114 protein-coding genes, 1 tRNA gene and 8 pseudogenes (1 of these 123 only partly in view) are annotated in these 114,813 nt (G+C 47.5%); 50 read left to right on the forward strand and 73 right to left on the reverse strand.

Annotation, left to right across the window (positions count from 1 at the left end; all coding sequences use genetic code 11):
- Nucleotides 1-198 precede the first annotated feature (198 nt).
- From NBH16_RS00005 to NBH16_RS00025, 5 genes are all read right to left on the reverse strand, one after another.
- Entirely contained in the window at nucleotides 199-507 is a 309-nt protein-coding gene (locus tag NBH16_RS00005) for a hypothetical protein (RefSeq protein ID WP_250787865.1), read from the reverse strand.
- 25 nt (nucleotides 508-532) lie between these two features.
- On the reverse strand, nucleotides 533-769 hold the full coding sequence (locus tag NBH16_RS00010) for a hypothetical protein (RefSeq protein WP_196010114.1): 237 nt from the start codon (nucleotides 767-769) through the stop codon (nucleotides 533-535).
- Nucleotides 770-968: 199 nt separating this feature from the next.
- On the reverse strand, nucleotides 969-3,047 hold the full coding sequence (locus NBH16_RS00015; protein ID WP_250787866.1) for a type IA DNA topoisomerase: 2,079 nt from the start codon (nucleotides 3,045-3,047) through the stop codon (nucleotides 969-971).
- Nucleotides 3,048-3,143: 96 nt separating this feature from the next.
- Nucleotides 3,144-3,407, reverse strand: a complete 264-nt coding sequence (locus tag NBH16_RS00020; RefSeq protein WP_195605533.1) for a DUF4099 domain-containing protein — start codon at nucleotides 3,405-3,407, stop codon at nucleotides 3,144-3,146.
- A gap of 42 nt (nucleotides 3,408-3,449) precedes the next feature.
- Entirely contained in the window at nucleotides 3,450-5,216 is a 1,767-nt protein-coding gene (locus NBH16_RS00025; protein ID WP_250787867.1) for a DUF3945 domain-containing protein, read from the reverse strand.
- Nucleotides 5,217-5,288: 72 nt separating this feature from the next.
- Between NBH16_RS00025 and NBH16_RS00030 the strand changes: the two genes are divergently transcribed.
- From NBH16_RS00030 to NBH16_RS00045, 4 genes and pseudogenes are all read left to right on the forward strand, one after another.
- On the forward strand, nucleotides 5,289-5,513 hold the full coding sequence (locus NBH16_RS00030) for a hypothetical protein (protein ID WP_250787868.1): 225 nt from the start codon (nucleotides 5,289-5,291) through the stop codon (nucleotides 5,511-5,513).
- A gap of 163 nt (nucleotides 5,514-5,676) precedes the next feature.
- The gene (locus NBH16_RS00035) at nucleotides 5,677-5,853 is read left to right on the forward strand and encodes a hypothetical protein (protein WP_250787869.1); all 177 of its coding nucleotides are present in this window, start codon (nucleotides 5,677-5,679) and stop codon (nucleotides 5,851-5,853) included.
- A 471-nt stretch (nucleotides 5,854-6,324) separates the two neighbouring features.
- Nucleotides 6,325-6,522 carry a hypothetical protein gene (locus NBH16_RS00040; protein WP_250787977.1) on the forward strand — a complete coding sequence of 66 codons (198 nt, stop codon included), beginning with the start codon at nucleotides 6,325-6,327 and terminating at the stop codon, nucleotides 6,520-6,522.
- Nucleotides 6,441-6,659, forward strand: a pseudogene (locus NBH16_RS00045) (nucleotidyl transferase AbiEii/AbiGii toxin family protein); the annotation flags it as partial. The gene NBH16_RS00040 and the pseudogene NBH16_RS00045, both read left to right, overlap by 82 nt.
- A 451-nt stretch (nucleotides 6,660-7,110) precedes the next feature.
- Here the strand turns inward: NBH16_RS00045 and NBH16_RS00050 are convergent.
- From NBH16_RS00050 to NBH16_RS00075, 6 genes are read right to left on the reverse strand one after another with little or no spacing between them, the layout of a single operon-like run.
- Complete coding sequence (locus tag NBH16_RS00050; RefSeq protein WP_250787870.1) at nucleotides 7,111-7,404, reverse strand: DUF4120 family protein; 294 nt, start codon at nucleotides 7,402-7,404, stop codon at nucleotides 7,111-7,113.
- Nucleotides 7,405-7,425: 21 nt separating this feature from the next.
- Nucleotides 7,426-7,914 carry a hypothetical protein gene (locus NBH16_RS00055; RefSeq protein ID WP_250787871.1) on the reverse strand — a complete coding sequence of 163 codons (489 nt, stop codon included), beginning with the start codon at nucleotides 7,912-7,914 and terminating at the stop codon, nucleotides 7,426-7,428.
- A gap of 10 nt (nucleotides 7,915-7,924) precedes the next feature.
- Nucleotides 7,925-8,200, reverse strand: coding sequence for a hypothetical protein (locus NBH16_RS00060; RefSeq protein WP_250787872.1), 276 nt, complete (start codon nucleotides 8,198-8,200; stop codon nucleotides 7,925-7,927).
- A 13-nt stretch (nucleotides 8,201-8,213) separates the two neighbouring features.
- Nucleotides 8,214-8,762, reverse strand: coding sequence for a DUF4326 domain-containing protein (locus NBH16_RS00065; RefSeq protein ID WP_250787873.1), 549 nt, complete (start codon nucleotides 8,760-8,762; stop codon nucleotides 8,214-8,216).
- A 17-nt stretch (nucleotides 8,763-8,779) separates the two neighbouring features.
- Nucleotides 8,780-9,037 (reverse strand): DUF6926 domain-containing protein, encoded by a 258-nt coding sequence (locus NBH16_RS00070; RefSeq protein ID WP_250787874.1) that lies wholly within the window; start codon nucleotides 9,035-9,037, stop codon nucleotides 8,780-8,782.
- An 11-nt stretch (nucleotides 9,038-9,048) separates the two neighbouring features.
- Entirely contained in the window at nucleotides 9,049-9,312 is a 264-nt protein-coding gene (locus NBH16_RS00075) for a hypothetical protein (RefSeq protein ID WP_196010121.1), read from the reverse strand.
- Nucleotides 9,313-9,747: 435 nt separating this feature from the next.
- Here NBH16_RS00075 and NBH16_RS00080 point away from each other — a divergent pair, with 435 nt between their 5' ends.
- A complete protein-coding gene (locus NBH16_RS00080) occupies nucleotides 9,748-11,196 on the forward strand; it encodes a Fic family protein (RefSeq protein ID WP_250787875.1) in 1,449 nt (482 codons plus the stop codon).
- 2 nt (nucleotides 11,197-11,198) lie between these two features.
- Nucleotides 11,199-11,651: a hypothetical protein gene (locus NBH16_RS00085; RefSeq protein WP_250787876.1), complete on the forward strand. Its 453-nt coding sequence runs from the start codon at nucleotides 11,199-11,201 to the stop codon at nucleotides 11,649-11,651.
- A 57-nt stretch (nucleotides 11,652-11,708) separates the two neighbouring features.
- Here the strand turns inward: NBH16_RS00085 and NBH16_RS00090 are convergent.
- The 5 genes and pseudogenes from NBH16_RS00090 to mobA all read right to left on the reverse strand — a co-directional run.
- Nucleotides 11,709-12,797, reverse strand: a pseudogene (locus NBH16_RS00090) (TraM recognition domain-containing protein); the annotation flags it as partial.
- A gap of 121 nt (nucleotides 12,798-12,918) precedes the next feature.
- Complete coding sequence (gene ltrA / locus NBH16_RS00095) at nucleotides 12,919-14,571, reverse strand: group II intron reverse transcriptase/maturase (protein WP_250787878.1); 1,653 nt, start codon at nucleotides 14,569-14,571, stop codon at nucleotides 12,919-12,921.
- 639 nt (nucleotides 14,572-15,210) lie between these two features.
- Nucleotides 15,211-16,131, reverse strand: a pseudogene (locus tag NBH16_RS00100) (YWFCY domain-containing protein); the annotation flags it as partial.
- 35 nt (nucleotides 16,132-16,166) lie between these two features.
- Nucleotides 16,167-17,420, reverse strand: coding sequence for a conjugal transfer protein MobB (gene mobB, locus NBH16_RS00105; RefSeq protein WP_250787973.1), 1,254 nt, complete (start codon nucleotides 17,418-17,420; stop codon nucleotides 16,167-16,169).
- Between the two features lies 1 nt (nucleotide 17,421).
- Nucleotides 17,422-17,880, reverse strand: coding sequence for a conjugal transfer protein MobA (mobA, locus tag NBH16_RS00110; protein ID WP_128809752.1), 459 nt, complete (start codon nucleotides 17,878-17,880; stop codon nucleotides 17,422-17,424).
- Nucleotides 17,881-18,489: 609 nt separating this feature from the next.
- Between mobA and NBH16_RS00115 the strand changes: the two genes are divergently transcribed.
- The 5 genes from NBH16_RS00115 to NBH16_RS00135 all read left to right on the forward strand — a co-directional run bounded on the left by NBH16_RS00115 (nucleotide 18,490) and on the right by NBH16_RS00135 (nucleotide 21,296).
- Nucleotides 18,490-19,242, forward strand: coding sequence for a ParA family protein (locus NBH16_RS00115; protein ID WP_250787879.1), 753 nt, complete (start codon nucleotides 18,490-18,492; stop codon nucleotides 19,240-19,242).
- Nucleotides 19,243-19,249: 7 nt separating this feature from the next.
- Entirely contained in the window at nucleotides 19,250-19,669 is a 420-nt protein-coding gene (locus NBH16_RS00120) for a DUF3408 domain-containing protein (RefSeq protein ID WP_250787880.1), read from the forward strand.
- Between the two features lie 2 nt (nucleotides 19,670-19,671).
- Complete coding sequence (locus NBH16_RS00125) at nucleotides 19,672-20,460, forward strand: DUF4122 family protein (RefSeq protein WP_250787881.1); 789 nt, start codon at nucleotides 19,672-19,674, stop codon at nucleotides 20,458-20,460.
- 38 nt (nucleotides 20,461-20,498) lie between these two features.
- Nucleotides 20,499-20,717, forward strand: a complete 219-nt coding sequence (locus NBH16_RS00130; protein WP_250787882.1) for a hypothetical protein — start codon at nucleotides 20,499-20,501, stop codon at nucleotides 20,715-20,717.
- A 249-nt stretch (nucleotides 20,718-20,966) separates the two neighbouring features.
- Complete coding sequence (locus NBH16_RS00135; RefSeq protein ID WP_250787883.1) at nucleotides 20,967-21,296, forward strand: hypothetical protein; 330 nt, start codon at nucleotides 20,967-20,969, stop codon at nucleotides 21,294-21,296.
- An 82-nt stretch (nucleotides 21,297-21,378) separates the two neighbouring features.
- Here NBH16_RS00135 and NBH16_RS00140 read toward each other — a convergent pair whose 3' ends face one another.
- Nucleotides 21,379-21,894, reverse strand: coding sequence for an SLOG family protein (locus NBH16_RS00140; RefSeq protein ID WP_250787884.1), 516 nt, complete (start codon nucleotides 21,892-21,894; stop codon nucleotides 21,379-21,381).
- Between the two features lie 15 nt (nucleotides 21,895-21,909).
- Between NBH16_RS00140 and NBH16_RS00145 the strand changes: the two genes are divergently transcribed.
- The 25 genes and pseudogenes from NBH16_RS00145 (at nucleotide 21,910) to NBH16_RS00265 (ending at nucleotide 42,425) form a co-directional block, all read left to right on the forward strand.
- Nucleotides 21,910-22,107: a hypothetical protein gene (locus tag NBH16_RS00145; protein WP_250787885.1), complete on the forward strand. Its 198-nt coding sequence runs from the start codon at nucleotides 21,910-21,912 to the stop codon at nucleotides 22,105-22,107.
- Between the two features lie 198 nt (nucleotides 22,108-22,305).
- Entirely contained in the window at nucleotides 22,306-22,602 is a 297-nt protein-coding gene (locus NBH16_RS00150) for a DUF4134 domain-containing protein (protein ID WP_250787886.1), read from the forward strand.
- 1 nt (nucleotide 22,603) lies between these two features.
- Entirely contained in the window at nucleotides 22,604-22,936 is a 333-nt protein-coding gene (locus tag NBH16_RS00155; protein WP_250787887.1) for a DUF4133 domain-containing protein, read from the forward strand.
- Nucleotides 22,933-24,252: pseudogene (locus NBH16_RS00160) on the forward strand (TraG family conjugative transposon ATPase); the annotation flags it as partial. The gene NBH16_RS00155 and the pseudogene NBH16_RS00160, both read left to right, overlap by 4 nt.
- A 176-nt stretch (nucleotides 24,253-24,428) precedes the next feature.
- Nucleotides 24,429-25,658: a site-specific integrase gene (locus tag NBH16_RS00165; protein ID WP_186965822.1), complete on the forward strand. Its 1,230-nt coding sequence runs from the start codon at nucleotides 24,429-24,431 to the stop codon at nucleotides 25,656-25,658.
- Nucleotides 25,659-25,661: 3 nt separating this feature from the next.
- Nucleotides 25,662-26,066: a MerR family transcriptional regulator gene (locus NBH16_RS00170; RefSeq protein ID WP_250787888.1), complete on the forward strand. Its 405-nt coding sequence runs from the start codon at nucleotides 25,662-25,664 to the stop codon at nucleotides 26,064-26,066.
- Nucleotides 26,067-26,318: 252 nt separating this feature from the next.
- Complete coding sequence (locus tag NBH16_RS00175) at nucleotides 26,319-26,672, forward strand: helix-turn-helix domain-containing protein (protein WP_005856071.1); 354 nt, start codon at nucleotides 26,319-26,321, stop codon at nucleotides 26,670-26,672.
- Nucleotides 26,662-27,735 carry an AAA family ATPase gene (locus NBH16_RS00180; RefSeq protein WP_250787889.1) on the forward strand — a complete coding sequence of 358 codons (1,074 nt, stop codon included), beginning with the start codon at nucleotides 26,662-26,664 and terminating at the stop codon, nucleotides 27,733-27,735. Before NBH16_RS00175 ends, NBH16_RS00180 begins: the two co-directional genes overlap by 11 nt.
- A 163-nt stretch (nucleotides 27,736-27,898) precedes the next feature.
- Complete coding sequence (locus NBH16_RS00185; RefSeq protein WP_250787890.1) at nucleotides 27,899-28,864, forward strand: DUF8464 domain-containing protein; 966 nt, start codon at nucleotides 27,899-27,901, stop codon at nucleotides 28,862-28,864.
- A 145-nt stretch (nucleotides 28,865-29,009) separates the two neighbouring features.
- The gene (locus NBH16_RS00190; RefSeq protein WP_149954549.1) at nucleotides 29,010-29,393 is read left to right on the forward strand and encodes a MobC family plasmid mobilization relaxosome protein; all 384 of its coding nucleotides are present in this window, start codon (nucleotides 29,010-29,012) and stop codon (nucleotides 29,391-29,393) included.
- Complete coding sequence (locus NBH16_RS00195; RefSeq protein WP_250787891.1) at nucleotides 29,359-30,279, forward strand: relaxase/mobilization nuclease domain-containing protein; 921 nt, start codon at nucleotides 29,359-29,361, stop codon at nucleotides 30,277-30,279. The genes NBH16_RS00190 and NBH16_RS00195 overlap by 35 nt, the downstream gene beginning before the upstream one ends.
- 4 nt (nucleotides 30,280-30,283) lie before the next feature.
- The gene (locus NBH16_RS00200) at nucleotides 30,284-31,003 is read left to right on the forward strand and encodes a hypothetical protein (protein WP_250787892.1); all 720 of its coding nucleotides are present in this window, start codon (nucleotides 30,284-30,286) and stop codon (nucleotides 31,001-31,003) included.
- Between the two features lie 237 nt (nucleotides 31,004-31,240).
- A complete protein-coding gene (locus NBH16_RS00205) occupies nucleotides 31,241-31,780 on the forward strand; it encodes a hypothetical protein (protein WP_250787893.1) in 540 nt (179 codons plus the stop codon).
- A 925-nt stretch (nucleotides 31,781-32,705) separates the two neighbouring features.
- Nucleotides 32,706-33,965, forward strand: a pseudogene (locus tag NBH16_RS00210) (TraG family conjugative transposon ATPase); the annotation flags it as partial.
- Complete coding sequence (locus tag NBH16_RS00215) at nucleotides 33,944-34,969, forward strand: hypothetical protein (protein ID WP_250787894.1); 1,026 nt, start codon at nucleotides 33,944-33,946, stop codon at nucleotides 34,967-34,969. The pseudogene NBH16_RS00210 and the gene NBH16_RS00215, both read left to right, overlap by 22 nt.
- Before the next feature lie 39 nt (nucleotides 34,970-35,008).
- Nucleotides 35,009-35,638: a DUF4141 domain-containing protein gene (locus tag NBH16_RS00220; protein WP_250787895.1), complete on the forward strand. Its 630-nt coding sequence runs from the start codon at nucleotides 35,009-35,011 to the stop codon at nucleotides 35,636-35,638.
- 19 nt (nucleotides 35,639-35,657) lie between these two features.
- Complete coding sequence (traJ, locus tag NBH16_RS00225) at nucleotides 35,658-36,662, forward strand: conjugative transposon protein TraJ (protein ID WP_250787896.1); 1,005 nt, start codon at nucleotides 35,658-35,660, stop codon at nucleotides 36,660-36,662.
- Nucleotides 36,663-36,685: 23 nt separating this feature from the next.
- On the forward strand, nucleotides 36,686-37,309 hold the full coding sequence (traK, locus tag NBH16_RS00230) for a conjugative transposon protein TraK (RefSeq protein ID WP_004309376.1): 624 nt from the start codon (nucleotides 36,686-36,688) through the stop codon (nucleotides 37,307-37,309).
- Between the two features lie 12 nt (nucleotides 37,310-37,321).
- Nucleotides 37,322-37,627: a TraL conjugative transposon family protein gene (locus NBH16_RS00235; protein WP_250787897.1), complete on the forward strand. Its 306-nt coding sequence runs from the start codon at nucleotides 37,322-37,324 to the stop codon at nucleotides 37,625-37,627.
- Nucleotides 37,620-38,888, forward strand: a complete 1,269-nt coding sequence (gene traM, locus NBH16_RS00240; RefSeq protein WP_250787898.1) for a conjugative transposon protein TraM — start codon at nucleotides 37,620-37,622, stop codon at nucleotides 38,886-38,888. Before NBH16_RS00235 ends, traM begins: the two co-directional genes overlap by 8 nt.
- A 23-nt stretch (nucleotides 38,889-38,911) precedes the next feature.
- Nucleotides 38,912-39,895 carry a conjugative transposon protein TraN gene (traN, locus tag NBH16_RS00245; protein ID WP_250787899.1) on the forward strand — a complete coding sequence of 328 codons (984 nt, stop codon included), beginning with the start codon at nucleotides 38,912-38,914 and terminating at the stop codon, nucleotides 39,893-39,895.
- A 2-nt stretch (nucleotides 39,896-39,897) separates the two neighbouring features.
- Nucleotides 39,898-40,470, forward strand: a complete 573-nt coding sequence (locus NBH16_RS00250; RefSeq protein WP_250787900.1) for a conjugal transfer protein TraO — start codon at nucleotides 39,898-39,900, stop codon at nucleotides 40,468-40,470.
- A 13-nt stretch (nucleotides 40,471-40,483) separates the two neighbouring features.
- The gene (locus NBH16_RS00255) at nucleotides 40,484-41,350 is read left to right on the forward strand and encodes a DUF8464 domain-containing protein (RefSeq protein ID WP_250787901.1); all 867 of its coding nucleotides are present in this window, start codon (nucleotides 40,484-40,486) and stop codon (nucleotides 41,348-41,350) included.
- Between the two features lie 39 nt (nucleotides 41,351-41,389).
- Complete coding sequence (locus NBH16_RS00260) at nucleotides 41,390-41,896, forward strand: DUF3872 domain-containing protein (RefSeq protein ID WP_005680476.1); 507 nt, start codon at nucleotides 41,390-41,392, stop codon at nucleotides 41,894-41,896.
- A gap of 13 nt (nucleotides 41,897-41,909) precedes the next feature.
- Nucleotides 41,910-42,425 (forward strand): glycoside hydrolase family protein, encoded by a 516-nt coding sequence (locus tag NBH16_RS00265; protein WP_250787902.1) that lies wholly within the window; start codon nucleotides 41,910-41,912, stop codon nucleotides 42,423-42,425.
- 76 nt (nucleotides 42,426-42,501) lie between these two features.
- Here the strand turns inward: NBH16_RS00265 and NBH16_RS00270 are convergent, their stop codons facing one another.
- Complete coding sequence (locus NBH16_RS00270) at nucleotides 42,502-43,428, reverse strand: hypothetical protein (RefSeq protein WP_004309368.1); 927 nt, start codon at nucleotides 43,426-43,428, stop codon at nucleotides 42,502-42,504.
- A gap of 44 nt (nucleotides 43,429-43,472) precedes the next feature.
- Entirely contained in the window at nucleotides 43,473-43,763 is a 291-nt protein-coding gene (locus NBH16_RS00275; protein WP_250787903.1) for a DUF4120 family protein, read from the reverse strand.
- Nucleotides 43,764-44,081: 318 nt separating this feature from the next.
- On the opposite strand from NBH16_RS00275, the gene NBH16_RS00280 reads away from it, so the two are divergent.
- On the forward strand, nucleotides 44,082-44,426 hold the full coding sequence (locus NBH16_RS00280) for a hypothetical protein (RefSeq protein WP_250787904.1): 345 nt from the start codon (nucleotides 44,082-44,084) through the stop codon (nucleotides 44,424-44,426).
- A gap of 55 nt (nucleotides 44,427-44,481) precedes the next feature.
- Here the strand turns inward: NBH16_RS00280 and NBH16_RS00285 are convergent, their stop codons facing one another.
- The 23 genes and pseudogenes from NBH16_RS00285 to NBH16_RS00395 form a co-directional block, all read right to left on the reverse strand.
- On the reverse strand, nucleotides 44,482-45,195 hold the full coding sequence (locus NBH16_RS00285) for a hypothetical protein (protein WP_250787905.1): 714 nt from the start codon (nucleotides 45,193-45,195) through the stop codon (nucleotides 44,482-44,484).
- 1 nt (nucleotide 45,196) lies between these two features.
- The gene (locus NBH16_RS00290) at nucleotides 45,197-45,898 is read right to left on the reverse strand and encodes a hypothetical protein (protein ID WP_250787906.1); all 702 of its coding nucleotides are present in this window, start codon (nucleotides 45,896-45,898) and stop codon (nucleotides 45,197-45,199) included.
- Nucleotides 45,899-45,908: 10 nt separating this feature from the next.
- Nucleotides 45,909-46,928: an LPD29 domain-containing protein gene (locus NBH16_RS00295; protein ID WP_250787907.1), complete on the reverse strand. Its 1,020-nt coding sequence runs from the start codon at nucleotides 46,926-46,928 to the stop codon at nucleotides 45,909-45,911.
- 13 nt (nucleotides 46,929-46,941) lie between these two features.
- The gene (locus tag NBH16_RS00300; protein ID WP_250787908.1) at nucleotides 46,942-47,151 is read right to left on the reverse strand and encodes a hypothetical protein; all 210 of its coding nucleotides are present in this window, start codon (nucleotides 47,149-47,151) and stop codon (nucleotides 46,942-46,944) included.
- Complete coding sequence (locus tag NBH16_RS00305; protein ID WP_250787909.1) at nucleotides 47,127-47,426, reverse strand: hypothetical protein; 300 nt, start codon at nucleotides 47,424-47,426, stop codon at nucleotides 47,127-47,129. The genes NBH16_RS00300 and NBH16_RS00305 overlap by 25 nt, the downstream gene beginning before the upstream one ends.
- Nucleotides 47,423-48,010 (reverse strand): hypothetical protein, encoded by a 588-nt coding sequence (locus NBH16_RS00310; protein WP_250787910.1) that lies wholly within the window; start codon nucleotides 48,008-48,010, stop codon nucleotides 47,423-47,425. The genes NBH16_RS00305 and NBH16_RS00310 overlap by 4 nt, the downstream gene beginning before the upstream one ends.
- Nucleotides 48,011-48,035: 25 nt before the next feature.
- On the reverse strand, nucleotides 48,036-48,539 hold the full coding sequence (locus NBH16_RS00315; RefSeq protein WP_250787911.1) for a DUF4313 domain-containing protein: 504 nt from the start codon (nucleotides 48,537-48,539) through the stop codon (nucleotides 48,036-48,038).
- 32 nt (nucleotides 48,540-48,571) lie between these two features.
- A complete protein-coding gene (locus tag NBH16_RS00320) occupies nucleotides 48,572-49,504 on the reverse strand; it encodes a hypothetical protein (protein WP_250787975.1) in 933 nt (310 codons plus the stop codon).
- 91 nt (nucleotides 49,505-49,595) lie between these two features.
- Nucleotides 49,596-49,883, reverse strand: coding sequence for a hypothetical protein (locus tag NBH16_RS00325; protein ID WP_032577657.1), 288 nt, complete (start codon nucleotides 49,881-49,883; stop codon nucleotides 49,596-49,598).
- An 11-nt stretch (nucleotides 49,884-49,894) separates the two neighbouring features.
- Entirely contained in the window at nucleotides 49,895-50,209 is a 315-nt protein-coding gene (locus NBH16_RS00330) for a DUF8466 domain-containing protein (RefSeq protein WP_250787912.1), read from the reverse strand.
- Nucleotides 50,210-50,221: 12 nt separating this feature from the next.
- The gene (locus tag NBH16_RS00335; RefSeq protein WP_250787913.1) at nucleotides 50,222-50,719 is read right to left on the reverse strand and encodes a hypothetical protein; all 498 of its coding nucleotides are present in this window, start codon (nucleotides 50,717-50,719) and stop codon (nucleotides 50,222-50,224) included.
- An 11-nt stretch (nucleotides 50,720-50,730) separates the two neighbouring features.
- Nucleotides 50,731-50,931, reverse strand: a complete 201-nt coding sequence (locus NBH16_RS00340) for a hypothetical protein (RefSeq protein WP_250787914.1) — start codon at nucleotides 50,929-50,931, stop codon at nucleotides 50,731-50,733.
- A gap of 16 nt (nucleotides 50,932-50,947) precedes the next feature.
- Nucleotides 50,948-53,950 carry an N-6 DNA methylase gene (locus NBH16_RS00345; RefSeq protein WP_250787915.1) on the reverse strand — a complete coding sequence of 1,001 codons (3,003 nt, stop codon included), beginning with the start codon at nucleotides 53,948-53,950 and terminating at the stop codon, nucleotides 50,948-50,950.
- A 79-nt stretch (nucleotides 53,951-54,029) separates the two neighbouring features.
- Nucleotides 54,030-54,971, reverse strand: a complete 942-nt coding sequence (locus NBH16_RS00350; protein ID WP_250787916.1) for a hypothetical protein — start codon at nucleotides 54,969-54,971, stop codon at nucleotides 54,030-54,032.
- An 18-nt stretch (nucleotides 54,972-54,989) separates the two neighbouring features.
- The gene (locus NBH16_RS00355; RefSeq protein WP_250787917.1) at nucleotides 54,990-55,814 is read right to left on the reverse strand and encodes a DUF4121 family protein; all 825 of its coding nucleotides are present in this window, start codon (nucleotides 55,812-55,814) and stop codon (nucleotides 54,990-54,992) included.
- Between the two features lie 530 nt (nucleotides 55,815-56,344).
- Complete coding sequence (locus NBH16_RS00360) at nucleotides 56,345-56,926, reverse strand: RteC domain-containing protein (RefSeq protein WP_250787918.1); 582 nt, start codon at nucleotides 56,924-56,926, stop codon at nucleotides 56,345-56,347.
- 177 nt (nucleotides 56,927-57,103) lie between these two features.
- Complete coding sequence (locus tag NBH16_RS00365) at nucleotides 57,104-57,652, reverse strand: HAD-IC family P-type ATPase (protein WP_284705612.1); 549 nt, start codon at nucleotides 57,650-57,652, stop codon at nucleotides 57,104-57,106.
- 146 nt (nucleotides 57,653-57,798) lie between these two features.
- Nucleotides 57,799-58,311 carry an HAD-IC family P-type ATPase gene (locus NBH16_RS00370; protein ID WP_284705613.1) on the reverse strand — a complete coding sequence of 171 codons (513 nt, stop codon included), beginning with the start codon at nucleotides 58,309-58,311 and terminating at the stop codon, nucleotides 57,799-57,801.
- A gap of 612 nt (nucleotides 58,312-58,923) precedes the next feature.
- On the reverse strand, nucleotides 58,924-60,246 hold the full coding sequence (locus NBH16_RS00375) for a sigma-54-dependent transcriptional regulator (protein WP_121963107.1): 1,323 nt from the start codon (nucleotides 60,244-60,246) through the stop codon (nucleotides 58,924-58,926).
- A pseudogene (locus NBH16_RS00380) lies at nucleotides 60,239-61,600 on the reverse strand (sensor histidine kinase); the annotation flags it as partial. The pseudogene NBH16_RS00380 and the gene NBH16_RS00375, both read right to left, overlap by 8 nt.
- Nucleotides 61,601-62,476 (reverse strand): radical SAM mobile pair protein B, encoded by an 876-nt coding sequence (locus NBH16_RS00385; protein ID WP_004329298.1) that lies wholly within the window; start codon nucleotides 62,474-62,476, stop codon nucleotides 61,601-61,603. It lies immediately after the preceding pseudogene.
- Nucleotides 62,473-63,141, reverse strand: a complete 669-nt coding sequence (locus NBH16_RS00390) for a radical SAM mobile pair protein A (protein WP_350457253.1) — start codon at nucleotides 63,139-63,141, stop codon at nucleotides 62,473-62,475. The genes NBH16_RS00385 and NBH16_RS00390 overlap by 4 nt, the downstream gene beginning before the upstream one ends.
- Complete coding sequence (locus tag NBH16_RS00395; RefSeq protein ID WP_004329300.1) at nucleotides 63,138-63,914, reverse strand: MBL fold metallo-hydrolase; 777 nt, start codon at nucleotides 63,912-63,914, stop codon at nucleotides 63,138-63,140. Before NBH16_RS00395 ends, NBH16_RS00390 begins: the two co-directional genes overlap by 4 nt.
- 130 nt (nucleotides 63,915-64,044) lie before the next feature.
- Between NBH16_RS00395 and NBH16_RS00400 the strand changes: the two genes are divergently transcribed.
- Nucleotides 64,045-64,944, forward strand: coding sequence for a helix-turn-helix domain-containing protein (locus tag NBH16_RS00400; RefSeq protein WP_004329302.1), 900 nt, complete (start codon nucleotides 64,045-64,047; stop codon nucleotides 64,942-64,944).
- A 47-nt stretch (nucleotides 64,945-64,991) separates the two neighbouring features.
- Here the strand turns inward: NBH16_RS00400 and NBH16_RS00405 are convergent, their stop codons facing one another.
- Entirely contained in the window at nucleotides 64,992-65,180 is a 189-nt protein-coding gene (locus NBH16_RS00405) for a hypothetical protein (RefSeq protein ID WP_005775886.1), read from the reverse strand.
- A gap of 47 nt (nucleotides 65,181-65,227) precedes the next feature.
- On the opposite strand from NBH16_RS00405, the gene NBH16_RS00410 reads away from it, so the two are divergent.
- The gene (locus tag NBH16_RS00410) at nucleotides 65,228-65,863 is read left to right on the forward strand and encodes a helix-turn-helix domain-containing protein (RefSeq protein WP_224201639.1); all 636 of its coding nucleotides are present in this window, start codon (nucleotides 65,228-65,230) and stop codon (nucleotides 65,861-65,863) included.
- A 21-nt stretch (nucleotides 65,864-65,884) separates the two neighbouring features.
- Here the strand turns inward: NBH16_RS00410 and NBH16_RS00415 are convergent, their stop codons facing one another.
- The 7 genes from NBH16_RS00415 to NBH16_RS00445 form a co-directional block, all read right to left on the reverse strand.
- Entirely contained in the window at nucleotides 65,885-66,832 is a 948-nt protein-coding gene (locus tag NBH16_RS00415; RefSeq protein ID WP_007560543.1) for a relaxase/mobilization nuclease domain-containing protein, read from the reverse strand.
- Entirely contained in the window at nucleotides 66,829-67,194 is a 366-nt protein-coding gene (locus NBH16_RS00420; RefSeq protein WP_004329306.1) for a MobC family plasmid mobilization relaxosome protein, read from the reverse strand. Before NBH16_RS00420 ends, NBH16_RS00415 begins: the two co-directional genes overlap by 4 nt.
- A gap of 176 nt (nucleotides 67,195-67,370) precedes the next feature.
- Nucleotides 67,371-68,309 carry a DUF8464 domain-containing protein gene (locus NBH16_RS00425; RefSeq protein ID WP_121963106.1) on the reverse strand — a complete coding sequence of 313 codons (939 nt, stop codon included), beginning with the start codon at nucleotides 68,307-68,309 and terminating at the stop codon, nucleotides 67,371-67,373.
- Nucleotides 68,310-68,566: 257 nt separating this feature from the next.
- Complete coding sequence (locus NBH16_RS00430; protein WP_004328112.1) at nucleotides 68,567-69,772, reverse strand: primase-helicase family protein; 1,206 nt, start codon at nucleotides 69,770-69,772, stop codon at nucleotides 68,567-68,569.
- 277 nt (nucleotides 69,773-70,049) lie between these two features.
- Nucleotides 70,050-70,439: a virulence RhuM family protein gene (locus NBH16_RS00435; RefSeq protein WP_004328110.1), complete on the reverse strand. Its 390-nt coding sequence runs from the start codon at nucleotides 70,437-70,439 to the stop codon at nucleotides 70,050-70,052.
- Nucleotides 70,436-71,659, reverse strand: coding sequence for a site-specific integrase (locus NBH16_RS00440; protein WP_005775881.1), 1,224 nt, complete (start codon nucleotides 71,657-71,659; stop codon nucleotides 70,436-70,438). Before NBH16_RS00440 ends, NBH16_RS00435 begins: the two co-directional genes overlap by 4 nt.
- A 345-nt stretch (nucleotides 71,660-72,004) precedes the next feature.
- Nucleotides 72,005-72,865 (reverse strand): transposase, encoded by an 861-nt coding sequence (locus tag NBH16_RS00445; RefSeq protein WP_075965333.1) that lies wholly within the window; start codon nucleotides 72,863-72,865, stop codon nucleotides 72,005-72,007.
- 200 nt (nucleotides 72,866-73,065) lie between these two features.
- On the opposite strand from NBH16_RS00445, the gene NBH16_RS00450 reads away from it, so the two are divergent.
- The 9 genes and pseudogenes from NBH16_RS00450 (at nucleotide 73,066) to istB (ending at nucleotide 87,702) form a co-directional block, all read left to right on the forward strand.
- A complete protein-coding gene (locus NBH16_RS00450; protein WP_250787922.1) occupies nucleotides 73,066-73,299 on the forward strand; it encodes a helix-turn-helix domain-containing protein in 234 nt (77 codons plus the stop codon).
- A gap of 6 nt (nucleotides 73,300-73,305) precedes the next feature.
- Nucleotides 73,306-74,343 (forward strand): helix-turn-helix transcriptional regulator, encoded by a 1,038-nt coding sequence (locus tag NBH16_RS00455; RefSeq protein WP_250787923.1) that lies wholly within the window; start codon nucleotides 73,306-73,308, stop codon nucleotides 74,341-74,343.
- A 63-nt stretch (nucleotides 74,344-74,406) separates the two neighbouring features.
- Nucleotides 74,407-75,918 (forward strand): protein kinase family protein, encoded by a 1,512-nt coding sequence (locus tag NBH16_RS00460; protein ID WP_250787924.1) that lies wholly within the window; start codon nucleotides 74,407-74,409, stop codon nucleotides 75,916-75,918.
- Nucleotides 75,905-79,150, forward strand: coding sequence for a DEAD/DEAH box helicase (locus NBH16_RS00465; protein WP_250787925.1), 3,246 nt, complete (start codon nucleotides 75,905-75,907; stop codon nucleotides 79,148-79,150). The genes NBH16_RS00460 and NBH16_RS00465 overlap by 14 nt, the downstream gene beginning before the upstream one ends.
- On the forward strand, nucleotides 79,134-80,633 hold the full coding sequence (locus tag NBH16_RS00470) for a hypothetical protein (protein ID WP_250787926.1): 1,500 nt from the start codon (nucleotides 79,134-79,136) through the stop codon (nucleotides 80,631-80,633). Before NBH16_RS00465 ends, NBH16_RS00470 begins: the two co-directional genes overlap by 17 nt.
- Entirely contained in the window at nucleotides 80,633-83,041 is a 2,409-nt protein-coding gene (locus NBH16_RS00475) for an SMC family protein (protein ID WP_250787927.1), read from the forward strand. Before NBH16_RS00470 ends, NBH16_RS00475 begins: the two co-directional genes overlap by 1 nt.
- A complete protein-coding gene (locus NBH16_RS00480) occupies nucleotides 83,041-84,906 on the forward strand; it encodes a hypothetical protein (protein ID WP_250787928.1) in 1,866 nt (621 codons plus the stop codon). The genes NBH16_RS00475 and NBH16_RS00480 overlap by 1 nt, the downstream gene beginning before the upstream one ends.
- A gap of 432 nt (nucleotides 84,907-85,338) precedes the next feature.
- Nucleotides 85,339-86,936, forward strand: a pseudogene (gene istA / locus NBH16_RS00485) (IS21 family transposase).
- Between the two features lie 10 nt (nucleotides 86,937-86,946).
- A complete protein-coding gene (istB, locus tag NBH16_RS00495) occupies nucleotides 86,947-87,702 on the forward strand; it encodes an IS21-like element helper ATPase IstB (protein ID WP_250787931.1) in 756 nt (251 codons plus the stop codon).
- A 145-nt stretch (nucleotides 87,703-87,847) separates the two neighbouring features.
- On the opposite strand, the pseudogene NBH16_RS23525 reads toward istB, so the two are convergent.
- The 4 genes and pseudogenes from NBH16_RS23525 to NBH16_RS00515 form a co-directional block, all read right to left on the reverse strand.
- Nucleotides 87,848-88,140: pseudogene (locus NBH16_RS23525) on the reverse strand (helix-turn-helix domain-containing protein).
- Between the two features lie 36 nt (nucleotides 88,141-88,176).
- Nucleotides 88,177-88,356 carry a helix-turn-helix domain-containing protein gene (locus tag NBH16_RS00505; protein ID WP_250787933.1) on the reverse strand — a complete coding sequence of 60 codons (180 nt, stop codon included), beginning with the start codon at nucleotides 88,354-88,356 and terminating at the stop codon, nucleotides 88,177-88,179.
- A gap of 528 nt (nucleotides 88,357-88,884) precedes the next feature.
- Entirely contained in the window at nucleotides 88,885-89,745 is an 861-nt protein-coding gene (locus NBH16_RS00510; RefSeq protein ID WP_250787934.1) for an RteC domain-containing protein, read from the reverse strand.
- 103 nt (nucleotides 89,746-89,848) lie between these two features.
- Nucleotides 89,849-90,706: a helix-turn-helix domain-containing protein gene (locus NBH16_RS00515; protein WP_250787936.1), complete on the reverse strand. Its 858-nt coding sequence runs from the start codon at nucleotides 90,704-90,706 to the stop codon at nucleotides 89,849-89,851.
- 409 nt (nucleotides 90,707-91,115) lie between these two features.
- On the opposite strand from NBH16_RS00515, the gene NBH16_RS00520 reads away from it, so the two are divergent.
- Nucleotides 91,116-91,583: a WbuC family cupin fold metalloprotein gene (locus tag NBH16_RS00520; protein ID WP_196006683.1), complete on the forward strand. Its 468-nt coding sequence runs from the start codon at nucleotides 91,116-91,118 to the stop codon at nucleotides 91,581-91,583.
- A gap of 153 nt (nucleotides 91,584-91,736) precedes the next feature.
- On the opposite strand, the gene NBH16_RS00525 is transcribed toward NBH16_RS00520, so the two are convergent.
- From NBH16_RS00525 to NBH16_RS00565, 9 genes are all read right to left on the reverse strand, one after another.
- Nucleotides 91,737-92,555, reverse strand: a complete 819-nt coding sequence (locus tag NBH16_RS00525; RefSeq protein WP_005855996.1) for a peptidylprolyl isomerase — start codon at nucleotides 92,553-92,555, stop codon at nucleotides 91,737-91,739.
- 39 nt (nucleotides 92,556-92,594) lie between these two features.
- A complete protein-coding gene (locus NBH16_RS00530) occupies nucleotides 92,595-94,439 on the reverse strand; it encodes a peptidase U32 family protein (RefSeq protein WP_227804951.1) in 1,845 nt (614 codons plus the stop codon).
- Nucleotides 94,440-95,372 (reverse strand): homoserine O-acetyltransferase MetA, encoded by a 933-nt coding sequence (gene metA, locus NBH16_RS00535; protein ID WP_005855991.1) that lies wholly within the window; start codon nucleotides 95,370-95,372, stop codon nucleotides 94,440-94,442. It lies immediately after the preceding gene.
- Between the two features lie 260 nt (nucleotides 95,373-95,632).
- Nucleotides 95,633-100,117, reverse strand: a complete 4,485-nt coding sequence (locus tag NBH16_RS00540; protein ID WP_008771805.1) for a multidrug efflux RND transporter permease subunit — start codon at nucleotides 100,115-100,117, stop codon at nucleotides 95,633-95,635.
- Entirely contained in the window at nucleotides 100,114-101,280 is a 1,167-nt protein-coding gene (locus tag NBH16_RS00545) for an efflux RND transporter periplasmic adaptor subunit (RefSeq protein ID WP_008778262.1), read from the reverse strand. Before NBH16_RS00545 ends, NBH16_RS00540 begins: the two co-directional genes overlap by 4 nt.
- A gap of 275 nt (nucleotides 101,281-101,555) precedes the next feature.
- Nucleotides 101,556-102,230 (reverse strand): RluA family pseudouridine synthase, encoded by a 675-nt coding sequence (locus NBH16_RS00550; protein ID WP_122144639.1) that lies wholly within the window; start codon nucleotides 102,228-102,230, stop codon nucleotides 101,556-101,558.
- Between the two features lies 1 nt (nucleotide 102,231).
- Nucleotides 102,232-102,978: a 3-oxoacyl-[acyl-carrier-protein] reductase gene (gene fabG, locus NBH16_RS00555; protein ID WP_005855977.1), complete on the reverse strand. Its 747-nt coding sequence runs from the start codon at nucleotides 102,976-102,978 to the stop codon at nucleotides 102,232-102,234.
- Between the two features lie 20 nt (nucleotides 102,979-102,998).
- On the reverse strand, nucleotides 102,999-103,943 hold the full coding sequence (locus NBH16_RS00560) for a 3-oxoacyl-ACP synthase III family protein (protein ID WP_005868085.1): 945 nt from the start codon (nucleotides 103,941-103,943) through the stop codon (nucleotides 102,999-103,001).
- A gap of 17 nt (nucleotides 103,944-103,960) precedes the next feature.
- Nucleotides 103,961-104,554, reverse strand: coding sequence for a TetR/AcrR family transcriptional regulator (locus NBH16_RS00565; RefSeq protein WP_005855975.1), 594 nt, complete (start codon nucleotides 104,552-104,554; stop codon nucleotides 103,961-103,963).
- A gap of 150 nt (nucleotides 104,555-104,704) precedes the next feature.
- Here NBH16_RS00565 and NBH16_RS00570 point away from each other — a divergent pair.
- Nucleotides 104,705-104,776: transfer RNA gene (locus NBH16_RS00570), tRNA-Met, on the forward strand.
- Between the two features lie 196 nt (nucleotides 104,777-104,972).
- Here NBH16_RS00570 and NBH16_RS00575 read toward each other — a convergent pair.
- The 10 genes from NBH16_RS00575 to NBH16_RS00620 form a co-directional block, all read right to left on the reverse strand.
- Nucleotides 104,973-106,832 (reverse strand): serine hydrolase domain-containing protein, encoded by a 1,860-nt coding sequence (locus NBH16_RS00575; protein ID WP_250787938.1) that lies wholly within the window; start codon nucleotides 106,830-106,832, stop codon nucleotides 104,973-104,975.
- A gap of 27 nt (nucleotides 106,833-106,859) precedes the next feature.
- On the reverse strand, nucleotides 106,860-107,273 hold the full coding sequence (locus tag NBH16_RS00580) for a PaaI family thioesterase (RefSeq protein ID WP_005855973.1): 414 nt from the start codon (nucleotides 107,271-107,273) through the stop codon (nucleotides 106,860-106,862).
- A 10-nt stretch (nucleotides 107,274-107,283) separates the two neighbouring features.
- Complete coding sequence (gene xpt / locus NBH16_RS00585) at nucleotides 107,284-107,850, reverse strand: xanthine phosphoribosyltransferase (protein ID WP_005855972.1); 567 nt, start codon at nucleotides 107,848-107,850, stop codon at nucleotides 107,284-107,286.
- A 6-nt stretch (nucleotides 107,851-107,856) separates the two neighbouring features.
- Nucleotides 107,857-109,182: a nucleobase:cation symporter-2 family protein gene (locus NBH16_RS00590; RefSeq protein WP_048928283.1), complete on the reverse strand. Its 1,326-nt coding sequence runs from the start codon at nucleotides 109,180-109,182 to the stop codon at nucleotides 107,857-107,859.
- 8 nt (nucleotides 109,183-109,190) lie between these two features.
- Nucleotides 109,191-111,077: an endonuclease/exonuclease/phosphatase family protein gene (locus NBH16_RS00595; protein ID WP_048928282.1), complete on the reverse strand. Its 1,887-nt coding sequence runs from the start codon at nucleotides 111,075-111,077 to the stop codon at nucleotides 109,191-109,193.
- 14 nt (nucleotides 111,078-111,091) lie between these two features.
- Entirely contained in the window at nucleotides 111,092-112,114 is a 1,023-nt protein-coding gene (locus tag NBH16_RS00600; protein ID WP_005868076.1) for a threonine aldolase family protein, read from the reverse strand.
- Between the two features lie 76 nt (nucleotides 112,115-112,190).
- A complete protein-coding gene (locus NBH16_RS00605) occupies nucleotides 112,191-112,505 on the reverse strand; it encodes a type II toxin-antitoxin system RelE/ParE family toxin (protein WP_008778261.1) in 315 nt (104 codons plus the stop codon).
- The gene (locus NBH16_RS00610; RefSeq protein WP_005868073.1) at nucleotides 112,487-112,723 is read right to left on the reverse strand and encodes a hypothetical protein; all 237 of its coding nucleotides are present in this window, start codon (nucleotides 112,721-112,723) and stop codon (nucleotides 112,487-112,489) included. The genes NBH16_RS00605 and NBH16_RS00610 overlap by 19 nt, the downstream gene beginning before the upstream one ends.
- 68 nt (nucleotides 112,724-112,791) lie before the next feature.
- On the reverse strand, nucleotides 112,792-114,474 hold the full coding sequence (locus tag NBH16_RS00615; RefSeq protein WP_044545586.1) for a hypothetical protein: 1,683 nt from the start codon (nucleotides 114,472-114,474) through the stop codon (nucleotides 112,792-112,794).
- A 10-nt stretch (nucleotides 114,475-114,484) separates the two neighbouring features.
- Nucleotides 114,485-114,813: the 3' end of a DUF4249 domain-containing protein gene (locus NBH16_RS00620; RefSeq protein WP_008780321.1), read on the reverse strand. Its footprint extends 832 nt past the window's final position; only the last 329 of its 1,161 coding nucleotides appear in the window; its start codon lies beyond the right edge, outside the window; its stop codon occupies nucleotides 114,485-114,487.

The following is a 114,813-nucleotide window of genomic DNA, read 5'->3' on the forward strand; positions in this document are numbered from 1 at the left end:
CTATAGAACCCGCACATCTTTGGGTTGAATTGATGTAACAATAAATCATAGAACGATAAAATGAATAAACGACATTATGAACATACGTTACCCAATATACGAGGGAGTTTATCGAATACTTACGGTCTTGAGATGATTGCTTGATTCATGACTCTATAATTTTAATTGTGAATACCCGGGCTTTGGCAGCCCGTTGAACTACAAGGGCTTTACGGCAAACGCTTCCGGAAAGGCAAGGCTTTCGGGAAAAATACCGCAAGCCCTCCGGGCGAGGATGATTTTTCCGCGAAACCCGGAGGACCCGGCCTTGTCGTCCGAAAAGAGGCGTTTGCCAACTTTGCCCTGTAGTTCCCGGTCTGTCAATGGCTGTATATGCCTCCCTTTCCTTTCCGAACGTGTTTTCATTATCCCTGTTTCCATAAGGCATGGAACACAAAAAGAGCCGTCCGTGAGGACAGCCCTGTCCTGCAAGGTATTGCAGCGGTTTATATGCCGTATTTGTTCCATCTTCCTATATTTTATGCCGGTGGAATCAGAATACCAGGTAGCTGAGGATACAAAAAAGTATCGCCGCTGCCACCAGGAAGCAGGCTACCTTATAGAGAAACCTGAAGAATCCCCTGAAACAGACGATGGCGACTGCCGTCCACACGGGCGATACGCCTCTTGAATACAGATAACCGAACACGATGAAGGCCGCGATGGCCAATACTGTCATCCTTGTCCATTTGCCTGTTGTCAGTTTTTCGATATATTCCCTCGTTTTCATGACCGTATATTGTTAATGGGTGAAACATGTCATTTCCAATTTCGGGGGCCGGAGAGCGGACCGCCTCCACAGGCAAGGTTTTCGGGGAAAATACCGGAGCGGGGCGAGGATGATTTTCCCCGAAACCTGCAAGGCCCGACCTTGCAGGTGGAAACGGGCGGTTCCGCTACCTTTGCCCGCAGAATTGGAATGGCGGGATTCATTTGCCTTTTGCACCTTTGGGCTTGGGAAAAGAAAGTTTCAGGTTAAAACTTTCGTCAAAGGTGAGTGCCGCATCGAAAGAACACCCTTTCTTACCCTTGAAACCCTTGATAAGCCGGGTGGAGCCGGATGAGAAAAGCTGTTCAAGATGCTGGTCGGTCAGTTCCTTGTTCAGGAAACGGCGGAACACCAGCAGCCCGCATCCTTCACGGTCGCATTTCGCGACCTTGGACTTCACCACCACGTTGCCGGCCTTGCACTTGGGGCAGGTAAAGGCGTGTGATGACGGTTCCGGGAATTTGAGGCGCAATATCTCGCCGGTTACTTTTCCGGTGTATTCCCTGATGGAGAGCATGAAGCTGTCCGGATCGAGGGTACGCCCCTCTATCCGTGCCAGTGCCCTTTCCCATGTGCCGGTCAGCTCCGCGTCGGCCACCATCATGTCCTTCACCGATTCGTAGAGGTACAGCCCCTTTTCCGTCGGCAGGATACTCTTGCCGGAACGCTCGACATAGTCACGTTTGAACAGGGTCGTGATGATGGCGGCACGGGTGGCGGGTGTGCCGATACCCGAATCCTTGACAGTCTCACGTGCCTCTCCGTCCGTGATGTCCTTTCCGCAGTTTTCCATGGCGGCAAGCAGCGTGGCTTCCGTGTAAAGCGGCCTGGGCAGGGTCTTTTTCTGCGATAGTCCGCGACCCGAGAGCGGAACCAGCCCGCCTTCGGCAAACAAGGCCGTTCCTCCGCCATCTTCCGACTCGTCCTTTTCCCGGTCCTCCTTCCGGGCGAATACCGCCCGCCAGCCCGGGTTGACGATGAAGGCGGAGCGGGAGTGGAAACCCATGCCCCCGCACACGCACTCCATGAGCAGCCGCTCCTTCTCGCAGCGGGGGGAGAAGGCTTCCAGCATCCTGCCGGCTATCAGGGTGTAGACGGCGGATTCCGCCTCGGACAACTCTTCGGGAACGACACCCGTGGTAATCAGGGCATGGTGATCGGTCACTTTCGTGGCATCCACGCTCCGGGTGTTCAGAGCGGAAAAGTCGAAAGTGCGTCCGTACTCCTTGAACAGAGGCATGGCAATGATTTTTTCCAGCAAGGCGGGTATATTCGCCATGACATCTTCGGGTATGTACCGGCTGCCCGTTCTCGGGTACGAGACCAGTTTCTTCTCGTACAGGGATTGGGCGATGGAAAGTGTCTTGTCCGCCGTAAGGTCGTGGTGGATGTTGCAGTCCTTCTGAAGGGAGGTCAGGTCATACAGAAGCGGGACCTGCTGGAAAACCGTACCACGCTCCACTTTGGTGATTGTCACCGCCGAGCCGGGAATGATGCGTCCGTATGCCGTTTCCGCCGCTTCCTTGTCCCCGAAGTGCTCCGGATGGATGAACAGCCGGTGCGCCTCTCCCAGCTTCAGCGTGATATGCAGCTGCCAATACGGGACGGAAACGAAGTTACGGTTCTCCTTGAAGCGTGCGCATATCATGGCGAGGGTCGGGGTCTGCACCCGTCCGATGGAGTTGTTCGCCGAACCGGAGGCTGTCGCCAACGCGCGGCTGGCGTTCATGCCCACCAGCCAGTCCGCCTTCGCCCTGCTGTCTGCGGCCGCATAGAGGCTGTCGTATTCATGTCCTTCCCTGAGGTCCGCCATCCCCTTTCGGATGGCCTCGTCGGTAAGCGAGGAGATCCACAGGCGTTTGAAAGGCTTGGTACAGCCCAGGTGGGAATATATCCACCGGAAGATGAGTTCCCCCTCACGCCCGGCATCGGTCGCCACGATGATGCTGTCGCACTTGGAGAATACTTCATCAATGATTTTGAGCTGTTTGCCGGCGGCGATGTCCGTCACCATTCCCCTGTCCGTACGTATCTGCCGTTCCACAAGACGGAACGGCTCAGGAAGCATCGGAAGGTCTTCGGCGGTGGTTCTCGTGTAACCGTATGTTCCCGGCAATGCCAGTGATACTAAATGTCCCAGTGCCCATGTCACCATGTAGCCGTCCTTTTTCTCTGTAGCCCCGACCACACGGGCTATCTCCTGACCGACACTCGGTTTTTCTGCTATGATTGCTATCATGATTCGGATAAGAATTAAGCCGTTTCCCGCTTGCCGGCGTGCGGAGGGACGGGAAACGGCGGTTATACATTCGGTTTACATATTATAGAGGAGGAGTTACTGTCCAACAGGCTTGATGCCGAGGATTTCGAGCAGCGGCTCGCCGTCCTTGCGTACCAGCTGGAGTGTGGCGTCCATCACCACGTCCACGCCGAGCAGCACCAGGCTGAGCGATACCACGTTCGTTTTCTCACCGCTGAGCAGCGTATCGAGTTCCCCGGCCATTTCCAGCTCGTCCTTCAAGATGCCGATGGCGGCCAGCTCGTCCCAGTTCACGTCTTCCGCCTTGAAAGGCGTGTTGTTTTCCTTGTTCATTTCCATGTTCTGATTTTTTTGGATTCAACATTCGTTTTGCTTTGACCCTCAGGCTATGCCCGCACCTCTGGATTGGCGGTTTTCCTCTCCCTGTCTTTGTGTGGCGGACACCACGTTGCGCTGCGAGGCGTCGCGTCTGCGGTCGGGGTTCTCGTTGTAGAAGTCCAGCCGTCCCTGGTTGAAGTTCGCCTTGACGTACTGCGAGATGGTCTTGCCGTCATACCCCTTGATGCCCTCGACCAGTACCGCCTTGCCGCTTTGGAGGTCGGCACGCTGCTTGCGGGTAAGCTCCACGTCCCATACCTTGGACGGTATCTTGAACTCCTCGCGCTGGTCGAAGCCGTCCGGGGTGCGCGAGTAGCTCAGACGGCCCGTTTCGAGGTCCGCCTTGATGAACGAGGAGAATTCCTCGCCCCTGCGGTTCACCATGCCGTTGAGGAAGACAGGCCTCCCTTCACGCAGCTCTTTCTGCTCCTCGGGAGTGATTTTCACGCCGTTGATCTCATTCGGAATGTAGATTTCCCGTGCGCCTTCAGGGGAGTCGGGGTTGTAGCGGGTGTAGGACGGGCGGCCTGTCGCCTCGTCGAGCTTCACGTAGGAGGAGAACAGTTCCCCGTCCTTGCGCTTCATGCCCTCCACGAAGATGGCCTTGCCCCCGTTCAGGTCGTCGATCTGCTTCTTGGTCAGTTCCACGCCTCCCAGGTACTGCCGGTTGAAGAGCTTGTCGTTCTCGAAGATGAACTCCACGCCCCTGCGCTCGGCATTGACCTGGATGTGGGCGTCGAACGGGTTGCCCGATCTGGCTGTCATTCCTTCTATGAATATTTTCTTTCCTTCACGTAGGTCGTTCTGTTCCTGTTCGGTCAGTTTCACCCCGCTGATTTCACGTGGTATGAAGACATTCTCGGCTTTCATCGCCACCACCTCGTTGGTCAGCTTGTCGATGCTGACGAAAGAGGGGACATACTCGCCGTTACGGTTCTTCAGTTCCACGACACGCCCCATGTTACCCGTCTCAAGCAGGTTCTTCTTGTCCTCGTCGGAGAAGATGTGCCCGAAGTAGGGACGGTCGAGGTCGGGTTTCTGCCGGATACCGTGGATGCCCAGCACGATGTCCCCGGAGCGGGACTGCTGGAACGAGAGCCTCGCGTCGGTGCGTAGTACGGCGGAGCCGAAGTTCATGCTGATGGGCACGACCTGGTTGGTCTTGTAGCCCTTGAGCATCTGGTCGAGTAGTCCCCGCTCCTGAAGTTCCTCACGGGAGAGCCCGAAGTTCTTCAGCTGTTCCCAGTTGATCATGGACTCGTTGTAGCGGTACTGGGGCTGTTGCTGCGTGCCTCCGCCTTGGGCGGCCTGCTGCTGTGTTTCATTTTCTTTTGCCATTTCTTCTTGATTTTGATGGTTGATACTTTGGTTTTCCTTGTCGCGGGGGACAATCTCGTACTGCTTGAGGAATTCTTCCACCGCGTCTGTCTTTTTTCCGGCGGCGAGGTCTTCGATGGCCTGCCGCACTTTCGGGTCGTCCAGCGCTTTCTCCTTGACGGAGAGGATGCCGAAGCGTGTCGGGTCCTTGAGCTGGCTCCAGAAGTTCTTCAGGAAATTCTCGAACATGCTGGCGTAGCGGTCGATTTTGAGGAAGGAATTGCGGTGCTTCCTGTCCGCCGGCACTGTTTCGTGCCTGCCGTCCTTGTCGAGTTTGCTGACCGCCTGGAGGAGCAGCTCCATCTTGTCGAGGATAAGGATGATGTCACTCATCTGCTCGTTCTCGGTGACCTGCGGTTTGAGGGGCTCGTCCCTCACGTTTTTCTTTGCCATAACTTTGTTTTTTTAACGTTGATAACTGTTGTTGTCTCTGCAAATATATAGGCGAAAAATTGATAAATTACTATGTTTCAATACATTATACTATACATTTCATCGGATGTCATCCTGTTTCACCGCAGGTGGGAAAAGGCGGGGCGGGAAAATGGGAAAATCAATGGGGAAAACATGGAAAAAGCGCCGGACCAAAGGGCGGAAGAGAAGAAAAAAGTACGAATGGCAGCTCGGAAGCAAGAAAAAACGGCAGAAAATCACATGGGCGACACGAAACCAGCGAAAGAAAAACTGTAATATGCAGAGTTGGGAGCGAGCGAAGCCCTTGTCCCCCGTTTGAGGCGTCTCCTGATGGGACAGGAAGAAGATTTGGTTTGGAAAACTCCGGATGGCGTGCCCCTTTGGGATATTATAATGAGGCAAAATATCTCCCGTCGGATTTTTTTATTGACCTTGTATTATGCGTCGTAGGTCGCTTCGCTTGCCAAGTCCCGGACATTTCCGCAACTCGGACGGCAATACCGGAACGTTTTTTCGGGCGGAAAATTACCGCAGGGAATTTTATGTCCCGAAAACCGGAGGCTTGAACGTGCAGGTATTCGCCCTCCGGGTTACCTTCCCCGAAGGGACTTGGTAAGGGAAGCGCGGCTTGTGACGGATTTTTATAGAGGAATATGGAATAAGATACCATGACGGTATTGAAAAGCCTAATGAGTACACAAAAATCTTTATTTTCTGACTACTTTTACATAGTCATTGTATCAATACAGAGACAACTTTGTCTATGGGCGGCTACTATCTGTATTGGATAATCCGGTACTTTTCCTTGTTTTATCCAATACAGACAATTCCCATTGTTATGGCTCATAAACGGGTATGGCTGTTTGTTGTGCGGTAGCTTTTCATTTTTAATGAACACAAACAAATAGTGAACAAACTATGGTGTTGGCAGAACGTGAAATATTAAATTCAGAATTGGAAGCATTGCGGGAAAAATTGGCATTACCCCCCGAAAACAGTCATTCAAAAAGAGGATAATCCATACAAGAATTTTGATGCAATCATCCAAATTATGAATGTGGATTTTCTATGTGAAGTCAAAAACACAGTGACAACCGCGACTATCGGGAATATTGTAAGCCGATTAAGGATGTTGGCGGCTACGGAAAAACAACCCGTATTGCTGATAGCCAAATACATCACGCCAACTATGGTGAATATTAACTGGATGTTGTTCCATATGGTGTCGCTAAGGAAGACGATAACTTCTATTGGCCGCCTGAAAAAAGGATTGCGATGTCTGTAAAAGGTTTTGATGAAGTGTTGGCGGAAGCCATAACTGTCAATATAGATGACGAGTTCAATATCAAGATCGCCTCTCTTCACGGTTTGTTCCTCCTGAAATTCAATGCGTGGTCGGATAGGAATATCAAGACGGACAAGGTGTCCTGAAGACAAACATTGACTATCAGCTTGATCTTTTGATGCGGTTGCCCTGTTTTTTTGCAATAAATTCGATTGGGTATAAAAATAATGCTTACTTTTGTGCGTTAAAAGTGCCCGTGCGAGCTTAGTCGTCGCATCTGCACTATAAAAAGGAAGTAGAGAAGTCCCGGTCATTTACGGCCGGGATTTCTTGTTTTTATACCATATCGGCTGCGAAAGTTTTGCAAACTCCAATTTCAAATTTTAATTTGCCATATAAGGATTTAATTCGGTATTTTTGCGGAATTTCCGTATTTTTTTGTTTTAATCCTGCAAATACAGGAATTAATTTTTCCGATTCAGCGGCTTGAAGACCGGATAAGTGACAAAAAATGAGTGAAAAAGTGCATAGGCAATCCAAATCTGATCACTTCTCCACTATATCCGCTCAATATGGCAGTCGCAGGTTTTAAGTATGTATGCTCCAGCCGTGGAAAGATTTTCCGATCATTACGGCAAGAGATTCATCCGGTCTGCCATGATACAGCAGCCCTCCGACAATCCCCCTGTTTCCGTCCGCAGCCACTTGTGCAAATCCGAATGAATACGGCGAACAGTCGTAATACAGTTCAATTTCATACACTCCTTGGGAATTGGTTTCCCATTGCTTGAGGCAGTCAATACAATTCTGAAATGTTGTGTCACCGATACTTTTGGCGTACTCCGCTACCTTGTCGTAATGTTTCTGACAATCGATTCTCATAATATGAATATTTAATGTCGTTTATAATAGTTCTTCGTAAGCTCCGAAACCGATACACCCGGCTATGACAAAACCTTCCCCACCTTTATCTGCCAACGATTTCAAATCATTCAGGCTGTCGCAGTAGAAGAATATTTCATCATCCTTTTCTGTACCGGTATCCATAGTCAAGGCGATTCTGGCCCCTGTCGTTTCCAATGTATCATTCCATCGTATCATGCAATCCGCGTAATGAGGATCATGACCTTTTTTCGTGTAGTATTCCAGATATCTGCCGCCGATTTCCTTTCTGACTTCCTCAGGCTTTTTCCATGAACTGTCATCCACGATTTCAAGGCCCAGCCCTTCGACAAGCAGCTTTGTGCCGTTATCATATACCATAAGGGTACGCTTGCCCATGTACTTTTCGCGCATTTCCGCCCAATCCGGCAAGTCCCGACGCTCTACGGTCCATATTCCACGGTAATCCTTCGGTGTGGAATTGTATTCGCTCAATGTTATCTTTTTCATTTTAATAGAATTATAAGAAAAACTTCTGTCTTGCATGGGCCCGTTCCAATACATGCAGATTGTCGTATCCGATGGAGTTCAGTTCTGCCAGCAGGCTCTTGTATTCCTTTTCCGTCGCGGGCAGTGTCCCGGAGATGATTCCCCTGTAATCGGCTGCGCCATGCTGTCCCGCGTGCATGTAGGATGTGATTGTATTTTCGGATTCGTTCCACGGTATATATGGAAAGAGGGCGATTACCCCGCCCTCCTTGAACCGTCTGAACACTACCTTAATAGGTGTTTCCATATCAGTCTGTTGTCTATCCGTATATAATCTTGTCCATTTCCCTGTCGGTCAACGTGCATAGCTCTTCGTTGGTGCAATAGTAACAGATATTCTCGTCCTGTCCGACGGCTTCACCCAAAAGGTTGCGCATGTCATCTTCCAGTTCATGCCCCAGCTCCTCCACCGATATCGTATAGGTTTCCATGCCGGTCGTAATCTCACGTGACGGGTATGCCTTGCCCTTGTAGAAAATTGTACCGATCTCTATGTCCTCGCCACGCCCGGTCATCCTGTCAAGGTACTCCTTGATAATATCCCCATGGCATGGGTGCGGTTTGCAGAAGCATCCCAGAGTCTTTCCCTGCAACTCATGAACCCTGCGCCTGTATTCCGCATCGTTCGCCAGCCTCCTGTAAAAATATTCGCGGAATCCGGCCAGTGTCCCGCCCCGGTCCATGTCCTGCTTCAGCCTGAACGGATTACCGAAATACCCGTCCTGCCCTTTACCGGCACGACCGATATATACATCGTATGCCTCCTTATGGATATTCACCACCCTTGTATGTTTCCTGTTATCTGCCATACTACTATGATTTTTAGTTATGATTCTGTTATGAAAATGACCTTGTAGGTCTTGCACGCTTTCCCGAAAGCGGGATTGGTGTCAAATTCCTTGTATGACTCCCAATCCACCGACATGGTGTAGCCGTCCGGGAAGTTTTCTGTGATGAACCGGGTTATCATCTCCTTGTCTTCATCAGGCAGGAACAGTTCCTCCCGGGTGCCGTACTCCAATGAAAAAATCGCCCATTCGGGAATGTTGTCCCAAATGAGCGTCTTGCCGTTATTACCATTCATAATCCTGCTGTTTATTGCTGTGATACCATAAGCTCTTTGATAATGCCGTCAAGCTCTGTTTCCCACTTGTCCGTTCCGTCAATCAGAGAGGGATAGGTAAGCTGTTTCCACTGCCGGTAATCGAACAGTTTCATCCGTAACGGATAGTAGTCGAACAGCTTCCGGTTGCCGGAGAATATTCTCAGGTGGTTGATACTCACTTCCATCAGTTTTAGTCCGTAACGGTCAATTATCTCATTGAAACGTCCCATAGGTGTAAAGTTGCTTCTGCCCATATCTTTCGTTTTTGAGTTAGACATCTGCGGCTCGTCGAGCCGGTATTTTATTTCTTGCCTGCCCAGCCGTTCCGTGCCGGATTGTGCAAGGCTTTCGGGAAAAATACCGCAAGCGCAGCGAGGATGATTTTTCCACGAAACCCGAAGGGCCCGGCCTTGCCCAATCCATAAGGCACGGGACGAACTTTGCAGGCTGAAATAAAACAGCGGTATCCTATTTCTCCTTCTTGTCGCTGTCTTCTTTGGGTATCAGGTGCTGTAAATCAGGAGCGCATGAGAAGGTAGTCTTGTACTAAAGCCGAAGCAGAGGATGGCATGATGCCATTTTCTCATTTTTTCAGGACGGTTTGTCCTTTCCGGCAATAGTTTTCAATACATTTGCCCGGGAATCAATGAAAAAAACGCTACCTTTGTACTTATGTTACAGGATTATATATGATTATAGAAGACCTTGATATAGTAAAACGGCTGATAGCCGAAAAAGAAGGCGGACTGGTGGAGTTCAAGGAAACCACCGGTCAGTTGGAGCGCGGTATGGAAACCCTTTGTGCCTTCCTGAACGGGAACGGCGGAACGGTACTGTTCGGTGTGAACGACAAGGGAAAGATTATCGGGCAGGACGTGAGCGACAAGACCAGACGGGACATAGCTGATGCAATCAACCGGCTGGAACCTGTGGCAATGGTACAAATATCTTATGCGCCATTGCCGGATAGTGAGAAAAAAGTAATTATTTTCCGTGTTGAAGATTCCAGACTCAACCGTCCGTTCTGCTATAAGGGACGACCCTATATGCGGGTGGAAAGCGCGACCACCACGATGCCGCAGACAGCATATAATAACCTGCTGTTGCAGCGTGACGGAAACAGATACCGCTGGGAACTTTTAGAAAACAAAAATCTGACCTTACAGCACTTGGATACCAACGAGGTGTTGAAGACTGTCAGGTTAGGTATAGAATGCGGTCGTTTGCCGGAAGATACGGGCACTGACGTCCCTGTCATATTGGGAAAGTTCGGGTTATTGAAAGATGGGGTGTTGAACAATGCGGCAGCCGTGCTGTTTGGAAAACACGAGGACATGGAATATCCCCAATGCCTGCTCCGCTTAGCCCGTTTCAAAGGAACGGACAAAACCGTATTCATGGACAGCCAACGCATTCAAGGCAACTTTTTTCAACTGCTCAATGCGGCAATGGCATTCATTTTCAAGCATCTTTCCTTATCCGGCACAACCGATACATTGGAACGGGAGGAACATTTGACCATTCCATATAAGGCAATAAGAGAAGGGGTATTGAACAGTCTGACCCACAGGTCGTACAAAGAAGCCGGCGGTTCGGTGGGCATAGCCATTTATGACGACCGTGTGGAGATAGAAAACCCCGGTACTTTTCCGCCCGACTGGGATGCAGAGAAGATGAAATCAGAGCATGAATCAAAACCACAAAACCCATTATTGGCCAATGTCCTGTATAAACGAAAGGTTCTAGAAAGCTGGGGACGAGGCATAGGGCTGATGATGTCTGAATGTAGCAAAGCCGGATTACCCGAACCGGAATACAAGATATGGGCAAACAGTGTAACGCTGATATTCAGATGTGAGGTGGCAAACCGACCAAGCACCGACCAAGCACCGACCAGGCACCGACCAGGTACCGACCAGGTTCTTGCTTTGGTGAAAATACTGAATGAGCGTGAGTTGTCCGTAAAAGAAATAATGGAAGCATTGGAACTGAACCATCGCCCCACATTCAGGACAAACTACTTGCATCCTGCATTGAATGAAGGATATATTATTCCATTGTACCCTGAACAGCCGAGTCACCCGAAGCAGAAATACCGTCTTACGGAAAAAGGCTTGGAATTGTTGAAACAGCAATAGGCATGGCGAAAAAGAAGAAGAAACAGCAGGGGCACTATTGCCGTATCTGTTGCGGCTACAAGGCGAACGAGAAGTTCTCCGGTAAAGGACACGCACAGCATATCTGTAAAAGTTGTATGTCCGCTATGCGTAACGGTAAAAATCCGGAGGATATTTTGCCGGAGCCGTTGCCCGTGAGCCGGGAAACAACACGTTTTAAGAAATTGGACAAGGAGGAAAAAGCCGTGTTGAAAGCGTTTGTCACCGAAGCCACAACCGAATACTGGCAGGAAAACAGACAGATACCGTTTGCGGAGAGTTTCTCCGAATTAAAAAAATATATCATCGGAACTTATGATGAGGAATGCGGCATACTGCTGAAAGATGATACCGAACTGAAAAATTACTTTCAGACCCACACGATAACGACCATAAACAAATTGCTTAAAGAGGAAATTTCTGAAAATCAGGATTAAAATGACGGGCGGGACAAGATATCAGACTTGCCCCGCTCATTTTTTGTCGCCCACCGGTTATTTCTCCTGCAACAGATGTTTCAGGTTCTCGTCGTTTGCGATTCGTTCCATTTCATCTTCAATTATTTGCAGCACGTCCGCCTTGATACGTGAATAGTTGCGGTCTATCTGCTGCTGCATGATATCGTTGCCGTCCGCATCCTTGAACCCGTTGATGACAGGTATCTTCCTGTATGCTTTGGTTTCTGCCGCCACCTTCTCATTATCGACGATGATACGGGCATGGAAAATCTTCTGCTCGATTTCCTCACCGAAGTTGTCCGCCACGCTGCCCACGAATGTGCCTTGCGAGAGATTGGCTATCTTGGATGCCGGTATCAGCGAGTCCAGTTGCGTGTTGATAGAAGTGGAGGTATCCTGCCGGTTGATTGATATGGATTGCCGCTGTTGGAGTATCTTTCCGAAACGCTCCGAAAGGTTCTTTGCCGTTTCTCCGACCACCTGTCCTGAGAAAATGTTACCGACTGTATTTTGGATCACCTTCGCCTCTTTTTCACCGTAGTCACGGGTCAGCTGTGAAAAGTCCTGGAAGCCGAGACAGACCGCCACCTTGTTGCTTCGTGCGGTGGCTATCAGGTTGTCGATGCCGCGGAAATAGATGGTCGGAAGCTCGTCAATGATGATGGAACTCTTGAGCTGCCCCTTCTTGTTCACTAATTTCACGATACGTGAATTGTACAGTCCTAATGCGGCCGAATAGATGTTCTGCCTGTCCGGATTATTTCCCACACAAAGGATTTTAGGATGTTCCGGGTTGTTAAGGTCAAGCGTAAAATCATCCCCCGTCATGACCCAGTAAAGCTGTGGTGAAATCATCCTCGAAAGCGGGATTTTGGCGCTCGCTATCTGGCCCTGCAATTGGTCTTGGGCTCCGGATTGCCATGCGTCCATAAAGGGGGAAAGGTAGTTTTCCAATGAGGGATAAGAGGTGAGAATCGTGAAAATGTCGGCATACGGTTTGTTAAGAAATTCTATCGCGTGGGGGAAGGTGCAGTACTTGCCGTCCTTGTAAATCCGCAGATACCAGATAATTGCGGCGAGCAGGATAATCGGTGACTCAACAAAGAAATCACCCTGTTTCTGTATATCGGGTAAGTCAAGGGCATTGCTGCCCCCTTCTCCCCTAAGAACCGTACATGAGAGTTTCCCCTCATACGGCTCAAGCAACTCAATATTTCTATTTGTTGTTAGAAATCGGCTCATACTTTCAACATTTTCGTTTATTTCGCTTGTAGCAGTTGTTGTGGACAAGTTGCCGTACAATCGAACCGCCAACAGATATTTCGTTGACGTTCCATGCTTTTGTACAATCTATTTCCTTGCCACATAACGGACAAATCCGGTTCTGCTTGTTCCATAAATATAAGAGAGACTTACGTCCCTTGAGAGATTCCAGCATTTGTTGCTCCTTTCGCTGAAAGAAATAATCATCGTATTCCGGGTCGAAAGGGTTTGCCTCACCTTTGATTTGCTTGTACGGAGTATAATGTATATCCGACAACCTTTTAAGGGTCAGGTAGTTCACTTTCTTGCTCTTGGTTTCATATTTCCATGCAAACGTCCATTTACGCCCCCGAATTTCATGCCAATATTTGTCTGCAACCCAAGACTTGCGTTTCTTTGGATGGCGACGTAAAGCCCATTTCTTCGTGAGATTGTAAATGTGATTGTCACAACCATGAAAAGCATCGGTTGATGCACCATATCGGTAATAGTTGCCCCAACCTGTGATTACAGGATTAAGCATTCGTATCAGCGATTCCTGCTTACACATTTTATGTCCTTTAACGATGTCACCGATTTTTGCCCTGAAGCGTTTCTGTGCATCTTTGGACGGGGATGTGTATAGCCTTTTGCCAAACTTCCTCACATTGAAACCTAAGAAATCAAAACCGTCGTATATGTTCGTAATGGTAGTTTTCTCTTCGGATAAGGTCAGCCCTCTTTCTTTGAGAAATTCTATCACGATAGGTTTGACTTCGTTTTCCAATAGCTCCTTATCTCGACCTGTGATTATAAAGTCATCCGCATAACGAATAAGGTTTACCTTGTAGTGGAATGTCTTATTGTTGCGCCATAATCTTTTGAATCTTTCAGCCAAGAGTGGTTGAAGTCCGTCAAGTGCTATATTTGCAAGTGTCGGTGATATGATACCTCCTTGTGGTGTACCCTCTTCTGTCGGGAATAGTTTGCCATTGAATACAGCTCCACATTTCAGCCATTTTCTGAGTATCGTCTTATCCATAGGGATGTGATTAAGAAGCCAGTCGTGACTGATATGGTCGAAGCAGCCTTTAATGTCTCCCTCCAAAATCCATTCGGGGGAATGCTGGCGGTTTAGAACCGTATCAATCTGACGGATAGCGTCCATTGTCCTGCGTTTCTTGCGGAAACCATAAGAAAAGCGGTCGCCTGTCGTTTCGGCTATCGGTTCCAATGCCATGAGATATAATGCCTGCATCGCCCTGTCTTTCATTGTCGGTATTTCCAACGGTCGGAGTTTACCGTTCTTTTTCTTGATGTGAACCCTACGAAGCGGCTGCGGATTGTAACCACGACGTTTCAGTTCACCGATTGCTTTGTACTTGCGCTTGGGAGAATCCCAAAGCTGTTTATCTACTCCAGACGTTTTCTTCCCTTTGTTGGAAGTAACCCTCTTTACCGCCAATGCCTTGGCGTAAAAAGAGTGGGTCAGCATCCACTGCAAGGCTTTCACCTTGTTATGTCTGCCTTCCTTTTGAGCCTTTACAATACGCGCTTGTAGCTTTCGGACATAGGCTTCACACTTGGACCAGTCCATGCCGTCCCAAGTTAGATTCCTACTATCAGCAGGCGCACACGATGTTTTAGTTTCGTTCATTTGCTTTCCTCCTTTTGAAAGTTCTAAAAGTTATCTTGTAAAGAGTTACCATATACGGAAGTCTGCCCACTTTCGTGTCGGATGATGTCACCAATAACAACCCGTGATGTTGATTCAATCCGTATCCACCCCATTACAGGGTGGCATTCGCTTTTTCCGTTATCTCATACCTGCACCCCATTCGGCTTGCCTTGCGGTTCGCTTACTCGCATTCTTACGAGAGAGATACAGGCTTGCCCTGTTCCACGTAATTGACAAACGGATAGTTTAGGTTCTGCCAAGTCCGCCGGCAGTGCTGTGTCCGTGTAACCCCAACATGGGCAAGGGTTATCCGACTGCTTACCTTTTGGTGAGAGCTAAAGTATCTTGCGCTCCTTCAAACCTTACGACGGCTAAAGTCAGTTCACTTACGTTAACCATGCTATCCAGCCTCGCCACTCAACGGTATGATACTAACCGTCCTTGACATTCCCTCACGGTTCAGTCTTGTCCTTTCGGAAAGTGTACTTTGTCCTATAAGCTTGGCACAACCCATCACTGGAGATGCACCTTATAGTAGGCTACCGCTGACGGAACAGCGGGTTGAATCATGCAATTAATATTACTGTCTAACAATCAATTACGTGACTTTACAGGTCACACCCACGTCTTGTTCAGGTTGAGCATTATCGTGTAGGCGGATTCGTAGGCATCACTGATATCCACCATGAATTTGGGGTTGATGGGATTGCACCGGTGGCTGCGGCGCGGGTCATCGAAATTGATGACGTAGAACTCCGGCTTCACCTTGTAATGTCCCCTGTGTTTCAGCAGATGATTGTACGCGATTTCGGACAAGTCCGGAAATTTGTAATCATAAATATACATCGCGAAGGATTTCTCGATCTGCTGTTTTATGTAGTTGTTTACCACTGCGTAGGACTTTCCGCTACCCGGTGTTCCAAGCACGATGGACGCACGAAAAACGTTTACAACGTTGATCCATCCGTCCCATTCCTTGCCCTGATACACGAACTTGGTCGGCAGGTTGACGGAATACTCGTTCTCCATCAAGCGTGTTTCCTGCATGAAACTCTCGTTGGCGGTGTTGAACACGTCCTCCATAAGGTTGTGTTTCAGCATACGGCTTATCCATACGCCTGACATCAAAAGAAGGATGTACCCGGCGGTCAGCGTTACCGTGTAAATGGCGGCATCAGCTGTCGGACTGAACGGCAGGTCGAGCATCCACCAGTTCATGAAGAACAATACAAGCCCCGAAAGGAAGGCGGTATATATCTTCCGCCAGGTCATCCTCCGGTTCTTCACGCCCTTCGTGCCTAAACATGACAGGGCAAGGAATATGATGGCGAACACTTTTGTCACCAGCAGGTTGCTGAAAAGCCCTGCCGTTCTTTGGAAATTCAGGAGTATCCTGTCGACCACTCCGATATTGATACCCGCATCCACGAACGCCCGGTAACAGAACCAATAGACGTGGATGACAACAAACACGATGGATATGGCACGCATGAACTCCATGACCTTTGCCAATCCTCTCAAATCATCTTCCTGTTGCATAACTATATAATTTTAATGGTGAATGAATATTGTTTTCAGGAGATACCCCGTGAACGGCGTTTCTTTTTCTTCTTGCGTTGCAGCCTTCGGGCAAGAGCCTCTTCCTGCGGGTCGGGACCGTTTGCTTCAAAGTTGAAGATCCCGAAAGCCTGTCCGATGGCATCTTCCATGCCGGCAGAGAAACTGCTTTGCCCGCTGATATCCGGTGTGGGAGCATCCAGGTCCGGGATATTGCCCGGTTCGTTGAACAGGCGTTCAAAGGCATTTGCCGAGAACTCCTTGCCGAGCCGTGAGCCGTTATAGACCTCCCGGTTCCTGTGGTCGATGAAAGTTGCGCCGTAAATGCGTCCCTCATCATTTTCACGGAATACCACGTCTATTCCCTGCCTGTTGAGCAGACGGATGAAATCCTCCCGGTTGCCCCGGCAGCCGTGCATGGCGAGTGCCACCCCGTTCCGTATCTTGGGTTGCCATTTCTTGTTCTTGTATTCACGGGTATTGTAACCGATACGCTTTTCCAGTCCTTCATAACCGAAGCGTTTTCCGATAAGGGAGGACTTGATGGGCGTACATACCGGTTTGCCTGCATTGTCTGTCAGGGTATAGACAATGCCGTTGTAAGGTGTTCCTCCAAATTCGCCCCTGACCTGTTTCGCCTCGATGTTGAAGCAGGACAGCAACGCACTATACTCCCCGAATGACTGGAAACGGTAAGTGGAGAACACGCTTTTGAGGATGTTGGAAACTTGTTGCTTTACATCGCCATTCCGATAGTCCGCTTTCTTGAGGTACGGCTCCAACAGTTCCTTGCGTTTGTCCTCCACCTGCTTCAGTCCGAACTTCCGTTCCAGTTCCCGGCAGGCCTCCATCGAGCGGTTCCACTCGTAGGCGTCGTCAATCTTTTCCCCTTTCTCGTTCACGCAGGTGGAAACGATATGGATATGCCTGCGGTCTATGTCCTCGTGGATATACACGATGTAGGGCTGGTCGCCGTACCCCATTTTCTGCATATACTCCCTTGCCAGGTCTGCGAACTGGCTGTCGGTCAGCTTGTCGTCCGCCGAAGGGTTGAGCGATATGTGCAGCACCGGCTTCTCCGTGTTCCTGTTGGCAAGCAGGTAGTTCTCGAAAGCCCAGAGCGTGTTCCTCATGACATGCTCCGGATTGCCCGTGACATCGGCAATCATGCGGTTGCCCGAAATGATACGTGCCATGGACTCGTTCACTTTCTGCTGGTTGTAGATGACAGCCCCATAGAGCGACACGCCCCTGTTGATTTTTGCCACCATGTCATTCCTCCTCCCTCTGTTTTCTGATAAGGTAGGTTTCTTCAAACTCACGGGTCAGCATGATGATCCGCTTGCCCAGCACCACCAGATCTATGGTCGCCTTTTCCAGATTGCGGAGCAGGGCGTATGCCCGTTTCTCCCCGAAGTTGTTCTTGATTGCCTTTACCGTCTGGTTGTAGTTGTTGCCGATGGCCTGGAACTGATGGTAGAAATTGGTAAGACGGACATAGTAGTCCATCGTCGCCTTGTCGATTCTGACCACCTTGATTTCCCTGTTAAGTAGTACCGATTTAATAAACCTTGCACGGTAAGCCATACCCGATTTCTGGAACGAGAGTTCAAATTGCGCGTTCTCCCGTGAGTTGAATTTGATACCGTAACGGTACACGGCAGGATCGGATTTTGATTTCCGGCCTGCACTTTTTCTTGTTTTTCTGTTCTTGTTTTCTTCCATACGCATTGATGTTTTTGTTTCTGATCTTCCGTCCCGGATTCACGACTTTGGAGTGAATCCCACCCCGAGCCGTCAGGCGAGCGGCAAGTTGTTTTGGGTTGCCCGAAATATTTCGGGCTGCCCAAAACACAACTTGCTATGTTCGCTTGAACATGAATTTGCCTATCGTCAAATTGTGTTTGACCCTTCAGCCTCATTCTTCGGCTTCGGAAAGCCCTCGCAGCCGTATCCGTTCCGTTGTCGGTGCAAAGTTATGGCGGTTTATTCTGTTGTAAAATAGCAAGTTATATGTAACATGATGACATATGGTGACACAGGTCGTCACCTCCCTTGAAACATGGTGGAAGTATGGGAAAATACCATTTTATTTGCAGCGTGAACGGTAAAACAAACCAATAGACAAGTCCATAACCGTTGTATTGACGGTTTGTGAAAATACTTGTTGCAACAGACGGGCAATGATTGTTTGCTTGCTTTGTTAAGATAAAGAATTATCGGTTGGTCGGTTTTCCGGTTGGTGAGCACAAAGCAACCGTATCACTAACAAACCATGTCACAAAGCAAACAACAGACAAGTAAAACAATAGTATAATAAACCATTAAAAAAGTTCAGTTATGAAGAAGAATCCATTATTCGTTGCAGTCAGCAATCAAAAGGGTGGGGTCGGCAAAAGTACCATGTTGATAACGCTTGCCAGTCTCCTGAATTATTCGATGGGCAAGAATGTGGCCATCGTTGATTGTGACTCCACCCAGCGTAGCCTGTTCAATCTGAGGGAACGGGACATGGAGATGGTGGAGATAAACAAGAAGTACATGGTGTTGCTGGAGGAACAGAGACTCAGGGGACGTAGGATTTATCCTATCAGGCAGGCAAAACCGGAGAATGCACGCCATGTGGCCGGAGAGTTGGCGGCAAAAGCAGATTTTGATATCGTTTTCATAGATCTGCCGGGATCTATGGACATATCTGGCGTTTTGCAGACCATTTTCAATGTGGATTATGTATTGACCCCCATTGCCGCTGACAATTTTGTCATGGACAGCAGTTTTGTCTTTGCCAAAAGCGTCATGAAGTGTGCGGAAAACCGGAAGAACATTCCCTTAAAAGACGTGCTCCTGTTCTGGACCAAGGTCAAGAAAAGAAGCAACACCGAGGTGCTTGACAACTATATGGCACTGATGAAGAAACAGGGGTTGAAAATTCTGGATTCAATAATTCCCGATCTCTGCCGCTATGACAAGGAACTGTCATCCCGGACACGCACCTATTTCCGCTGTTCGCTCCTTCCACCGCCGGCAGGACAGCTTAAAGGCAGCGGATTGCAGGAACTGGCAAACGAACTGATTGTAAAATTTAACCTGTAATTGAGATATGGCAAAGAAAATTGTAAAAGTGAATGAAGAAAAAATCAGGGGGTATATGGTCGGTGACATTCCTGATGCCATCGAGAACGAGGATATCATAGTGGTTGAGGTTCCGGAAGAGGGAAACAATGAAAGGCAGGATACGGAAAAAGAAACTGCCCGGAAAAATTCCAAATCTTGCAATATGCCTGAAAGTGACAGTAACTTTCGTCAAAAGTATCTGGTGAATACCCCCATGCCCGGACGTATCCAGGTGTACCTGAACCGCAAGCTGTACGACGAGATAAAGAATTATCTCAATGTGATAGCTCCCGAAATAAGTATTGCGAGCTATATCAGTAATATCATAGCCGAGCATATAGAACTCAACATCGAGGAAATCACCCGAATGTATAAAGACCGTTTTTCACCCCCTAAAATTCAATAGTCATGGAAACAACATTAATTTATTTTTCAGTAAAAGCCGTGTCGGCAACTTATATATTATATAAGGTATGGATGTTTATATTCAGTCCGAAAGTTTATAAATTCTGGAACAATCAGCTTCGTTATATGCGCATTGCACGTATCCGGTTATGGAAATTACGCAAAAAACGGATGGTGGAAAAAGCAAGGAAAGCCCGGTATAGGGCAAGACTGGACAAGGCTGAAGCATGGATCGCACAAGCGGAGAAGGATATCCTGAAAGTCGGGCATGAAGAGAAAACCGAAACGCAGCCGAATCCCCTGGACGAGTATAATGAAGTAATCGGAAAGACGAAAATAGTCTATCTTGAAGACCCGGACGTGGCGAGAAAAACTCCCACACGTTCTGAACCTATGAAGAAAGAGCCTATAGAGGAAGATGAGGATATAGATCCGGATGATGTGATAGATGACTTCTCTTCACAAAAGGGACTGACAGAATCGGAAAAACGGGAACTTATGTCAAATGATGGGTGTATTCCTGATCCGGATTTTTCAAGGGCACTGACTTTTGAGGAACTGAACAATGTCGCTGATGTGCTTATTTCGGGGACGGATGACAGAAAGAAAATCCGAAATGCTGCCGAAACCTTGTACCAACTTCAGGATACAGACCTGTTCAGGTTCTTTTCAACCGAATTGAGTACTCAAAGCCAATTGGAAAAACTGCTCAAGGAAAATATGCCAAATGGAAAAGAGACATCAAAACAGTCTTTGGAACAGATTGGAATTGATTGGAATAAATACATGTAAATATGGAATCGAATGAGAAAAACAAAAAATAACAAGCAATGCCGAAGTCAGAAGCAGAATCTTTTGGCATAAAAAGAAATCCTGCAATTCGTGCCCCACGCATCTATCTATCTGAAGAAGAAGTCATCAGAATTATGCGGAAAGAAGCCGCTATCAAAAAGAAGATAGGAAATCTTATTGATAGTATGCTTTGTAATGACTCACAAATTTCAGAAATGGATAATACAAAAAATGAGACAGAGGCATTCGATATATAGATATAGATGAATTCGTTTAATTGTTTCTTTTTGCTGTCATAGTTTCAGAAGGCATGTCGATGTGATATCGGTGTGCCTTTTCCTGTTTTTGGAGATTTATATATCCAAACTGTCTCTTTTTGTTTCCATCGTCATATTAAATTTCTGCCAATATTGGCACTTATATATTATGGACTATAAGATAATGCTGACAAACAAGTATTTAAGAGAAATCAATGCAAAAATTCTATCTTTGCAAAAAAATGAACGATGGCAATGAAAAAAGCGATATTGGAAAAATGGCTGGTGGCGCAGAAACGTCACCGTCTTTCAGACAAGCAAGTACAGATGGCCCGTGAATTGGGTCTGAATCCCGACAAACTCGGCAAGATAGACAACCACAAGCAGGAGGTGTGGAAAACCCCGCTTCCGCAGTTTATTGAGGAAATCTACTTCAAGCGGTTCAAACGGGAAGAGCCGGAAACGGTCAAACCCTTAAAGCTGATTATGGCTGAAATGGAGGTCAAGAAGAAACAACAGAAAGCGAAGAAGGAGGAACGGAGGAAACAGCGTGCCCTCTCTTCCGGTTCTGAGGAATAGGTAATGTATATATAAAAAGAAGCGAAGTGTGAAGGCCGACCGGCTTTCACACTTCGCTTTTCCATTCCAATACAGACAGCCGCTATTTCATCCTTTCATAAAGATTGATGACCGGCTTGCCGCTTTCTAACGCCTTGCTCACCGTGTAGAATGTTCCCCCTCTCGGCACAAGATCCCAATAAGCTATGACTGTATCCGCTTTACGCACCATGTATTCATCCCTGCGAAGGTAGCAGCCCTTGTGGTAATTTTCGGAAACCATGACCACCCGGTCCATCCTTTCCAACAGACGGGCATACAACAGCTGGTCTTCCGCTTCAAACCACAAGGGCTGTTTCCGAAATGGTACTGCCGCTATGAGCTTGATACCTTCGTATCTCTCCCTGACCTGCAAGACCGCCTCCGCAGCAGTCATATCAAATCCGCTGGCCATCCCGGTGTAGTACTCCTTGTATCCCTGCCCGTACAGTTCTGTTACCACTCCGGCCACAACATCCCTGATTTGTGCAAGTATCCGGGGATCGTTTCCGAACCCTTGCAGAATACGTTCCTTACGGTGTCCCGTGAAAGCCACTGTCTGATTGTTTCTTGTTTCCATGTTATCTTCTGTTTTTTGTTTTACATATATCCATTCAAACCGAACGGTATTTTATTTCCTGAAGGCTTTTCCGCCCCGGTCCGGAATCCCGCAAGGCTTGCCGTGAAAAAATACCGCAAGCGCAGCGAGGATGATTATTTCACGGCAACCAGCCCGCAGGGCCGCCTTGCCGGGTTTCCAGGGACACGGGGCTACCTTTGCCGGAAGAAATGAAATGCCGCTTTCTCCTTATCCCTGTTTTTACTGTTTCATATTTCCGGGAAAACCCTTTTTGAATGGTTGAAAATCCCTGCCGATGTAACGTGATGTCATAAGGTGTCACAGGTCGTACAGTTTGTAAATCAACAGATTAAGTGCTATATATTCGCAGTCGAAATGATTTTTTGTCTCACTAATTAAAAGTTTCGACACATGAAAAAAAGATTCTTTTTGGCAGCCATGGCGCTGCTGGTTTCAGTGGGGGCTTTCGCCCAGGGTAATGGTATCGGAGGAATTACCGAAGCAACCAATATGGTCACTTCGTATTTCGATCCCGGAACTAAGTTGATTTACGCCATCGGTGCCGTTATCGGCCTTATCGGAGGCGTGAAGGTCTATTCCAAGTTCTCGTCCGGTGATCCGGACACCTCAAAGACCGCCGCCAGCTGGTTCGGTGCGTGTATCTTCCTGATTGTCGCCGCCACCATCTTGCGCTCATTCTTCCTGTAATATGGCGGAATACAATGTCAACAAGGGAATCGGGCGCAGCCCGGAGTTCAAGGGACTCAAGAGCCAGTACCTGTTCATCTTTGCGGGAGGATTGCTTGCTTTGTTTGTAATCTTCGTCGTCATGTACATGGCAGGCATAGGCCAGTGGGTCTGCATCGGTTTCGGGGTCGTTTCCGCATCGGTGCTGGTCTGGGGCACTTTCAGGATGAACTCGAAATACGGTGAATGGGGCCTTATGAAACTCCATGCGCTGCGCAGCCATCCCCGCTACATCATCAGCCGGAGAAAGTTCCTCCGGTTGTTTTCTCCAACCATTAAAAAAAGAAAAACATGAGAAACGTAATGAAAACAGCCACGCTGGAAAGCAAGTTCCCGTTATTGGCCGTGGAGAACGGCTGCATCATCAGCAAGGATGCGGACATCACCGTGGCATACCGGGTGGAACTGCCGGAACTCTTCACGCTGACACGAGCCAAGTACGAGTCCATGCACTCCACCTGGGCGAAGGCGGTCAAGGTATTGCCGAACTACAGTATCGTGCACAAGCAGGACTTCTTCATTGAAGAGGGGTACAAGCCAGATATCTGCAAGGAAGACCTGAGTTTTCTGAGCCGCAGTTTCGAACGTCATTTCAACGAGCGGCCATATTTGCAGCATACCTGTTACCTTTTCCTGACGAAGACCACGAAAGAGCACAGCCGGACAACCAGCAGTTTCAACGCGCTTACACGGGGATTCATCATCCTCAAGGAGATGCAGGACAAGGAAACCGTCACCCGTTTCTTGGAGTGCTGCGGGCAGTTCGAGCGCATCGTGAACGACAGCGGCCTGATCCGTATCATTCGCCTTGCGGATGAGGAAATCGTCGGAACCGGGAATTCAGCCGGCATCATAGAGAAATATTTTTCCATGTCTCAGGAAGACGCCACCTGCTTGCAGGATCTGTCTCTCGGTGCGGGGGAAATGAAGGTCGGGGACAATTACCTTTGCCTTCATACGCTTTCCGATCCGGAAGACCTGCCGTCAAACGTATCTACCGACTGCCGGTATGAACGGCTTTCGACAGACCGGAGCGACTGCCGCCTGTCCTTTGCCGCCCCGATAGGCATCCTGCTCACGTGCAACCATATCGTAAACCAGTACCTCTTCATCGATGATTCGGCGGAGATTCTCAGGAAGTTCGAGCAGACCGCACGGAACATGCACTCGCTTTCCCGTTACAGCCGTTCCAACCAGATCAACCGCGAATGGATTGAGGAGTACCTGAACGAGGCACACAGCAAGGGGCTGGTTTCCATCCGTGCGCACTGCAATGTCATGGCATGGAGCGATGACCGGGAAAAGCTCAAGCGCATCAAGAACGATGTGGGCAGCCAGCTGGCGTTGATGGAAGCCAAACCGCGCCACAACACGGTGGATGTGCCGACCCTCTTCTGGGCGGCAATACCCGGCAATGCCGGAGATTTCCCGTCCGAGGAGAGTTTCCACACCTTTATCGAGCAGGCCCTGTGCCTGTTCATCGGGGAAACCTCCTACAAGGACTCGCTCTCCCCGTTCGGCATCCGCATGGTGGACCGCCTGACCGGAAAACCCGTCCATCTGGATATTTCCGACCTGCCGATGAAGAACGGCACAATCACCAACCGTAATAATACCCTATATTTTTACCGTTTTTATATTGTTTGAGTTTGTGTATAAATAGCTGATATTTAGAGATTGTTAGGAAAATGATTTGGCTTTTGATTTGCTATTTTTTCCGATAATCTCTATTTTTGTATGCAAATCGTATGTACAAAATAGACGTATAACAATAAACAAGGCAGCCTATGTTCAAGTATTCAAAAGATGGCATATCCGTACTGTCGGTACTGGATGCACGCAGGGCGAAGAAAAGCGGTCTGTTCCCTGTCAAGATACAAGTGATACACAACCGCAAGCAGAAATATTATTCCACCGGAAAGGAATTGTCCAAAGAGGACTGGGAAATCCTTGCCGAAAGCAAGAGCCGCAGACTGATTGAGATACGGGCAAGCGTGGAAAACAGTTTCTCCATCATAAAAAGCCAAGTGGAAGCCCTTGCGGAACGTGGGGACTTCTGTTTCGATGCGCTCAGCATGAGGCTGGGCAGGTGTACTGGTACAACCCTTAACACAGCCATACAGGGGAAAATAGACGCATTCAAACTCAACGGGCAGGTAAATTCCTATTATAACTACCGCAGCACGTTGAAAAGCATAGAACGGTTCGCAGGCGGCAGCGTGCCGTTCTCTGCGGTTTCTGCGGACTGGCTGTCACGCCTTGACAAGTTCCTGCGGAACGAGGGCAAGACCGTCACCACCATAAATTTCTATATGAAAGCCCTTAAATGCGTGGTGAATGACGCAAGGCGCAACGGGATTTTAAAAGAAGCCCAATACCCGTTCGGCAGGGGGAAGTACGAGATACCGAGCGGCAACAGCCGAAAGTTAGCCTTGACGATGGAACAGATAAAAAAAGTCGTGACATACAAGGGCAGCAAGACCGTTGAGAAGTACCGGGACTTTTGGTTTTTCTCCTACCTGTGCAACGGTATCAATTTCAGGGATATGCTTTTCTTGCGGTATGGGAACATCGTGGACGGTGAAATCTGCTTTGTACGCTCCAAGACATCGCACACGTCCAACCATATACGGGAAATAAGGGCGGTACTCACTCCCGAAATGCGGGATATTATAAAACGGTGGGGAAACCCGGACGATGGGAAACCCGATACTTTCCTTTTCAAGTACGCCAGAGAAACGGAGGACGAATTCGCCATTTCTGCAATAGTCAGACGGGTAACGCACCGTTGCAACATCGCTTTGGCTAAAATAGCCCAAGCTGTCGGTGTCCCCCGTTTCACGACCTATTCCGCCCGGCATTCCTACGCGACTGTCTTAAAACGCAGCGGAACGAACATCGCTTACATATCCGAGAGTTTGGGGCATTCAAGCCTTGCCATCACGGAGAACTACCTCGCCAGTTTCGAGCAGGAGGAGCGGATAAGGAACGCGCAGTTATTAACCAAATTCGATTGAGCCATGCCGAACAAGAAAACCAAGACGGTGAAGATTAGACACCTTGAATGTTTCAGTGCCATTTATGGGGAACTGGCGCAGAATCCCGAATACGCAGACTACGAAATAGAAGAAGCCGTACTGCAAGTGAAATCATATATTCCCCCTACCGTCAAAGACGTGGACAAGGCGATAGAGAAAATAAGGTTCAGCCATGCCACCCGTAAATACAAGTACCCCGTATTCGAGGGCAGGGAACTGATAGACCAAAAGACATTGGCGAAAATGGCGGGCGTGAGCAGGCAGACCGTAGCCCGGTGGGAGGAACTCGGTTTCATATCCCGTTCGGACATAGGGCTGTCGGGAAACAAATATTTCGTAATAAAAGAAGTCGTTTCCCAACTTGAAAGGTTAAAGGATGTAAAATAACGGCATTCGCATAATCACTTAACATACATAGGACAAACGGTGTGTTGGAAGGACAAAAATCACCAATACATCGTTTGTCCCTTTTTTATCCCGCTCCAATCTTGCCGGATGTCCTGCATTGTCCCAAGTTGTCCGGTCTGTGTCAAGTGATTAGTAATTGAATAATCGGTTTCTTTTATTCTTCCTTTGCGGCATCAACCGGTTGCAACGGCTATGACGGTAGCCAAGTAATAACTAAAAAAGGAAGAAAATATGACGAACATTATTCTGACAACGCCCGAAGAACTCCGGGCTATCGTGAGCGAAACCGTTTCCCAGTCATTGGCAGGATTCACCCAGCCGAGGAACGAACCCGACAACCTCACGCCCGATGTGGCGGTAGAGGTGCTGGAACGACACGGTTTTCTGATTTCAAAGGCACGGCTCTACAAGCTGACCGCAAAAAAGGAAGTGCCGTTCCGCAAATACGGGAACAAATTGCTTTTCTCACGGAAAGAGCTTCTCACGTGGGCGGAAAACCTTGCAAAAAGGGTGAACGACAAGGACGAGGCGGCACTCGCCATCGCCAAGAGCGCAAACCGGAAAATCCGTAACTATGGAAAATAAGAGGAAAGAAGAAGCCGGGCAGGATGTCACCATGCAGAAAGAGGATTTCGCAGCCCTTTGGAAAACCATCCATCTAAAGGTGACGGACACTTACGAAGTGCCGCCCGAAATACTCTGGGTGAACGGCTCTACCATCGGCACATTGGGCAATTTCAGCGCATCCACAGGCAAAGCCAAGAGCAAAAAGACATTCAATATTTCCGCCATTGTTGCGGCAGCGTTGAAGAATGACGAGGTACTGAAGTATTCGGCATACCTGCCACCGAACAAACGGAAAATCCTCTATGTAGATACCGAGCAGAGCAAGTACCATTGCCATAAGGTCATGGAGCGTATTTTGCGCCTTGCCGGACTGCCTACCGACAAGGACAGGGACGATTTTGTTTTCATCGTGCTAAGGGAGCAGACCCCCGACAAGCGGAAACAGATTATCGGCTATATGCTTGAAAATATGCCCGATGTGGGGTTGCTCATCATTGACGGAATCCGTGACTTGATGTATGACATCAACAGCCCCAGCGAATCAACCGACCTGATCAACCTCTTGATGCGCTGGTCAAGCGGATATAACCTGCATATCCACACTGTTCTGCATTTGAACAAGGGGGATGACAACACAAGGGGGCATATCGGTACGGAACTGAACAACAAGGCTGAAACCGTCCTGCAAATCACGAAAAGCCAGCAGGACGGCAACATAAGCGAGGTAAAGGCGATGCACATACGTGACCGGGAATTTGACCCGTTCGCATTTCGAATCAATGACAACGCTTTGCCCGAAGTCATGGACGGTTATGTATTCCAGCAACCCAAGCAGGACAGGAGCTTTCCGCTTACAGAGCTGACGGAACAGCAGCACCGGGAAGCATTGGAGAACGGTTTCGGCAAGCAGGTTGTACAAGGCTATTCCAATGTGATAGCGGCATTGAAACAAGGTTACGCAAGTATAGGTTACGAGCGTGGACGTAATGTCCTTGTGTCGCTTAACAAGTTCCTTGTGAACAAACGCATGATTGTAAAAGAGGGTAAGGGCTATCGCTATAATCCCGATTTCCATTATTAAAAGTCGGTTTGGTTTAGTCCGGGTGTATATACAAGAGGAACGGACTTACTATTTCCCTGTATCGGAACAGGCAGGTTTAGTATGGTACGGGTGTATATATAACGGACTAAACAGGACTGGCGCACTTTTCAACTATCTTTTTATCCCCAAAAAAGAAAATGTTATGAACATCGAAGATGTGAAACAAATACCCATCGCAGACTATCTGCACAGTTTAGGTTACTCTCCCGTCAAGCAGCAGGGTAACGGTTTATGGTACAAATCACCGTTAAGGGAGGAACACGAACCGTCTTTCAAGGTGAACACTGACCGCAACCTTTGGTATGACTTTGGCGCAGGCAAGGGCGGCAACATCATCGCACTGGCAAAGGAACTCTATTGTTCCGACAGCCTGCCATACCTTTTAAACCGGATAGCGGAACAGACACCGCACGTCCGTCCGGTCAGTTTTTCTTTTCCCCAGCGCAGGACAGAGCCGAGTTTCCAGCATTTGGAAGTCCGTGACCTTACCCATCCGGCATTGCTCCGTTACTTGCAGGGACGGGGTATCAATATCGAACTGACAAAAAGAGAATGTAAGGAACTCCATTTTACCAATAACGGTAGACCGTTCTTTGCTATCGGTTTCCCGAACATGGCAGGAGGTTACGAGGTTCGCAATTCCTTTTTCAAAGGCTGCATCGCCCCGAAAGACATCACCCATATACGGCAGCAGGGAGAGCCGGGAGAGAAATGTTTGGTATTCGAGGGTTTTATGGATTATCTTTCTTTCCTCACGCTCCGGATGAAGAACTGCCCGGCTATGCCCGACCTTGACAGACAGGATTATGTCATACTCAACTCTACTGTCAACGTGCCGAAAGCCATTGACGTGCTGTCCCCGTATGAGCGCATCCACTGTATGCTTGACAATGACAAGGCTGGATATGAAGCGACACGGGCTATCGAACTGGAATACTCCTACCGTGTGCGTGACTTCTCGGATAATTATAGGGGCTATTCGGACTTGAACGATTATCTGTGCGGCAGGAAGCAGGAACAGAAAAACGCAGCCAGCCAAGTGCAGGAAACGAAGCAGGAAACCGGACAACGTGCCGCCCCAAGACAAAAGAGAGGCAGGGGCATTTAATCCGGCAGGACTACCAACGGCTGGCGGTTTATTTGGAGAGCAAGGTTATGTTTCGGTAAACCGAAACTACCTTGCTTTGCTCACCGCAAAGAAAATTTCTCCCGTTGGTCGCAATTTTTAAGACACCATTCAAACGTAAAAAACCATGACGAGTATAAAGGACAAGCCGGGGGGACGTCCGGCAAAGAAACGGATAGAGAAGCAGCAACGGGTTGTCAGTACGAAACTGACCGAGTTGCAGTATTACGCCATCAGGAAACGAGCCGGGGAAGCCGGGTTGCGTGTCAGTGAGTATGTAAGGCAGGCGGTTGTTTCGGCAGAGGTCATACCCCGGCTGAACAGGCAGGATGCGGACACCATCCGCAAACTGGCAGGGGAAGCCAACAACATCAACCAACTGGCACACCGGGCAAATGCCGGAGGTTTCGCACTGGTGGCGGTGGAACTGGTGAAACTGAAAAACAGGATTGTCGAAATTATAAACCAGTTGTCGGATGATTGGAAAAATAAAAAAGGGAAGCGGGTTTAAGGGCTGCGTAAACTATGTGTTGGGCAAGGAACAGGCGGCTTTGCTCCATGCGGACGGGGTACTGACAGAAAGTCAGGGAGATATAATCCGCAGCTTCTGTATGCAGACCGAGATGAATCCCGACTTGAAAAAGCCAGTCGGACATATTGCGTTAAGCTATTCGGCAGTGGATGCACCCAAATTGACAGACGAGAAGATGATACAGCTTGCGCAGGAATATATGCGTGAAATGAAAATTACCGATACGCAGTATATCATCGTGCGCCATCAAGACCGGGAACACCCACATGTGCATATCGTGTTCAACCGTATAGACAACAATGGCAAGACCATTTCGGACAGAAACGACATGTATCGTAACGAACAGGTATGCAAGAAGCTGAAAGCCAAACACGGGCTTTATTTCGCCAAGGGGAAAGAGCAGGTGAAGCAGCATCGGTTGAAAGAGCCGGACAAGTCGAAATACGAGATTTACGCGGCTGTGAAGAACGAAATCGGAAAATCCCGTAACTGGCAGCAGTTACAGGAGCGGTTAGCGGAAATGGGTATTGCTATCCAGTTCAAGTATAAGGGACAGACAAGCGAGATACGGGGCATATCCATTTCCAAAGGCGAATACACGTTCAAGGGTTCGGAGATAGACCGCAGTTTCAGTTTTTCCAAACTGGATAAATGTTTCGGGGATGCAGGAATGAATGTTGCCGAAAGCCAACGGCAAACAACTTTCGCACCCGTTCGGGAGCAGGCACCTGCACCGAGCAAGGCTGACAGCCCGTTGATAACAGGTTCACTCGGTCTGTTTTCCGCTTCTTCTCCCCCAGTGGATGAAGAACCTAATTTTAATTTGAGAAAGAAGAAGAAAAAGAAAAAACAACTTAAACTGTAAAGACATGGAAGACAATTTGATTTTAGAGGGGCTTCTCTCTATGGTTACGGAACTGAAAGGGAAGCAGGAAGCACAGGTAACGCCAGCCAGCCGGGAGGAAACTCTCGAACGGTTGGGAGCAATCGAGCAGGCATTGTCGGAACTGCACAGTAGCCCGGCTGTTTCCGAAAAGGAATTGCAGGCTATCCAAAGCCAACTTGCCGACATAAGGAATGCGGAACAGGAGCAGAAGCAATCCATAGGAGAAGTGAGAAAATTTGTAACGGCTACCTACCGTTGCCTGAAAGAAATGCTGGATGCGTTGGATTCTTACCGTAAGGAACGCACAACCGAAAAAGCGGAAACCGAACCTGCATCGTTGCCCCGGAGGATAAGCGGTTTGTTACGCCCGAAACTGTTTGTTTTTTTGGCAGGGCTGGTTATCTGTTTCGTTTCCTTATTCCTGAATATCCGTTTGGCTGGACGGATGCAGCAGTTGCAGGACAACGATATGAAATACCGCTACATTCTGATGAAAGGGGAAGCGGACGGGGGCTGCCTTGATTTGCTGGAAACGAATTTCAGTAGGGAACGGGATAACGCTTTCATCCAAAACCTGACTGATTCGGTGACGGGGTTTGAATACCGCAGCAGGAAGCAGGCGGAAGCGTTGGAACGTGCAAGGTTGCTCAATGAACAAGCCGAGCAGTTGAAAAAGGAAGCCAACCGACTGGGCAAGCCATAAACCGGGAAAACAAAGGATACAAACTGTAAATGTTAAAGCCCGCACAATATGTGGAGAAAAGTGCGGTACATCTTCGTGGTGTACTGCACTTTTGCTATATTTGCGGATAGTCTAATTTGAAAAGCAAAAATCCAAAATCCGCTGGATTGTTCGGATGATTAGGCTATAATTTAGAAGTGTAGGAACAACACCATAAGGTGCGGTTATAAATAAATTATAAAACTCTGAATATGAAATATGGAAATTAATATAATAGCAAATAGAAATTGTATTGTAAATTTCGTAAACGACTTTTTAGCAAGCAATCAATTAATTTATTTTGATTGTAGCAATTACGAAAATAAAGGTATTATTTGGGGCAATGTTCTCGACATAAAGGATTTTGCTGATAGAGATATTCTTATCAATATTGGTTCTAAATTTGATTTTGAACAAAAAATAAAAATATTATCACATCGTCCTTTGACAGAAGATAAGAAAGATTTTATTTATATGACTAATTTTTGGTATCCAAATGAAATAAAGATAACTGATACCTCTTTTATTTGGAATCCACAACAAAGTCCTCATGCTAAATATAATGGAATTGCTTTGAAAAAAATAATAAGAGAATCATTTAATCAAGGAATGAAAACATCAGATGATAGATATAATGAATTCAACAAGATATTTCATAAATATTATTGGTCAAATGAAGTTGATAATTATTTGGACAAATTATATTATAGTGGCGGTATAATACCAATACAACCACTTTCCACTAAAACGGTTTTATAACAAGGTCGAGATAACAGCTAAACGCTGTTCCTCACCAAACCATTAGCTGTAATAGAAGCATGAAAAAGATTATTGACTATCTATTCTATAGGTATTATTTGGTTTGCTTGAAAAATGAGGAATTTCCGCGTTTTGGTGCAAGTTGTATATTATCGGAAGTTATTTCAATAACTTATATGTTCGCATCTTTTTTATTCTCGTTTTTTTTAACAGGAGATTTCTTTTTTTCATATATGTCTAAACTAACAACATTTATTGTATGGATAATTGGTTTTATACTTCCCTGGATTGTTGTGTACATATATTATAATAAGAAAAGGATTCGCATCTTATTTGAGAAATTTCAAGATAATATTTATAATACCAAATACTCAGATAAGGCAGTATTAAGTATCAGATATGTTGTACTTACTGTCGGTCTTCTTTTAATGTTCTTTCTTTATCAGTTCTAATCGCCATGTTCCTTTAGCACGTGGGTTGGCGGCTAATCCAAAAGGTCTGGCTATGGGCTACCGGGTAACGTAAAGGAATCAAATCAATTTATTCAGATATGGAACAACGTATTACATCACTATTGCTGCCCGCTCCTGAAAGTTTAGTTTATTCTTTTGTATATATATCCAAACCAATTTAAACCTATTTCTATTGACAGCAAATTATATATGCTGGCGAAAAAAGAAAAACAGAGTTTCTTTCTCTTTTTGCCAGTATCATGTCTATTTTTCACTGAAAAACGAGAGAAAACAGATATAAAAACATCTCCTACCACATTTACCCCTTAACAACAAATATCCTTTTCTGTTTTCTTATAATCACTCTCTTTGTATGCAAATTGCATGTTTGCAAAATATTAATATTGATATATTCGATACTATAAATCTTTGATATTCAGTATTAAACAGATAAAGTTTTATACACATTAATTATAGCCAACCGGAACAAATTCATCCTCGGACCTTCGGGCAGCGGGAAATCTTTTTTCACCAACCACATGGTACGCCAGTATTACGAGCAGGGTGCGCATGTGCTGTTAGTGGATACCGGAAACTCCTATCAGGGACTGTGCAGCCTTATTCATGCCAGGACACACGGCGAGGACGGGATTTATTTCACTTATGAAGAAAAAGATCCGATAGCTTTCAATCCTTTTTACGTGGAAGACGGGATTTTCGATATCGAGAAGAAAGAATCCATCAAGACGCTTATCCTTACCCTGTGGAAGCGTGACGACGAGCCGCCGACACGTGCCGAGGAGGTGGCGCTATCCAATGCGGTCAATCTCTTTCTGGAGAAAATCCTCAGGGACAGCAGCATAAAACCCTCCTTCGATACCTTCTATGAGTTTATCCGTGACGAGTATCAGGATATCCTGAAAGAGAAGCGAACCCGTGAGAAGGATTTTGACGTGTGGGGATTCCTCAATGTGCTGGAACCCTATTACCGTGGCGGTGAATATGACTTCCTGCTCAACTCCGACAAGCAGTTGGACTTGCTGAACAGACGCTTCATCGTTTTTGAGCTGGACAACATTCGCGATAACAAAGTGCTACTTCCGATTGTCACCATCATCATCATGGAGACTTTTATCAGCAAGATGCGCAAGTTGAAAGGTATCCGGAAAATAATCCTTATCGAAGAGTGCTGGAAGGCATTGGCATCCGCCAATATGAGCAATTACATCCGCTATCTTTTCAAGACCGTCAGAAAGTTTTTCGGCGAGGCTGTGGTCGTGACCCAGGAAGTGGAAGATATCATCTCTTCTCCTATTGTCAAGGGGACTATCATCAACAACAGCGACTGCAAGATTCTGCTTGACCAGCGTAAGTACATGAACAAGTTCGACGAGATTCAGACGCTGCTTGGCCTGACCGACAAGGAGCGGGCACAGATACTTTCCATCAACATGGCGAACAATCCGTCCCGGAGATACAAGGAAGTCTGGATTGGTCTGGGCGGTACGCAGTCGGCGGTCTATGCCACGGAAGTCTCACTTGAGGAGTACATATGCTACACTACTGAAGAAACCGAGAAACTTGAACTTATGCGGCTTACGGAAAGACTCGGTGGCAATATCGAACTTGCCATCAAGCAGTTGGCAGAAAGCAAGCGAAGCCAAGTGATAGGGAGTGGAATCATATGGAAACCGAAAAACAATCATGAATTATGGGAATGGAAGAATGGATAAAAGAACAGCAGCGCCGCTATCTGGACGAGCCACGCCTTAAGGAGTTGACGGAAGTGATGAAACAGATAAGGAAGTTCGTCCGGGAAAAGGAGTACCGGAAGCTGACGGAACTGGTCAGGCGGTACAGGAAGTCCGAGGATGTGATTACCCAAGTTGCCTGCCTATTGTCAGACTCGCACCTGTTCCCGACGCCGGAAAAAACGGTGGAAACGGACAGGTCGGAATTGATAACGGCATTGAAAGACACGTATTTCATGGAGAAGAACGGTTGCCGGCTTGCGGATGTCAATCCCGAAAAAGCCGATTCCGTCCACGGAATGCTCGCCATGCACACGTTCATGCGGGATGCTTACTCGAAGGTATATCCTGAAAGCAAGCAGGAACGGCCGTCACCGGAAGAAGTACGGTCATCTGTACGGATTCTGGATTTCCATCGGAAAGAGAGCGACGTGTGGGAACTCTGCAACCTGGCAGTGTATCTTATGCCGCCCTCACGGTATGTGGCGCTCAGGTACGAGCTTGCGGATGATTATGACAGGCTTGACAGATTGCACCGTTCCGGACCGGAACCGGCATATGACGAGGGGGTGGCATTGGAAAGCCGCCTGTGCAGGAATGCGGAAAAGGCAGCGGAAAGCATCGGGGATGTCTGTCTGCCGGATTTCTACCTGGAAAAGCTGAATGAGGAACTGGAGAATTTGGGACGGATTGCGGCCTCGCCGGATGCGGTCCACGACATCCTGCATATCAGTCCTGACTTTCTCGCCAAGTACGGCATAGACAAGAACGCTTCCGCCACGGAACGCTCGTGTCAGGCGGAGAAAGCCTACCGGGAGCTGGACGCCCGTTTCGTCAGAATGACCGGACGCAGGCCGTATGCAGACGAACTCTTCGCCTCCATCAGACGCAAGAAGGAGGATTCCGGAATAGAGAACCGGCCGAGACAGGCGCAACGGGTCATCCTCCGGAACCCGCCGTCCAAAGGACGAAAAATGGGAATCTGACTTTTAACAGAATTATTCACAATTAAAAACAGGAACATCATGAAAAAGAAAATTCTTATGCTGTGCATGGGCTGTTTCCTTGTCAGCCTCACTGCGAAAGCCCAATGGGTAGTGAGCGACCCGGGCAATCTGGCGCAGGGAATCATCAATGCCGCCAAGAACATCGTTCACACGTCCTCCACTGCCACCAATATGGCGAATAGTTTTCAGGAAACCGTGAAAATCTACCAGCAGGGCAAGGAGTATTACGACGGGCTTCGCAAGGTCAAGAACCTTGTCCGGGATGCCCGCAAGGTTCAGCAGACCATCCTGATGGTGGGCGATATCACGGACATCTATGTCACCAGCTTCGAGCGTATGCTCAGCGACCCGTATTTTACGCCGGAAGAACTGAGCGCGATTGCTTTGGGGTACACCAAACTGCTGGAAGAAAGTGCCCATCTGCTGAACGATTTGAAGACGGTGGTCAACGAGAACGGGCTTTCCATGAATGACAAGGAAAGGATGGATATCATCGACCGCTGCTACAACGACATGTTGCAAAACCGCAGTCTGGTACAGTATTACACCAACAAGAACATCGGGGTGTCCTACCTGCGCGCCAAGAAACGGAACGACCTAGACCGCGTGATGGCACTCTATGGCTCACCGAACGAACGTTATTGGTAATTCCTAATCCGCTTTCATTATGTTATTGTTGGCTATAGATTTTGACAACCTGCATCAGATTTTACAGAATCTGTATGTGGAAATGATGCCGCTCTGCTCAAAGATGACCGGTGTGGCAAGAGGCCTTGCCGGTTTGGGAGCGCTTTTCTATGTGGCGTATCGTGTATGGCAGGCTCTGGCCCGTGCCGAGCCTGTGGATGTCTTTCCGCTTTTGCGTCCGTTCGCCTTGGGGCTTTGTATCATGTTCTTTCCGACACTCGTTCTGGGTACGCTGAACAGCATCCTCTCGCCCGTCGTGAAAGGGACCCATACCATATTGGAGTCGCAGACCTTTGACATGAACGAGTACAGGGTGCAGAAGGACAAGCTGGAGACTGAGGCGATGAAACGGAATCCCGAGACAGCCTATCTGGTCGACAAGGAGACTTTTGACAACAGGCTGGACGAGCTGGGCGCGTTTGACGCTATAGAAGCCTGCGGAATGTATGTGGACCGTGCCATGTACAACATGAAAAGGGCCGTGCAGAATTTCTTCCGCGAACTGCTGGAACTCCTGTTCAATGCGGCGGCGCTGGTCATCGACACGCTGAGGACATTCTTCCTGATCGTGCTTTCGATACTCGGTCCCGTTTCCTTTGCCATCTCCTGCTGGGACGGTTTCCAGGCTTCTCTCAGCCAGTGGTTCGTCCGCTACATCAGTATCTACCTGTGGCTTCCCGTAAGCGACCTGTTCAGCAGCGTGCTGGCGAGAATCCAGGTATTGATGCTGCAGAGGGACATCGAACAGCTTTCCGACCCGGATTTCATCCCCGACAGCTCAAACGGGGTTTACATCACTTTCCTCATTATCGGCATCATCGGGTATTTCACCATCCCGACCGTATCGAACTGGATTGTGCAGGCCGGAGGCGGTGCGGGCAATTATGGAAAGAACGTGAACCAGGCGGCATCCAAGACAGGCTCCGTGGTGGCCGGGACTGCCGGAGCGGCGGTGGGAAACATTGCCGGCAGGCTTATCAAGTAATAACAGTATAAAACATTTACAGAATGGAATTCAAATCATTGAAAAATATCGAGACCAGCTTCCGACACCTGCGTCTGTTCGGAATCGTCTATCTGTGTGTATGCACCCTGCTTGTGGGATTTTCCGTATGGAAGGCTTACAGCTTCGCAGAAGCGCAACGGGAGAAGATTTATGTGCTGGATGAAGGCAAGTCACTGATGCTGGCCCTTTCACAAGACCTGGAGCAGAACCGCCCGGTAGAGGCAAGGGAGCATGTCAGACGGTTCCACGAACTGTTCTTTACGCTCTCGCCTGACAAGAATGCGATTGAAGGCAATATCCGGAGGGCTATGTTCCTCAGTGACCGTTCCGCCTATGCCCATTATGTGGATCTGGCAGAGCAGGGATATTACAACCGGATAATTTCTGGTAACGTGAACCAGCGTGTAGGGATCGACAGCGTCAAGTGCGATTTCCATACCTATCCGTATGAGGTCGTGACCTACGCAAAGCTTTCCATTATCAGGGAGAAGAGCGTGACCGAGCGCAGCCTCGTCACGCGGGGCAGGCTGCTGAACTCCACCCGCAGCGACAATAATCCGCACGGCTTCATCCTCGAAGCCTTCCGTGTGGTGGAGAACAGGGATATAAGAGTGTATGACCGTTAAAATTCAGAATGTATGAAAAAGATGTTTGTAAAAATCAAGGAATCCGTGGAAGAAAAGCTACGGAAGCTGTGTGCCGGGCTTAGCCCGGAAAAGAGAGTGCCGGCAATTGTCGTGCTGGCTGCCCTGTTTGCCATCGGAAATTTCTATATGATTTTCCGTGCCATCCATGACATCGGACGGGAGGATGTACGGCCGGAAATCATAGAGATACCCCCGATGGAAATTCCGGATATCGTTCCTGCCGATACACTCCCGGATAAAAGGGTGCAGGAAATGGAAGAGTTTTTTAACCGATTCAATCAGAAAGAAAATGGGTAATGATGTCAATAAATTGAAACAGAGGCTGGAAATCAGGAAATACCTGGTTTTTGCCGGGATGTTCCTCCTGTTCCTCGGGGCGATGTGGCTCATTTTCGCACCGTCCGAAGAGGAAAAAAGGAAAGAGGAAAAAAATGCGGGATTCAACACCGAGCTTCCCGATCCGAAGGGAGCGGGCATAGAAGGGGACAAGATTGCCGCCTATGAGCAGGCTGACATGAAACGCAAACAGACGGAAAAACTGCGTACGCTGGAGGATTTCTCCGAGATGGCAGATGGGAACTCCGGGACTGTCGTGGAATTGTCACCGGATGCGGATGCCAAGGATGGCAGTTCACGTGAAGGTGACAGTAGGAATGAAGCCTGTTCTTCATCCGTCTCCGCCTACAATGACATCAACAGGACGCTCGGCAACTTTTACGAGTCGCCTCAGGAAGATCCGGAGAAGGAGGCTTTGAAAGCCGAGGTGGAACAACTCAAGCAGGCGGTCGCCACACAGAACGCGCAGCCGGATTACGAGGAGCAGGTGGCTCTCTTGGAAAAATCCTATGAGCTTGCGGCCAGGTATATGCCGGGCAATGGCGGTGTGAATACGGACAGCCGTTCCGATAATGAAAGTCCCGGGCGGAACGGACAGGCGAAAGCCGTTCCCGTGGGACTGGTTTCCACACCGGTGGTATCATCGTTACCGCAGCCTGTCAGTGATTCTATACAGCTTACGGGAATGGCACAACTGGAAAGATTCCACACGCCAATCGGTAATAAAGAAAAGAGAAATGTGAGGAATACCATCCGGGCCTGCATCCACGGGGACCAGACCGTCATCAGCGGTCAGGGAGTGAGGATGAGACTGCTGGAGCCGATGCGTGTAGGGAAGCATATCCTGCCCAAAAACTCCCTGCTTACCGGAGAAGGGCGCATACAGGGTGAAAGGCTTCACGTCAATATCCTTCAGGTGGAATATGGCGGTACCATCATCCCCGTGAAACTTGCCGTGTATGACAATGACGGGCAGGGCGGCATCTTCATTCCGGGGTCAATGGAGGCTAACGCCGTCAGGGAGGTTGCCGCCAATCTGGGGCAGAATCTCGGCACGAGCATCTCCATCACCAACCAGTCGGCAGGCAACCAGCTGCTTTCCGAACTCGGAAAGGGTGCCATACAAGGTGTCTCGCAGTATATATCCCGGAAGATGCGTGAGGAGAAGGTGCATCTCAAGTCAGGCTATACCCTGATGCTTTATCAAGACAACGATCAATAACAATCCATTAAAATTCAATCGACATGAAAAAGTTTTTTGTAATGCTTGCCCTTGCATGGGGCACTGTGGGCGCTTTCGCCCAAAATGAAGCCGACAGCGTAGCGGCGGTAAACAATGCCATCACACTGGCCAAGGATGTGTATCCTCAAAAAGAGGAGGACGGAGACCTCTATCACGGTCTGACCCGTAAACTCACCTTTGACAGGATGATACCTCCATACGGGCTGGAAGTGACCTATGGAAAGACCACGCACATCATTTTCCCTTCATCGGTGCGTTATGTGGACCTCGGTTCTCCGAACCTCATTGCAGGCAAGGCGGACGGTGCGGAGAATGTCATCCGTGTAAAGGCCACCGTGAAGGACTTCCGTGAGGAAACCAACATGTCCGTGATTACCGAAAGCGGAAGTTTTTACACCTTCAATGTGAAGTATGCGGAAGAGCCGCTGCTGCTGAATATCGAGATGAAAGATTTCATTCATGACGGAAGTGAGGTGAACCGCCCCAACAACGCCCTTGACATCTACCTGAAGGAATTGGGCTGCGAATCGCCTAAATTGGTACACCTTATCTCGAAGTCCATCCACAAGGACAACAGACGGCACATCAAGCATATCGGGTGCAAGGCGTTCGGCATCCAGTACCTGCTCCGCGGACTCTATACGCACAACGGTCTGCTTTATTTTCATACTCAGATAAAGAACCGCTCCAACGTGCCTTATGAGGTGGATTTCGTGACTTTTAAAATTGTGGACAAGAAGCTGATGAAACGTACCGCCATCCAGGAACAGGTGATATTCCCACTGCGTGCTTACGACTATGTAACGTCCGTCGCAGGAAAAAAGGACGGGCGCACCGTTTTTGTCTTCGACAAATTCACCATCCCCTCGGACAAGGTACTGGTGGTGGAGATGCACGAGAAAGGCGGTGGCAGACACCAGACCTTCACCGTGGAAAGTGAGGACATCGTGAGAGCCGAGGTTATCAACGAACTTAAAGTGAAGTAGCCATGAAGAAGTATCTGTTCCTTTTTGTTACAGTCGTGTCGCTTGCCCTGTTTTCAGGGCGGGCGCACGCCCAGCGATACCTGCCCAGGATGAAGGGCGTGGAATTGCGCGGAGGATTTGCGAACGGCTCAAAGTCCCCCTTGAATTATTATACCGGATTTGCCGTTTCCGGATACACCCCAAAAGCCAACCGCTGGGTCATAGGCGCCGAGTATCTGATGAAGAACTACGGGTATCGGAATGCGAGCGTACCCCGTGCGCAGTTCACGGCAGAAGGCGGCTATTACCTGAAATTCCTGTCTGATCCGACAAAGACGGTCTTCCTCTCGGTCGGCGGTTCCGCACTGGCCGGCTATGAGACCGTGAACTGGGGCGAGAGGATGCTGTATGACGGTTCGAGGCTGCTCGCCAAGGATACGTTTGTCTATGGCGGCGCGATAACCCTGGAGCTTGAGGCATACCTGACAGACCGCATCGTCCTTCTTGCCGGTATCCGGGAACGTGTATTGTGGGGAAGCTCTCTGGACCTGTTCACGACACAGTTCGGTCTGGGCGTAAAATTCATAATCCATTAAAACCGTATCGCTTATGACTATAGAAGAGATAAGAGACATTCCTATCGCCGTTTTTCTGGCACGGATGGGATATGAACCGGCAAGAAGACGGGGGGATGAATATTGGTATCTGGCCCCGTATCGGGAGGAGCGCACCGCCTCGTTCCAGCTGAATGTCCGTAAAGATATATGGCATGACTTCGGTACCGGACAGGGAGGCGACATATTCACCCTTGCCGGGGAGTTTATCGGCAGCGGGGATTTCAAGACGCAGGCCAAGTTCATCACAGAGATATGGGGTGGTCTTGCTCCCGAACACAAGACCGTTTTCCGCTCCGGGGAAAATGACAGGGAGGATTCCCATAGGCAGGAAAGTTTCACGAAGGTACAGTCCGGACCGCTGCACAACAGAGTCCTGCTCCGTTATCTGGCGGAACGTGGCATTAGCGGTGATGTGGCTATGCCGAACTGCAAGGAGATCAGGTATACCTTGCACGGAAAGCGGTATTTCGCCATCGGTTTCAGGAATGTCAGCGGTGGATACGAGGTGCGCAACCGCTTTTTTAAGGCCAGTCTCTCCCCGAAAGACATTTCGCTGATGGACAACGGTTCGGATACTTGCAATCTCTTCGAGGGGTTTATCGACTGCCTCTCGTGGATGCAACTTGAATTGGGATGTGGCGACGACTATCTCGTACTGAACTCGGTGGCATTGCTGGAACGCTCGTTCCCCGTTCTTGACAGGTATGAGAGAGTCAACTGTTACCTGGACCGGGACGAAGCCGGACGGTGCACACTGGAGGCTCTCCGCAAACGCTACGCGGATAAAATAGTGGACTGTTCCTCTTTGTACAAAGGATACAAGGATCTGAACGAATACTTGCAAAACAAGTTTCTGTAAAAATAGAATTAAGTATAACGTATTAAAATCTGATTGAATATGAATGCATTGAATAAAAAAAGAGGATTGGTCGGAATGACGGCAATCCTGTTCCTGGGTCTGGTGGCTTGTCTGTTGTCCGCCTGCAATGATGAAGTGGATGTACAGCAGTCCTATCCGTTCAAGGTGGAGACCCTGCCTGTCCCCACACGTATTGTGAAAGGCGAGACGGTGGAAATACGGTGTGAACTCAAACGTGAGGGACGGTTTTCCGATGCCCGCTACACCATCCGATATTTCCAGCCGGACGGCAAGGGTACGCTCCGTATGGATGACGGGATGGTGCTGCTGCCCAATGACCGCTATCCCCTTGATAGGGAGGTGTTCAGGCTATACTACACTTCTGAAAGCGAGGACCAGCAGACGATAGACATCTATTTCGAGGACAATAGCGAACCGGCACAGCTTTGCCAATTGACTTTTGACTTCAACAACGAGACGGAGGACGAGGATTCCGTCGTGACTGCGGATAGTAAGGAATTGCCGGTCACAACAGTCAGACACTAAGCCGGTCCTGCCTATGATGAAGTTAAAAGCAATATGGTTTGCGGTGCTTTCCGCTGCGGTCTTTTTTTCAGGTATGCCTTCAAGGGCGGAGAATCCGGTAAAGGTAAGTCCGGACAAGTTCAGTCTTGCGGTCGAGTGTGTCAAGCGATTCGAGGGTTGGCATGGAGAGAAAAAGTATTGGCCTTATGTCGGGTGGGGTCACAAAGTTCTTCCCGGGGAGAGGTTTACCAACGGTATTACAAAAGCACAAGGCGATTCCATTCTGAGAGCAGACCTCCGTAAGTTGTGCCGCATGTTCAGTTATCTGGGACGTGATTCTTTGTTGGCAGCAGTCCTTTCATATAATGTGGGACCCTACAGATTAAAAGGATATGGGAAAAGACCGAAGAGCCGGCTGTTGAAGAAACTGGAGTCGGGCGACCGTAATATTTACAAGGAATATGTCTCTTTCAGGTGCTATAAAGGGAAAGTGGTTCCGAGCATTGAACGGAGAAGGAAGGTGGAATTCATGCTGCTTTTTGAAGAGTAAATGAAAAAGGGAGAACCTTTCAGTTGTTATCACTGTCAGGTTCTCCCTTATTTCTTTGGTTTGAGAAGCTTGCATGTCAGTTTACCTGAACGGCATCCTGTACTTCCAGCTCTTCCGGCAGACGGGAAAGCAGGAGTTCCGCCATGGCTCCGTTCTGTGGAATAAGGGCCGGGAAGTCTGTCTTTCCGGGCTTGTATATCTCTGTGGCTATATTGTATAATTCCCAAGCGGTAATCTGTCCTTTGCTCATGGCCAGTTTAAGCACCTCTTCCGTGAAGATGGAAATCTGTCCCTGGTTCAGTGGATAGGTTTCCACGGAGGATGAGAGGTCCCTGTCCGAACTGTCGTGGGAGACACGCAACGCGGTCAGCAGACCTATGTACATATAGATTTCCTCCATAGATATAATCCGGCGTTTCAACCGTTGTATGCGTTCGATGTCCTCGTTCATGTTCACCTCGAAATTGGCCAGCCAACCATCCACGGTTTCGAACACCTCTTCCGTCGAGACTTTCTTCTTGCCGTAATTGCAGACGCTTCGCTCGGGTGAAAGGATACACTGGTTATGACAGATTAGCACGCAGGGGCCTATGGCTGCCTGTATGCCGTCCTGGTGGTAGGCGATGACCAATGTCGTGGTCAGTTCGTCCGTCTCCCAATCCTTGATCCGGATGGTAGCGAAAATACGGCGCAGGATATGGGCTTCCACGGCTTTTTCGCCATGTGTCTGTTCAACCTGCGGGAGGATGCTCACTCCCGGCTGTGTCTTGTTCCTGTTCTGGGCAGCGAAGATTTCTTCCACCTCATAATCAAGATTGTATTTCTCGCAGATGTCCATCATGCGCCGGATGACCTGGTAATGGTAGATGCCCTGCACCGGATTGTTGTAGATGTCATTCTCTTTATAGGTGCGTTGAAGTGTCTCGAAGTTCATCACTTCAATTCCGTTTTTCTGGAAGTCAAACTGCTGTTGTCTTTCCATTACTGCCAATGTCGTTTCCATATTGAATTGAATTTTATAAAGTTAATACTGTCGTTTGTCTCTCATCAGGTGTGTATCTGCCATCCATGGAACGGCTGTAGTGTCACGGCGAAAGAACGGTCCGGTATTCCGTGATAGAGCAGGCCGCCCACGATGCCTGTCCTTCCATCGGGACAGCGTTGGGTGAAGCCGAACGAGTACGGGGCATGGTCATAGTAGAGTGAGATTTCGCTGGGACAGTCAGGATTTTCTTCCCAGCTTTTCAACCGTTCCAGACATTTTTGGAGCGAGGTGTCACCGATGGATTCTGCATAACGCTTTACATTCTCGAAATGTTCTTCATTCAGGATTTTCATGACTTTTGTATTTTATCTGTTTAACACGTCCGGCTCTGGGAGCCGGTATTTTTATTTCTCGCCTGCCTGACAGTCCCGTGGCCGTACCCGCAAGGTTTGGCGAAAGAAAATACCGCAGCGAAGCGAGGATGATTTTCTTTCAGCCAACCCCGAAGGGGCCTGACCTTGGCCGGGTACACCGGACACGGGACTACCTTTGCAGGGTGGGAAATAAAATACACGGTAGTGTGCTTTGCATGGGGCATGGCGATTATCTTCCTGATTTGTTCGCCATTGCCGGACAAATGCTGTATTTTTGCAATTTCTAATTTCAGGATCATGGAAAACTATATAAAGAAAGCGGCGGATGCTTTCCTTGTGGAGCGTCCGTATGGTATGCGTGTGGATTACAGGAAGAAAGGGTTCGTGCTGTTTAACCGCAACCTGAACGTATTGGGCAATGCGGAGCATGCCCGTCTGGAAGAATTGACTTTGGAGCGGTTCAATGTGGAGGAAATTCCGTTGGAGGGTGAAATTGTGGAAGAACATGCAGGATTTACCGATGTATTCTTCTACACCGATTTGACCAACCCCTATGCCGGATATGTGCTGAACCTGCAAAAGCTTAAAGCCTATAACCGGTTTATGTTTCCGCTGGCAATGGCGCTGAACCGTGAGTTGTGAGGCCAGAAAATGGCAGCGGTAACAGTTGCATGAAGCAGACCGTTACCGCCAGCATTTATTGTTTGCCCTCTTTTTCTGTTATGAACGCAAGATAGGCGGACACGGCCTTATGGCATCCGGTAAAGTCCGGAGTCCGGTGACCCTTGATTTTCCGGTAACTGATGGTTCCTTCCTTATTTATGCCCATAACATGCCTGTTGAATGTCCCTTTGGTTCTGATATGGATGTCAAAACCTTCCCTTCCGGTGATTTCAAGGAACATTCCTCCCGTGATCCGTTCCCCGTCCAGGAATTTCTGTTTCTGTTCATCGAGCAGCCGCTGATGTTGCTCTTCCCGCGCTCTACGCTCTTCCGCCTCTTTCTCCTCCTGTTCCCTGCGTTTCTGTTCCTGCTTCCTTTTGTACGCCTCACGGGCTTGCACCAAGGGGGTGGCGTCAAGTCCGAGAGCCTCGAACATGCGGACGGAGATCAACCTGACGAAGGCTCCTCTTTCCGCTCCCTGAAGCGTATCCGTGATCCAGTTCCTGCAATAGGCGGCGGCTTCCTCCCTGCGGTTTTCTCCGTTGAGGAACCGGCGTGAATACTGCCCGCTGGAAAAATAAACGTTTTCAATCCGGCAGGCCACATGGAAACAGTCATCGTCCTCATTCCCATATTCGTTCTTTCTAGACAGGGAGAGATATACATTCTCCGCGTACGGCTCCAGTTCCATATAAGGAGCCACGACGGTATTCCCGTCAGACTTGTACTTGAATACTTTTGCTTTCATACTATCGTTCAGTTTGTCGGTTGTTGCATATTTCATCTATGATCTCTTTCCCGCTTCTTTCACCCTTCAGGAAGGCAAGGAAGCGCCTCAAAAAGAGCCGGGCACAGTCAGTTCCCAGTTGGGAACTTTCACCGTCTTTGGTAGCGCATACCGCAAAACGCCCCAGTCCGAAACTGTCCTGTTGCGGTATGATGTGGTAAGACAAGTCCTCGCTTGCGTTGATGTGCAACCCACGACGGAAAACATAGAAAGTTTTCGGGATTCTTCTGTCGGTATCGATTTCCATACGCTTGTAACCGTGATGTTCCAATAACCGGACCAGTTCCCTGTTTGTCGGAATTGTATGTCCGATCCAGTCCGGCCAGCTTATATTTTCTAGTATGTGTCCGTAATTGTCATATAATATATTGAACAGATCCTGGTATTCATCGTAAAATTCCCCGCTCCCGTTGCACATTTCCTCCAACGCGATGCCGTTTTTACGGACAAGGGCAAGGTCGCCCAGTCCGCACGCGATTTCATTGAGCAGCGTGCGTTCCTCGTCCCTGTCCTTTGCCGTTCCGTAAATTCTAAGCTGGGAATACCGGTGTAGCGCCGAACGGGACGGCATATCCAGTTTTTCCCATATTCCATCGTCTCCTATAGCCTGTCTGGTGTTTTCCGGAAGTCCGTGCCACCACTTGTCCAAATTGTTTGTATCCATAATTTCTGAATCAGATTGTTTTCAAATTCTGTTTTGAGTACCATGCCTGATACGCGGCGGCATACTCCTGACGTTCCCGTTCCAGGGAATCTCTCATCTCAGGGGTGTACCCGAGCAGGCGGATGTATCCTCCGTTATAGCCGGTGAGTTCGCACCTTATTCCGGCTTCCTCCAGTTTGTCGATGCGTTTTTGGGCCATTTTTGCGCTTGAATATTCCTTCGGCCAAAAATAGAGTTCGCCCCGTGAGCCGAAACAGTCTTCCCCCAGAATTATTTCCCCGGCATACTTCCGGCTTTCGATGAAGCCGAAACGCACTTTGCCCAATGCCCGGTGCATTGCCTTGTGTGCCGGACCTTCCGGATGCTTGAATGCCTCCGGAAGGTCTTTGCTGCCGAGTCTGGGCGGTTCCACCTTATACGGCTGTTTGTAACTTCCGATTCCGAGCGTCAGGTAAAAGTTGGTGTGAAAATAGTCGGTCATAGGGTCACTGTCATCGAAATTGTACGACATGATGAAATCACAGATATTCATCATTACGTCTTTTGCCCTGTCCGTCAAGGATTTGTCTGAAGCGATATGATAGTGGTTAACATCACCTTGAACTTTCCCGGACTCTTTGGTGAACGCCTCGAAATCCGCTTTCATCAACCGGATATGGATGGAGTGGTAATTCTCCCGTCTGACAGAGAACTTGTATCCCAGATAGGTCTCCTTGAGCCATGCTCGTACCAGCGCCACGATTTCCGGGGCGTGCTGTCCCTTGTAATTGCGGCCTTTCCAGCGGTATTCGTTATACACGTACTCGGTGTATTCCTTTGCCGTGGCTCCCGAATAGTCATATTCATATCCGGTTGAAGTCGCGGTAATATCCGGTTTGTCTTTCCAAACGTCGAAGAGCCTTTCAAACTCGGTGTTTACCCGTTGCATGATTGCAGTGTCGCCACCCTTGTCCGGGTGGTGCTGCAATGCCAGTCGGCGGTATTCCTTCTTCAGGTCCGCCAATGAGTGTATGTTCTGAAAATAAGTCATAACCATAAGTTTTTTATGTCCCTGCGAGGCGGTTGATAAAATATTCCCGGTAGTCAAGGTCAAGACCGAGGTTGAGACAGGCCGTTTCCATGTCATCTTCCCTCAGGTCGTCTGCATCCTGCAATTCGCACAGGTACCGGATTTCAGAGTCCAGGTACTCCTGTGCTTCCGTTTGACTGCAACCGCATGAGCTGCTGATCAGACTGATAATGTTTCCTTGCATGCTGTTTGATTTTTTTGGTTACTGTTCCTGTTTCTGAAGCGTCGTCCGTCATATATCGAGACGGCCCGTTCCACCAGAACCCTGCGGTTGTCTTCCGAGAGTTCCAGGTAGAACCGTTCCGCCGCGCCGAATGTGCCCTTGTCTGTCGCCACGCACCATTTTTTCCAGAAATGTGGGTACATGCCGCCATACACGGCTTTGCATTCCTCCTCGCTCCAGGCGTTCCACATGTAGTAGAAGAAACTGGAGACGGTATTTTCCGCTTGATATTTCATGATTTTTCAGTTTGAAGTTCTACATCTTCGGTATCTTCCAACTGATGCCATATGACATCATACATTTCATAAAGCCAGTCGATATTCCTTGCTCCAAGATCAAACCGGCTGTGGCATTCCACTTCATAAGCGCCTTCTTTTTCTTCGGCAATGACAATCAGGGCGCCTGCCGTTACCCGGAGTCCTGTCACCCTGCACTCATAAGGGTCTCCGTTCTCGTTGAACCATACCACCCAGACCGGATCATAATCCTCTTCCGGAAACCGTATCGCGTTCATGGCATGGTCGTGAAGCAACTGCCGTATCGCGTCAATGATATCCTTTCGCAATTTCTCGATCCTGTCTCCAAACAGTGACACGGGGGATTTTCCGCCTTTCCGGTTTATGGAGAGAATTTCCATGTCGGGATGGCAGCCGAAATCCCAGTCCGTCACTTCATCGTCATCCCGTGTTGTGTGGATATTGCCGCCCAATACCAGACCGCAGTCTTCCTCTACCATTCTTTGTGCTTCTTCGCGGTCCCCTGCCGCTACCGTGTAAGTACCCTCGAAGGCGTATCTTACCTTTACTTCATATTTTGCCATAATTCCTATAATTTGGTTGTTGATGTTACATGATTGATTGTTGTCCCGATTCCTCGAAGGATACCGGTGATATCCGGTACAGTTCGGGAAGGTTCAGTTTTACCATCGGGTATTCCACCCATCCGCTCCTGCGCCTGTAACCCGTATCTCCGGCAAGATTGTATCTTATGAGAAAGTCCATCGCTTCCGGATTGTTGTTGATGTCAACAAATGCCCTTTCGGGAATCCCGAAAGCCGGAAAATCCTCCAGGTTGACGGTCAGTACCGTATAGGCTTCCCCGGTCTTCGGTACTTCCAGGCTCAAGGCAAGCCAGCCGTTCGGATAAAAACCAGGGACAAGTTTCAATTTCCTTTTATGGTATGGATATGTATTGCCATGCCGGTTCTGACCGGAATCCATGATTTCGAAATCTTCTTCGCCCTCGGTAAATGACCGCATCGGGCAGGATACATCATAATAGCAGCCGTCTTCGTGACAGCACAGGTATTCCTTTCCTTCGGAGAGGATGATGACATATTTCTTTTTCATGACTTTATGGTTTTAATGGTGGATACTTGATTTTATGAGGCGACAAGGCTTATCCTCTCACTGAAAAAGGAGTCGTCCACCCCATATACATGCCGGACCGAACAGTCATTGTTGGACCGTTCGTTATCCAGACAGAAACGGAAACCGTGATAATCTTTCACTTCCAGTTTCAGCTTTACATCTTTCTTCAACTCCATTTCAAGCAGGCTTCCACCACCATACGTCGAACTGAAAAGTCCGCAGCAGTTCCCTTTGGGTATGATGACTTCTTTCAGAGAGAAACCGGCATCGTACAAATCTTTCAGGCTTACCCTGCCGATATATGTCAGCAGGTTCGCCCCGCAGCAGGAGTTGATAAGCTCCTCGTAGAATTGTTCGTAGGAAACCTGCTCCTTGCCGTTCCGGTTCTTACGGTTCGGGAAACGCCCGTAAGCCCTGTAGCCATGCTCTGTCAGGATTTTCTTTACTCTCGCCGGATTGAGGTTCAGGCTGTCCACCATATCCCCGAAGTAGGATTCCTCGTACCTATAACCGCCTTGAGATTCAAACCAGTTGGAGTTGATGCAGTCATAGTTGGAAAGCATCTCCACACGGATAGGAATGTCGTCCGTGTGCCTTATCAATTCCTTCACCACGTCCGAATCGTTGCGGTTGTAAATCTCGTCACGGATTTCATCTTCGTGCTCATCGAAGAAGTCATCCACCTCTTCTTCGTCAAAGTCATAGAATACGGTACATTCCTCTTTCAGTTTCGCAATAATCTCACGGACAGCCTCCCATTCGGCATCGCTGTACCACTCGTCTGCCTTTTCCCACAAATGTTCGCAGCTCTTGCTGTCAAGGCATTTTTGAATCAGTCCGCGATGGTTGTCAAGGTTGTCATTGTAGTCCGTCCATATCAGCGTATAGGCCGGTTCCATCAGGGATTTGATGAAATCCAATGTCAATGTTTTCTGTTCATCCATTTTGTTACCTGTGTACGGCAGGATTCCTTTTCCCGTACATACCGTTATAAATGACGGAAGCGACCTTCCGGTCGCCTCCTTATTACTCTCGTTATCCATACAGTTCCTTCACGATCTTGTCATATATTTCCTTTGCCATTTCCGTATTCCGGTTGAAGTGGAAATAAGCCGTGTATCTGTATCCTGTTCTTGGCACTCCTCCGCACTGCCGTATCGCCATGTCTATGTCCCAGTCGATATCACCTATGCCGAGCGATATGCTTGCGTTCTGCAACATGCACCGGGCAAGTTTCAATGCGGAATCCTTCTTGTCTTCCTTGCGCAGCCTGTCGAAAGCCATCAGCGCGATCTCCCTGTTTGCTATCGTTATCGTATCCATGACCGTCATTTTCAGTTCAATGCGAGTGAGTCTCTTTTCCTGTCACGGCTTGCCAGCATCCCGAAATGGATGCTGAATATACGCCGGCTGAAGCAGATCGGGGAATTGTATTCCACCCGTTGCCACAGGGTAAAGTGGTTGTCGGAGAATGACCATCTGAAATATCCTGACAACGAGCCGAATTGCGGATTGGCATTCCTGTTTATCAGGAACCTGTTCACATCCACGATGTGCCCTGCCGTCAGGAGAATGTTCAGTATCTCCACAAACGCCATTTGCGAATAGGGGTCAACCGGCATTACCGGTCCTTTGAAGTTGATTTCCATCTTGTATATGTTTTAATCGTAATTGTCATCGAATATCTCGAAGCGGGGAATGCCCGTGTCGAAATAATTGTTTGATATGCCCGGGTAGTACAGCAGGCTGTCATCCCCACTGTCCGGGCAAGGCTCATCGTCGGTATAGGTCGCATTTCCATAAAGTTCGATATAGTGCGCCACCAACAGGTGTGGGTCTTCCGTACCGATGTCATGCCCGTAACGGTCACACCAGTCGAAAAAACAATCCTTGTCGGGTTCCTCCAGCTGTTCCATCGCCTCCCTTATCTCGAAGAAGTTGGAACACAGCCATTCCCGGTTGATGAGCAGGTCCGGGATCTCCTCCCATCTCGTGTACCTGTATTCCGGTGTTTCCTCTTCGGGAAACAGTTCGGAGCAGGTGCACAGGAATTCCCCCATGTCGCCGAAGTCGGACATTTGCAGCAGGTTGTCTTTTTCCTGCCCCATGTCCATGAGATGCTGCGTGGTCACTGCCACTTCCGCCTGATTCAAGTCCATGATATTCTTCATTATAGTTTATGATGCGGAACCGGGGATTTCATTCCACAGGCTCCAAAAGGTCCGCACCCCGGCAGTGCAGGGTTTTTCGGGGAAATACCGGAGCCCCCGGCGAGGATGATTTTCCCGAAAACCGCTTGCGGCATGACCTTGCCCTGCCGGCAAGGGGGCGGGCTACCTTTGCCTGTGGAATGGAATCTGCGGTTTCTCATTTGTTTTTCCATCTTGTCAGTTCATTATGCGCTGGCTTCCCCAGCTGATGTGTATCCTGCCTTCGCTGTCACACTCCCTGACCAGCAGGCTCTCGATAACGGACATGGTGACGTCGAACTCCTCGAAGATTTCCGACTGTTCCTTTACTTCACCCGTCTTGATGAACTCGTTCAGCCGCTCTTTGGTAAGCACCAGAGCCATAAGGTTCTGCTCCACGGAGTCCTTGTAGGTGACATAATGCACGTCCTTCAGTTCTTTGGAGTCGAGACGGATGAAACGGAAGTAGAACTGCTCCATCTTAGGGATGTTCCATTGCAGGGATTCAAGTATCACGTCGTTGCAGGTGGGTATGTTCACCGAACTGCTCAGGCTCTGCTGCGTGCAGACCAGTATGCCGTTGATGGTGGAATCGAACTCCGTCACGATGCTTTGCCGTTTCTTGAACGCCACGTCGCCCTTGACCACGAATACGGGACGGTCAGGAAAACATTCGCGGAGACGCTTCTCGTAAAGGTCGAATGCGGCTATGGACGTGCAGCCGACAGCCACCTTGCCGGGTATCTTGTGCACCAGCCTCTCGATGTACCTTGTCTTGTTCGGAATCCCGTCGCCGGAATAGCCATCTATCAGGTGTGGGACGGAGCAGGCCTTGATGAGCAGCTTGATCTGGCGCATCAGCCTCAGCCCCGCATCTTTCTTCGCATCCCCCGTGCTATTGTAATACAACTCGCAGATGCGGCAGAACTCCTCGATGATGACACGGTAAACCTCACGCTCGCCGTCGGACGGGCTGACGGTATGTGTCCATATCTTGTATTTCTCTCCGGCAAAGTCCCTGAACTTGCGTGTAATGACGGTCTTGCCGATAAGCCCGGCCAGTTCCTCCTTGTTATAGACATCCTGGTTCTGCTTCTCAATGCCGAACACGGTGGATTTCCCCGGACAGTGGCAGGCCCGGAAAAGCACATGCCCCCTGAAGGCAGGGAACGGCTCGCCATAGTGCGGGTTGTTTTCTTCCTCTATCTCTTTGTCCCTGTTCTCGTGGTACACTCTGCCGCTCCAGCAAATCATGTTTATGGAGTTGTTATACAGCAGCTCGAACTGGCTGTACAGTTCAGAGATGTTGTTACGTGTGGTCGTACCGGTGTCGAGTATCTTGTATTTGAGGCGGCGGAAGAGACCAAGGATATGCCTTGTACGTTGTGACGACGGGTTGGTTATCTCGTCCGACTCGTCGAAAACAAGGCACAGTTTTCTTGAACTGCGTTTGACAAACCTTGCCAGCCCCCGTTTCAGTTTTCCGAGCATGGAGGTGGAGAGCACAAGGAATACGCCTACCGGTACGGTTTCAAGGTCGGCATTGCTCCTTACCACCCGGAACTGTTCCCTGTTTATCGAGAGAAAGGGTATCCATGTCATATTGGTGGCGATGGCGGGAGCCAGTATGATGACATTCCGTACTTTGCGGAATTTGAGCAGGTATTTGGCACGGTGGTACACGGCGGCTGTCTTGCCCGAGCCTTGCTGCCAGTTCAGCAGCGCGTGGCGTTTCTGCAAGACGAGGTTCAGGTCATGTTTCTGGAGCGTGGTGAACTCGCAGGTCTCGCCGTCCTTGTTGATGAATGCACACCGGTCCAGGCATTCTTTCAACCTGCCATCTTCCTCCATTTCCGAGAACTGCCTGTTCTGCATTTCATACTCTCTCCGCTTGCGTCGTATCAGTTTTTCCGCCGCACGGATTTGACGCATGTTCTTTTCTGTCGGCACTTCCGGCATGGGCAGTTCGGCACGTTCCAGCACGAGGTCGTTGATACTCGCCGCCTTGTGCGGAACTTTGTCAAGGAGTCGCGAGGCATATTGTTTCAGTTTGAATCCGTATGAGGTCTTCACCAATGCCACTTCCTTGCGAGGTACGGTATTTTGCGAGGTGATGTATCTGCGGATGACGGCAAGCACTTTCTTCGGGGTCAGCTTGTTCTTCTCCCATTGGCTTACCTGCTCCCGTGTGGCGTTCTCAGGCGGTTTCTGGTTACGGAACTTCGTGACCAACGCTTCCGCCTTGTCTATATGCTTGTTCAATTTGGCGTGCGCTTTCAGTTCGTACAGGTACTTGGCAAGTTTGTACTCGAACAGCTCAAGTTCTTCCTTGTCGATCCGGTTGGTTTCGCGCATCAGGTCGAAACGCAACCGGTGTTTCATCGTCCTTGCCTCGCCGATGCGCTTTTTCAGCTCGTCCGCCGTTATGAATTCCTCCGCATTGTAAGCCTGCATCTCGATGTGGGCCGATTTACGGAGAAATACCATGATTTTCGTATTGAAGTCATGGACTCCGACTGCGGCAAAGGCTGACGGGGCCAGCTTCGTCTGACCGACAAAGGAGAAATTACTGTTTATGCCGGCTATCCGTGTCTTTTCCCAGAATCCGCTCTGCATGAAAGAGCCAGGCACGATTATCATCAGGATTCCTGCCGGATTAAGCACATTGTAAGCCTTGTCCATATAGTATTCCTGCGACAGTTTGTAGTCGAACTTCAGGTTGAAAGGAGGATTGCCGATGACAACATCGAAGCGTTGTTCCGGATAGTATTGCCGGAGGTCGCATTTCTCGATATGTGCATCAGGATAGAGGTATCGTGCCACGGAAACGGCCTTGCCGTCTATGTCGAAGCCGTAGGCATTATGCAGGTTGGGCAGGTGGTTGAAGAAATTGCCCATGCCGCAGCACATGTCAAGTATCATTTCCGAGGAGGTGGGAGAAAGCATATCCGCCATGTCCCGGCATACTTCATGCGGGGTGAAGAACTGTCCCATCTCGGACTCCTTCTTCGCTTCGGCGTACTCGTGGTAATTGGCAAAATCGGACTGCCTGAGGTTGTGCAGTCCTCCGATGCCGGTGTAGCAGTTGTAGATGCTCTCCGCCGGAATGAGGCCCTTGCCGGAGTCTATGGCGAAAAGTATCTTTTCGTTGACCTCGGCACGCATACCTTGCGGTATCTGTTGGGGGATGATGGCATACATGGCTTTATCTGTTTATCGTTAAAAATGAAAACACCCCGCAAGGGTTGCCTTACGGGGTGCTGTATGAATCTTATCATGGTCAGTTCTCTCTTAGGGTGATTTCATCCAGACGCAGACGCTTGAAACAACTCTCGGCTGCCGCATTGTCCTTGAACCGGACATCGATGCGTCCGTTCTTGTAGAACCGGATCTGCTCGGCATTGGTGGTCGTGAGGTCGTACCAGTCGGTGACGGAAACGTCATTGTCATCGAAACGGATGATCATCTTTGAATTCCCGTTCAGTATGTCGTCCGCACCGTAGGCGATACCGGCACACAGGGTTTCCAGTTCTCCGCCATAGTTGTAACTGATTTTGCACCTGTTGTTGTATTGTATGTAATAATCGTCGAAACGGATGATTTCGGGAAATACAATCCTGTCCTTCTTCAGCTCCGTCTTGACTTTACTCCAGCAGGAAGGTTTGACGACTCTGGCAACCCTGGCAAGAAGTTCCTCCACCGCCGTTTCCCGGAAACTCTTGCCACCCAAGTGTTCGATAACCACATCTACATATGTCTCATAGACAGGACGAGAGCCCATCTGAAGGGCCTTTTCGTCTATTTTATATTCAGGGACCGACACGTTGTAAGTCCTGTTGAAATAAGAAATGATGCGGCCCGCAAAGTTCGCATTGGCGTTGCGGTTCTTATCCACCAGGTCATTGATCAGGTCGAACGGCTTGAACTCGTTGTGAGAATAGTCGTCCCTGTCGTTATGGTAAGTATAGAAATCCCGCATGGACACCTTGCCGTTCTCCTCGTAATGGAACTTGCGCTCGGCTTGGTACTGTTCTGCCTCCTCCTTGAAGACGGCGTACCAACGGTCAATCTGGTCGAGTGTCTTATAAAGCAGGTCTTGCTGCGTCTGGCAATAAATCCGGTCCTGCTCTGTAATCTTGTCCTCGTTTCTCACTTGCACGCTCATAATACCGGAAAGCAGGTCGGGAGCGTTGCCGGCCTTGGTTACTGTTGTCGTTTGCATATCTGTTTGGGGTAAATGTTAAAAATTATCCGGTTTGATTCGGTAGAAGCAGGTGATGTGATTTTCCATGTCCTTGACTATCTTGACCTGTTCGGGATAGAAGTTGAGCCTGCGCTCTGTGACCGGAGCATCTATCTTTTCCCATTCGGCGGAAGGCAGGAACACATATTCCCGACGGAAACACCATAACACGATTTGATTTTCCCAATTTCCCTTGAACACCGTTCCTTCATAGTCGTTCAGGAACTGCCGGAACTCGGCTTCATCCCGGAAAGCGATTTCAAATCCTTGATAAAGATTGCCATTTTCCGATTCCTCCCTTTTGTTCAGATAAAACTTCCGATAGGTTTCGGTAGAGAAGTCACCATACCTAGGATTGGGTTCGGCATAGAACCATAACGGTACCTTAGCAAGGAATGTCACCGAACCGTTGGCGCAAGCACCGCAATGCCCCCAGTCCTTGAACGCGCCTTCCGTCCATTTCAGGAATTTCAAGTCTGTCGGATTTACTGAGTGGAATGCACCTCCGCTGACACTCAGACGGATGTTTCCATCTTCTTTCCACACGAACGGCACATGCGGCTGTTCACATACGGAAAGGCATCCTTCTTTTGCGCTCCTGCTATCAATAAGGGCGTGCCCGTAATAGTCCCCATGTTCGGTTACATATACTAGCCTGTCGCCGATTTGCGGTGTGACTTCCGAGCGTGTCCGCTCGATGAGTTGTACATAAGTGTTGGCCATATCCACATCTTCCTGCGTCAGCCAATGTTCATGATCATAGGAAACATTCAATTCCTTGAGCTTTTCGATACTGTACTTGTTCTTTGCCAGCTGTGACATAACATCTTATTTTTTGTTAGTCCGGCTTTTCGGGGCCGGAGTTCCCGAAACTACAGGCTTTAAAAGGTCGTGTCCCGTACATGCAAGGTTGGCGGGAAAAATACCGCAAGCCCTCCGGGCGAGGATGATTTTTCCACGATACCCGAGGGGCTTGACCTTGCTTGTACGAATAGGACACGAGTTACCTTTGCCTGTGAGTTACGGGGACTCGGCTACGGAAGTACTTTCAACATGGATTATTTCATAAAATTTGGACCGGATATTGTCGGTCTTTGCAGAAAAAATACTATCTTTGTATTGATAAAAAACTTTCATGTATCTATCTGAATGACAGAGTAAAGCAGAAAGGAAGAAAGTTGTCGGTAACGATTTAGCGACCTTGTAACTGCGCTGAACTGCTGCACTTTGCAACTCGTCGAACAACTCTATGCCAATGTAGTGATTTTTGGGGAAATTGCAAAACAAACAAATGGGAATCGTAGAGTTTATGTGCAAAATGCGAACAGAACTTTCTATCCGCATTATTTTAATCAGCGCCGCCGCTCTCGTTCCTTTTCATCGTCACGTTGCATCCGTAGGTTCAAACGCTTGCGCAACTTGTCGAGAAAATAGGTGCGGCTTTCGCCTTTGCGACGTTTAATATCTGTATAAGCGTCGTAAAGACTTCGCGCATCGAGACGAATACCGAATATTCCACCGAAAAATCCGGCCAGTTCGTTCATGGCTGTTTCTCCGTCGTCGATACGCTTCATCTCGTGCAAGGCGTATATCAACTCGATTAGCTCAGCGGTAGCTCCCGTCCAACGACGGTTGCTCGAAGGATAAGTGTCGCTGTAATGGCTCAATATATCCAGTTCAGTGTCGATATATCCGATAACGATATGCAGGAAGCGAATCCGGGCACGGTTCTCCTCCGTGTCCTCTTTCGGAACGGATTCGCATAATACGTGCAGGCGGATACGCACATAGCGTAAGATGCGAAAAACAGTTTTTTGGTTGTTCTCCCCGTCACAAAAAGAACGGAGCATGTTATCGAAATCCCAGAGCAAGTCTTCCGAAACGATTTTGATGGCAGATTCTACCAAACGATCCGCTGTTATATGGTGTGTCATAAATGTTCGTCTTTAATAAGTAAATAAATTGGTTCCTCCGAGTTTATTGAGGTGAGAATCGGAGGAGATTTATTTCTTATAAAGCGAACATATTTTCGCCATTTAAATCAATATCTATAACCAATCAAATATCTACAAGACGATATATCCGTTAATGTCATAAACCCTAATTTGCATTTACAATTTTCTATCATATAACAACGCTGCATTCAAGACCACCAACACCGATCCAGCATTGTGTACCAATGCTCCCGTGATGGGGTTAAGCAATCCCAATACGGAAAGTGTTATGGTAACGAAGTTGATAGCCATCGAAAGTGAGATATTGATTTTGATGGATTTAATGACCACATTCGACAGCCGTTTCAGATAAGGGATTTTGGCAATGTCATCGCCCATTAAGGTGATGTCGGCAGATTCGACGGCGATGTCGCTGCCCATGCTGCCCATTGCCACACCCACATCGGCTGTTTTCAGGGCGGGCACGTCATTTACTCCGTCGCCTATCATGCACACTGTTTTTGCTTGGCATTGCAAGTCCGTGATGGCCGAAACCTTTTCCGCCGGCAACAGCTCCGCCCGAATATTTTTTACTTCGATTTGCTTGGCCAGATAATCGGCTGCCAGTCTGTTGTCGCCAGTCAGTACCACCACTTCCACGCCCATGCGTTCCAGTTCCGCTATCATATCTTTTGCGTCGGGGCGGATGGTAATCGGAAAGTGCAATAAGTCCCACGCATGTCGAACCGACTGCGGTCAGGACAGCGGCTTTCCCTTCGTTGCGCAAGGTATCGAGAACAAGCAGTATCCGGTTGTCGAGCGCAATGCCGCGTTCGTCCAGAAAATCACTCTTGCCGCATAACACCTGCCGTCTATTCCGCTTCGATTCCTTTTCCGGGATACATGCGGAAATTCTCCGTGTCGGTCAGTTCTTCGCTTCTGCCGAGCAGATATTTTACGATGGCTTTTCCGAGAGGATGTTCGGAATGGGATTCCGACGATGCCGTCCAATGCAGTATTTCATCTTCATCCATATCGGGGACAAAGCTGATTACGTTACAGACTGTTAGGTTGCCCTCGGTAAGTGTTCCAGTTTTGTCGAACGTGATGCAATCGACCTTGCCCATACGCTCCAACGCCTCTCCCGATTTTATCAGAACACCGTATTTTGTCGCCTGACCGATGCCTGCAATGGTCGATACGGGTGTAGCCAAAGCCAGTGCACACGGGCAGAAAACGACCAGCACCGTTACCGCACGTTCCAAATCTCCCGTAATGAAATAGGCGGCAACCGCTATCAGCAGGGCAATAGGGACGAGCCATGTCGCCCATTTGTCCACAATACGCTGCATCGGAGCCTTGTTATTTTCCGATTCTCTGACCAATTTATCATTTTCTGCAAGGACGAATCTTCACCTACTTTGGTCGCACGAATATCGACCGAGCCCATTCTATGATTATGGCAATCCCCACATCGTCTTTTCCGAAATTGTCGATAGCATAGAGAAACACGGAACTCTACTTATTGCTAACACTAACTTGACTTTGGAAGAAATCAAAACCAAATACGGACTTCGCACCTTTGATCGTCTGAGAGCTAATATGTAAGTTGTGGTTATTCGGGAAAAGTCGTTAAGGGGAAAGTATGAGAAGTGTTTTTGAATTATATAGTATAAATTTGCCTAAAACACAAAGAATCGTCTCTATTTGGTAAACTTATTTTGGTAAACTTATTATTGTAATTCTGGAAGATTTTTATAACCACTTTATTAGCAAGCAGTTCTGAGGATAAGGTAAAAATGAGGTAATGATTTGGCAACCCTGTCTATTTCTACGTTCTGCTGTGAGTTGCTGTCAATGTCTCTCGTCTTGGTACAAAAGTAGCAATAAAAATCGGATACACATCAAAATGTCCCATGATTTTTATCACAGGACGTTTTTTATCTTCGCTGAATAATCCGGTTTAACCGTTACTTCTATTTTCGGCAAGTTGCGGGCTATGATTGCTGAAATTTATACTTTAATCCATACTCTTCCAACTTGCTATACAGCGTTGTACGTCCGATTCCGAGCAATTCGGCGGCAACCTTGCGGTTTCCGTTTGCCTGCTTCAACGCGCGTAAGATGCGTTCCTTGTCCTCCGCATCGTTTCGCAAGGCGAAGCTGACAGGTGAGGTCGGTTTCGTTACGGCAAGTTCCAGATGCTCTTTCATGACAACTCCCGTCTGTGCCTGCAACACCGCGCCCATTATCTTCTGCCGAAGCTCACGGACATTACCCGGCCACGGATGGGTCAGCAATGTCTTACGGGCTTCCGCATCGAACCCAGTCACGCTACATTCCAATTCATTGTTGGCAATCTCACGGAAGAACTCCGCCAACGGTATGATGTCCTCCTGACAGTCACGCAAGGGCGGAACAGTTATCTCGAAGTCGTGCAAACGGTACAGCAAATCCTGTCGGAAACGTTTTTCAATGACCGCTTTCTCCAGATCCTCGTTGGTGGCGGCGATGATGCGGACATTGAAGCTCTTGTCCGTCTTGTCACCTATAGGGCGGTATCTCCGTTCCTGTATGGCACGGAGTAACATCTGCTGGGTTTCCAATGCGAGATTGCCTACCTCATCCAAGAACAATGTGCCACCCTCTGCCTCATTGAAGTATCCTTTCTTTGTGCTGTCCGCACCCGTAAACGCGCCTTTGACATGTCCGAAGAATGCCGAGGGCGCAAGGTCTTTGGAGAGTGAACCGCAGTCCACAGGCACAAACGGTTTCCCTGCCCTTTTGCTCTTATCATGCAGATGGTGGGCGATATGCTCCTTGCCCGTGCCGTTCTCTCCGAATATCAGCACGCTCATATCAGTAGGGGCAACTAATCTTATCTGTTGCATGATTTTCTGAAAGGCGGAACTGTCACGGGCAAAAACGGGCATACGATTTCGTCCGATACTCCGTTCTTTCAGGATGGTATGAAGCAGAGGCATAAGTTTATCCTCCACAAGCTGCTTGGGGATATAGTCCAGCGAGCCGAGTTTCATACTTTCGACTGCCGTATGCACTTCGGCATAGTTGGTCATGATGATTAACGGTTGTGTCATGCCTTCCTTGCGCATCCATCGTAATAGGTCGATGCCGTCACCGTCGGGTAGTCGTAGGTCAGAAACCACGATGTCCCCGTCTGAGGCTTGTTGCAGAAGTTTCTTCGCGGTCGAGAGGTGGTAAGCCTGCACGGTACGGAATCCTTCCCGTGCCAGCAGGTTGCAGACAAACTCGCAATACACGATATTGTCCTCCACCACGATGATTCTTGTTTTATCCATTTTCGTATTTTTCCTTTCTTCTTTTGCCTGCCGGATAATTTCAGCACCTTTATCCAGCACAGCCGGTCACCGCTTTGCATATCGCTTCGTCATCTGGAGTGGCACTTCCATGAAGTTGGGCGTAAAGTTCCCTCAATGGCTGGTCGGCACGGAGAATCTGCCATGAACTTCGCAGATGGTGTGTAAGTGTGTCCAGTTCTTGGAGGTCTTTACGCTGTTCTGCATCCTTGACCGCCTGCATTTCCTTTTCGGTTTCCGCTATCAGTTTGTCCAGCATGACGGATTCATTGCCATAAGATAGCAGAGTGGAAAAATCCGGCTTTTCATCCAATATGCTGCTTAATGCGCATTTATCCGTAATCTCCATCAGTTCGGATATGGAGAACGGCTTGAACAGGCATCCGGCAAATCCACGCCCTATAAGTTCCTCCTTGCTGCAACTGCCCGAAGCGGTTGTCACGACTATGGGAATACTCTTCGAGTTGCCTACATTGGATGAGCGCAACAGTTCCAGCAGTTCAAAACCGCTTATCTCAGGCATATTCAGATCCGTCAGAAGCAGGCTGTATTCCTTTTTTCGTATCAGCTCCATCAGTACCGAAACATTGGTACAGGTATCGCAGTGCATCCCTTCATGGGCATACATTTCTTTCAACATAAGGAGAAGTACCTCGTCATTGTCGATGGCAATCACATCATGGCAGATATGATTATGGCGCATTTGCGCTTGAATTGTCTGTTCCGGCAGTTCCTCGGCTGTCTGCATGGGAATTTCCACCGTGAAGCGGCTCCCTTTGCCTTTCTCGCTTTCCAAGCGTATAGTTCCACCGAGCATCGCCACAATACGCTGCACGATGGACAATCCTAATCCGAAGCCGTCTTTTGCGGCGGCATTTGAAAGACGTTCAAATGCACCGAATACTCGTTGTTGCTCATCTTCGGTCATGCCCGTACCGGTATCTTCAACGATAAGTTTCAGCAAACCGTTATCATAATCCGCTGCCAATGATACACTACCGTTATCCGTGAACTTGATGGCGTTTGACAACAAGTTGTTGCCGATTTGCAGGATACGTTCCTTGTCGGTCAAAACCACCGCATCGGTGTGGCTCTCCACTATCAAAGTCAGCCCCTTGTTCATGGCAATGGGCATGAACTCCGTTTCAAGAATATGCGTGATTGCGGAAATCCTGCAAGGGGAAAGGTTGGGTTGCTCCTTGCCGTTGTCCAGACGGAAGAAATCCAGCAGCGTGTTGAGCATCTCCCGCATACGCTCGGAAGATTGCCGGATATTATCCACATACATGGTGCTTTTATCCGCGCTACAACTTTTCTGCATCAGTCCGGCATAGCCTCATTTTGTCAATCGTATTTTTTCGTGGTAGAAGTAGTTTACGATGACAGGTTTGCCTTTTTCCGAGCGTCCGTATGGCAGATCGTTTATACGATACGGGAAGCCCTGCTCCTTGGCGTAATTTGAAATGTCCTGCTCCAATGCCTGCCAGTATTCAAGCCTTTTTTTATTGTAAATTTCCTCGTAAAGCGGTATGAGGTCAGGATACTTCTCACGGATATACGTCATTATCCCGCCTTTGAACTGCCCGCGTAAATTCAGGTTTTCAAGCCAGATTAAATCAGCATAATCTTTTACCTCCTCTATTATTGCCTTCACGTCTGTTATTCTGGGGAATATGGGCGAGACGAAGCATACGGTGCGGATACCTGCCTCGTATGTCTGACGCATCGCTTTCAGACGGCGTTCAATGCTTACGGCGTTGTCCATATCTGCGCAGAACTGCTCGTCGAGCGTATTGACAGACCATGACACAGTCACTTTGGGAAAACTCTTCAACAGGTCGAGATCGCGAAGGACAAGATCGGACTTTGTGCATATCATAATCTCGGCATCGCTTCCTCGCAGCTCTTCGAGCAGCCTTCGGGTACGGTGGAATTCTTCTTCATACGGATTGTAACCGTCCGTCACAGACCCTATTACAACACGTTCACCGTCGTATTTATGAGGATTCGTTATCGGCTTCCAGTTTTTTACATCTAAAAACGTACCCCACGGCTCGGTGTGCCCGGTGAACCGTTTCATGAACGATGCGTAGCAATACCTGCAGGCGTGGGGACACCCTACATAAGGGTTGACCGAATATCCTCCCACCGGCAGAGAGGATTTGGTCATTACACTCTTTACATCTATTTCCTTTATTGTATCCATATTCATTGTATTCGTCTGGTAAATTGTTCCGGCAATTCCTGAATCATTCTTTCGTCGCCCATAATCGGCAGCAAATCCTCTTTCATGAACACCGGTATGCCATGAGCCTTTGCCTGTTCTGCAATGCTAAGCACCCATTCGGGGCGCGAATATGACTTTCCTTTTCGGTTTCCGGTCTCTGTGCCTATGACAATCCAGTCAATTCCCTCGAAATCAATCTCGCCGATATCATCGAAGAGAGGTTCAAACGTGACATGGTAGTGTCGTGCTTTGATATTCTTTTTCAAATCATCAATCCTCCTTTTCTCGGAACTGCGCGTGACGGTCACGCCCATCCATACGTTCTCGTCGTCAGAGGAGAAACTGATTTTGTCAGGGCGCTTCGTCAGAAAGATATAGGCGTGCTGGGGATTGCTGCTGATCCGCTCGAAAATTTCTGCGTTCCATTCAGGCTTCCAATCGGAGAAATCGCTCATTCCTGTCATGAGCCACACATGAGGACGGGACGTATCGATGATGCGCAGTTTTCGTTCCATGTATTCAGGCACGGAAAAGTCGTCGGTAATGTGGAAACGGCGGCAGTTGTTACGGGCATAGCAGTAAGGGCATCCTATAATGCACCCTACCACTATGTTCATGTTTTTTATCAGGGATTTAATGCAGACACTCATAACACAACTGTTTCTCCGTCCTCCGGGATAATCAGCCGGCTCATGTCGGCTTCGTGATGCGTTGCCTCATTGCGCAGAATTGCACGGGTGGTCTGGCAATGGTCGATGGCATCCATGTGTACGGCTATCAGCTTGATATGCGAAGGCAATTCGTCAAGTATCTGCATCACTTCGTTCTCGTCGGGGATGATAGGACCGTCCGTTTTGGAAAATTCGGGAAAGATTGCACCTCCGGAGTTTACCACGATATAGTCAGGATTGAACCGTTCCACGGTGTCTCGGATACATGCTTCCCATCGGCAGTCACCCATTATATAAACGGTCGGGAAGCCCTCGGCTTTTAGCACATAACCTGATACAGGTCCCATCATCTGCCCGATCTGCCCGAAACCATGATGTCCGGTCGTGCGGTAAATGGATATGCCGTCTATTGTTTTTATTTCTTCGATGGGTATCACATTTGTAAATCCGTCGTTTCTGATGGCGTCCGCGTCCTGGGGCTGAACGTAGAAAGGAATTTCTTTGGGCAAATGTGTGGGGACACTCGGCTCGTAATGGTCGATGTGATTGTGGGTCAGGAGCACCATGTCCACGCCTCCGATAATATCCTGAATAGGAATGGTGAGGTGTACCCTCGGTGTTTTATTCACACCGAGGGCCGATATCAAAGTGCCTTTGTCGGCTAAAACGGGGTCAATTAGCATGGTGTGTCCCGCATACCTGATTTTCAAGGTGGCATTGCGCACCAATTGTACTGTGGATGTCTTTTTCATGACTATATGTCTTGTTATTGATTACGGGTGCAAAGTTCGGAAGAATCCGGCGAAACATCTATGCCTGAAAAAACGGTAATTATGCCATTTTGATAAATGAAATTATTATCTTTGCAAAAACGACAAGGATATGGACGAGATAATCAACCCTGATCGACTGGTCAGCGTACCGTTCAACAAGACACGCTGCGGCGTGGATTTTTACATCAATACTGCCATAAACAAGGACATCGGACTTGTGCTGACAGAAAACAAGCGGTTTAAGACAGACTTCTTCAGCTTCTACTTTTTCCGTAAGGCAAACGGATATTTGCTACTGAACTTCCGCAAGATTGAACTGCGCGACGGCATGGTTCTCCTGCTTTCACCCCATCAGCAACAAGAGTGGCATGTAGATGAGACGGCGTTGGATTACACGTTCCTTATATTCCGCGAAGATTTCATGCGTACTTTTATCGCCGACAAGTTCTTCGTTTTTCGCCTTTTGTATTGTTACCAGACAGATACGCCGCCTTACATCAATGCCACACATGACGAAATGAAGGAATATATGCGGCTGCTCGGAAAGATTAAGTATGAGCTGATGAATCCAGTGTCCGATACGTACAATATCATTGTTTCCTTACTATATTATCTTTTGCTGATTATCAATCGTACATACGCTGCCGCCTATTGCTTGCCCGCTGAAATTGCTAAAAACAATTTCGCTTTTCGGTTCAAGGACTTGTTGGAACAGAATATCCGCACCCACCAGCGGGTGCAGGAATATGCAGACATGCTTCATGTCAGTCGCATCACACTCAATAACTCAGTAAAAGCCCAATTCGGAGTATCAGCTACCCATTTGATAAAACAACGTCTGCTTGAGGAACTGAAGAACGAATTGCTATTCTCCAACCGCACTGTCAGTGAAATGGCGGATGATTTCAATTTCTCTGATCCGAGCCATCTCATGCGCTTCTTCAAACAGCAAACAGGCAAAACATTTACTCAGTACATGACGGATTACAATAAAGGCATATACGAATAACTTCTTAATATAGTCGATAGCGGCTATCGAAATATGGTTGTTGATGTTCAGGCGTTTTTGTACTGCATGAACCATTTTACGATTTCTGGATCTTCGTGCGAGCCGAGTAAGAAAGGCTTGTCGGTATCCAGCGTCTTTATCCGTGCCATGTCGTCGGCCGACAGGGTGAAGTCTAATATGTCGAGATTCTGCTTCATGCGTTCCGGTTTCACAGACTTAGGAATAATTATGCACACTGATATTTATCGCGCCCGGACAGGTGTTCGGTGCGGAAGATGACGGCATGCAGTTCCAACCAGATGGCTACCTGCTTATGTTCCATCCCGACCTGCTGCGGAATACACCTCTCGGGCGGATAATGCGTGAATATTCGTTCTTTTCCTACGAGACAAACGAGGCATTGCACCTTAGTGTGGAAGAACGGCAAATCATCATGGATTGCTTCCACAAGATTCAATATGAATTGAACCATCCGATACACCGTCACAGCAAGAACCTCATCACAGACAGCATCAAGACGTTCCTTGATTACTGCACACGTTTCTATGACCGCCAGTTCATCACACGCGACAACCAAAACCGAGACATCCTCGCAAGATTTGAGCGGTTGCTTGACGAATACTTCCATGATGGGGCTGCTAAACGGATAGGCTTGCCCACTGTACAGTATTGTGCAGACAAGCTCTGCCTCTCGCCCAACTATTTCAGTGATTTATTGAAAAAAGAAACAGGTTCAACCGCCCTACATTTCATTCATGACAAGTCTATTGAAATAGCCAAGACGGAACTTGCATCTACAGACGACACCGTTAATGAAATCGCCTATAATCTCGGCTTTCAGTACCCGCAACATTTTACCCGACTGTTCAAGAAAGAGGTAGGTTACACTCCGAATGAATATAGAGCGCAAGTGTCGTGAGAATTGGATTAGTACAGAATATTAGAACCCAACACCTCTCTTGCGCTTAACTTTCTTCCTTCTGCGAAGTATATCCACCATTTCCTGATTGGCTTCCGCATCAGCAGCGTTATAAGATGAGCCACTGCTTTTTAGCAATCCCCAAGAGCCGTTGAACAACTCGCTTTGTGCCGTGCCGGACGGTGCGCTTGGTGTAGCCGTTTCATATATTCCGGCTGTTATTCCCATACGTTCCCTGCATCTGTTGTGCTGCAAAGCCGCGTCAATCTTGGAATAACTGAAACGCCTGTCCACTTTGGAGCCGTTGAAATGGTAGCCATTCATGGAGAATACAACACCCTGCACCTCGCTGGTCTGCCCCTTATGCTTGAAATGTACTTCCACTCCCTGCCGTTTCAGGTTGGCGATAAGCACGTTCCAGTTGCCGCATCTGCCGACTTCCATTTTGATGATGTCGTAAAGCGCATATTTCGTCCTGTCTGGCTCTTTCAGGCGGTTGCGTTTGACATTGTCCTTTCCGCCAGCCATATGCAAGCCGTATTTCAAGGTCAATTCCTTGCAGATGCGGGTACTGCGCAGACGCTCGTGCCTGTCCGATATGGTATTGCCGTTGTTGTCTATGCGGTTGAAAGCAATATGCACGTGCGGATGCTCCTTGTCGAAATGCTGGGCGATGAAGAACTGCGTATTCTTGATTCCCATCCGTTCCATATATTCAAGCGCGATGCCTGCCATGATACGGTTCGTCAGCCGTAACTCATCCTCTTTGGAAAAACTCAACGCGATATGTCCGACAGGTTTTGTCACCTTATCGTTCATCCGTGACTGGGCATTGAAACTCATGGCGATAGTTTCCAGATTTTCCATAAACAAGCCTTCGCTTGCTACTATCTGCGTATCCTTCTTCTTGTCGATGATGTAATCCACCACACCCTTGAAGTCGCTTCCTTTTACGATTTTCGCCATCATATCCCTATCTTGGTTATAAGTTCATGAATCCTTGCCACTGCCACCTTGCAGTCCCACCGTTCATCGTGGAAGCCTCCGGCGTTTGCCTTACGCGCAAGCTGGTTGAGATTGTTAGCCATGCCGCAGAGTTGGCGGATGTATCCGGCATGTTCCTCCGACAGCCGTTCTTTCACATGACCGTTACGGAAACATTCCCTCATGTACTCGCTTGGTGATACGCCCGCCTCATGCGATCGTGTCAGCAGGCGGAAGTAGTCGGCTGCCGTCATTTTCACTGCGATACGGTATTTCAGTTTCTCGGTTGCTTCCTTCTTGGGGCGACCTCCCTTGTTGCGTTCCTTGTGTTCCTTTGTCTGTTCCATATTTTATTCCTTTTAATTCGGTTACTGATTCAACTGTATAGACCGACGGGATGCCACCTCCTGCAATTTGGATGGTGGGTGGCAAGCGGTTTCGGTACACCCGAAACACAAACTTGCTACCTCCCAATCCTTAAGGAATGAGTTTCGGGCATCTCCCGTTTTTCTCATTCGGGATGTCATAATCCCAACCCTTTCTTCTTGGGTTTTACGATAGTTCTTGGCGGTGGACTAACGGCTAATTTCTGCCGGATTCCACGCAGGTAATCGTTCAGGTCTTTATGCCCTTTGTAGTTGTCGGAGAAGTCGCGGATGCGTCCGGCGAACTTCCTTTCCAATTCCCGATACGCCTTTCTTCCCGCCTCGTCATTGTCGAGCATGCAGTGGATACGTCCATACCCGTGCAGCACATCTATAGCTTTGGAAACATTGGCGGTCGAATTGAGGATGACGTAATCCTGCCTGTCAAGGTCGGGCAATTTCGAGCAGTTCCTCTTCCGCAACGTGAGGAATGAAAGATAGTCCATCATGCCCTCGAATACAAGGCATTTCTCTCTCGCTTCTCCCTGTTGCCGAATATGGCTGATGTCTTTGGGTGCGACACAGCCTTTGAAAAAACGGTTACGCACTTCAAATCCTCCCGCCACATTCGGAAAACCGATGGCGAAATAGGGCTTGCCGTTATGGGTGAAGTGGAGCTCTTTACATTGCGCCTTTGCCAAAGCGATGTTTATGCCCCGTTCCTGCAAGTATCGGAGCAATGCCGGATGGGTGAGTTCGCCCACCTCCAAATGTTGGAAACTCGGTTCGGATGCCTGCTGGCGAAAAGAGAAAGATATGGGACGGATGTGTGGTGCCTGTTCCGCTATCTTGCCAAGCAGATAAGGCACATGGTCGGATGCGTACAGTACCCCTGCAAGTGCGATGATGTTACCACCTCTTCCCAGTCCATAATCGAACCACAGGTTGCGGTCGGTGTTCACCTTGAACGAGGCTTCCGTTTCCTGACGGAACGGGGATTTATACCACAGGCAGTTTCCCTGTTGCTTTACGGGCGAATAACCCAAACTTTGCAGATAGTCCGCAATTTTGATTTGTTTTGCTTCTTGGATGTTCATGATATAATTTCTATGGATTTGATGATGACTGTAAAAACGTTGATTTGATGAATGGGATATGTATTGTCCTATACGTTAATGCTTTATATTCTCAACATCTTCTCAACAAACCACTCACAAATAGAGAATCCAACAAACTGATGCTGTTTCCCTCTCAACTTTTCTTTTCGATTGTTGAGAATTTGTTGAGAGTGTATGCTGTTTATTATCAGTATGGTTATATCATTATTCATCAATTCAACAAAAAAAGAATAGTATTACAGGGATTCAAGTTGTTCCCTTGTGACGGTGTAGAAACGACCGACTCTTTTTATCGGCTCATATCGGCACTCCCGATTGTAATTGAATTGGTAAGTGGTATATGTAAGCCCGTTAGAGGCAGGAGTAAGTTTCCAACATTCCTGCAATACCTTTCTGACTTGGTGCTTCTCCACCTTTACCTGCGAATGTACCAGCAAAAGAAGAATGTCGTTGTGGCAGAACGAGAATGTGTCCGTGCCGACACTTTCCATAATGTCAAGGATAAGTTCGCACATCTCTATCTCCAATCGGTTGCGGTTGCTGCGGATAATCTTCTGCAAGGCTTCGGTATGCAGCAAAGAGGGCGCAAACCACATACGGCTTTCCTTTTCGGTGGAAAGTTGTCTGTATTGCAGGTAATACAGAAAGGCAGGTATCTCAGCTTTCAGCTTTTGCAGGAAGTCTGTGTCATCGGATTGCAGACGGTCTATCTTGCGCACCCAATAGCGTGTTTCACCTGCATCAATGATAACAGGCAGATACTCGTTGTTGGAGCATAGCACGAACTTGGCAAAGAACGCTATCTCGTCACGGTCTTTGCCTTTGGCTTCCACCTTGTAGGAAAGTGTGGTGCTGAGGTTCTTCAACCGCTCGCTGTCCTCCCTGCGGTTGAGCAATACCTCGTCCACCACGATGAGCAGTTTTCCTGCCCAGTCGGAATTGAACTGGCTGCGGAAGTCCTCGTTGGTATTGAAAGTGACATTGTTTTGAAACACAGCTTTCAGGAAGTTCAGGAATGTACTCTTGCCCGTGTTGCGTTCTTCTGATACCAACAGCAGGATAGGCAGTTTCTGCACGGGTTGCAGGTAGAGCAATTGAAGATAGTCCATGCCCAATTCATACTGTTCACCGAAGATATGGCGCACCAATGACCGGATACAGGGAAACTCGCCTTGTTGCGGACGGTGTCCTATCGGCTCGTAGAGGTTCAGGAACTTGTCCACCACGGGACGGTAGTCCACATGGTCGGGGACGGTGCAGAAGCCGTCGTACTTCGGCACGGTGGCGAGATAGTCCTTGCCGTAGTCCTGCCGCAGTGTTTCGTTGTTCCACACGATGCGCTTCTTCACATAGCCTCCGTTCAGACGGGGCTGGTTCACTAACTTGTAGAGGGTAGTACCCACACGGATAAACTCCTCATTTTCAAAGTTGCCTTGTTTCATTAGCACTTCATTTTTTTGTTTAATCAGTGCAAAACTCGGCAATTAGCGCAGAACGGATTAACAACTCACGCATACCTCACGTAAGATTTTCTTGGATTTGGCTTTATGACATACAACAAAAGCCCGAAGAAATGCCATTCTAATGGATTTTTCTTCGGGTTTGTCGTAATCGTACGTATGAATGGCAATACACCTATTCACATACTCGTATAAATACATTGTTGGCAATGGGAATACGCATAGGTCTCACTACTTCATGTCGTCATATCATTAGAACTTATGCCTGATAATTAGACATATCCCAACCATTTATACCCAGCGAAAAGAAGATATTTGTTTTCTCTTTTCGCAAGTACAGCCTTTTAAATATGGCATTGCGCACCTGTTCCGCACCGAAGCTGTCAATGCGGAAAGCAAGTGCGACTATCATCGGAAAGCTGAACACATCGGCATGATACCCGTTCTCCTGCCGAACATACTTCTGTACCTCGTATTCTTTTAATGCTCCACTGTTATAGATGTTTCTGATGGCAGAACGAAGTGTCGGAGCAATTACTCCGAACAGTTCCACCAATTCCGGCTCGCTCATCCAAATGTTTGAGACATTCTCCGGCATGATGATATTGCCGGATTCATTCACTGTTATGCTGTTTCTTCTCATACTCATGACATCGTTATTCCGTTAAACGTCTTACTCAGTTTGTCGCCGAACATGGTCAGGTCGTTGTCGAGCTTCTGCGTGGTTATCTTTGCGTAGAGTTGGGTCGTGACTATATTCGTATGTCCCAACACACGGCTTACGCTTTCAATGGGCATCCCCTTGCTCAAAGCTAATGTTGCGAAGCCATGACGACTGCAATGAAATGATATTGACTTGGTTATGCCACATTCCCTTATCATCCGTTTCAACGGTTTGCAGATAGACCAATAGTTCAAGCCGGGGAATATACGATTGTCTTTCTGCATCGGTCGGTAGCGTTCGACTATCTGCAAGGGTATATCCAGCAGCTTCACTTGGAAGGCGACTTTTGTCTTGTGGCGTTTGGACAATATCCACTTCTCGCCGTTCACCTCCACGATGTTGTCATTCGTCAGTTCCTGAATGTCCACGAATGACAAGGCGGTGAAACTGGCAAAGATGAAAATGTCACGGATGTATGCGAGCTTGCTGTCTGCAAACTCATGTGTCATGACCGCTTTCAGTTCATCCTCCGTCAGATATTCCCGTTCTTTCACATTGGGGCTGATATGAAACTGGATGAAAGGATTGCGCGGTATCAACCCGTTATAATGCGCTTTCATGACCACGCCTTTCAGCCACATACAGTTTGCCCATATCGAACCGTTCCGCAATCCGGCTTCAGTCGAGAGGTATGCGGCGAACTCCTTGATGAAATCGGGAGTAAGTTCCAACATGGACATATCGCTGCGTCTGTAAAACGACTTGATAAAGGCGGCTACATGGTTTCTTGCCCGTACACGTGCCCGATAGGTAGCCATTACCCTGTCTTTGCCTACCCGTTTCTTGAACACTTCGTTCTCACGGTCGAATGCTTTTAGCAGCGTCTCATACTCGCTGCCGATTCCCTGATAGGCGTTGCGCACCATCTCAGCCGTAACAAATGCCTCGCGGTCTGAAATGCGCTGGTAATGTTTGATGATTTGCGCCTTGATGTTGTCAAGGGCAAGGTTGATGTCTCGTGCCTCGCGGCTCTTGCCTTTCGCCTTGTTTCCTTTCACGTCCCAAAGCGTTTTCGGGATGTTCTGCTTACAACTGAACTGCGCCACAGTCCCGTTGATTGTCACTCGTCCCATGATGGGGACAATACCGTTTTTCTCCTTGCTGCCGTTCACGTAGAACAGAACCTTGAATGTGCTTCTTGCCATACTCGTTTTTTGTTTGCAAAGTTATTACTCAACGAGTTAGACCTTGATATGCCAACCTGTGCCACAAGCTGCCAAATACAACACGGTGTGTTAAAAATCACCATTCGGCGGGTAATGATTTGGAGACCGTTCTTCTTCATAAATCCGCTTTCCTTTACGTTACCTCGATTTTTCGCCTGTCCTCATTTGTCTTCGCAAACGCCTTATTGACAGGCATTACGAAGACATTTGTCCCTTTTTATTCGTCTTTTCCAGAGATTTTTGGTAAACTTGTCGTTTTTGAAGATATTATTTGTACTTTTACATAAATAATGCGAATCAGCAGTTGGCTTTCTGATTCAAAAATTAAAAATTAACAAATGTAAGTAGAGCAATAGCCAACTTTCCAAAGGTATGTACCAACAGCCCTTTGGTAGCTCTTACTTTAGATGCTCTTTGAATTTCTGTTTTTTCATTCAGCCAGTTGAAAAAGGATTCGATAGGTTGTCTGACTTTAGAAACGGCTTGCGAGAAAAGGTCTCTTGCAGCTTTCTCCCTCTGTTTGAGAACTTCCGGTTCCCCTTTAATCTCTTTATGCGGAGTAAGCACTTTAACCGGATTGTTCTCATTAAAGAAAGAGAAATCGCTGTAAATCTTGTCTGCAAGCACCGTCTTTCCGGATAGGTATGGCACGCATTCGCTTTTGAATACGGTCAGGTCGTTGTCCGAAGCCGGTGTCAGAGTTATCATTTCCGGAAAAGGTAAGGTTCCCTCCCTACGCTGTCCTACCATATGCAGTTTCATGCCATAGTAGTACATGTTCTTAGTGGAGCAATACCCTTTTGATGTTATCTCCGTAGCTACTTTCCCCTCTCGGTTTTTCCCTTTACAGGTCACTATCGGCATAGAATCGACAATGGATATAATGGAGTCGCAATCCTTGGGCTTGAATGATTGTATCATGGTTTCCACCAGCACCTTAAATGTTTCTGAAAGCATATTTAGGCGTACGCAAAACGTTTGATAAGACGGCAATTTTGGAAACCATGATGACAGATACTCCTTAGCGAAGGTATGTATCTCCTTGATGTTGAAGTATCTCTGGCAGTACCCGCAGAACAGATAGATGGTAAGAACCTCCTCATCCGTAAACTCAGGATTGGAATTGTTACTGAATCTCTGGCAGTGGAAACGCAGAGAAGACTTATGGACATCACAGATATACATATACAAACCTATTAGTATTAACTTTTTCTCCTTGGGAATCATAATTAGAAAAATGAGTGGTTTTATTCTTCTAATTTACTGATTTTCAAGGAGATTACAAAATAAAATAATGAGATAATTAACTGAATTACAAACTTTTAAATCAAGAATCTGAAGATGTTTTCAACTGCTGATTCGCATAAATAATTAAATCTAAGACAATGGCAAAAGACATTAATCGTATAAAAGTAGTACTTGCCGAGAAAAAACGTACAGGCAAATGGTTGGCGGAAACTATCGGAAAAGATCCTGCCACCGTGTCTAAATGGTGTACTAATTCCGCCCAACTAGGACTTGAAACACTTCTTGAAATAGCTCGCGTACTTGAAGTGGACGTGAAAGAACTAATCAATTCAAGTAAAGATGATGTGATGTATATTCAAGTAACAAAGTAAAAGAATATGCCTGTAAACAAGAATGCTCAGTTCAGATATCAAGTATTGGATAGATGTTTCAGTGACTTCTATCACAAATATGATTTTGACACTCTTTTAGAAAAAGTCAATGACCATCTGAAAGATGTCGAAGGCAGCAATTCCATGATAAGTGTACGTCAATTGCGAAGTGATATTAATGCTATCCGCAAGATACTTCCTGACGGAATATATCTTGATGCCAAGCCATATTATGATAAAAAATGCTATTATCGCTATTCTGAGAAAAACTTTTCCATCTTTCAGAATGAGCTCTCGCCAGACGAAGTTCAGAAACTTCGTTCTACTATTGAGATGTTAAGCCGCTATCGTGGTGTTCCTAATAATGTCTGGTTGGAAGAAGTAATTTCAAATCTTGAATATCGTTTTGGCATTAAATCGAATAGCAAGAATGTGGTGGCTTTTGAACAGAATGAGCAATTACAAGGATTGGAGTTTCTTTCAGGAGTAATAGATGCTGCGGTAAATTACACGCCTCTTATTATTACATATAAGACATATAAGGGTAAAGAAATAATATCAACCCTTCACCCCTACCATGTCAAGCAATATAACAACCGTTGGTTTCTGTTTGGCTATGAAGAAGAATTTGGCAAGATTGCCAATAAAGCATTAGACCGAATTCGGCACATCTCATTGGCAAAAGTTCCTTTCAAGCCAAACACATCCATAGACTTTGGTAATTTCTTTGACGATATTGTTGGTGTCTCTATATCCTATGATGACGTGGAGAAAGAGATGGTTATCCTACGTTTTACGCAGACCCGATTCCCGTATGTAACTTCAAAGCCTATTCATAAATCACAAATTGTGGTTAATGAAGATGAGTGTACTATATCGTTAGAAGTCAAACCCACCCGTGAGTTGGAACAACAGATTTTGTCTTTTGGTCCAGACGTGGAAGTACTTTTTCCTGCATGGTTTAGAGATGAAATTGCAGAAAAAATAGCAGATTGCGTGAAAAAATATTCTACTATGAAGAATGACTGCATAGCAGACGTGTAATTTTGCACCAAGCCCCAAAAAATTGTACATATGACTTTTATAAAAACTTAAGATTAAATAGAAATGACAACAGTCAAACATAACATAGGGACTCAATTAAAACTAACCGTTGAAAAGGTTGTTGAAATTAAAGGGAGAAAGACCTATATCGTAAGATATCTAGACTGTCTCTGTCGTGTCCCAATGTTTGATTGGCAAGAACACAAGTCAACTCCCAAACAAATACTTTGCAGACTGGTTTCAATCAATGAATTTGGATTTCCTTCTTTTGAGCAAGTTGCAAAACAAGAAGAAGTAAAATTGATTGAGCCCGTAAAGCCTATAGAGGAGAAAAAAGATAATAAATCTCGTAAGAATCAAGTCCTATCATTTAACGAGAAATACGCTTCTTTCTTAAAACAAAAATCGTCAAACAGCAATAATGATTCAAAAACGGAAATCGCAAATATAACAAACTACCGTTGGGCAAATCAAGAAGAAGATTTTGACAATTGGTTTATATCTACTGGAGGTATAAAAAGGAGAATTGAAATTCTTATTTCTCTAGCTGAACAATTGGCAGATTACCATAGAAAGAACAAGGTCTATAAAGATTTTGTTCCAGAGTATATCAACATTGAAAGCTCCAAAAGGAATGTTAAGTCAACAATTCCTGAAACAAATTACTACTATTCTGGATTAGGAAATGTATTCATTTACGCCAGCCACGCTGCCCCAGAAATTGTTAACAGGCGTATGCCAAATACACCAATGAGCGATTGCTATTCCTTTGCAATTATTACGCACGAGTTATTGGCTTTCTGTCATCCATTCATAGGAGATGCAGTTATAGAAGGAAGGTTCTCTATAAATGATGCCATGAGAGGAAATCTTCCTTGGATTGATTATAGAAAAGACTCACTTAACAGATTAAGCCACCGATATTATGACTGTTATTTCACTACTCCCCAAATAAGAGAGTTGTTTAAACATACCTTTGAAATGGGGAAAGATGACCCTATGAAAAGACCATCAATGTATCAATGGGTTGATGCTCTTTATGATGCCTATTCACAACTAAAACATTGCCATCATTGCAAAACCGAGTTTTTTTACTCAGAAGATGAGGATTTCTGTCCGTTTTGTGAAGATGAGCCAATTTTCCCAATTGCCGTTGCAATTCAACATATAGATAAAAAATTTGATTTAGAGACATATACTTTCTCTGAAACAGAGAAAGAGTTATATTCTGACCCTGTTGGAGTTCTCCTTGTAAACAAATTTAATAAACTATATATAAATTCAAGACACCTAATGACAGACACATTTAATGTGAAAGATTTACTGTCTATTGAAGTTGTTTCATTTGAAGGAGAGCCTGATATTGCTGTCGTATTTGAACCACTTAATGGGTTATCGTTCTATGCTTCAACTGAAAGGGGTGAAAGGTATGCACACACAATTAACAAACCGACAAAGATTGTATTTCCGACTAAAAATCCTAGGAAGTTGATTCTTTCTCTAAAACCGATAGATGAAACTCAACGAGTATTAAATGTTCAATTAAATAACAACATGATATATGCAGAAAATTGAAAAAATATATGAGTTATTCGCAGAAGAAGCTTTTGCCAATTCTTTTGAATGTCATATAGATGATGATATTCATGTAGAAGGTTGTGCACCTATATATCTTCAAAAATGGGACACTCTATGTCCTCTTTTTACCATTCAACAGAAGGGGAACAGCGATAGTATTGAGGAAAAGCTATTCACTATACGATTCAAAGAAACTCCCAATATAGCTCCATCGGAGCCACCATCCTTCAATTATCTCTTTTGGATTGAGCCATCAGAAAATAAGGGACTGTTTGCATTCAAATATGTTGAGTGTGGAACTGTCACACCCCTATCTCAATTGGATATTGCTTACGACGACAGTACAAAGATTTCCTTCCATACTGCTAATTCCGAACAGCTGAAGAAGAATCTTTCAAATAATTATGTCTTCGATGCCGGTAAATACAAACTGTTGTTTGTTAAAGCATGGCAAAATGGAGGCAAGAATTGGAACATTTATGGAATCCGTTCTGACAAGGAGAAGGACATTCCTCGTTTTATTGATGTTCCATTGGTTGAGAATGAGCATAAAGAAAACGTCAGAGTTGTTAAGAAAGAGATATATTCCAAAATCTGTTTTCCTACAAGATTTGATGAGATTGACATACTTGCATACGAGAATATTGATTTTGTTGACATCGGCCAGGCAAAGGAAGCCCATGACGCTCTTGTAAACAAAGCTCACAGTGGAGAAGCTTTAATGGGATTATGGACAGAGTACTCCAGAATAGAGTTAGAAATTGCAAGAGAACAGAGTGATGAACTTGGAAAGATTGCATACCATTTTGGTACTAAGCCTAAAAATGGTATAGCTCATCTTGTTTTAGAGATAAATCCAGATCAGACATCATTATTGTATCGTCTTGCATCTTCAGAACCACAATTTCAGTTGGTATGTGATAAGACGCAGCCGCCTATCGTTACAATGCTCAAATTCAATCCACATAATCGTGAAGCGATGTTTGAGGATGAGTTATACCGTCTCCCTTCTTCTGGTATTTTAGAGTTATCTTTGCTTGGCAATGAAATTGTTGACAAGCGCCGTTCTCAGGCAGTAAAACAACTTTTTAAGGGACGTACTATCGTTCTTCAGAATTTGTTGTTTGCTATTGAAAACGAAGCAGATAAGATGTTCGAGGATACACATAAACATATCCCTGCATGGAGCAAAAAGACAGAGAAATTTCTTCGAGAGAAATTCGGCATCGAACATCTTACTAAGAATCAGGAAGAGGCTGTTGAAATTGCACTTAATAACAGGAATGATATTACGATTATTCAGGGGCCTCCGGGAACTGGTAAAACTACAGTCGTTGCAGCCATTTGTCACAGGTTATTGGAACTTGCCGATAAAAAAGAAAAAGACAGTGCAGTTAAGACCATCTTAGCTTCAGCTTTTCAGAATGACACTATAGAGCATCTTGCATCTAAGGTGTACACTCATGGACTTCCGACTGTTAAAGTGGGAAAGAAGACAATGGGTGTAAGAGCTGAGGAACGTTTTATTTCAGATTATGAGAAGGATTTACAAAAAGAAATAGATTCTCGTGGTGGAGAGTCTGAAATGCGTGTTTCTTCACGGCTCAGCTCACTAGCAGCCTTGTTTTCAAAAGAAAAGAATGTTGATGAAATAATCGCAACCGTGACGGAAATAGTTCCTGAAGATACTCCTATTACAGGAATATCCTTTGATAGGTTACGCGAAATAAAAAGCGGAGTTAGATCTTTTATAAGAAAGAATGAAAGAGACCTTGAATTAATTAACAGCATTCCAACTACCAAAGATGAATATAACTTCGGTAACACTCTTGTAATCATCGCTGATGTACTTCAGGCAGGATTCGACTTAAATGAAGAAGATATCCAGTTCCTCGAAGATGCACCTGAGATTAATCCTGACTCTGATTGTTTGGAGAAGTTTTCAACTTTCAAAACATCTATGGTCGAGAAAATTACTGCTCAAAAGGTACAGGTGGAGAAAGACTTTCAGAATGAAATATTATCATGGCTTGAAGATGCTGCCGTTTGTGCTCGCAGGTACGAAGAGACCAACTACGAAAATGAGGATGATTTTATCCGCTCTGTCCTGTCTGATTTGAAAAAGGATCTTCATGGAAATTCATCCTATATTCGCCATTCACTTCAAGAGTATGGTGATACAGTAGCAGCCACAAATCAGTTGGCAGGAAGTAAGGAGATGAAGGATTTTTCTCATATAAAGAATGTTATTTTGGAAGAGGCTGCACGTTCTAATCCCCTTGACTTAATCATTCCGATGGTCAAGGCTGAAGACCGTATTATCATGGTTGGTGACCAAAATCAGCTTCCTCACATTCTCGAATCCGACGTTGCAGAAAGAAGCCTCGCCATGATTGAGGACATTGATGAAAAGAAGGAAAAACGCAGACTCTATGAACAGTCATTGTTTGGTATTATATTTGAAAATGTTCAAAAAGCGAAACGTCAAAGATGCATCACTCTTAATGAACAATTCCGAATGCATCCTACTATTGGCGACTTTATTAGTAACACGTACTATAAAAACCCAAAAACAGGAGAAGGTATGCTTAAACCAGGCAGTGAACAATTATACGAGACAAAACAACATCACTTGTCTATCCCATGGGCGAAAGACAAGACAATGATATTCTGTAATGTTTCGGGGGACAAACCTGAGAGCAAAGGTCAGAGTAAATGTAGGCAAGCTGAAGCTGTAAGAATTATGTCTATTATAGATGAACTTAGAGATGATCCTGAGTTCAAGAATCTTTCTGTCGGTGTTATTACCTTCTATTCAGAGCAGGTCACAACGCTATTTGAAGAAGCTGCAAAACCAGAACATGGTTATGTTATAAAAGACAAAGAAGGTTATAGCATTGCTCCGAAATATAGAACAATCGATGGAGATAAGGAAAAATTCCGTATCGGTTCGGTGGACTCCTTCCAAGGAAAAGAATTTGATATTGTGATTCTCAGTACCGTTCGTTCCAATAGTCAAAGTCGAGAAGACGGAAACGAAAAAAGAGTGTTTGGATTCTTGACCTTAAAGAACCGTTTGAATGTAGCCTTCTCACGAGCACAGAAATTAGTCATAGTTGTTGGCGATGCCAATATGTTTGAAGATAGTTATGCTGAAAAGTATGTGCCAGGCATTTATGAATTTTATGCAAAAATAACAAAGAATAAACCATATGGCAATAGAATCTGATAAGACAATTTTCATGGGAATGTCGAAACCAAGTGACAAATGTCTATTGGTTTCTATTCCAATGAGCATGTATAGAGTTCAGACCAATAAGTTCACATCGGGTTTGAATTATTTTCAAAAGGCTGTACTAAAATTAAAGTATATGCCCCAGATTAGTAATGCAAAGATTGCAGAGTTATTGCATCTTGACGAGCACTTAATCAATCTTATTGTTTCCCAGCTTGAAAGTAAGGGACTCTTACTTAGCACAGGATTCCTGACACCAGAAGGAGAAGAGATGCGGAACAATGCTGAAGGATTCATAGTAGATGATTCTCAAAGGCAAATTGGCTATATCTTCTCATACGATGACGGTAATGAACTATTTCCTTATTACCAGAGAGAAGTTAATTTTGCCGAAGTTTCCAATGGTGAGCTTGTCTATAATACAGAGAGAGGAACAAGGTCTGTAGAGTCCCCATTGAACATTATTGAGAGTGTAAATACACTTGCCCTTCCTCCTTCAGATGAAGAAATTCTTCAAGTTATAAAAAATTCCACTTACAGGGATATGGAGGGTGATGGCGATATCGAAGACATTACTCAACAAATGTTTCAGATTAAGTTTATCCCCGACAATAAACCGGAGGCTGTGATGGTATGTACCTACATATATCTTCCACAAGGGGATAATGGATATGATGATGACTGGCTTGTTCTTGATCCTTTCGGTAAAGGGAATAATTATGAGCTAAAGCTGTATCTTGAAAAGGAAAAGAAAACCAATAAGCAATTTTCGACTGTTCTGTTCACCACCTTTAAGGATGTAGTAACAGAAAACAACCGTAAATTTGATGAAAGTATTAAATGGTTTGAAGAACAGGTCCAGGAAAGAATCGCTATCACATTTGATGATAAATACGAGAGAATGGACTCTAATATTCAGCAAGCTATACATGCTGTAGTTAATTCTTACATGAGAATGGAGCGTAATGACTTCAAATTAATCAGTCATGCTCAGAAGCAAATGTTCTTCATAAATATGCAATCTGCTATTGAGAGTATCTTATTACAAGACCAAATCGACAGAGAGGACATTTATGAAGACCTGAACAATAACTTTGGTGAGTATGCAGCACAGGTGGATAGACAAGATTGCTTAAAAGTTGTCTATAGGAAAAAGATCCTTTCTGATACTACTTTCGTTCCAAATGTTTTATTAAAATTAAAAACTAAAAATTGGAAAGGTCGTTCTCTTCTCGATTATTTGATGAAGTTCATTATGTCTCTTTCATGTGAACCGAACCTTGAAGACTGCAAGGTTATTAAAGTTTTCAAGAATCGAATTGATATTATCGTTGGTATAACGGAAATGCGCAATCACATTGGTCATGGCACCACTGAGTCTCAAGACAGAAGTTCGGTATTTACCAGTGCTGATGCGGTTGAGTATTTCAACTTTATGACAGATTTAATTAACGATTACATTAATACACTGGAATAATGGCAAAGAATAAGAACAAAAATAAGAATAAGAATAAGAACAACCAAAACAATAAGAATGTTGATTCTCGTGCTAAGTTTGTGACAGATCTTAGCCAAGAACAGGTGGATAAGATTACAACATTTTCTGAAAAAGAAATGCCCATTGAAGCAACTGAAATCCCAGTAGAGGAACTTGTAGATACCAAAGAGGATGCTCAGAGAATAGAAGACATTAAAAAGACAGGTAATGTTGAAGGGTATATTAGCAAGCTCCATGATATGTTGCTTCGAATCAAGGCCATCGAAAAGAAAGCTGAAGAGATTAAAGACCAGCATCTTCAAGAACAATCTACATTAGCTAAAGAAAAAAAGACTTTTGAGGATTATAAGAAAGAGGAAGAAAAGAAACTTGAATCAGAAAGAAAGCGGAATAACGATAGGCAAAAGAAGCTCGACGAGGAAAAAATGGCTATAGACAATGGAGAATACACCACTGTCATAAAAAGCCTTTTGGATTCGATGCGCTCTACCGAAGAAGAAATAACCAATTCAACCAAAACACTGGTTGAAGATATGGGTAAAAAGCATGAATTATATATCAACTCTCTTTCTGAACTCAATAAGAAGAAGGAAGAATTGGACGAACAGAATCTTCAATTGGAGGCTGATAAAGCAGAACTTGACAGAAAGCGTAAACTCTTTGAATCTTCAAAGAAATCTGCAGAGAAACGTATTAGACAGGAAATAGAAGATGAGTTTGATGATAAGATTAACGACTTGGAAGATGAAAAGTTCTCGTTAAAGAGCAAAAACATGAAGTTGGAAAGAGAGAATAAATCACTATCCGACTTCAAACGTGAACTCTTGTCTGCTTTTGAGTCTTCTGATGCAGAGAAGATGATCAAAGAACAAAACATCCTCAAAGAGAAATGCCAGAAACTGGAAGCAGAATTGGATTCACGCCATTCTGAGGCAGAATATGAAGAAAAGGCTAATGCTGTCACAGAACTGAAGGCAAAAATTCGTGAGATGGAAAATAAAGTCAGCGAAGAAAGACTTAGCGAGCTTCGACTGTCCTTACACAATGCCGATGCCTATATACTTGAAATCAATACATATAAGGCACAGATTGACAGTTCAAAGGCAAGAGAAAAGAGCTTGTTGAGAACTGTTGCAGACTTGCATGAGACTATCAATCAGCTTAAAGACGAGGAGAAAGCCAAGCAAAGTGCTTTTGAACAGACAAGACACATGGATGAGGATCTTGAACTTGCAAACCGCAAATTAAGATATTTCCGTCCCAATACCCTTAAGGAACTTGTTGAGTATTTGCAGAAGTACATGGCCAGTGCCAAAGACCCGAAGCCGTTTTATTATGACCAAAAGACTATTCGTATCTTTATGGCTGGACTGAATATGTCACTTCTTAGTATTTTACAAGGTATAAGTGGTACTGGTAAGACAAGTTTGCCCCGTGAAATTGCCAAGGCACTTGTTGCTGGTGCAGAGGGCTACACAGGCAAGGACGATAATGGAAACAGAAATGAGCCATACCGTATCTGTGCTATTCAATCTGGTTGGCGTGATAATATGGACTTGATGGGCTTCTACAACAACTTTGAAAAGAAATACAAGGAAACGGATTTCTTCAAAGCATTGTATTTGGCCGCTCAACCTAAATACAAGAATACGCTTTTCCTCATCATTCTTGATGAGATGAATCTTTCACATCCAGAGCATTACTTTGCTGATTTCCTATCATTGATGGAACAAAGCACTGGCGATCGATATGTCAAGATAAATGCAGACGAAGAACTTTTGCCTAAGTTGTTCAAAGATCGTCAGATGCAGTTGCCACCTAACGTAAGATTCATTGGAACTGCCAACCACGATGAAACGACTTTAGACTTCGCTCCCAAAACTTATGACCGCTCAAACGTCATGGTTATGGAAACCAATGACAAGAGCAAAGTTCTGAAAGAGATTCAGTTGGCAAAGTCCGGAAACCCAACAAGCAGAGATAGGCTCTCGGTAGATTATCATTGGCTTCAGGAGCAATTTGCTGATGCAGAAGCACAATACTATAGCAGATATGAAGAATTTGACAAATTCATCAAAACACAAACTCTCTGTAATTGGCTCAATGATCGTGGCATTGGCATTGGTAACCGTTTCGATGAACAAGCAAGAAAATTCATATGTACTTATATTGCACTTGGAGAAGATACTACCGAATGTCTTGCAGAAGCCGCAGACCACTTGATTACAAGTCGTTTATTCAGATCATTAAAGAACAGGTATGACTTGACTGCGGACAATCTGGAGGATTTCCAAAAGAAATACAACAAATTGTTCACTGAGGCATTCAGAAAACAAGAACCTGTAGAAGGTAACAAACTGTTAAACGCTGAAATTTTAAAGAAATAATGCAGATAATCGACAGATATACTGGAAATATCCTTAGTGATAGCAATCTTCCTGACGATATTGAGTTAGGAAGATATGCTATTTTTATGGGTTCAACCTATAAAGAATTGACATCAAAAAACTATAAAGTTCATGAAGGCCAACGCATTCATCAGGAACTTTTAGATGATGTAAACAAAGACAAGCATAATATCTTTGAAATTATTTCCGAATCTGTAGAGAATGGTGATTTTAGGTCAATTCCTTTGCTACAAGGAATTAAGAATGGATTAGAATTTGGAGATTTTGCGACACAAATGGAAGAAGACTTTAAACATATTGAAGCTATTTTTCATGCACCATACTCTAAACTCAATCGTACAATCGAAAAAGTACCAATATCAAGAGCAAAGCGTATTTCAAATAGAAGCAATCAATATTTGGCTGCTCATACAGAAGACTGGCTCCATAAAGGATTAGTCAGTTTTAGGCCAAGCCGTATATTGACAGAGGAGATAATTTCTAACGAGAATGTATATGAAAATCAATTGCTTATTGCATTGATCACTAGAGCTGCTCATCATCTTGAAAGAAAGTTGAGATATACACGTGACATTACAGAGTTTCTCATTGAATATTCCAAGTTAATAGAAAAGCATGAGAATTCTGAAGATTGTTGGTATAAGAAAGTAAGGAGAGAACTTAGCCTTGCCGGAAAGGTCTATGACGAACAATCAGGGAATTATAAAGCAACAAACGCTGACATTCAGATTGTGACCTCCACAATGAAGCGTCTTAAAAAGTTAAGAGACTCCTTATTAAAGCTCCGCCAGTATGATTTGTTTTATAATGTTGATCAACGTTTAGTCAAATCAGTACAATATCATGATACTAACGTCCTTATTAATGACAAACACTATAGGTATTTAAAGAAACTTTGGATTTTATTACTCAAAGAAGAAAATGCGAATCCTGACGATAATAAGACTGACGCTGATGAATATATTATTAACAATGTTCGAAATTACGGTATATCAATAATTAATTATGCAGTTAAAGACAACGAATACCTTGGTTATAATGTCATAGGTACGGATAAGCATTGGGAAGCGAAACGTGATAATTGTCCAGATATACGTCTTTCCGTTGACGAGTATGGAGTAATCAATGTTATAGTTGGCTCTGACAAATTAAGGTTTATAGTAACTTGTAATCTACCCTACTTACCTGGCAATCAATCATTACCAGAGAATACCTATATAATTGCATATGACAACAATGATGCTGCTGACGAGTATGTAAGAACTTCTGTTAATTCTGATAATATAATTCCTGTTTCGTTAAGAGACATTACATGCGTTGAACGTATAGCAATTATTTTAAGAAAAGAAATGTTAAAACAGTATATTGAGCATACATTGTTCAAGGCTTATGATATGCCACGAATACTTCTTCCATATTACAATATGATTGCAACGTTTATTTCATGTATTCAAATCGATGTAAAGATGCAAAGTTATATCTTCACCAAATATCCAATAGTAGAATTCAACAAAAACAAATGGCGTGATAAAGTTCTAAACAGCGACGACTATAAGGATAAGAACCGAATGGAACAGAAGAAAATATCTGATGCTTTTGACACCTTTATAGATGATTACGAACTATATGCGATGGATTTGCGTGACAAACTTAGATGCTTTGATCCTGCTTGTTCATTGCAAATAAATAGTTGGCAATGTGATAATTCATTAAGTTATATTGTGTGTTCTTGTGGATATGTATTGGACTCATCTAATCGCAGTCATATCGTATTCTGTAAAAAGGACTCACCCTTTACTCCAAATGAATTCGGGATGGATTATTTAGAAATCAATCTAAATTGAATAATTATGATTAATTTCTAGAAAGTTATGGCACTGAAGTAAACCGAATGGTTGAAGCATGCAAAATCGTGGGGTTTCCAGAACCTGAATACGGAACGGATAGTTCGTTTGTATGGATTACATTCAAACGTCCTAATACAGTTGCTAACTTAGACACTAACTCAGACACTGGGAAACATTTGTCAGATAAACAAAAGGAAGTTTTAGCTTTTTTTATTATACCGAGAAGTAGTCGTGAAATTCTTGTGCATATAGGTGTGACAAACCATTCTAAAAACCGAGATAGATTTGTCAATTACTTGGTAGATGAAGGGTATCTTGAAAGGACAATTCCCAATTCTCCAAACTCTCCACAATGTAGATACTAATTGAAAAGTGCGCCACCATAGTATAAGTATAATGACCTTTGTATCATCCAAATACAAAGGAAAAATGAAGACTATGGTAGAAAGACAATCAATAATACACATGTATAGAGTATGCGATTATAGCAAACGCCGTATATCTTGTGAACTTCATGTCAGCCGTCATACAGTTGACAATATTATTTCAGAATATGAATCGGCTATCCGCACGGATAATCCGGAAGAGACTTTGAGTGATTTGCTTACCATCCAGCCCAAGTATGACAGTTCCAAACGCCGTCCTTGCCGCCTCACACAAGAAATTAAGGATGAGATAGGATTTTGCTTGAAGAAGAATGCCATTAAGATAGCTATGGGACTTCGCAAACAGCGCATGTTGAAGAAAGATATCCACCAGTTTCTGTTATCTCAGGGGTACACCATCAGCTATGCTACAGTATGCGGTTATATAAAAGATATAGAATCACGCAAAGAGAAGAAAAAGAGCGAAGCCTTTATCCGGTTGTTCTATGAGCCGGGATGCGTTGCCGAGTTTGACTGGGGTGAAGTCCTTCTTTTTATAGACGGTGTCAAGACCAAGTTTTATCTGGCTGTATTCACTTTCGAACATAGCCATGGCAAATATGCCTATCTTTTCAGGCATCAGAATACACTTGCCTTCATGGAATCTCACCGCAACTTCTTCAGGGATATACATGGTGTCCCTGCCATGATAGTCTATGATAATATGCGTGTAGCGGTCAAGAGCTTTGCCGGTGGTGATAAGAAGCCTACAGAAGCCCTGATGAAGATGTCCGGTTTCTACTGTTTTGAGTATCGTTTCTGTAATATCCGAGCCGGATGGGAGAAAGGGCATGTGGAACGTAGCGTGGAATATGTCAGAAGGAAAGCTTTCTGCCTGACGGACCATTTCAGTGAGATACGCTCTGCGCAGGAGCATTTAAACCGAATATGTCTGCTGGTCAACAACGAGCAAGGCAGTCTCTCAACGGCGGAGAAATCATCACGTCTGGAGGCTGATTTGTCATCGCTGAAACCTTTTCCCGGTAACCTAGGCTGTTTTGAGGTCAATAAGTACATTGTGGATAAGTGGTCGACTATCAGCATGAAAAATGTTCATTATTCCGTACCCGATTCCCTTGTAGGAGAAAAGTACATGTCAAGATCTATAGTGAAAAAATCGTCATCCTGTACAAAAAGGAGAAAGTGGCCTCGCACCAACGCAGTTATTGTGGTGGCGACTGGTGCATCAAGCTGGAACATTACTTGCGTACGCTTTCCCGTAAACCGGGGGCATTAACACATTCTGTAGTTTGGCAAGAAGCGCCGGAAGAACTGAGAAGGCTGTATGAAAACCATTTCAAGAATGACAACAGGGCATTTGTTCTACTGCTGGATTATGCCCGGGAAAATGGATTTTCTGGAACGGACATCATCTTGGCATGCAAGGAACTGGCCGGACGTAGTGTCAGAAAAATATCTCCGGAGCAGGTAAAGGCCATGCTGCATGGTAACGTACGGAGAGAGATGGAAGAATCCATGGAGCCGTCTGTTCTTCCGACACAACAAGAGAATATAGAAAAAGAAGCTGTAGATATGCAGGAAAGCCTCACGGCACTCATGACAGGATACAATGAAGTACATGATATAATACCAACCATTTAAGCTTATATATATGAAATCAGAAAAAGAAACTGTTTATGACTATGCTGCAGAACTGAAGCTGCCAGTCTTTAAAGAAGAACTGGAATGTACCCTTTCATTGGTAGCCGAAGAAAAATGGAACCATCTGCATTTCTTGACGGAATTGCTTGGAAAGGAAAGTGCAAGAAGAAGGGAATGTAGAAGAAAATCAAGGATAAAATCTGCGAGATTCCCACAAATGAAGTATCCGCATGAACTTGTTATAGAAGACATGCCCAAAGAGGCACAGGTAATATTACCTGAATTGGAGACACTGGACTTCGTCAGGCAGGGAAGAAAACTGGTCCTGTATGGAAATCCGGGAACGGGAAAGACGCATATAGCTACGGCATTAGGGATAAAAGCCTGTCAACTGGATTTTACCGTATTGTTTACTTCGGTCCCGATCCTGCTTACCCAGATAAGGGAAGCCAAATCTGCAAAGACACTGCGGGCACTGCAATTACGGTTTGAAAAATACGATCTGGTCATCTGTGATGAATTCGGATATGTCAGTTGTGACAAGGAAGGAGGAGAACTGTTTTTTAACCACTTGTCATTAAGAGCCGGGAAAAAGGCGACAATCATTACTACAAATTTGGCTTTTAACAGATGGAATGAAATCATAAAGGACAAGGTTCTTGTAGCCGCAATGGTTGATAGACTTACACATAAAGCCTATCTGGTAAACATGACCGGACTTTCTTATAGACTCAAAGAAACACAAAAAATGAGACAAGATAAATGAAGATTTTAAACTTATATGTAATTTTATAACAACTATGGATGGAGCTCTTTTCAATTAAAATCTGGCGCACTTTTCAATTAGTATCTACAGCCTTATTCCATGTATCTCCGCGTTTTTCCATGACACCGGACTCTCGGGACAGGGCCTAACCGGAGCCGGCAGGACGATCCTTTTTCAGCTTGCGGAAATTACTGAAGTTACGCTCGATGAACCGCAGGACGTCCGATTCCCGGTAGAAGGTCTTGTGATAGATCATCTCGTAAGGCAGCTCTCCCGAGGTACGGTAACGCTGGAATGTGCGCTTGCTGATATTGAGCATGCGGCACAGTCGTAATTGTCCAGAAGACGCTCCCCGTCAGGCAGGATGGAAAGCGGTTGCTCCACGTCCCCCGCGCACAGCTTCTCGATACGTTCCAGCCGTTCCGAGAGCCGCTGCATCCATCCGTCGAAATATTCCTTGTCTAGAAACCTAGCCTACTCCTTTGGTTGGTTTTTGCGCCGCACGGAACGCTCCTTCAGCACACGGCGGATTTCCGTGAGGGAATAATACAGCTTCCGGTTGATGGCTGAATAGGTGATCACGTGATCCGAGCGGAGGCGTTGAAGGGTAGGCCCGCTGATGCCCAGGTAACGGCAGACCTGCTCGCTGTCCATCCATTCGTCGTTTATGTACTCCTTATTCCGTGCACGCCCCTTTTTCAGGGAGAGAGGCGATTGAGACCTCTATTTTCTCTATACGCTCGACAAGCTCGTTATAGGCTTGCGAACCGATCACTATGATTTTCATACTCCTTTGTTTTTTAGTCTATTACAAAGGTCGGGCTTATATGGACAGCTTAAAACGAGGTCGGTACGACTTTTTTTGATAATTTGCAGTGAACTGATTCTCAACGGTTCATGCGGTGAAAAAGGCAATGTTTTTTGCCGAAATCCGCAGCCCGTACTCGGTATTTTTATTGGCAAAAATGCGATAGCATACTGTGATTCAACGCTTAACGGTGTTTTAATCCGGACGGGACAACAACGGACACCCGCATCGGCTCCTTATACGGGTGCAAATACGGGTGTTCGGGAAAGTTCCAAAGAAAGTTACGGGGGAAAACCAACCTCGGTTCTTTTGTTATATACAACGTTGATTATCAGTATTTCTATAAGGAATAGAGTGCTTTACCGGTTCATGTTCTACTCGGAATTGCCGTTTTTCTTGTTTCGCTTCCACGTCTGCATACGTTTAAGCAGGACCTCTTTCGCCTTGTCAAGCCACGGTGTCGGATTGTTTCGGATTTTCATATCGCAGAATGTCATCGAAAGGTTCATGTCGAGGTGTACGTTGAAAGCGTTGGAAATGTATCTGGCCAGTTGCGTGAGTGGCACATTGCCGAAGCAGCCTTTACTGTCAAGCAGGTAAATAAGTTCCGTCAGATCCGTCTTCGAGTCCTGCCATGTCGGACGCACGTCAGACAATGGCAGAACCATGTTCCGGTGGTTCGTGCTCTCCAGTGATTCCAATTCGCCCATAAGATAAACCGACAACATATCGTTGGCCAGGATTTTCGCCACCTTGAAATCCGCGTTTGTCGAAAACTGCGGGTCGAGTTCATAGTAGAAGGTTTCCAGGTATTGTTCCGCGTCGGTCTGCCCGCGCAGGAAATAGAGGCTGTCCAGGTGTGTGGCGCCGCTGCGGAAATAGCGGATAAAGTCGAGGCGTTTCTGCGTGTACGCGTTGATGGCCCGAACATGGGCGTCCAGGTACTCCCGTTGTGCCTCGATACTTCCTACCGGACGGTTCATCTCGATATTGTAGAGCTTGCGGTAATAGATCAGACGGCAAAAAAGACGGGGTTTGATTTCTTTGAAGAACGTTATCTCCTCGTCATCGTTTTGAAAACGGTAGCCGATGATATATTGTTTCAAACGGTCGAACGCTTCTCCCAGGACACGTGACGCTTCAAGCGACTTTTTCAACACGTCGGTATCCCGCGATTCGATACGTTCGATACTCCGCAGGACTTCACTGTTTAATTTCTCTATAAATGCAATCATAATCCGTCTTGTTACTTTCGCGTATAAAGTTAGCGAATCGAAAAACCAGCGGATTACGATTTTTATCTTTCTCTTCGTTTTTTTATCACGAGGCCGATTAATGTCAGATCCGACCTTCCTGGCGGATGGAAGTGGGATTGCTCCCCATATTCCGCTTGCAAAAGTCCGTAAAGTGGGATTGGGCGGAGAAACCGCACATGTAGGCTATTTCCTGCAACGTGTAGTGTGTCGTCCACAGTAATTCCCCGATACGTTCGATACGGCGCTGACGTAACCACGAGGAGGCCGAGCAGCCGAAAACCCGCAGGAAACGCTGGCGGAAGGTAATCGTGCTGGAATACCAGCAAACCCCGGCGAGTTCCGTGACGTTATCCGAGGCAAGATAATTCGATTTGACACGGGAGATGAACTCGTAATCGTCCCCCAGGTGCAACAGTTCCTCGAACTCCCCGACACCGGCGGGAGTGAGATGTGCATAAGAGGCGTCGAGCATTTTCAGCATGACAGCAGCGTTACATTCAACGGGCATACCCAATGTCTTACGGGCTTCACGCAGGTAGTTCTTGAACCGCAGCCGCAGCGTGTCGTGATGCGGGTAGGAACACTGGGACAGAATGGTGCAAACCGTCCGCAGTTCATCGACACAACAGTAGCCGAAATACCACGTTACAAGACGCTCGACATAATGGACGGCATGAAATTCCTCCGAAAGCATCAGAAGAAGCAGGAACGGGGTGAAATCCTGGTATTCCCTCGTTATGGGACGGGGTACTTCGTCAAGCAAGGAGGCGATATCCCGCATCAACAGAAAATCTCCCGAGTACGCTTTTATTTGTTCGGAACTGCGGGCATAATCCCGGTAACGCGATATGACCGCCGACAAAGAATTGAACTTCACGGCGTGAACGCCTTCTATAAAGGAAGGGCGAAGACTGTTGTAAATGGATAAGTCGGTTTGCATAAGTCATTTCTATAAAACGGAGCCGCACCCCTTGTTGCCAAAGCTCCGCAAGTCGTTACTTATGAACCGCTTGGAACACGGTACGAATCCTAATTACAAATATATCGTATCCGACAATCCGGAACAAATATCAGCAGGCAAAAATGAAAATAAACCTCGTTATTTTTGATTTTTACCTGCAATAATATTATATTTGCAAACAAATAAGAGTTGTTTGACAGCATGAGAAATATAGTGTATCAAAGCACTTTACCAATTTCTTATTCGTTGCCTATTCTCATGCGAGTTTCTTTTAATCTATTTGTAGTCAATTAAATACCTTCAGACTACATCAAATATAAGGAATATCAAGCATTGACCAATAAATATTTCGTATATTCGTAGCTCAGAAATACAATAAGATACAGAGATGAAGATAATCAACGAACAATTACTCGACGAGACCCAGGCCAAAGCCTTGCAGTCTCCCCGCCTGCGAATGAACTATAATTTCCATGAGAGATTGGATGATCCGATCAATCGGTTACTGAATGCCATGGAGCCCGGTACGTATTTGCGTCCGCACCGGCATTTAAATCCGGCGAAAGACGAGATCTTCTTGTTGCTACGTGGGAAGGTAGCGGTATTCTTGTTTGACGAGGAAGGGAATATCACGGAGAAAACGATACTGAATCCAAAGGAAGGCGCTTATGGAGCGGAGATCAAGGCCGGAACATGGCACGGGCTTCTGGTACTGGAATCCGGATCGGTTATTTATGAGATAAAGCAAGGGCCGTTCGCGCCGCTAGCACCGGAGAACCTAGCGCCTTGGAGCCCCAAGGCGGAAGATACGGAGGGAGTAAAGAAGTATCTGGAATGGCTCGAGAGCCAAATATGATCGATGATACTTTTAGTATAACAAGCTAGCGATCAGCCTCGTATAACAAGAGCTATCCGATGGTTTTAACAATGCCCATTCTAAAGTGTTTACGATGCCCATTATAAGGAGCTTACAATGGGCATCGTTACCTCCTTATAATAGGCATTGTTATTATTTCTGGAAAACCTTCGTCGATTTAATCATCACGTCGTGTAAAGGACGATCGTTCTTATCCGTCTTTACCACGGAGATCTTCTCTACGATATCGAAGCCTTCCACTACCTCGCCAAAGATCGTTACCGAGCCATCCAGATGCGGAACGCCACCGATCGTCTTATAAATCTCACGCCGTTCGGCCGGGATCACTACCGGGCCTAATACCGCCAACGTATCTTCTACCAAGATGGACGCACGGGCATGTAACTCATTCTCCAAGGAATCGGCGGCCAAGGAAGGATCTTGCTTTTTCAGCTCATCCCGGAATTTATAGTACAACCAGTTGCGGCGGATCTCATTGATACGAGCCTCTTTCTCCGCAAGCTCCTTGTCGTCCAAGACTTTCCCTTGCACAAAACAGAACTGCGTACCGGCGGAGGCACGTTCCGGATTCACGGCATCGATCTCTTTCGCGTCGATCAAAGCGCCTTTCTTATTAAAATGATTGGGTAATATCTCGGCGGGAACGGTATAACCACCATCGCCATCCCCATACAAGGCACCCGGCTCATGCGCCTTACTCTCCGGATCACCACCTTGCACGACAAACTCCTTGATAACACGGTGGAAAAGCATACCCTCATACTCGTTCGACTGGCAAAGCTTGATGAAGTTATCCCGGTGAAGAGGCGTGTCGTCGTATAGCAGGACGGTGACGTCTCCCATCGTCGTCTTGATTTTCACATATACGGGTTTATTCGGGTCCAAAGGCTTATCCCCACAAGCTACCAACGTGAGCAAGAGCAGGAACAGCGAGAAAATTTGTCGTTTCATACCTGTTTTATTTATCGGATTAAGTAGTTACAAAGCCGGTTATTCCTCCGCATAGATCAACATCTGGCAATTCTTGCAGTCGAAGCGCAAACGCAAGAGCGTCTCCTTATAGCGCAGGAAGTAAGGCTCCTTATAGGGAGACTTCTGCTTCTGGTAAGTAGGGCACCATCCCATACTGTACCGCAGGCAATGTTTCGTGAACATCAAAGGAACATCCTTCCGGGGAGACAACTCGAAAGCGTCTTCCACGGCAGTCACGCCATGCGCCTTATAAAAGGCACCAGCCTTGCTATTGGAGACATTCCCTAAATAAGTCAGACGTTTCTCGGGGAAAGGGATTTCCGTTGCCTCGCCTACACACGGCTTTACCGGACGAGCCTCTTCCCTGCGGTAACGAATCCGCCGGGTAGAGATAAGCCTCTCCACCCCTTGCCTACGCATCTCGGCCAATAAAGAAGAAGGGACAAACCAGTTATCGGACATCGCCACGGTGACCTCCACCGCCTCAAAAGGCGTATTTCCCAACTTAGAGAGCTGGGTACGGATATTCTCCGCTTGATCCCGCCGGGCCGGTTCTTTCTCGAACGGCTGGGTAAGCATGATACGGGCTCCTGTCTCGTCTGTCATACTTAACGTGAAGCCAAAGGCGTTATCTTGAAATTCCATCCGGACAGAGAGCTTCCGCTCGGCGGATGGCTTGGATAGCAGTTTATCAAACTCTTGATCGAAATTCCGGTACAAAGGCATCTTCGGACGGATCGCCGGGCGATCCAACGTAAAGATCCGGTTCGCCTCCACACGGTTTACCCGGAAGCCCTCCAACTCCCCTTTCTCGTTGAAGAAGGTAAGCCCGTCTCCGTTATTCAATTGTTTCAGTCCGGCGATCGTGAAAGAGTTTCCTTTCAGTTCCTTCACCGTACCCACCGGCTCCCCCAAGGACTTAGGCGTATCAAAGCTGGTGATATCCTTCGTGCGCTCCTTCCATAAGAAAGGCGTGAAACCCCGGTTGAAGCTTTTCTCCGCCACAGGTTCGAACGTGTAAGTGCTATGCCCGGCCGAGGCACGACGGTATTCCGGCCGACGGGCCAAGATAGCGTCCAGTTTCTTCCGGTACCAAGCCGTTACGTTTTTCACGTAAGATACATCCTTCAAACGACCCTCGATCTTCAAGGAAGAGACACCGGCATCCAACAACTCCTCCAAGTATTCGCCCCGGTTCATGTCCTTCAAGGATAAGAGATGCTTACCCGATACGATCTCCTTCCCGTCCGCGTCGATCAAGCTATAAGGCAGGCGGCAATACTGAGCGCATTCCCCCCGGTTGGCGCTTCGTCCGCTCAAGGCGGCGCTCAGGTAACACTGGCCGCTATAACTTACGCACAGCGCTCCGTGCACGAAGACCTCCAGAGGCACGGTCGTTCGCTCGGCGATCTCCCGTATCTGGTTCAGTGATAGCTCTCTCGCCAATACGACTTGCGTGAAACCTACCTCTTGCAGGAATCTCACCTTCTCCGGCGTACGGTTATCCGTTTGCGTACTGGCGTGCAAGGGGATAGGCGGAAGGTTCAACTGGGTGATACCCATGTCTTGAACGATCAAGGCATCCGCCCCGGCCTCGTAAAGCTGCCAGATCATTTGCTCGGCCTCTGCCAGCTCCTCTTCTTTCAAGATAGTGTTCAAGGCCACGTAAATACGAGCCGAATAGAGATGGGCGTAATCGCAAAGCTGCCGTATATCGTCCAGCGTATTACCGGCGGCGGCACGGGCCCCGAACTTCGGGGCACCGATATACACGGCATCGGCGCCATGGTTAATCGCCTCCCTACCGCAAATCAGATCCTTAGCGGGAGATAACAGTTCTATCGAACGGGGTTCTTTTCTCATTTACAAGCTTCCTAGTTTTTTAATATCTTCCCGGCGGAACGGGGTCTCTTGGTATACGTAATAGTTCAGCCAATTGGTGAACAGCAGGTTCGCATGCCCCCGCCAACGTACCACCGGGCCTTGCGCCGGATCGTTGTTCCGGTAATAATTACGAGGCTTGTTGATGGGCAATCCCTTCCCCAAATCACGCATATACTCATCATTCAGCGTATAGGGCGAATACTCGGAATGGCCGGTGATGAAGAATTCCCGTCCGCCACGAGCCATCGCCATATAGACGCCGGATTCCTCGCTCTCGGACAATAAGGTGAGCTCGGGCACCTTCATGATATCCTCCCGGCGAATCTCGGTATGACGGCTATGAGGCACGAAAAACTCGTCATCGAACCCCCGGAAGATCGGAACAAACGGTTCCCGGAGCGAATGACGGAAGACTCCGAACATCTTGGCCGGCAAATCATATTTAGGCACCCCATAGAAATGGTATAGCCCCGCTTGCGCCGCCCAGCAGATATAGAGCGTGGAGGTAACATGCGTACGGGCCCAATCGAATATCTGCGTGATCTCCTCCCAATAACTAACTTCCTCGAAAGGCATCTGCTCCACGGGAGCGCCCGTCACGATCATCCCGTCGTAGAAATCATCCGCCATCTCATCGAAATCCTTATAAAATTCCTGCATATGCTCGATGGGCGTATTCTTCGGCGTATGTCCCTTGATCTTCATGAAATCAAGTTCCACTTGCAGGGGTGTATTACTGAGGAGGCGAACCAAGTCCGTCTCGGTCGTTATCTTAAGGGGCATCAAATTCAATACGACTACCCGAAGGGGGCGGATATCCTGCTCCGACGCGCGCAAGGAATCCATCACGAAGATGTGTTCCTTCTTCAGCAGCTCGATAGCCGGTAAGTTCTTTTGTAAATTTAATGGCATTTTCTATCTCTGATTATTATATGAGCGCAAAGATAATGAGAATTTTCTCATTATCGCTTATACTTCGCCACCATGATCACGGGGTTGTCCTCCTCGTGCATACCTGTGCGGCTATCTCGTCGTTATATAGGACATACTCGGATACACAATCAGAAAGTAAATGGAATATGCCCCGTAAATCAATGGAACACGAAGTAGATTCCATTGATTTACGGGGCATATTCCATTGAGATAGTTTCCTCTATGAGGAGGGTGCGCTATCAAAAACCTCCCCCTAAAGCCTTATACAGGTATACCACCGACAGCAACTCATCCAGCACGGCATTGTTCAAACCGATCTGGGCGTCCAGCAAACCACGCTGGGCATCCAATACGTCCATGTAGCTGATGACACCGTTGATGTATTGCAGTTGGGCGAGTTCCAGATATTTACTGGCGGAGGCTTCCAGATTCATGCGGGAAGCACGGATCTCCTTCACCTTGCGGACGGTCACGATAGCGTTGTTCACCTCCTTGAAAGCGCCTAATACGCTCTTCTCGTAACTATAGACCTCTTGCTCGTAACGAGCCTTCGCCGCTTTCACTTTCGCCTTGTTCTTCCCCATGGCGAAGATCGGCTGCAACAGGCTTCCGGCAATAAAACCTGCCGGACTCTTCAAGATACTGCTTAACTCATCGCTCTCGAAACCGTAATTACTTGTCAAACGGATCTTCGGGAATAAGTCCGTTTGCGCCACACCCACCTGAGCGTTCGCCGCCCGAAGCTTAAACTCCGCTTGACGCATATCCGGCCGGCGCTCCAGCAAAGAAGACGGTAAGCCGATCGGTAAGGCATCCGGCAGGTGTTGGTCGCTCAAGGAAAGGCCACGGGGGATATCATCCGTATACTCGCCCAACAACATGCTGAGGTCGCTTTCCTTGATCTTGATCTGACGCTCCAGCGAGGGGATCAAGGTCTCGGTACGGGCCAACTCCACTTGGGCTTGGTTGTAAGCCGTCTCGGAAGTAAGTCCGCCCTCATAGCGAAGCTTCGCCAAGCGGACACCCTCACGACGTGCGTCCAAGGTTTGTTGTACGATCGACAACTCTTGGTCCAAGGCGCAAAGTTGATAATAATTGGCGGCTACCTCGGCGATGATGGTCAATCGCAAGGCACGCTGCCCCTCCACGGTCTGCATATAGGAAGCGATGGTAGCCTCGTTCGCCCAGCGGAGGTTACCCCATAAATCCAATTCCCAAGACAAAGTCAACTTCGCCCCAAACTCCGGATCGGGCTTCGGATCATCCCCTCCATAGTTCAAGCGTTCCTTTTGCGCATAGATATTCGCACCCACCTCCGGCAGCATATTCGCGAAAGAGATCCGTTTGGCGGCGATCATCTCCTTCACCTTGGCGGCGGCGATCTTCATATCCTTATTATTATCCAGAGCCTTTTTGATCAAATCTTTCAAGGTCTCATCGGCGTAAAGGCTCTCCCAAGGGATATTCTCCACGGACGCCGTATCGGTCGTATCCGTATAAGCCTCGATCCGGTCCGGCAGGTTCAACTCCGGACGTGCGTACCGCTTTCCGATCTTGCAGGAAGAGAACGCCAGCATAGAAACGACACACACCACGGTTACCACTTCTTTCTTTTGAGCGATACGTTCCATCCGCATCTTTCCCTTTATCTTATAGATCAAGACGAAGAAGAAGGGAACCAACACGATACCTACCGTAATCGCCACCAGCATACCGAAGAACACGCCCGTACCGATACTATGGCGGGAAGCTGAGCCCGGCCCGCTAGCCAACACCATCGGAAGCATACCCAACACGAAAGCCAACGAGGTCATCAAGATCGGGCGGAAACGCATCTGAGCGGCATGGATAGCGGCTTTCACCACATCTACCCCGTTATCTACCTGCACCTTGGCGAACTCAACGATCAAGATAGCATTCTTCGCCGCCAAACCGATCAGGGTTACCAAACCGATCTGGAAATAGATATCGTTCTCCAACCCCGTCACCCAGATACCCAAGTAAGCACCCAACGTGGCGACCGGCAAGGAAAGCAATACGGCGATCGGCACGATCCAGCTCTCATACTGAGCCGCCAAGAACAAGAAGACAAACAAGAATACCAACGCCAAGACAAATCCCGTCTGCCCGCCGGCCTGTTTCTCCTGATAGGAAAGACCGCTCCACTCCAGACCGATATTCTCTGGCAGATGCTCCCTAGCGATCCGTTCCATCGCCGCCATCGCCTCGCCCGTACTATATCCCGGGGCGGCTACGGCATTGATCGAGGCCGTGGTGAACATATTGAAACGCTTGATCGTTCCCGGACCGGTCGTATATTGGGTCGTACCCAAGGCGGTCAATGGAACCATCGCCCCGTCCTTGCTGCGCACGAAGAACAAGTCCAGATTATCCCGGGTAGCCCGGTAAGGCGCCTCCGCTTGGATATATACACGGTAAATACGGTTGAACATATTGAAGTCGTTCACGTACACAGAGCCCAGATAAGCTTTCATGGTCGAGAAGATATCGGACAAAGGGATGCCGAGGAACTTCGCCCGGTCACGATCCACGTCGAAATACAACTGCGGGATCTCGCTCTGCATGGCGGAAGATACGCCTTGAAGCTCCGGCGCCTGCGAGGCGTAATACAGGAAGGTATCCGTGGCGCTTACCAGATTATCCCAGCTAGCGTCTCCCCTAGCCTCCAACTGCATCTCCAAGCCACCGCTCTCGCCCAAGCCCGGGATTACCGGCGGACGGTTCACGTACGACTTAGCCTCGGGGTAATAATAGAATTCCCGGCGGGCATCGGCCATCACGTCCTCTACCTTCATACCGGAGGATTTACGCTCTTCCCACGGTTTCAGGATCACCGTCAGCGTGGCACGCCCTTGGTTCGTACCGACACGGGGACTGCTACCGGTTACGTTCTGTACGTAGGCCACGGCCGGATGATGGTCGAGGAACTCGATCGCACGGTCTGTCACGGCACGTGTACGCTCCAAGGTAGTACCCTCGGGCATCTCCAGCTCTACGGTGAAGAATCCTTGATCCTCCTCCGGGATAAAGCTGGTAGGCAACACCCGGTTCAAGACGAAGATAGCCACCAGTACCATCCCAAACCCTGCCAAGATACGGCGGGGATTAGCGATGGAGATACGCAACAACTTCGTATATTTCTTATTTCCTTTCGCCAACCACAGATTGATCTTACGGAAAATAAACGCTTTCTTCTTATGAGACGGACGCAAGATGATGGCGCACATCGCCGGGCTCAACGTCAAGGCCACTACCGTGGACAGCAACACGGAAACCACGATCGTGACGGAGAACTGACGGTACAACTGCCCCGTGATACCTCCCAAGAAACTCACCGGCACGAACACGGCGGCCAATACCATGGAGGTAGCGATCAAGGCGCCGGATAATTCCCGCATCGCCTTATGCGTAGCCTCACGGGCGGTCACACGCTCCTCGGCCATGATACGCTCCACGTTCTCCACCACCACGATAGCGTCGTCCACCACGATACCGATCGCCAAGATCAATCCCAGCAAGGTAAGCATATTCAACGAGAAGCCGAAGATCAACATAAAACCGAACGTTCCGATCAAGGAGATCGGGACAGCGATCGTCGGGATCAAGGCCGCACGCCAATTCTGCAACGAGAGGAACACCACGAGAACGACCAAGAAGAGGGCCTCGAACAAGGTCTTATACACCTCATGCACGGATTGGGAGATATACTCCGTCATATCGAACGGGAAATTATACTCCAAGCCCTCCGGGAAGTTCTTGCTGATATCCTTCATCGCCTCTTTCACCTTCGTGGCGACCTCCAGAGCGTTCGCTCCCGGCAACATATAGATACCCAAGATAGCGGCGTTCTTCCCGTTGATCCCACTCTCCGTAGAATACGAGGAAGCCTCCAGCGATACCCGGGCCACGTCGCTCATCCGGACGATCGAGCCATCCGGGTTCGCCCGCACCACGATATCCTCAAACTCCTTCACGGTGGACAAACGTCCCGGGGCCGTGATAGGCAAGGTGACATCCACGTCCAGCACAGGTTGCTTACCCAGCTCGCCCGCCGCCGATTCCCGGTTCTGGTCTTTCAAGGCATCCTGCAAGTCCTTTACCGTCAATCCCATATTAGCCAACCGATCCGGATATACCCAGATCTGCATACCGTAATAACGGCTACCGATATTCGATACACGGCCTACGCCCGGGATACGGCGCAATACGTCCAACACGTTGATCGTGGCGAAGTTACTCAGATAAATCTCGTCGAACTTCGGATCGTCGGACATCAAGCTCAAGGTCATCAGCTGGCTGGGTGCCTGCTTCTCGATCGTGATACCATTCTGGATCACCTCGGCGGGCAAACGACTCTCGGCCAGTTTCACACGGTTCTGGATCTCGACAGCCGCCAAGTCCGCGTCGGCGGATACATCGAAGGTCACCGTAATATTCAAGCTACCCGAGTTCGAGCTACTACTTTGCATATAAATCATGCCGGGCGTACCGTTCAGCTCCTGCTCGATCGGGGTAGCGACCGCTTGAGACACCGTCAGGGCGCTCGCTCCCGGATACGTGGCGCTGATCTTCACCACGGGGGGCGTAATCTGCGGATACTGGTCCACAGGCAACAATGCCAATCCGATGATTCCGACAATCACGATCAGGATCGATAAGACGGTCGAAAAGACAGGACGGTCTATAAAGAATCCCGGTTTCATTGTTCTTCCTCCTCTCTAAGCGCTTGGATAGCCTTCTCGTCGCCGGCCTCTACCGCATGTACCTTCACGCCCGGCACCAATTTATGATAACCCTCTACCACTACTCGCTCGTTCTCGCCCAAGCCTCGTTCGATCACGACCTTGTTGCCGATCTCCGGGCCGGTCTGCACGAAACGCTTCTCGGCGATATCGTCCCTACGGATGATATATATGAACGCACCTCCTTTCTCAATCGAGAGCGCTTTCCGGGGAACGACAATCGAACGCTCTCGGACATCCAGCAGGAGCTTCACTTTCGTGAACTGTCCGGGCAATAATTTCTGGTTCGGGTTGGATAGTTCCGCACGAACGCCAAACGTACCGGTCTTCGGGTCCACCAGCGGATCGGCGAAGTCCACGATACCTTTTACCGGGTATTCAGAGTCGTCCGCTAAGGTAACCGTCACGGTAGGCTGCCACGAACGGGTCGTGTCCCGCTCGCCAAACTTCACGTTACGACGCTCGGCACGCAGGTAATCCAAGGCGGTCATCTTAAAATCGACCAATACCGTGTCGCTCTTCACGACAGCCGCCAATTTCGAATTGACACCCGGGCCCACCAAAGCGCCCACATCCACGAAACGCTCACTGATATACCCAGACAGCGGCGAGGTCACTACCGTATAGCTCAACTCCATCTCCGCTTGATCCAGATCCGCCTTGCTCATGGCGATATTCGCCTCGGCGTCTTCCAGAGCGGCCGTGGCGTTATCCAAATCCAGCTGGCTGGCGGCGTGTTGCTCGTACAACGGTTTCAGGCGTTCCACGTCACGCCGGGCCTTGGCCGCTTGGGCTTGGCTTTTCTTCAGTTGGGCTTTCGCCTTCTCTACCCTAGCACGATATTTATCGGGATTAATCATAAACAGGGGCTCATTCTGCTTCACCCGTTTACCTTCCTCAAACAACATTTTCTCTAGGAATCCCTCCACACGGGCATGTACCTCGACAAAGCTGGCGGCACGGATACGTCCCACGTACTCACCATAAATCTGCACGTCTTCTTTTGAGGGTTTGTCTACGATCACGATGGGCAATTGCTGCTCTTCCTTATGGTGGCAACCCGTCATCGCTACTACAAGGGCTATCAAGATAACCTGTACTTTTGCCAATCTTTTCTTGCTCATTCTACCTATATAAATTACTTATGTCACATTTGTTATTTAAGAAAGAAAGAATCATTCCATTTTTCTCGAGGACATCGATAATTAACGTTACTTCACTTAATAACAAACCGTATAGCGTTTATGTTAACATTTATACTAAAATTAGGGCATATCCAACTGGGGAATAAATCCACAACCAGCCGGGAAAGTCTACACTTAAAAATAAAAATCCCTTCGAATGAAATGCTTTTTCCATCCGAAAGGATTTCACAGATACCAGATCTTCATCTATTATCTTATTGATCAACCGACAACGCTTTCCACAAATTATCGTCCGGTACGGGAGCGACAATTCGCACGTTCTCTTTTGAAACCGGATGGATAAACTCCGCACTACGTGCGTGCAAGCTAATGCCTCCATCCTTATTGGAACGATCGAAACCATATTTCAGATCTCCCTTGATCGGACATCCCATCTTCGCCAACTGACAGCGGATCTGATGGTGCCGCCCCGTCTTCAAATCGATCTCCAACAGATAATAATTATCCGAATGGGCGATCAATTTATAACGCAGGATGGCTTTCTTGGCATTCGGCCGCTCGGTATCGTAAGCGTAACTCTTATTTTGCTTCTCGTTCCGCACCAGCCAATCCACCAACTCACCCTCATCCTGCGGGGGACGGTTCTTGACGATCGCCCAATATGTCTTGCGCACCTCACCGACACGAAACATCTCGTTCAAGCGAGAGAGGGCCTTGCTCGTCTTGGCGAAAATCACGACCCCGCTCACCGGACGATCCAGACGGTGCGTGACACCGACAAAGACATTCCCGGGCTTGCAATACTTCTCCTTCAGCCATACCTTCAGCATCTCCGAGAGAGGCTTATCCCCCGTCTTGTCGCCTTGCACGATCTCACGGCAGGTCTTATCTACCGCTATAATATGATTATCCTCGTAAATAACCTCCATATTACATGTTCATACCGCCGTCAACCTGAATAACCTGTCCGGATACATAAGAAGACATATCCGAAGCCAAGAAGGTAGCGATATTAGCCACATCCTCGACCGTTCCACCACGGCGCAAAGGAATCTTCTTGCACCACTCGGCACGTACCTCGTCAGACAGCTGAGCGGTCATATCCGTGATGATGAATCCCGGGGCGATAGCGTTCGCACGGATGCCACGAGAACCCAACTCCTGAGCGACAGACTTAGCCAAGCCGATCATACCGGCCTTGGAAGCGGAGTAGTTCGCTTGTCCGGCGTTGCCATGAACACCTACGACAGAAGACATATTGATAATGCTACCCGCACGTTGCTTCATCATGACCGGGGTACAAGCATGGATAAAGTTGAAAGCGGACTTCAAGTTCACGTTCAACACAGCGTCCCATTGTCCCTCGCTCATACGCATCATCAAGCCGTCTTTCGTGATACCGGCGTTGTTCACCAAGATATCGATACGCCCGAAATCCTTCACGATCTCGGCAACGACGTTATGAGTCTCCTCAAAGTTAGCGGCGTTAGAAGCGTATCCTTTCGCCTTTACGCCCAAAGCCTCGATCTCAGCCTGTGTAGCCAAGCCATTCTCATCGATCACCAGATCCGTGAAAGCGATGTTAGCGCCCTCTTGGGCGAACTTCAAGGCGATAGCCTTACCAATACCACGAGCGGCACCCGTTACGACAGCCACTTTACCTTCTAATAGTTTCATATTACTCAAATTTTTTAATATCAATGTTTAATCAAGCAAGCTCCCGTCGAATAGCCACCGCCGAATACCGTGATAGCGATCAAGTCGTCTTTCTTGAAATTCTTATCGTTCTGGGCATATACCAAGGCCGAGCTTACGGAACCCGTATTTCCCAGCTCCTCGATATTGTGCAAAAATTTCTCGTCCGGCAAGTTCAATTGCTTGGCGATATTCGCCATGATACGCATATTCGCCTGATGGCCGATGAAATAAGTAAGGTTATCCAGCGTATAACCGTTCTTCTCCAACAAATGAAGGACATTCTTAGGCATATAGGTACAAGCTTGGATAAATACGTCACGCCCCTCCGGCATCAAGATACCGCCGTCACGAGGACGCAAGTGAACCGCCTCCATCGCTTTCGACAAATGGCCGAGACCTTGCGTGTAGACCTCTACGATCTCAGCGTCGCCCTCACCGATCCGCTCCTTGGAGATAAAGAAAGCGGCAGCGGCATCACCCCATAAATGGCCCGCCTTCGGGTCTGTCTCATTATAATAAGCGGAGTTCTTATCAGCGGAAAGCACCAAAGCCTTGGAAGCCTTCCCCATGGCGAAATATCCCTCCACAACCTCCAAGGCGTTCAAGAAAGAAGAACAAGCCGAGGATAGATATAAAGCTTTCGCGTCAGCGATAGTATACTCATGTTGAACCGTATGCGCGGCCGTCGCAACCGTATCATAAGGAGAATACGAAGCGGAGACGATCAAGTCTACCTCCGTGATATCGTAAGGCAATTTGGGAAGAGCGTCCTTCACGGCCTCAAGGCTCATGGTATTGATATTCTCCCCCTCTTTCGCTTTCGAGCGGGTATGAATTCCCGTCCGTTGCTCAATCCACTCACTTGTCAACCCGCTCAATTCAAGAAAATGTTGGTTATCTACCCGTTCTTCAGGCACATAAAACCCTGTCGCATTAATAAACATTCCTTAGTGTCTTTGATTTACTTAATCTTTATTCCGTTGAATATTAAATTCATCACATTGTCTCTACGTTTAATCCGCTGGCTGATATTATCACCCATGATCCCCCGGATATAGGGCACCTCCAGCCCTTTCAAGGCATGATGGAGCACGAGGGCGGTAATGTCCGTGTCCGGCATGCTGAATATACCCTCCTTCACGCCATCGTCCAATATTCCCTTTATGATCTCCACTTCCCGAAGGTCGAAGCTCTTACGTACCTTCTCCACCCGCCATATATCACGGAAGAAGGTAGCCCGCAACGTACCGTTCCGAAATACCAACGCCTTTACAGCGTCCAAGCGGCTATAGATAAACGTCAGCAACTTCTCGTCCGCCGGCAGATCCTTGCTGGCCACGTCCACCAGCATCTTATGAAGCTGGTCCAGCTCCGACTCCACTACCGCCAAATAGATCTCGTTCTTGCTTTTGAAATACGTATAAAGCGTACGTCTCCCCTTACGAGATGCCTGTGCAATATCGTTCATCGTTGTGTTATCAACCCCCATGCGGGCAAACAATTGTCTGGCCACATCCACCAACATGTCACGTGTTTTAGAAACTGTCATCGGCATTGTATTGCACATTTTGATTAAAACTGTGCGCAAAGTACTTAAAAAAGATCGTATCTACCAAGTATATTAAAAAAAACTTGCAATAAATTTGTTTTGTAAGAAAATATCCCTACCTTTGCACTCGCAATCAAGAAATGATAGCAACTATATCGCGGAGTGGAGCAGTGGTAGCTCGTTGGGCTCATAACCCAAAGGTCGTAAGTTCGAGTCTTGCCTCCGCAACTAAAAAAGCCTTCTGGTCATAGACCGGAAGGCTTTTCTTTTTTCGTAACCCAATGGTTTACGGGGTGGGAATCATTGAGTTTTTCCCGTAATCCATTGATTTACGTACCGTAAACCATTCGCTTACGCCCAACAAGTCACATAGGCTTACGTCCGGGGGCTCTTATTGGTTTCCCGGACGTAGGGCCTACAGTTCCTATCTCAAGGCAGGCAAGATATATTTCCATATCAAGTTGATCTCGGCCTGCATATCGCCGATATTCGCGGTCATGGCGATTACCGCATCTTGCTCGGGCAATATAATAATGTATTGTCCATTGGCTCCATCGGCACGAACGGCGTTATGGCGGCAACGCCACATCTGGTAACCGTAGCCTTGTAACCAGTCGCTATCTTTCGGCTTCATCTTCAAGTTCTCCGGTCTCATACCGGCGGGCAAAGAGGCTATCTTGGAGGTGGTGGCTTCCTCTATCCAGCTTTCGGGGAGCAATTGCTTATCGTTCCATTTTCCCTTTTGCAGGAAAAACTGACCCATTTTCGCTAGATCCTCGGTCTTGAGATACAAACCCCAACCACCGCAATTGACGCCTTGGGGACTCTCTTCCCAAGTAGCGCCGACGATACCCAGCGGACGGAACAGACGGGGATAGAGATAATTGATCACCTTCTCCCCCGTCACCTTCTGGATGATAGCGGAAAGCATATACGTGCCGAGGCTGTTGTATACGAAATAGGTTCCCGGTTTATGTACCAACGGCGCCGAGAGGAAGAGCTTTGCCCAATCGGCCTTCTCGTTCCCCTTCTGCCGTACTAAAGCGGTGGGATCGACATCATGGCCGGAGGACATGGTCAATAGGTGACGTATCTCCAGCTCTTTCAAGTAAGGGCTTACCTCGGCCGGTAATTGGTCGGGGAAGAAGGAGATCACCTTGTCCGTGACCTTCAATTTACCCTCCGCGACGGCAAAACCGATAGCCGTAGCCGTAAAGGTCTTGCTAACGGAGTTCAAGACATGCGGCGTATGGCGGTCGCCCTCACCCAGCCATTGCTCCTTTACGACCTTTCCATGCTGGAGGATCATGATACTATGCAAGTCTTGATCCGCCTTTTTCACCGCCCGCAGATAATTGCCGAACGCCTTATCCAAGGCTTTCGAGGCTTCCGCACGAGGGAGTTCCTTGGTCAGGTCGTTATAACTGATCAGGTCTATGTTCTTATCCTTCAAGGCTTGCTTCACCTTCGGACTGGTAAAAAGATCGGTCACGCCTTGACGGTCCATCGCCACGTTCTCGTAGCCGATATGCCCGACGGTTTTCATCTCCTCGTTATCCAAGGCCGGGTGATCCAAGAACATATAGCGTTTACCGGGTTCCAGCTTATCCAACATCCGGATGAAACTGGCCTCCTTCTCGGCCGGGGTCTTGGAGGCTCCATCATACCCGGAATAGGTGAAATCGTATTCCTGCATCGCCTCTACCCGATCCACGACCGGCAGATGATATTCCTCGGACAAGCGACGCATCAGCTTCACCACCTCCGGATCGAAACCGGTCGATCCCATATGGCCGGAGATATGGCTGATCTGGGGAATGTTCTTCAAGGCCATCTCTATCTGGGCCCGGGCCTCTTGCTCGATCTCGGCCAAGCTCCATGTATTCTCCAGAATGGCCAGACCCGGGTAGGCGGGATTCGGAGACATCATCGGCAAGAAATAGCCATTGCTATCGGTCAAGCTGGGACAATGCGTCAGCGGACGCCATTTCACGTTATCCCATTCGCTGGTCAGCGTCAGGTGAAGCCCGACATCTATCCCCGGGTTCTCCCTCAACAGCCGGGCGGCCTCGGGGAACCACGAGGTGACAACCATAACCTCTATACAGGTCTCCACCCCATTCTTATACCCTTCCATACACGCTATATTGGCGGAACGGAACGACCCCATGTCATCCGCACGGATGATCAGGCGGGGATTCGTGGCAGGCTGGCTGAATGCCGGCCACGTAGCGGCGAACAACAGGCAGCCGCAAAGGATTCTTTTTACATTTGAAATCTTCATGATATTGATAAATAAGTAACATCTTTTCTATACTTGGGGATGGACCACACAGAAGGTGCCGGAAGATTTGCTCACCAACTTATCGTCGCAATAAATCTCGCACTCACAAAAATGTATATTCCGTCCCGCCTTGATCACGGTACCCTTGGCGATCAGCTCATTGCCCCAAGCGGCCCGTAAGAAAGACATTTTCAACTCTGCCGTCAGCACGTCTTTCTCCAGCGGGGTCATCGTATAGGCGGCGAAACCGGCGATCGTATCCGCCAAAGCAGCCAAGACACCCCCATGCGTCACGCCGCTATATTGTCTCTGCTCGTCATGCAAGGGCATATGCGCCTCTACACGACCTTCCTCGATAACCGTGAAGTCGATCCCCAGAAAATTCACATAAGGATTCGTCTTCGCACGGTTAATCAACTTTTCTTTTATTCTCTCATCCATATCTTTTCCTTTAACGAACCGTTATCTTACAATCATCCAGATTATCGATAATGGCGAGGCTCTCCACACGTATGCCCTTTTCACGCAGCAGGTTCCCGCCATCTTGAAACGCCTTCTCGATAATAAAACCCATACCCTCGATCACGGCTCCCGATTGCTCCGCCAACTCGACCATTCCCATGGCGGCGTTTCCGTAAGCCAAGAAATCATCGATAAACAGGATATGATCCTCCGGGGTTAAGAAGTTATTGCTGATACATACCGTATAGTCACGATCCTTCGTGAAGGAATGGACCACGGTAGAGAGCATGTTCTCCATCGTCTTCGGTTTCTTCTTCTTTACGAAGACCACCGGCAACTGCATGATATAACCCACCATAATGGCCGGGGCGATACCGCTCGCCTCGATGGTCACGATCTTGTTTATCTTACGATCTTGAAAACGACGGATAAATTCCTCGGCGATCTTATACATCAACATCGGGTCCATTTGATGGTTGATAAAACTATCCACTTTAAGGATACCGCCGGGATAACAGCGGCCGTCTTGCAAGATGCGTTGCTTCAATAATTCCATAATTTGTTATTCTGTTTGATCTTCTTTTACACGTATAAATAAATTCGCCAGAATGGCCGTCAAGCCACCCGTCGTTATGCCGGAGGAGAAAATGCCACGGATCACTTGAGGAGCGGCCCCTAGAATATCCGGCATCAGCTCCACCCCCAACCCCAAGGACAAACTAACCGCCAACACCAACGTGGCCTTCCGGTTGATATCTTGGGCGGCGATAATACGGATACCTGCCGCCGCCACCGTACCGAACATCAGCAGGGTAGCTCCTCCCAGCACCGGATCGGGCATCAAGGAGAAGATAACGCCGACAACCGGGAATAATCCCAACAGGATCAGCATACCCGCGATATAATACCCCACGTACCGGCTGGCGACTCCCGTCAGCTGGATGATCCCGTTATTCTGGGCGAAGATAGAGTTCGGGAAAGAGTTAAAAACACCGGAGATAAATGAGTTCACCCCATCCGCCAGCACCCCGCCGGAGACTCGCCTCAGGTAGCCTTCTCCCTCGATCGATTTTCCCGATATCATCGAGTTGGCCGTAATATCCCCCGTAGCCTCGATCGCCGTGATCAGATAGATCAATGCGATCGCCACGAATGAAGAGATATTAAAATCCAATCCATATTTGAAAGGAACCGGGATATTAAACCCTCTCAGGTTTTGCGAGGAGACAGCCTCCATATCCACCATCCCCATGGCGAAAGCGATCGCATAACCGATACACAACCCTAGCACGATGGAACTCATCCGCAAGTACTTGTTCTTACAACGATTGAAGAACAAGACACTCAACAAGACGCACACAGCTACTCCGATATTACGCAAACTACCGAACGTACCGTTATCCATAGCCGTATACCCCCCGCCGCAAGCGACCACTCCTACCTTGATCAAGCTCAAGCCGATGAGCAACACCACGATACCCGATACCAAGGGAGTAATCACCGAGCGCAGATATTTAAAAGTACGGCTCACGATCATCTCTACCGGAGAGGCGACGATACAAACGCCGAAAATAAGGGGAAGCCCTCCCGCCAAACCAGCCGTGATAATCGGGCCGATAAACGAGAAGCTGGTTCCTTGGATACATAGCAGCCCCGCCCCGACCGGTCCTAATTTACGACATTGAACGAATGTGGATACCCCGGAGGCGAATAGGGCCATGGAAACCAAGAAACCGGTCGTCTCCAGATCCAGTTTCAGCGCCCCGGCGATAATCAAGGGAGGTGTTATGATCGCAACGAAAATAGCCAGCAGATGTTGGATGGCGGCAAAAAGCGTCTCTTTCAAAGGCGGACGGTCATCGATCCCGTAAATCAAATCCGTATTCATCCTGTCTCTTATAATTTCAAGTCTAATAAGGTCTCCCCTTTTGCGTTCAACACTTGTACACTCATCTCGTCTCCTTTCTTCCGCAATACCATCACCGTAGCCGAATCGAGCTTATACCCCCCGCCTACGATCACCGGGAAGTTGTTTCCCAACGAGCCTTTCGGGTGGAAGGCGTATTGATGCGTATGGGCGGATATATTCACGTTGAAAGGGGCTTTCGCCAACAGGCTTCCCCAAAGCTCCGGACAAGGCTCATAGGCATCCCCGTTTCCGTAGATAGGGATATGGTTCAATAAAACCCGCTTCGAGGCTTGCTTAAACTCCTTGCCGTTCAATTCTTTCGAGAGGAAACTCACTTGATCTTTCCGGAGACCGGTGAAATCGTTCAGGCCATAATACACCCATGTGCTATCCGGTTTATCCTCGCCGCAATCCAGCATGACGAAACGGGTATCTCCCCAGTTGAACGCCCCATACGTCTTATCGCCCACATAGTCAAACAAGGCACGCAGGCCGATCGAGTAAGCGTTGCGTATCTCGTGGTTGCCTCTAAGGAAGAAAGCGGGTACATGACTGGCGCCCACCTTCCCGCATAAATAAGCCAAATGATACAAAGCTTCTTTCTCATTGGCGGGATCGTCTATACAATCCCCGTTAAATACCACGAAATCATAAGGGATATCACGCACTTGCCCGTATAAGGCGTCTAGGGTCGGGATATGCTTATGCAGGTCGTTAAAGATCAAGGCCGTGAAATCCTTTTGGGATGCGGAAGGGACCTTGAAAGTGTAGAACGGGGATACCGCCGTCTCGCCAAACTCTTTCTTATAGGCTTGGTAAAGCATGATTTCCTGCGAGCATACCCGGTAGTAATAGGTTTGCCCCGGTCGTAGGTCCGTCAGCCGAATCTTATTATGCAAGCCGTTGCATATCACTTGACCGTCCACGATGGTGCGAGCCTTTTTCAGGTTCAGCGTGTCCGTACCGTATTCTACCCAACTATACGTAGGGACATGGGTCTGCCACATCACCGTTATGCCGCCCTCCGTAGGATTTTGCAGATAGGGCGCCGCATAAAAGATCTCTTCCGGCCTGGCCTTCAAGCGAACCTCCGTTACGACCGGGCGATGATCCGATGCCACCGCCTCTTCGGGAACCCATGCGGACAAACGGGTAAAGGGCTGTCCATTCTTTACATAACCCGCTATATAGTCCAAACAGCTATCCGGCGTGAAAGCCGGGAATGTAGCCTGTTTAGGATTGCTCAACAGTAGAAAATCCTTGCTGATTTCCGTGATAAAGGGGGAATGCGCCGTAGCGTTCCAATCCCCGGCGATAAACAGGGGCTTATGCGCGAAAGCGGCTTCCCGCCGAAGGATCGGCAAGGAAAGCATCCGGTCTTCCGGCGTCAAGGAAAGGTGCGTGCAGCAGAAGATATATCTCTCAAACTCGACCCATAGCAAGACCCGTTCCTCCTCCCGTCCGGGAAGGGCGATATAGCGGTAGCTCACCGGCTTCTCCTTGCTCAGCATACCTACTCCGTATTTACCGCCATCAAAGTCGATGGCCGGGGCGTAGGTAGGGAACATCAGGGTGCGTTCTCCCAGTGTCCGGAGCACGTCGATCCCGCCGCTTCTTCCGGTCACGCTATCTACCTCCTGTACGGCGACGACATCGGGGGCTACCTTACATATAGCGTCCGCTATACGCCCGAGGTCCGTCACCTCATCCATGCCCCTTCCGTTGCGGATATTATAGCTCATGATACGCAACGTATTCCGCTCGGCATCGCCGCTTTGCTGTGCCAATGCCTTATTTATGGGCAAACATCCGATCATAACGATCGCCCAAATAAACCATTTCCTCATAGGATTCGATCTAATGTTTATATTCATTTTATATCTATACCTTAACCGAATATCTCTTTCAATGACTGCTCGAACTCAGCGATATCCTCGCCGGAAGTATCCCAAGAGGTAACGAGACGGGCCTCGTTGATCTCCTCGTTCCACATATAGAAGAAATATTTATCTTGCAACTTTCTCAACGCCTCGGCAGGGATCGTGAAGAAGAGCTGGTTGGACTCGATCTTCTGCGTAAAATGAATCTCCGGGTACTGTCGTAGCACGTCCGCTAGCTTGGCGGCACTGATATTCGCTTTCATGGCGTTCTCCAGCCAGAGGTTATTTTCCAGATAAGGGATGAACTGGGCGGAGAGATAACGTAGCTTCGAGGCTAGCTGAGCGGATTGCTTTCGGTAAAATCGCAGGTTCTCCGTGATCTCCGGGCGGAACGAGACCACGGCCTCTCCCATCATCATACCGTTTTTCGTGCCTCCGAAGCTCAAGATATCCACGCCTGCGTCTACGGTCACTTGGCGCATCGTGCAATTCAGGTAAGCGCAGGCGTTCGCCAAGCGTGCTCCGTCCATATGCAGATACATATCGTACGAATGTAAGAGATCGGCGATCGCTTTCACTTCCTCTATCGTATAGATCGTACCTAATTCCGATACTTGGGAGATATAAACGGCCTTGGGTTGCGAATGGTGGCAAACCCCGAAGTTCTTCAGATGGGGACGGATCAATTCCGGTGTCAGCTTACCGTCCGTCGTAGGGATCGTGACGATGGCGCAACCGGTCATCCGTGCGGGAGCACCACATTCGTCTACGTTGATATGGGCGGTCTCGGCGCACAGGATGCTATTAAACGGACGGGTTACGGCTTGCAGGGCCACGGAGTTCGCCCCCGTCCCGTTAAACACGAAAAAAGGAGAAGCATCCTTGCCGAACACTTCTTGTATCTTACTCGTAGCGGCCTCTGTCCAAGGATCATCACCATATCCAACCGCATGATTATCATTTGCCTTGATGATCGCATCCATTACCCGGGGATGCACGCCGGAATTGTTGTCACTAGCGAAACTTCTCATCTTTAAATCTGATTTTTCGCCAAAAGTACGGATTTAAGATGAGAATGAGGATATCTTGAATTGTTTTTATTTCATATCAACGACGTTGACGGATGCACATCTCCAACCGCCCGGGACTTTGTCTGCAATCCCAAACAATCAAGACCTCTATTGTACAAGACTTGATTTCATAAAATAAGGCATAGTTACCAGATAGCACATAACGGATATTCTCATCCTCTGTCTTGATCCCCATACGAGGAGAAGAAAGGATTAAACGCATTATCGCCCTAAACTCTCCTAATAATTTAGTGCTGTACGTTTTACTCTTATTACGTTTATTATAATAGTCAAAAATTTCGGTCATATCATTCAAAGCTGATTGAGACCAAATCAACTTTCGTTTACCCATCGCTCCATATATCTATCCAGTCCTTCATCTTCAATAAAACGCCCCTCCGAGATATCTTCTCGCGCATGCTTTATGGCAACCTTTACTTCCGGCGAGAAACGAAGGGCTTGCCTTTCCTCCATCCTATCAATCAAGCTCTTGATACGATGTAACAAATCATCATCATTTATGAGACTGAGCCGTTGTATCAATGATAATTTCAATTCCAATGTTCCCATAATCTTCAATCCGATTTAATTTCCCATAGTAAGGTTACAAAGATAAATAGAATAATCCATATCGCACGCTATTTTACCTGAAATTGTTCCGTCGCGTAGAGGGCCTCGCCGGTTTGGGTCAGGCCCTCGATGGTGATGGTGAAATCACCGGTCAGGTCAGAGGTGGTAAAGGGGATGGATATAGAGGACTCGCCGTTTGTCCGGATATCGGGTCGCCAAAGTAAGGTATGGCGGAAATCCGGAACAGGAGATCGCTTCTCGGCCTCTGTCCGGTAAGCGGGCATATAGAAGATGCGCTGGGCTTGCGTGCCCTCATAATCAAAGAACTGGGTGGAGTTATCGACTACCAGACCCGGGTAATTATGCTCGTAAGAGGAGAAGGAGGCGATACCGTCGAATATCTGCCCACCGAATACGTACTTACCTTTATACACATCGATCTTCCGGATTTTTAGGGGATCGTACTTAAAAATGATCTCGTGATCGGTGATAGGGATACCATCCAATAAAACCAATGAGTTACCGATCGTATACCCGATCCGCTCCTCGGTCAGGACCGCCAACCGGCGAACCCCATCCATCTTACGGAAGCGGAGGCCGGGGATAAACTCGATCACGACTTCCTCCATCGTCGTGAAACGGGTGTACTCATCCAAAAGATAACTCCAATCCGGTTGCCACTGGAACCAAGGCTTCTCCGCTTTTTCCCGAACCAAGGAATCAGACCGGTAAGCATGCAACACCTGTAGCCCCACGCTCCGCTTCACCAACTCATCTTGCCAAGCGGGATTCAATCTCAAGGCGGGAAGTTCCTTCTCCGGATGCGTAGCGTAAGGAGATTCGATGTCCACCCGGTAGCGAGAGGAGGAAGGGGATAAAGCCACCGTCACGATCTCGTGCGTCCCGGATATGTGTTTCGTAAAGAAAGTCACCTCCCCGGCAGCGCCCAGTTGCCCCCCGAAAAGGCGGATCTCCCCCCCGGAAAAGCCCAATAAAGGCCTCACCGCCTCCTTAGACGAAGGTTCGCCCGTAGACAGATCGATCACTTTCCCCGTCAGGATCGGCCCCTCGTATTCCGCCAAGAATTTACGATCGGCAGGCGATGATCCCGTAGTAGGCATGCTTTGTTTCCAATCAACGATACCGCTCCGGGCGGAAGGTTTATACAAGTCAATCCCGGCGATAGAGACCGATAGGGTCTGTAGATCCGGGGGCAGGCCGTTTATCCGGATCTCCCCCCCTGAACGGGTATCATAGGTCATACGGTCCGGCGATACGGAAACCGGGCCCTCTCGCCTCGTAAAAGAGTAAGCGGGCAATAAAGTATCCGTCAGCAGGGCCTCATTCGTCACGAAGGTGTTCACCACCGTCAGCGGCTTCTCAAAGAAGACCTCCTCCCCCTCGTTCCGCATATAACGGGTATAGGCCACCAGCCGATAGTTTCCGGTCGGCAAGGTAGACGGCAATTGCAGGCAACCATTCCCTACCCCCTTCTCCAGCACGAGTCGGGCTTGCACGACCGCCGAGGCGCTATCCAGAAGCTCCACATACCCGACCTTGCTCACGTCGGACAACCGTTGGTCCAAATCCGTGGCAATGAATTTCATCCATACAAGCTCGCCCGACAGATAAAATTGCTTATCCGTTTGCAGATAAACCCGCTCTCGCAATTCCCCTGCGAGAACCGTTTGCCCCGCCCATAAGAGGCAGAGGAGCGACAAGATACATTGTTTTATCATAGACTTCTCCATAGCAACTAAATTATAAATGACTGGTAGGCCACCAAGAGGGCTTCTGTTTCGAACCAAAACGGCCGCAATCCATACAACGTTTCAGCGCATACGTATTACTCGCCGCATTCATCGGATTATAGGAAACATATCCATAATCCGGATTATTATCATATTCCGATCCCTGTACGATCGTGCTTGCGCAGCCCGTAACCTCGGCCTCATATACCTTCTCTATCTCCGGAAAGAAACGCTTGAGGCGAGTCACTGTCGCTACTTCCACGAAACCGATCACCGGAACCTCCGGGTCCGTCACGCAGCGGATATTCCCTTTCATCTCGGAAGGGATAGGGGCAAACA

Origin of the sequence: Parabacteroides sp. Y3-G-102, from assembly GCF_023656845.1 — a bacterium.
GTDB classification, from domain to species: domain Bacteria; phylum Bacteroidota; class Bacteroidia; order Bacteroidales; family Tannerellaceae; genus Parabacteroides; species Parabacteroides distasonis.

Bases quoted from the DNA above. Each gene is read 5' to 3' on its own strand.
- NBH16_RS00005 (WP_250787865.1), bottom strand. From the start codon at position 507: ATGGAACAAATACGGCATATAAACCGCTGCAATACCTTGCAGGACAGG.
- NBH16_RS00010 (WP_196010114.1), bottom strand. From the start codon at position 769: ATGAAAACGAGGGAATATATCGAAAAACTGACAACAGGCAAATGGACA.
- NBH16_RS00015 (WP_250787866.1), bottom strand. From the start codon at position 3,047: ATGATAGCAATCATAGCAGAAAAACCGAGTGTCGGTCAGGAGATAGCC.
- NBH16_RS00020 (WP_195605533.1), bottom strand. From the start codon at position 3,407: ATGGAAATGAACAAGGAAAACAACACGCCTTTCAAGGCGGAAGACGTG.
- NBH16_RS00025 (WP_250787867.1), bottom strand. From the start codon at position 5,216: ATGGCAAAGAAAAACGTGAGGGACGAGCCCCTCAAACCGCAGGTCACC.
- NBH16_RS00030 (WP_250787868.1), top strand. From the start codon at position 5,289: ATGTTTCAATACATTATACTATACATTTCATCGGATGTCATCCTGTTT.
- NBH16_RS00035 (WP_250787869.1), top strand. From the start codon at position 5,677: ATGCGTCGTAGGTCGCTTCGCTTGCCAAGTCCCGGACATTTCCGCAAC.
- NBH16_RS00050 (WP_250787870.1), bottom strand. From the start codon at position 7,404: ATGAGAATCGATTGTCAGAAACATTACGACAAGGTAGCGGAGTACGCC.
- NBH16_RS00055 (WP_250787871.1), bottom strand. From the start codon at position 7,914: ATGAAAAAGATAACATTGAGCGAATACAATTCCACACCGAAGGATTAC.
- NBH16_RS00060 (WP_250787872.1), bottom strand. From the start codon at position 8,200: ATGGAAACACCTATTAAGGTAGTGTTCAGACGGTTCAAGGAGGGCGGG.
- NBH16_RS00065 (WP_250787873.1), bottom strand. From the start codon at position 8,762: ATGGCAGATAACAGGAAACATACAAGGGTGGTGAATATCCATAAGGAG.
- NBH16_RS00070 (WP_250787874.1), bottom strand. From the start codon at position 9,037: ATGAATGGTAATAACGGCAAGACGCTCATTTGGGACAACATTCCCGAA.
- NBH16_RS00075 (WP_196010121.1), bottom strand. From the start codon at position 9,312: ATGGGCAGAAGCAACTTTACACCTATGGGACGTTTCAATGAGATAATT.
- NBH16_RS00080 (WP_250787875.1), top strand. From the start codon at position 9,748: ATGATTATAGAAGACCTTGATATAGTAAAACGGCTGATAGCCGAAAAA.
- NBH16_RS00085 (WP_250787876.1), top strand. From the start codon at position 11,199: ATGGCGAAAAAGAAGAAGAAACAGCAGGGGCACTATTGCCGTATCTGT.
- ltrA (WP_250787878.1), bottom strand. From the start codon at position 14,571: ATGAACGAAACTAAAACATCGTGTGCGCCTGCTGATAGTAGGAATCTA.
- mobB (WP_250787973.1), bottom strand. From the start codon at position 17,420: ATGGTGGCAAAAATCAACAGGGGCGTGTCGCTCTATGGGGCTGTCATC.
- mobA (WP_128809752.1), bottom strand. From the start codon at position 17,880: ATGCGTATGGAAGAAAACAAGAACAGAAAAACAAGAAAAAGTGCAGGC.
- NBH16_RS00115 (WP_250787879.1), top strand. From the start codon at position 18,490: ATGAAGAAGAATCCATTATTCGTTGCAGTCAGCAATCAAAAGGGTGGG.
- NBH16_RS00120 (WP_250787880.1), top strand. From the start codon at position 19,250: ATGGCAAAGAAAATTGTAAAAGTGAATGAAGAAAAAATCAGGGGGTAT.
- NBH16_RS00125 (WP_250787881.1), top strand. From the start codon at position 19,672: ATGGAAACAACATTAATTTATTTTTCAGTAAAAGCCGTGTCGGCAACT.
- NBH16_RS00130 (WP_250787882.1), top strand. From the start codon at position 20,499: ATGCCGAAGTCAGAAGCAGAATCTTTTGGCATAAAAAGAAATCCTGCA.
- NBH16_RS00135 (WP_250787883.1), top strand. From the start codon at position 20,967: ATGGCAATGAAAAAAGCGATATTGGAAAAATGGCTGGTGGCGCAGAAA.
- NBH16_RS00140 (WP_250787884.1), bottom strand. From the start codon at position 21,894: ATGGAAACAAGAAACAATCAGACAGTGGCTTTCACGGGACACCGTAAG.
- NBH16_RS00150 (WP_250787886.1), top strand. From the start codon at position 22,306: ATGAAAAAAAGATTCTTTTTGGCAGCCATGGCGCTGCTGGTTTCAGTG.
- NBH16_RS00155 (WP_250787887.1), top strand. From the start codon at position 22,604: ATGGCGGAATACAATGTCAACAAGGGAATCGGGCGCAGCCCGGAGTTC.
- NBH16_RS00165 (WP_186965822.1), top strand. From the start codon at position 24,429: ATGTTCAAGTATTCAAAAGATGGCATATCCGTACTGTCGGTACTGGAT.
- NBH16_RS00170 (WP_250787888.1), top strand. From the start codon at position 25,662: ATGCCGAACAAGAAAACCAAGACGGTGAAGATTAGACACCTTGAATGT.
- NBH16_RS00175 (WP_005856071.1), top strand. From the start codon at position 26,319: ATGACGAACATTATTCTGACAACGCCCGAAGAACTCCGGGCTATCGTG.
- NBH16_RS00180 (WP_250787889.1), top strand. From the start codon at position 26,662: ATGGAAAATAAGAGGAAAGAAGAAGCCGGGCAGGATGTCACCATGCAG.
- NBH16_RS00185 (WP_250787890.1), top strand. From the start codon at position 27,899: ATGAACATCGAAGATGTGAAACAAATACCCATCGCAGACTATCTGCAC.
- NBH16_RS00190 (WP_149954549.1), top strand. From the start codon at position 29,010: ATGACGAGTATAAAGGACAAGCCGGGGGGACGTCCGGCAAAGAAACGG.
- NBH16_RS00195 (WP_250787891.1), top strand. From the start codon at position 29,359: ATGATTGGAAAAATAAAAAAGGGAAGCGGGTTTAAGGGCTGCGTAAAC.
- NBH16_RS00200 (WP_250787892.1), top strand. From the start codon at position 30,284: ATGGAAGACAATTTGATTTTAGAGGGGCTTCTCTCTATGGTTACGGAA.
- NBH16_RS00205 (WP_250787893.1), top strand. From the start codon at position 31,241: ATGGAAATTAATATAATAGCAAATAGAAATTGTATTGTAAATTTCGTA.
- NBH16_RS00215 (WP_250787894.1), top strand. From the start codon at position 33,944: ATGGGAATGGAAGAATGGATAAAAGAACAGCAGCGCCGCTATCTGGAC.
- NBH16_RS00220 (WP_250787895.1), top strand. From the start codon at position 35,009: ATGAAAAAGAAAATTCTTATGCTGTGCATGGGCTGTTTCCTTGTCAGC.
- traJ (WP_250787896.1), top strand. From the start codon at position 35,658: ATGTTATTGTTGGCTATAGATTTTGACAACCTGCATCAGATTTTACAG.
- traK (WP_004309376.1), top strand. From the start codon at position 36,686: ATGGAATTCAAATCATTGAAAAATATCGAGACCAGCTTCCGACACCTG.
- NBH16_RS00235 (WP_250787897.1), top strand. From the start codon at position 37,322: ATGAAAAAGATGTTTGTAAAAATCAAGGAATCCGTGGAAGAAAAGCTA.
- traM (WP_250787898.1), top strand. From the start codon at position 37,620: ATGGGTAATGATGTCAATAAATTGAAACAGAGGCTGGAAATCAGGAAA.
- traN (WP_250787899.1), top strand. From the start codon at position 38,912: ATGAAAAAGTTTTTTGTAATGCTTGCCCTTGCATGGGGCACTGTGGGC.
- NBH16_RS00250 (WP_250787900.1), top strand. From the start codon at position 39,898: ATGAAGAAGTATCTGTTCCTTTTTGTTACAGTCGTGTCGCTTGCCCTG.
- NBH16_RS00255 (WP_250787901.1), top strand. From the start codon at position 40,484: ATGACTATAGAAGAGATAAGAGACATTCCTATCGCCGTTTTTCTGGCA.
- NBH16_RS00260 (WP_005680476.1), top strand. From the start codon at position 41,390: ATGAATGCATTGAATAAAAAAAGAGGATTGGTCGGAATGACGGCAATC.
- NBH16_RS00265 (WP_250787902.1), top strand. From the start codon at position 41,910: ATGATGAAGTTAAAAGCAATATGGTTTGCGGTGCTTTCCGCTGCGGTC.
- NBH16_RS00270 (WP_004309368.1), bottom strand. From the start codon at position 43,428: ATGGAAACGACATTGGCAGTAATGGAAAGACAACAGCAGTTTGACTTC.
- NBH16_RS00275 (WP_250787903.1), bottom strand. From the start codon at position 43,763: ATGAAAATCCTGAATGAAGAACATTTCGAGAATGTAAAGCGTTATGCA.
- NBH16_RS00280 (WP_250787904.1), top strand. From the start codon at position 44,082: ATGGAAAACTATATAAAGAAAGCGGCGGATGCTTTCCTTGTGGAGCGT.
- NBH16_RS00285 (WP_250787905.1), bottom strand. From the start codon at position 45,195: ATGAAAGCAAAAGTATTCAAGTACAAGTCTGACGGGAATACCGTCGTG.
- NBH16_RS00290 (WP_250787906.1), bottom strand. From the start codon at position 45,898: ATGGATACAAACAATTTGGACAAGTGGTGGCACGGACTTCCGGAAAAC.
- NBH16_RS00295 (WP_250787907.1), bottom strand. From the start codon at position 46,928: ATGACTTATTTTCAGAACATACACTCATTGGCGGACCTGAAGAAGGAA.
- NBH16_RS00300 (WP_250787908.1), bottom strand. From the start codon at position 47,151: ATGCAAGGAAACATTATCAGTCTGATCAGCAGCTCATGCGGTTGCAGT.
- NBH16_RS00305 (WP_250787909.1), bottom strand. From the start codon at position 47,426: ATGAAATATCAAGCGGAAAATACCGTCTCCAGTTTCTTCTACTACATG.
- NBH16_RS00310 (WP_250787910.1), bottom strand. From the start codon at position 48,010: ATGGCAAAATATGAAGTAAAGGTAAGATACGCCTTCGAGGGTACTTAC.
- NBH16_RS00315 (WP_250787911.1), bottom strand. From the start codon at position 48,539: ATGAAAAAGAAATATGTCATCATCCTCTCCGAAGGAAAGGAATACCTG.
- NBH16_RS00320 (WP_250787975.1), bottom strand. From the start codon at position 49,504: ATGGATGAACAGAAAACATTGACATTGGATTTCATCAAATCCCTGATG.
- NBH16_RS00325 (WP_032577657.1), bottom strand. From the start codon at position 49,883: ATGGATACGATAACGATAGCAAACAGGGAGATCGCGCTGATGGCTTTC.
- NBH16_RS00330 (WP_250787912.1), bottom strand. From the start codon at position 50,209: ATGGAAATCAACTTCAAAGGACCGGTAATGCCGGTTGACCCCTATTCG.
- NBH16_RS00335 (WP_250787913.1), bottom strand. From the start codon at position 50,719: ATGGACTTGAATCAGGCGGAAGTGGCAGTGACCACGCAGCATCTCATG.
- NBH16_RS00340 (WP_250787914.1), bottom strand. From the start codon at position 50,931: ATGAGAAACCGCAGATTCCATTCCACAGGCAAAGGTAGCCCGCCCCCT.
- NBH16_RS00345 (WP_250787915.1), bottom strand. From the start codon at position 53,950: ATGTATGCCATCATCCCCCAACAGATACCGCAAGGTATGCGTGCCGAG.
- NBH16_RS00350 (WP_250787916.1), bottom strand. From the start codon at position 54,971: ATGCAAACGACAACAGTAACCAAGGCCGGCAACGCTCCCGACCTGCTT.
- NBH16_RS00355 (WP_250787917.1), bottom strand. From the start codon at position 55,814: ATGTCACAGCTGGCAAAGAACAAGTACAGTATCGAAAAGCTCAAGGAA.
- NBH16_RS00360 (WP_250787918.1), bottom strand. From the start codon at position 56,926: ATGACACACCATATAACAGCGGATCGTTTGGTAGAATCTGCCATCAAA.
- NBH16_RS00375 (WP_121963107.1), bottom strand. From the start codon at position 60,246: ATGGATAAAACAAGAATCATCGTGGTGGAGGACAATATCGTGTATTGC.
- NBH16_RS00385 (WP_004329298.1), bottom strand. From the start codon at position 62,476: ATGAATATGGATACAATAAAGGAAATAGATGTAAAGAGTGTAATGACC.
- NBH16_RS00390 (WP_350457253.1), bottom strand. From the start codon at position 63,141: ATGAGTGTCTGCATTAAATCCCTGATAAAAAACATGAACATAGTGGTA.
- NBH16_RS00395 (WP_004329300.1), bottom strand. From the start codon at position 63,914: ATGAAAAAGACATCCACAGTACAATTGGTGCGCAATGCCACCTTGAAA.
- NBH16_RS00400 (WP_004329302.1), top strand. From the start codon at position 64,045: ATGGACGAGATAATCAACCCTGATCGACTGGTCAGCGTACCGTTCAAC.
- NBH16_RS00410 (WP_224201639.1), top strand. From the start codon at position 65,228: ATGCAGTTCCAACCAGATGGCTACCTGCTTATGTTCCATCCCGACCTG.
- NBH16_RS00415 (WP_007560543.1), bottom strand. From the start codon at position 66,832: ATGATGGCGAAAATCGTAAAAGGAAGCGACTTCAAGGGTGTGGTGGAT.
- NBH16_RS00420 (WP_004329306.1), bottom strand. From the start codon at position 67,194: ATGGAACAGACAAAGGAACACAAGGAACGCAACAAGGGAGGTCGCCCC.
- NBH16_RS00425 (WP_121963106.1), bottom strand. From the start codon at position 68,309: ATGAACATCCAAGAAGCAAAACAAATCAAAATTGCGGACTATCTGCAA.
- NBH16_RS00430 (WP_004328112.1), bottom strand. From the start codon at position 69,772: ATGAAACAAGGCAACTTTGAAAATGAGGAGTTTATCCGTGTGGGTACT.
- NBH16_RS00435 (WP_004328110.1), bottom strand. From the start codon at position 70,439: ATGAGTATGAGAAGAAACAGCATAACAGTGAATGAATCCGGCAATATC.
- NBH16_RS00440 (WP_005775881.1), bottom strand. From the start codon at position 71,659: ATGGCAAGAAGCACATTCAAGGTTCTGTTCTACGTGAACGGCAGCAAG.
- NBH16_RS00445 (WP_075965333.1), bottom strand. From the start codon at position 72,865: ATGTATATCTGTGATGTCCATAAGTCTTCTCTGCGTTTCCACTGCCAG.
- NBH16_RS00450 (WP_250787922.1), top strand. From the start codon at position 73,066: ATGGCAAAAGACATTAATCGTATAAAAGTAGTACTTGCCGAGAAAAAA.
- NBH16_RS00455 (WP_250787923.1), top strand. From the start codon at position 73,306: ATGCCTGTAAACAAGAATGCTCAGTTCAGATATCAAGTATTGGATAGA.
- NBH16_RS00460 (WP_250787924.1), top strand. From the start codon at position 74,407: ATGACAACAGTCAAACATAACATAGGGACTCAATTAAAACTAACCGTT.
- NBH16_RS00465 (WP_250787925.1), top strand. From the start codon at position 75,905: ATGCAGAAAATTGAAAAAATATATGAGTTATTCGCAGAAGAAGCTTTT.
- NBH16_RS00470 (WP_250787926.1), top strand. From the start codon at position 79,134: ATGGCAATAGAATCTGATAAGACAATTTTCATGGGAATGTCGAAACCA.
- NBH16_RS00475 (WP_250787927.1), top strand. From the start codon at position 80,633: ATGGCAAAGAATAAGAACAAAAATAAGAATAAGAATAAGAACAACCAA.
- NBH16_RS00480 (WP_250787928.1), top strand. From the start codon at position 83,041: ATGCAGATAATCGACAGATATACTGGAAATATCCTTAGTGATAGCAAT.
- istB (WP_250787931.1), top strand. From the start codon at position 86,947: ATGAAATCAGAAAAAGAAACTGTTTATGACTATGCTGCAGAACTGAAG.
- NBH16_RS00505 (WP_250787933.1), bottom strand. From the start codon at position 88,356: ATGGACAGCGAGCAGGTCTGCCGTTACCTGGGCATCAGCGGGCCTACC.
- NBH16_RS00510 (WP_250787934.1), bottom strand. From the start codon at position 89,745: ATGATTGCATTTATAGAGAAATTAAACAGTGAAGTCCTGCGGAGTATC.
- NBH16_RS00515 (WP_250787936.1), bottom strand. From the start codon at position 90,706: ATGCAAACCGACTTATCCATTTACAACAGTCTTCGCCCTTCCTTTATA.
- NBH16_RS00520 (WP_196006683.1), top strand. From the start codon at position 91,116: ATGAAGATAATCAACGAACAATTACTCGACGAGACCCAGGCCAAAGCC.
- NBH16_RS00525 (WP_005855996.1), bottom strand. From the start codon at position 92,555: ATGAAACGACAAATTTTCTCGCTGTTCCTGCTCTTGCTCACGTTGGTA.
- NBH16_RS00530 (WP_227804951.1), bottom strand. From the start codon at position 94,439: ATGAGAAAAGAACCCCGTTCGATAGAACTGTTATCTCCCGCTAAGGAT.
- metA (WP_005855991.1), bottom strand. From the start codon at position 95,372: ATGCCATTAAATTTACAAAAGAACTTACCGGCTATCGAGCTGCTGAAG.
- NBH16_RS00540 (WP_008771805.1), bottom strand. From the start codon at position 100,117: ATGAAACCGGGATTCTTTATAGACCGTCCTGTCTTTTCGACCGTCTTA.
- NBH16_RS00545 (WP_008778262.1), bottom strand. From the start codon at position 101,280: ATGAGCAAGAAAAGATTGGCAAAAGTACAGGTTATCTTGATAGCCCTT.
- NBH16_RS00550 (WP_122144639.1), bottom strand. From the start codon at position 102,230: ATGGAGGTTATTTACGAGGATAATCATATTATAGCGGTAGATAAGACC.
- fabG (WP_005855977.1), bottom strand. From the start codon at position 102,978: ATGAAACTATTAGAAGGTAAAGTGGCTGTCGTAACGGGTGCCGCTCGT.
- NBH16_RS00560 (WP_005868085.1), bottom strand. From the start codon at position 103,943: ATGTTTATTAATGCGACAGGGTTTTATGTGCCTGAAGAACGGGTAGAT.
- NBH16_RS00565 (WP_005855975.1), bottom strand. From the start codon at position 104,554: ATGCCGATGACAGTTTCTAAAACACGTGACATGTTGGTGGATGTGGCC.
- NBH16_RS00575 (WP_250787938.1), bottom strand. From the start codon at position 106,832: ATGAAGATTTCAAATGTAAAAAGAATCCTTTGCGGCTGCCTGTTGTTC.
- NBH16_RS00580 (WP_005855973.1), bottom strand. From the start codon at position 107,273: ATGGATGAGAGAATAAAAGAAAAGTTGATTAACCGTGCGAAGACGAAT.
- xpt (WP_005855972.1), bottom strand. From the start codon at position 107,850: ATGGAATTATTGAAGCAACGCATCTTGCAAGACGGCCGCTGTTATCCC.
- NBH16_RS00590 (WP_048928283.1), bottom strand. From the start codon at position 109,182: ATGAATACGGATTTGATTTACGGGATCGATGACCGTCCGCCTTTGAAA.
- NBH16_RS00595 (WP_048928282.1), bottom strand. From the start codon at position 111,077: ATGAATATAAACATTAGATCGAATCCTATGAGGAAATGGTTTATTTGG.
- NBH16_RS00600 (WP_005868076.1), bottom strand. From the start codon at position 112,114: ATGAGAAGTTTCGCTAGTGACAACAATTCCGGCGTGCATCCCCGGGTA.
- NBH16_RS00605 (WP_008778261.1), bottom strand. From the start codon at position 112,505: ATGGGTAAACGAAAGTTGATTTGGTCTCAATCAGCTTTGAATGATATG.
- NBH16_RS00610 (WP_005868073.1), bottom strand. From the start codon at position 112,723: ATGGGAACATTGGAATTGAAATTATCATTGATACAACGGCTCAGTCTC.
- NBH16_RS00615 (WP_044545586.1), bottom strand. From the start codon at position 114,474: ATGGAGAAGTCTATGATAAAACAATGTATCTTGTCGCTCCTCTGCCTC.